The sequence below is a fragment of the Bradyrhizobium japonicum USDA 6 genome (assembly GCF_000284375.1).
In the GTDB taxonomy this organism is placed as follows: domain Bacteria; phylum Pseudomonadota; class Alphaproteobacteria; order Rhizobiales; family Xanthobacteraceae; genus Bradyrhizobium; species Bradyrhizobium japonicum.
Genome location: NC_017249.1, coordinates 2,484,531 through 2,595,018 on the forward strand (window position 1 = coordinate 2,484,531; position 110,488 = coordinate 2,595,018).

Consider the following 110,488-nt stretch of genomic DNA (forward strand, 5'->3'; position numbering starts at 1 on the left):
ATATTAAAGAGCTGCTCTCAGCCGCTTTCGACCGGGCAGTCGTGCCCCCGGGGGAACCAAAGTTCCCGGGGAGCGTCGATGTCCCGCCGGAAGGCGAAATGTCCAAGTCATCGCGGATCGCGAACGCCGCCGTCACAACGCTTTAAGGCCCATGCTGAACAGTCTGGATCTCGAAGGCCGTCCTGAGGATACCAGGGTCGTCGTTGCCATGTCGGGCGGCGTCGATTCGTCGACGACGGCTGCGCTGCTGAGGGACGAGGGCTATGACGTCGTCGGCATCACGCTGCAGCTCTACGACCATGGCGCCGCGACCCACCGCAAGGGCGCCTGCTGCGCCGGCCAGGACATCCACGACGCCCGCGACGTCGCCGCCAAGCTCGGCATTCCCCATTACGTGCTCGACTATGAGGACCGCTTTCGCGAGTCCGTCATCGACAATTTCGCCGACTCTTACGCGCTCGGCGAGACGCCGGTGCCGTGCATCGAGTGCAACCGCTCCGTCAAGTTCCGCGACCTCCTGAAGACCGCGCGCGAGCTCGGCGCGCAGGCGCTCGCCACCGGCCATTACGTCGCCTCGCGCCGCCGCGACGACGGTTCGCGCACGCTGGTCTGCGCCGCCGACAGCGACCGCGACCAGAGCTACTTCCTGTTCGCGACCACGCAGGAGCAGCTCGACTTTCTGCGCTTCCCGCTCGGCGACATGACCAAGCCCGAGACGCGCGAGCTCGCGCGCCGCTTTGGTCTCGCGGTCGCCGACAAGCACGACAGCCAGGACATCTGCTTCGTGCCGACCGGCCGCTACACCGACATCATCACCCGCCTGCGTCCGAACGCGATGGACCCCGGCGACATCGTCGATCTCGACGGCCGCGTGCTCGGCCGGCACAACGGCATCGCCAATTTCACCGTCGGCCAGCGCCGCGGCCTCGGCATCGCCGCTCACGCGCCGCTGTTCGTGGTGCGGCTGGATGCTCCGGGCCGCCGCGTCGTCGTCGGCCCGCGCGATGCGCTGAAGATGCACCGCATCGTGCTGCGCGACGTCAACTGGATCGGCGGCGGCGACATCGACCGCGCCATCGGCGCCGGCCTCGAGATGTTCGTGCGCGTCCGCTCGACCCGCAGCCCGCAGCCGGCCTGGCTGCGCGGCGGCAATGGCCATTACGAAGTCGAGCTCGTCGCCGGCGAGGAGGGCGTCTCGCCCGGCCAGGCCTGCGTGTTCTACGACGCGCCTTCGGGCCAGGCGCGCGTGCTCGGCGGCGGCTTCATCCAGAGCGCCGCCGCGAAGCCCGGCACTGCGGCATCGCGCCCGCTCGCCGAAGCCGTCCGCGGCTGACCTTGCCGAATTCGGCCCCATTTGCTAACGGCGAAACAAGTGCGCCCCCTCTCCCGCTTGCGGGGGAGGGTTGGGGAGGGGGTCTCTCCACACGCGATATATCGCGAGAGGAAAGAACCCTCACCCGCCACGCTCTTGCGAGCGTGTCGACCTCTCCCGCAAGCGGGAGAGGCGCAGACCGAGTTCGCGGCGAAGACCCACATCACCAATGACCGTCATTTATCAGTAGAGTATCCGGGGCAGGGGGCATGGCAGCAGACATCTCGCGGGCCGGGGTCGAGAAGGCCTATGGCCGCTGGGCGCCGGTCTACGATCTCGTGTTCGGCAAGGTCTTCGACGCCGGACGGCAGTCGACCATCGCGGAGGCCGACCGCATCGGCGGCCGCATCCTCGACGTCGGTGTCGGCACCGGGCTCTCACTCTCCGATTATTCGCGCACCACGAAAATCTGCGGCGTCGATATCTCCGAGCCGATGCTGCGCAAGGCGCAGGCGCGCGTGCGCGCGCTGCGGCTTAGCAATGTCGAAGTGCTCTCGGTGATGGATGCGAAGAACCTCGCCTTCCCCGAAAACTTCTTCGACGCGGTGGTGGCGCAATATGTCATCACCGCCGTGCCCGATCCCGAAGGCACGCTCGACGAGTTCGTGCGCGTGCTCAAGCCCGGCGGCGAGCTGATCCTGGTCAACCACATCGGCGCGGAGAGCGGCCCGCGCAAATTGTTCGAGCTCGCCTTCGCCCCCGTCGCCCGCCGCCTCGGCTGGCGCCCGGAATTCCCGTGGGACCGGCTCGTCAACTGGGCCGCCAAGCACGGCGGCGTCACGCTCGCCGAGCGCCGGCCGATGCCGCCGATGGGACACTTTTCGCTGATCCGCTACGTCAAAGCGTGACTGCGATCGGCCGGGCTCGCGCCGCGAGCCGGCGCCTCTCGCCGCGAATCGAGACCTCATCCTGAGGAGCCCGCGCCAGCGGGCGTCTCGAAGGATCGGCCGTGAGGAAACCGTCAGCCGATTTCCAGCGCTTCAATTCGCCGTGCGTCGGCCGGAACCTCCGCATGGCTGGAGACGTTTCCCTCCCATGCGCACGACATCAAACATCATCCTGGCCAGCCTCGTGATCGCAGCCTCAGGCGCCGCGATCGCGCAGGCCCCGCCCGCCCCGGCAACGCCGCCGCAAGCGACCGCGCCGTCATCGGCCCAGCACGCGGCGAACTGCATGCCGCAGGACCGCCCGAACCGCGCCACTGCGCCCGACGGCATCACCACCGGCCAGTCCCGGGAACCGCTCGGCGACAAACTGGCAAAGTCCGACGGCGTGCTCTGCCCGCCCTCCGGCGTCGACCCCGACATGCACGCCCCGGCTCCCTCGACGGGCGGCGCCATGCCGGTCATCCCACCCCCCGGCAGCCCCGGCGGCGACCCGACGGTGCGGCCGAAATAGGTGGTCTCTTCCTTCGCCTCTCCCCGCCTGCGGGGAGAGGCCGGAGCGCATCGAAGATGCGATCCGGGTGAGGGGGACTATCCACGAGTCTTGTGCCGAAAAATTGCAGATTCTGGTGCCAAATTCGGCACAAACGGCCTTGTCCCGCCAAAGCTTTCACAAACGCGGATTGACAGCCCGCCGCCCCCTTCCTTATATGCCGCGCGTTCGCGAGATCGGCCGTTCCGCCGTTCGCGACCCTGTGGCGGGGTAGCTCAGCTGGTTAGAGCACGGGAATCATAATCCTGGGGTCGGGGGTTCGAGTCCCTCTCCCGCTACCATCTTTCCCCACACCCCTTTGATCTGGTTTGGGAAAGCTTTTTCCCCCAGCAGGGCGTTTAGCCGGCCGATATCTCCACCGTTACGCCACCGAGGCGTGATGGATCTCGGAAGACGGTGAAAGAAGGATTTGCATCGTCGATTTGGATCGACGAAGTCGGAAACCGACGTCTCGATGGAGATTCTCAAGGGCGACGGTCGCGCGGGGCACCGCAACTCTAGAAACCAGCCGTTAGGGCCTCTACGCCCGCCGCTCGGGCAGGGCACGCCCGGCAGGACCGGTGCGCGTTGCAGGTGCATGGGCCGTTCAAGCGCAACAGTCTGGGCGAAAACGAATGTTGGCTCATAAATAGATGTTGCGGGGGCGCTTCGATGCGATGTTCACGCTTGCGATCGCGATCGTTTCACTCGCTCGCGGCTCACGACATCCGCTGCAAGGTCCATTAGTTGTGGAAGAAAGAGCCGCTCGTCCATTATCGCAACGTTTTCTGCGATGGCCGGCTGAAAGTCCATATGCGCTACGACATCGCGTTCAACATCAATGCCGGGCGCGATTTCGATCAGTTGAAGGCCATCGCCCGAGGCTTGGAACACGGCGCGCTCCGTCACGAACAGTGCGGTACGACCTTCCTTTACGGCGAACGCGGCATTGTAGCAGATCTGCTCGACCGATTTGATGAACTTGCGATGCCGGCCTTCGCGGACAATGCGGAGCTTGCCGTCCTCGAAACGAACCTCGAGCCCGCCGGCAGTGAAAGTACCGCTGAAAACGACCTTGCGGGCGTTCTGGCTAATATTGATGAAACCGCCGACGCCGACAATCTTGTCGCCAAAGCGAGAGATGTTGACGTTGCCCGCGGGATCGACCTCCGCGAATGATAGGAAGGCGATATCGAGCCCCCCGCCGTCGTAGAAGTCGAACTGGTAGGGCGCGTCGATCACGGCATCGTAGTTCTGCGCGGTGCCGGAATCAGGCCCGGTCAACGGCGCGCCGCCGATAAAACCTTGCTCGTTGGTCAGGACGATGTCGTCCAGAATGCCTTCTTCCGAGGCAACCGCCGAGATGCCCGTGGAAATGCCGGCGCCGAGATTGCAAACCGCACCCGGCAGGATCTCCATCGCAGCGCGGCGGGCGACGATCTTGCGCTCGGAGAAGGGCAGCTTTTTCAAATGTTCGAGCGGAATGCGCAGCTCGCCCGCATAGGCCGGATTGTAGTCGGTTGCGTAGGTCTGGCGCTGGTCGGGATCGACCACGATGTGGTCGACGAGAATGCCTGGGATCTTCACGCTCTTCGGCGGAAGCGTACCGCGCCTGGCGAGGCGCTTCACCTGCACGATCACGGTGCCGCCTTGCTGGCGGCAGGCCTGAGCTGTGGAGATCATCTCGCCGAACAGCGCTTCGTCTTCCATCGTGACGTTGCCGTCCTCGTCCGCCGTGGTGCCGCGGAGCAGCACGACGTTGAGCGGGAGCGGCTTGTAGCGCAGCCACTCCTCGCCATCGATGATCATGAGCTGGACGAGATCGTCCCTGGCGGTCTCGCTTTGTCGGCCGCCGCGCTGGCGCGGATCGACGAAGGTGTGCAGGCCAACCTTGGTGATCAGACCCGGGCGGCGTCCGGCCATCTCGCGGGTGAGCTGCGACAGCACGCCCTGGGGGAGGGTGTAGGATTCGATCTTGTTGTCACGCGCGAGAGGGATCAGGGAGGGAGAGTCGATCAACGCGCTGGTGACGCTGCGCTTGAGCATGCCCTCATGGCGGAAGCGATCGACGCCCTGTGCGACACGGTCGCCGAGGCCGACGACGTGAATGAGACAGAGGTCGCGCGGCTGCCCTTCTTCGAGGAAGCGCTTTTCGATCGCAACGATGATGGACTCAGGGATGCAGTGGCCGCCGCCGGACCCGCTGATCATCACGCTGTCTCCACGCCGGATCAGCTTTGCCGCGTCCGATGCCGAAATAATCTTCACGGTAGCACCCCAGAATAGCTGATTGACGTCATTTTTGTAACCGGTTACATAGGTCGGACGATTGGGCGTGTCAAGCTGCGCATCCGTGCCAGTTTCCGTGATCCGGCGCATGTCGCGGGCGTTACAAACGAGGTCGTCGCGATGGCTCTTCTCGGCAAAGGCGTTTTGGCCATCTGGAACGGCATCAAGCCGGAGGCCGAAGAAGATTTCGTCGCCTGGCATGTCCGCGAGCACATTCCAGAGCGCGTGGGACTTCCGGGTTTCCTGCGCGGCCGGCGTTATGTCGCGCTCGACGGTCACCCCAAATACTTCAACTTCTATGAGACCGCGAGCGCGGCCGATCTGTCGTCCGCCGCCTATCAGGCGCGGCTGAATGCACCGACGGACTGGACCCGCCAGGTGGTCGCGCACTTCCTCGATACCTCGCGCACTATCTGCGATGTGGCCTGGAGCACCGGTCTCGGCGAGGGAGGCTTCATCGAGGCCATCAGTTTTGAAACAGCGCTCGCGCCGGACGCCCTGGCGTCCAATCTGAGGGCACAGTTGAATGCTGCACGCGCGGCCGCCCCCGGCATTGTCGGCGTCCACCTCCTGCAAGGGCAGACTCAGGCCGGGCAGAGTCAGACCGCCGAGAGGGCGCTCCGCGGTGGCCCTGACAAGGTCGCGGCGTGGATCCTGCTGGTCGAGGGCAGCGAACCCGAATCCTTGCGGAAACTTCGCGCGGAAGCCGGCAGCAATTCCGAACTGGAGCGTCATGGGGCCGCGCGCGCGATCAGTCGCGGCCTGTACGCACTGCAATTCGCCCTCACCAAGACCGAGATCGCGAACTCGCAATAGGTCGGAGGAAGCCGGGCTACTGCGCAGGCAGCGGCGAACATGTTACGTTGAAAGTACCGGAGCGAAGTTCGATTTCGTATCCGGCCAGGAGAGAAAATGCCGTCACTCGAAGAGCCCCAGCAAATCCTTCAGCAGGAGGCGACGCCGCCAAGAAACAGCGTTGGCCTCCGAGATGTCGCGCGCGCAGCTGGCGTCTCGACAGCGACGGTCTCTCGCGTGATCAACAATCCCGCGGCGGTGTCGCCAAAGCTTCGCGCCCGCGTCGAATCCGTCGTCAAGCACCTCGGCTGGGTTCCGGACGGGGCGGCGCGGGCGTTGACGACCCGGAAATCGAACGCCATTGGCGCGGTGTTTCCGACGCTCTCCCACGGCGATTTCGCGCGGGCCACCAATGCGATCCAGGAAGAGCTGCTGGTCAGCGGCTATACCCTGCTGCTGGCTTGCTCGAATTACGATGCGGCCCAGGAATATGCGCAGGTGCGAAAATTCGTCGAGCAAGGCATCGACGGCATCATCTTGATCGGCAAGGCGCATCATCCCGAGCTCGAACACTTTCTCAATCAGCGCGGCGTGCCCTTTGTCTACGCTTTCGTCTACGACCCCGAAACGCATGGAACCTGCGTTGGTCCCGACAATCGCAAGGCACTCTTCCGGCTGACGAACTATCTGATCGATCATGGCCATAGCCGATTCGGGCTGATTGCGCAGTCGACGCAGAACAACGATCGTGCCGCCGCGCGCCTCGAAGGCGTCCGTGATGCGCTGGCCGAGCGCGGTCTTGCCGTTCGCCCGCAGCACTTTGCGATTGGCGAGTGGACGATTGCAGAGGGAAGGGCGCTGTTTCGCCAGATCATGGCCGCGGAACCACGACCGACCGCCGTGATTTGCGGCAACGCATTTTTGGCCGTCGGCGCCCTGCTCGAAAGCCAGGACATGGGCATCAAGGTGCCGGATCAACTGTCAATCGTCGGCTATGACGACATCGAGATCATGAACCATCTGCCGATCCCGATCACGACCATGAGGGTGCAGGGCGAACTGGTCGGCCGCGACGCCGCCCGCTTCATCATCGGTCGTGTCGAGAACCGTCCGATCGAGATCGCGTTTGAATGCAGCGCGGAGCTCTTGATCCGGAAATCGTCTGGGCCGGCACCGGCATGATGGGACAGGTGACAGCGGAACAAGCTCGGGTCGACGGCAACACGAAACTGCTCGCGATCATCGGAGACCCCATCGCGCAGGTACGGTCGCCGGAAATCTACAATCCGCGGATCGTCAAAGCAGGTGTCAATGCGATCCTGCTGCCGATGCAGATCCCGACGGAGGCGTTCGATGACGCAGTGAAGGGTATCATGGCGATCAGAAACTTGCTGGGCTTCGTCGTGACCTATCCGCACAAGGAACGCGTTCTTCCCTATGCCGACAAGATCGGCCGGGTCGGGCGGGCGGTCGGTGCGATCAATGCGATGCGCCGCGAAGCGGACGGCTCGTGGACGGGGGATATGTTCGACGGTGCCGGCCTGCTCGGTGCGCTGGCCTCCCTGGGCCAGACCGCGGCCGGTCGCCGCATCCTGCTGCTTGGAGCTGGCGGGGCAGGGAGCGCGATCGCCATGGCGCTTGCCGCCGCCGGCGCCGCCGAAATCGGCGTGTTCGATCTCGATGCGAGCCGCGCCAGCAACCTCGCGGAGCGGGTTCAAAAAATTTCCCCGGCTGCCGCGGCCACGCGTGCGAGCCTGACATCGCGGGCTTCGATTTGCTGATCAACGCAACGCCGGTTGGAATGGCGCCCGCCTTCGCGCTTGCGCCGTTTCGTGGCGAGCTTCACGCAGGTCTCACCGTGATCGATATCGTCCCGAAGCCGGAAACGACGGCGCTGCTGGCGCTCGCGCGCGAAAAAGGCTGCCCTGCCGCGAATGGCGCGGCGATGATCAGCGGGCAGGCGGATGCGGTGCTGGCGTTTTTTGGGATCGGGGCCGCCTGAGCAGGGCCGCGGTCCCAGGCGAAGCGCTTCGCCTGGGATCGTGTTTGCGTGCCCTATTGCGCAGGCGTCACGATTTGACGCTGCTCGCCGAGACCGGTCACGCCGAGCGTCATCACGTCGCCGGCTTTCATGAACTTGTTCGGCTTCATGCCGAGGCCAACGCCGGGCGGCGTGCCCGTCGTGACGATGTCGCCCGGCATCAGCCGCATGAATCGGCTGAGATAGGCGACGAGTGTCTTGATCGGGAAGATCATGCGCGTCGTGGTCCCGGTCTGGACGCGGGTACCGTTAAGGTCCAGCCACAGATCCAGCTTCTGCGGATCGGGCACCTCGTCACTGGTCACGAGCCAGGGCCCGCACGGCGCGAAGCCGGGATAGCTCTTGCCCTTCGCCCATTGTCCCTCCCACTCGATCTGATACTCACGCTCCGAGATGTCATTGAGCACCATGTAGCCCGCGACATAGTTGAGCGCGTTCTCCTCGCTGACATGCCAGCAGGTCTGGCCGATGACGAAGGCGAGTTCGACTTCCCAGTCGAGTTTCTTCGATCCCGGCGGCAGCAACACGGGATCGTTCGCGCCGCACAGCGCGCCGGTGTGCTTGTTGAAGATGATTGGCTGGGTCGGAATCGGCGCGTTCGTCTCTTCGGCATGGTCGGTGTAGTTGAGGCCGATGCAGACGAGATTGGGAACCTGCGCGACCGGAACGCCGTAGCGAACCGAGCCGCTTACCTCGGGCAGGCCGCTCAAATCCGCCGCCTTGAGACGTGACAGCCCGGCCGGAGACAGCGCGGCGACGTCAATATCTTGCACGATCGAGGACAGATCGCGCAGCTTGCCGCTGGCATCAATCGTGCCGGGCTTTTCTTGACCCGAAGGGCCGAAACGAACGAGTTTCATCGGGTATTCTCCTTGATGATGCGATGATGGGAATTGGCCTGCGCGCTAGCGTCCCGAAAAGACCGGCGCGCGCTTCTGGAAAAATGCCGCGGCACCTTCCTGGAGGTCATCCGAGTCAAAGATATTCTGCTGAGCAACGGTCGAGCGCAACAAGGCGGCATCCAGCGGTTCATCCTGCGATTGCTCGACCAGCTCCTTGGCGAGCCGGTTTGAGATGGGGCCGCGTGCACTGATGGTGTCAGCGACCTTGCGCGCCATTTCGAGCGCCGAGATGTCGGCGACAAAGTTCGCAAGCCCCCAGTCGAGCGCGCGCTCGGTATCGATCTGCTCGCCCGTGAAGAGCATCTGCTTGGCGCGGGCGGGGCCGACGAGGCGGCTTACCCGCACGGCCCCGTTGCCTGCCAGGCCACCGAGATGGCATTCGGGGAAGCCAACCGAGACCCCGCGCCTGAGGACGCGCAGATCACAGCACAGCGCAAGCTCGAAACCCCCGCCCAGCGCCGGTCCATCGATCGCCGCAATGGTCGGCATGGTGAGCCTCGCCAGATTGCGCAGGACCATGTCCTCGAACAGGATCTTCTGCTCGCTCGCATCATGACGGATCGGCCCGAATTCCCTGATGTCGCTGCCGGCACAGAATGCCCGCGCGTCCCCGCCGTGGAGAATGACGCAGCGAATGTCCGGCTCTCGGGCCAGCTCGCAGACGGCCTGATTGAGTTGACGCAACATCGCGCGCGTCACCAAATTCAGGGGACCGTTGGCGAGCGCGATCTCCGCGATGACGCCGCGGCGGATGGTTTGCACCAGGGCAGGGGCCGTCGCCATTACTGTACGGCGGTAGCTTGCGGCATGGTGATGCCGTGAAGCACGCCCAGGCGCTCGAAATGGCGATGGATGCGGTCGACATAGGCGCCGAACTCCGGCGCGTCGCCGAGCACGATTGGGCGAGGGCGCCGCAGATCGACCTTGATGTCATCGATCACCTCGCCCGGACTGGGGCTCATCACCAGGATGCGATCGGACAGGCCAACTGCCTCCTCCACGCTGTGGGTGATGAAGACCACGGTCGGCCGCCGGCGGAGCCAAAGCGTCTCGAGATCGGTGCGCACCTGAAGCCTGGTCAACGCGTCGAGCGCGCCAAATGGCTCGTCCATCAGGATCACGGAGGGATCGTGGACGAGCGTGCGGATTAGCGAGACGCGCTGGCGCATGCCGCCGGAGAGCTGGCGCGGATATTTGTTCATGGCATGCTCGAGGCGGAGCTGCGCGAACAACTCCTTGGCCCGCACCGCAAGCTTTGCGCGATCCATCTTCCGGATATCGGCATGGAGCATGACGTTCTCGAACGCCGTGCGGAAGTCGAGCAGCAGATGGTCCTGGAAGGCGATGCCGACGTCGGTGACGGGCTCCCTGACCGCACGGCCGGCGACCATGATCTCTCCGGTGGTGTGCTTGAGCAAGCCCGCGACCATCAACATCAGTGTGCTCTTGCCGCAGCCGGACGCCCCGACGACAGAGATGAATTCGCCGGCGGGGATCGTCACGTCGATCGGCTTCAAGGCCTGAAACGGTTTTCCGGTCCCTTCGCCGAACGCCTTCGAGACGTTGCTGATCGTGATCGGGACGCCGGATGGGGTGGCCATGTCGGATTGAGCCGTCATGAGGATGTTCTCTCTAGTTTGACGGAGCTTGAACGGCGCCCGACGCCTTGACAGCCTCGAGCGGGACCTTGGAGACCAGAAGCGCCTTGCGGCCCTTCTGGACGACAACACCGTCCTGTTTGACGACCTCGACATCGAAATTGGCGATGGCCTGCGTCGGACGCGAGCGGCTGTCACGCAGCTCGGCGAGGACGTAATTCACGAAGATGGTGTCGCCGACGAAGATCGGCCCGACAAAGCGCCAATCGCTGATGCCGAGGAACGCGATCGCCGTTTCACGAAGCTCGCCCGTCCGCGCCCACATCAAGCCATGGGCATAGGCAAGGCCGAGCATGCCATGGGCGACCTTTTGGCCGAATTCGCTGGCGCGCGCGTAGACATCACTGGTGTGAAGCTCCGAATGATCGCCGGTCAACCCGGCAAAGCTCATCAGGTCGGCTTCCGTGATGGTGCGGCCAGGGCTTCGAAACCTCATGCCCTCATGGAGGTCTTCGAAGCGATATCCCAGTCTAGGTCTGTCGTTCATGGCCATGCTCGGGGTTTACGGCAGATCACTATTTGCACGCCCGCATTTCACCGTCGGCCGGGAGATAAGCGTTGGTGTAGTAGCTCTTGGGATCCTGGCCTTCCGGCAGGAGCTTCACTTCGGAGAGCAGCGCCTGCGTCCGGGTCCAGTGCGCGTCCTCGGCCTTGCCGAGGAACTTGGCGCCGCCGCTGCAGAAGAGGGGCGTGATGGCGGCGAGCTCGGCGGTTGCGAGCTTCTCGTTGAGGTCCGGGAAGACAGCCTTGAGGTCCTTGACCGCCTTGTCGGGATTGTCGAGGGCGAAGCCCCAGCCCTTGAGGCTTGCGCCGATGAATTTCTTCAGGACATCAGGATTGTCCTTGATGAAGCTGTCGGAGGCGAAGATCGAGGTGCTGACGGTGGGCACGCCATAGTCGGCGAACCGATAATTATCCAGCGTCGCGCCCTGCTGCTCCAGCTGGATCTGATAGGAGTCCATCGATCCCAGGATGGCGTCGACCTGGCCCTGGAGCAGCGAGGGCACCATGGCCGCCACGGGCATGTTGATCATGGTCATGTCCGCTTCCTTCAGGCCATTCGCCTTCAGGAATAGCGGCATCATTGTCGTCTGCGATGAGCCCGCGGGAACGCCGACCTTCTTTCCCTTCAGATCATTGATCGATTTGACCCCGCTCTTGGTCAGCGCGGAGACTTCGTTGGGATTGGACTGGTAGATCGTCGCGACGACCTTCATCGGCGCCCCCTTGGCGATCAACTGGCTCACAGCGACGGCATCCGCATAAGCCAATTGCGAGCGGCCGCTGGCGACCAATTGAGCCGTGTTACCGGAGCCGTTGCCCTGGACGATGGTCACGTCGAGCCCAGCAGCCTTGTAAAATCCTTCGCCCAGTGCCGCCGCAAACCCGGCATTGGCGCCGCCCGCGGTCCAGTTGAGCTGAAACGTCACAGCGGTTTGTGCAGTCGCTGTCGAAGTCCACGAGCCAAGTGCCCAGCCGGCGACGATTAGGACGTTGGTCAAAGCGCGGTTCATTGAATGTCCCTCCCACATTATGATTTCTGATTTTAGGTTTTATGCATTTTCAGCTGCTCTGGTCCCGTTGCCAGGGCGCCATCAGCCACTCGCTGAACTCGACGACATAATTGATGATGATCCCGATGACTGTCAGGACCACGAGCACGGCAAAGGTCAGCTCGAGATCCATCGTGCTAGTGCCTTTCAACAGCACGTAACCAAGGCCCTGGTTGGCGCCGACGAATTCAGCGACGATCGCGGCCGTGGCTGCGATGGTGGCGGAGGCCTTGATGCCGGAAAAGATCACCGGCAATGCCGCGGGAACGCGCAGGAAGCGGAAGGTCTGCCAGGTCGATGCTCCCATCGATCGGGTCAGATAGAGCAGGCGATTGTCGAGGATCTGGAAGCCGCTGATGCTGGCGAGCAGCAACGGAAAGAAGGTCATCAGCACCGTCAGCAGGACCTTGGATTCGATCCCGAAGCCGAGCCAGACGAGGAAGAGGGGGCGACCGCGATCTTCGGCACCAGTTGCAACAGCATGATCGGCGGATAGAGAATTTGCCTGGCGACGGGCGATAGCGCGATCAGCAGGCCGAGCGGAATGGCCGTCACCAGCGTGAGGCCAAAGCCGAGAACGATCTCGGTCAGCGTCACCAGCGAGTTGCTCCACAGCAAGCCCGCATCGGTGACCAGCCGTTGAAAGACCGGGCCGGGCGCCGGCAGCAGATAGGCCGGGATCTTGAAGGCTTTGACCAGCAACGCCCATCCGCCGACGATGGCGACGAATGTCAGCGGCGGCAGCAAATTCCAGCCGATCTTCATCAGGCTGCGCACAAGCGGCATGCGATCGCGTGCGCTGTCCGACTCCAGGCTGCTCGGCGTTGATCCGATCAACCCGGATGGCGATGGCGAAACCATCCCGGGCTCCCATGTCCGTTTTTGGCGCAAACCTGAGGCGCGCTTTGTCGCGGCGACGTCCGAAAAGATCGGATGCAGCGCCTAGCCTGGACGCTATTCCAACTCGCACGGCCCAGCAACAGAAAAATGTATCCGGTTACATTTTGGCGGCTTACAAAGTCGACGGCGGTGGAACTCTTACGATTCCGGTTAATAGGCCGGTTCGGTTGTCAGGTCAGGCGCGAGGTTTTCGTCGCCGTACCGTTCGTGAGATCATTTGGCCTGCGGCATCCTGTAACCGCTTTCCCGTTGCCCAAGATGAGGAGAAGTCCAGATGCGGAGCGTAGCAATCGTCACAGGAGCGGGACGCGGCATCGGCCGCGCGATCGCTGACGAACTCAGCAAGGCGGACTACGCGGTTGCCCGGGTGAGCATCGAGCCGCAGGAGCAGGGCGCAATCCCAACCGCTGACCGCTACTATCAGCCCGATGTTGCTGACATTGCCCAGCATGGGGCACTTCTGGCAAGGATCGCCAGCGACCTCGGCGAGCCCTGCTGCATCGTCAACAATGCCGGTGTGACCTCGCTCCAGCGTGGCGACCTTCTGGATCTGAGCCCGGAGAGCTACGACCGGACCCTGGGCATCAATCTCCGGGCCGCGTTCTTCCTCAGCCAGGCTTTCGCCAGGCGGCGTCTCAGCACCGCCGACCGGAGCCAGGGATCTATCATCTTCATTGGTTCGGCGAACGCCGAGATCGTCGGCGAGAACCGGGCCGACTATTGCATCAGCAAGGCCGGTGTCGCGATGATGACGAAGCTGTTCGCGTCGCGGCTGGCAGCCCACGAGATCGCTGTTTACGAGATCAGGCCGGGCGTCATTCGAACCGACATGACCGCCGCGGCCAAGGATCGCTACGATGCCCTGATCGTGGCCGGCGGCATTCCAATGGCGCGCTGGGGTGAGCCCGAAGAGATCGGCCGCACCGTGGCGGTCTTGGCGACCGGACAAATCCCGTACGCGACCGGCATCCACATCGACGTCGGAGGTGGATTTCAGCTGTATCGGGTTTAGCGACCGACTTGAGTACAATCCGAGCCGAACATCTCTAGCTTAGGAACTTCGGTCGCTGGCAATCCGCGCGCAGGATGTCGGGAGCGCTCCAAGTACGAACTCACCGCCGATCGGGAACGTTGAAAACGCTAGCGTTCGGGACTCGGGCGAGCAAGAACGAGCTTGACGCAATGCCCGTCCATCGGGCCTATCCCAAACATGAGCAAGATCAAAGCAGTCTGCGTTTATTGCGGTTCCTCGCCCGGTCACGATGTTGCCTACGTTGAGGCAGGCGAACGATTGGGACGCGCTCTTGCTACATCGGGATTAACGTTGATCTACGGCGGCGGTACCCATGGTGTAATGGGCGCGGTAGCTCGCGGCACACTGAATAACGGCGGTAAGGTCGGCGCGATCATTCCGAGATTTCTCACAAACTGGGAAACGACGACTGATGCGATCAAGATGTTCGAAGACTTGACGATCACAGACACCATGCACGAGCGCAAGCTCAGAATGTTCGAGCGTTCTGATGCCTTCGTGGCACTTCCGGGTGGTATCGGCACCGTCGAAGAAATCGTGGAAATCATGACTTGGGCCCAGCTTGGGCAGCACCGTAAGCCGATAGTTTTGCTGAACATCAAAGGTTTTTGGGCACCTATGATGGCAATGCTGGACCACATACGCAGCGCAGGTTTCCTTCATAGAGACCACCTGCTTCAACCCATTATCGTTGATCGTGCCGACGACGTAATCCCTGCGATTGTCGCTGCCGCTGCTAATGATCGCGCGTCCGAACACGGTGTTTCGTCGATCATCGACAAGATGTAGGTCTCTGCGTCCTCAGGCATAATGAGGCCGGGTGCCGTTGGCTCTGATGTTGGCCCATCAGCGAAGTGGCGACACCTGGTCGGGCGCAGTGCCGAGCGAATGGCGGACCAACTGATTGGCATCGGCCCAACCCGGCTGCCGCGCAGGGCTTCGTCTCACGTATTGAGGGATGCGCCTGAACTCTCGGACAGCGACCCATCAAGCGTCAGGTCGTACGACCTCGAACGACAGCATCGCATGGCACAAGCCGATCGACTTCATCGAGCTCCTTGGCATGATGGGCGCCCCACGCGCGAAGGGAATCCAGCACCGGCCGCAGGCTTTCGCCGAGCGGGGTGAGCAGGTACTCGATCCCCTGACGATGCCCGGCGCTGGACTGTCGGCTCACCATTCCATGTTCTTCGAGCGCTCGCAGTTGCTCTAGCAACACCTTCTGCGAGATGCCGACAATGCGCATCTCGAGCGCGCAGGTGCGTTGCGGGCCATCCAGCAGCACATCGAGGATCACCGCCTTCCAGCGTCCCGAAAAGACGCCCAGCGCGCGCTCGACCGGCAAGCCCGGTAGTCTCTTGATGATCTTCATCCGACGCTGACCAAAGGGTGTGTGGATCGGAATGACTACCGAAGAATAGCCTTCGGCAGAAATCAGCTCGAAGGATCACCTATGGCCGACTTGTTCGAATCTCAACTGCTTGGCGGCACTGTTCCGCTGAGGAACCGCATCGTCATGCCACCCATGACTCGCACGCGCACGTCCGAGGGCGTCCTCCCGACCGATGGTGACCTCCCGAATGCGCTGATGGCGACCTATTACGGCCAGCGGGCCAGTGCCGGCCTGATCATTGCCGAGGCTACCGACGTGGATCAGTCCAGCCATGGTTACGCGAGGACACCCGGAATCCACTCGGAAGCCCAAATGCAGGGCTGGCGTCTGGTGACCGATGAGGTTCACCGTCGTGGCGGCGCGATCTTCCAGCAGTTATGGCACGTCGGCAGGATGGCCCATTCCTCGATGCTGCCGAACGGCCAGGCCCCGGTGGGCGCGACCGAACAACGGGCGGAGGGCTCGTCGGTGTTTGCCCACGGAGCGGACGGCCGGTTGGGTTATATGCCTACGGAGACGCCGAGGCCCCTCAGCACGGATGAGGTGTCGGCCATGGTGGACACGTTCGCCAAAGCCGCCGCCAATGCACGGAAGGTCGGATTCGATGGTGTCGAGCTGCATGCGGCCAACGGCTATCTGTTCGAGCAGTTCATGAACTCGGTGCTCAATACGCGCACCGACCGCTACGGCGGAGGCAGCATGGAAGATCGTACGCGCCTCCTGATGGAAGTCGTCGAAGCCGTGGTGGCTGAATTCGGTCCAGGGCGCGTTGGCGTTCGCCTGTCTCCGTTCGGCAAGTACGGCTCCATGCCGACGGACCCTCTTGTCGAGGAAACGTTTCTGTACCTTGCCGAGCAACTGGGGCGCCGCGGCGTGGCATACATCCATCTGCTCTACGAGCTGATGCCCGACGGAAACATGGAGACGGCGGAGTTCAAGCCTCGATACCTCGACCACGCTCTGCTTGCCAAGGCTCGGGCAGTGTTTCCCGGCGTCTTCATTTGGTGTGGCGGCTTCAATGACCGCGAGCGCGCCCAGGCTTCGCTCGACACCGGGTTAGTCGACCTGATCGCCTTCGGCCGACGATATATCGCAAACCCGGACCTTGTTGAGCGTCTCAAGCACGGTTGGCCGTTGGCCGTGGCGGACCGATCAACTTATTACACCCGACGCGGCGAGGTGGGTTACACGGACTTCCCTGCATATCGATCGGTAGCTCTGCACGCGGTGGCAGACTGACCGGGACGGAGGGACGAGCAGCAGGCCAGCGCATCCACAGGCGCTCGCGACGCTGCAAAAGTCCAAATGCGAAATCTAACCCAATCCCAAGCAAAGGAGCCCCAAGTGGGTGCATCAACGAAGCCTGCCGACCCCACCATCGTCAACGGCATCAATCTCGACGACCTCTTTGCGCTAATCGACGACGTCAAGCGCGAGCCGGCCAAAGGCAAGACGAACTGGCATGTCATTACGACCTGGCAGGGCCAGACGCGGAGCCGCGCAGAAGTTGAGGGTTACGGGCTCGGCGGAGAGCAGGTGTCACGCCGGTTCTCGATCGACATCGACGAGCCCCGCGAACTCGGCGGATCGAACAATTTCGCCAATCCGCAGGAGTATCTGATTGCGGCGCTCAACGCCTGCATGACCGTCGGATACGTGGCGCAGTGCGCGGTGCGTGGAATCACCCTCGAAAGCTTGTCGATCGAGACCGATGGCGACATCGATCTTCGTGGCTTCCTCGGGGTCGATCCTGCCGTGCCGCCCGGCTACGAGACCCTCAGCTATACCGTCCGGATCAAAGGCCGTGGCACAAAAGAGCAATTCGCTGAGGTCCATGAGGCGGTGATGGCGACCTCGCCCAATTTCTACAATTTATCCCGGGCTGTGGCTCTGGAACCTGTCTTGATCGTCGAGTGATTGCACGATGGCGCACATCCCCGACGAAGTCCGTCAATTGACGCCCCGACCTAGGCAACGTTGATGTAGGGCATTGAGCCTCACGAACGATTTGATCGCGGGAGTTTTCAACTCACTCGGAAGCGAGCTTGTAGGCAGCACAGATGTTCTATTCGGCGCGCCCACACTCCCTCGGTCCAGCGATTGTGCTGGCAGCTTGCATCTTCCTCATGGACACGCTGTCGTCTCTTCAATTTGCTGTGGCCTCTCTGTACGTGGCTGTCATTTTGATCAGCGCATACGATCTTCAATGCCGTGGCATCATTTTGACCGGGATTTGGTGCGCGGCGCTGACCGCGCTTAGCTATGTGCTTACACACGGATTCACGGTAACTGGCACAGCGCCGTTGAGATCTTTAATAAGCTACGTATCGATCACGATCACGGTAGTCTTGGTGATCAGGAATCGTTCGGCAAACGAGCGCCTTGCGGAAGTCAAACGAGAGCGCACAAACCTCGCGCGTTTCTTCTCCCCAAAAATTGTTGAACAGCTTGTTCAGATCGACGTGCCCCTTTCTGTCGCGCGCCGCCAGAAAGCAGCGGTGCTATTCGCCGACGTCGTGGGATTTACAGCACATGCATCGGGCAAGACGCCTGACGAAGTCATTAAGCTGCTGCGCGATTTGTTAGGCTTGCTCAGCGAGGCCGTCTTTATGTGCGAGGGCTCGATAGATAAGTTCCTCGGGGACGGTCTCATGGCCGTGTTCGGCCCGCCGATTGCCAGCAAGCAAGATGCAACAAACGCAGCGCTCTGTGCACTGCAGATCCATGAGCGCCTTGGCCGTTGGAATGAAAAACATGCTGACAACCCCGATATGGCCATTCGCGTTGCCGTCGGTATCCACTGCGGCGAGGTTGTACAGGGCGATGTTGGCACCGATAAACGGCTTGAATTCACGGTGGTCGGCGACGCGGTGAACATCGCCAGCCGTGTCGAAGCTTACTGCCGGGTTCTTGATGCGACGGTGCTCGTCACTGGCGATTTTATGCGGTGTCTTCTTGCGGAGGGTAGCTTCGACCTCGCCAAAGCTTTCACGAGTGAAGGCAAGCATCGGCTTCGAGGCTACAAAGAGCCCATTCAACTCTACAGTTTAAAAGCAGGTTGAGCCTTCGTACGTCCGAGCATGGATTGCACGGCTCCGAGATCAGTCAAATCCGGTGTGTGATAGTGGGGTGGATGGTTGCTTGAGGACAGGGGCGCCTGTTTGAATACGATCAAGCGCGGCGACCAGAAGACGCCGCTCCAGCCGATATCCAACGTCTCAACTTCGGGGTGGGGAGGCGCGGCCGCTAGCCAGCACCGACAGCAGTGTGGCCACGCCGAACGCCGCCGCCACCCAGCCGAGCCGATCCACTCCGCCATGGGCGATGACCAGCGCGCCAATGGCCGCGCCTGTAGCGCTGCCGAGATAAGTGGCCGACGAGTTCAGCGACAGACTGACCGCGGCCAGAGCTGGGCTTAGCGCGACCAGCCGCGCCTGCTGTGCCGTCATCAGGCCCCAGCTGGCCAAGCCCCAGAGCAGAATGGCTGGTAACATAACGAGCATGGCTCGCGCAGGCTCGAGCGCCGCGCCCAGCGAGAGGACAAGATAAGCCAACACGGTAAGGCCACCGCCCGCGATCACGGCATGGTCCGCACCCCAGTGGTCCGCCGCGGTGCCACCGAGCCGGGTACCGGCCGCGCTGGCGACTCCGAAGCCGAATAACACCAGAGCCAGGCCCTGAGGTCTGATCCCGGCGACATCTGCGAGGAAGACGCCCAGATACGTATAAAGCGTGAAGGTCGCAGAGACCGTCAGCACGCTGGTCGCCAGGATCGCCATCGTGTCGGGGCGCTTGGCTAGTGCCAAACGCTCTCCGAGACCCGCAGTGGAAACGGGCGGCTGACTCGGCATTCCCACGAGAATCCCGAGCAGCGAGAGTGTCGCCAGCCCTGCGACGCTGAGAAAGGTCGCGCGCCAGCCGAAGCTTTCTCCGACCAGCACTCCGAGCGGCACGCCGGCGATGATTGCCAAGGTCAGCCCGTTGGTGACCGTTGATAAGGCCCGACCCCGCCGCTCCGGTCCACCCAGTGCGGCTGCATATCCGCTGGCGGCCGGCATGAAGCTGGCGGCAGACAGGGCCAGCAGCAACCGAGCTATCAGCAACTCGGCGTAGCTCGGTGCCAATGCGGCGAGCAGATTCGCAATGCTGAACCCTGCCATGGCGATGGCGAGCAAGCGCCGCCGTTCCAGTCCGGCGGTCAGCATGGCTATCGTGGGAGCGCCTATGGCGTAAACGAGGGAGAAGGTGGTGACCAGGTGGCCGATGGCGGGCAGGGTGACATCCAGGTCTCGCGCCAAGTGTGGCAACAGTCCGGCAATCATGAAGCCTTCGGTTCCGATCGCGAATGCGCCGAGTGTCAACCAGAGCAGTGAGCTTAGCGATCCAGGCACACCGAGCCCTCGTACATTGGAACGTGTGTTCTACGATCGCCTCGATCCGCCTAGATATCGATGCTGCCGTGCTTTTCCTGACGCCGTCGTTTCACCGCGAATTTGTCCGTGGCGAATTCCACGCTCCTTACGTGATGCACCCGCACGCTTTCGGGCATGATGCGTAAACTATAGTCGCGCCAATCAGCATCGCGAGGGGCAACCGGCGCAACTTTCGCGGTCGCAACGGCGGGGCATGCCGGCTCTTGCTCGTTGTCATCAACGTCCCCCTGAGTTAACGGAACTTTCTCAAGCACCTCGTAGTCGTCCACCCAGCCATCTTCTGCCCAACGGCCCGTGCTCGCGCTGATCTCTGCCCCCTCTGGCACGTTCATGGGCTCAATACGGGCCGCCCCGTAAAAAAGGACGATATTAAAAGCGTCTCCGACCGCCTGTACTGATGGAAAGATGATGCCATCAATAGGCGCCGAGGCCTCCGTCGCAAGAAAATGGGCCATGGCTTCCGTTGCGAGATACTCAGACCCATCGTCATCGGGTATTGCCGGCCGCGTGAGACGTGACCTTAGCGACCTCAGAAAAACGGCGCCCTCCATCCTCCCAGCCAGCCCGCAATCAGCAAGGCCCTCAGTGATGCGGACGTCACCGAGGGCGGTCACGTCGAGCAGCCGAAGAGTTCTGATGATCTCGAGTTGAGCCACCGCGATCCGACTGCCAACAGGTGGCCGTACCTCGGCTACAGCCACTTTCTGATTGTTTGCACCGTAGAAAGCCAAGATACCGCGCGCATTCATTCGACCGGCCGCCGCTGAGGGCGCCAGCGGTGAGCCGAAGTGGATGTCTGGCCTGGCGAGGGCTGCTTTTAGCTTCTCGTCAGATTGAAAGACCCGGGCGCGATAAAGGCTAGGGAAATCCGTTCCAGGGCCAGCATCGAAGATGAGCGGGTGGCCTTCGCGCGTTTTCAGTTCGCCTATGCAATCGAAGAATGATGCGAGATTTTCCGCTGCTGTCGGGCTGAATAAGCGCGCCTCGGCTTTGAGTAAATTTGCCAAGCTGCGCCATCCCGTACCTAGAGTCATTCGTGTTCTCCTGAGAAGCACCGCGCCTTGGCTGAGCAAAGACGGCTGACGTGATCACGCCCACCGCTTTGGAACCTCGTGCCACGGGTCGAAGTTGGATCTGCCTTTGGTCATGACGGATAGATGCGCGATGCGCGCTCCTGAAACAGTACCAAGATTGTTGATTCCGGCTGTACCACCCGCGCGATGGCACGGCGCTCGCGAGTAGGGCGGATTGCTGGGCCGAAGCGGCAATATGCGTCTTTGAAAGCAGGTGCCGGATGAAGCTTACGCGGTCGCGCAGGTTCAACGAGCGGTAACTTGTGGTTCTCACGATCGTGATTGGAGTGATGAACGCCTATGAGCGTATGGCGATTGGCAATCGAAATGCACAGCAAACTCCGGGACCATTTGAATTCGGCAGAGAATGACCATCTTGTCGCGCCTGTTGGCGCTTGTCGCAGTCGCGTTATTGCCCGCTATCTCGCTTCAGGCGTACAACGAGGTTAACCTTCGACGCGCGCGCCAAGTGGACGTACAGAATCAGGCGCTCGGTCTCGCTAAGCTCGCCGCCGAACAGCAGCAACAGATCGTTCAGGGCATTCGGCAGGTCCTGATTGCGCTGTCCGAACTTCCTGCAATAAAGGCGAGGGATAGCAAAGCGTGCAACGCGGCACTGGCGGGGATGAAGTCCCGGTTTCCGGCTTTCCTTACTTTCGTCGCTACCGATCTGAATGGTCAGCCCTTTTGCGATACAAATAACGATCGCAAGCCGGTGAATGTCTCCGGGCGGGCCTACTTTGCGGATGCGTTGAGTACGGGCGCGTTTACGGTGGGGCAATTCTCGATCGGTCTGTCCGTCGATCGGAAACTCATTCAGTTTGCGCTGCCCTTCTACGGAGATGATGGCCAGCCAGGGGGCGTCATCATTGCGCCTCTCGGCCTCGACTGGTTAGCGGACTACATCGCGCGCGCGGGTGTTCCGGCGGGAGACGCGCTGGCCATCACCGATCGCAACGGCACCTACCTTGCCCGCTATCCGGACAATGACCGATTTGTCGGTAAGAAATTGGTCCGCGCCGGTGATGCGAGGCAGTATGGCGACGGTCTCGCTGCCGACCTGGTTGATGTCGACGGCGTCGAGAGGATCGTGGGTTTCTCGGCTCTCGGGCCCGATTCTGGGGGACTGCGCGTCAGCTTCGGCCTCGACAAGGCGAACGCCTTTGCCGAGATCCAGAGCCGGACCCGACACGACATCTTCCTCATCGCCCTCAGCGCCATGATGGTGCTGGGCCTGACCCTGCTCGGCGCCCGGCAATTCATCCATCGGCCGCTCGGACTATTAGTTGACGCCGCGAACCGATGGCGCCTCGGCGACTATGCTCGTCGTGTGAACATCCGCGGCAGTTCTGAAATCGCGGGCGTAGCCGGCGCCTTCAACACCATGGCCGATGCGCTGGATCGCCGCGAGCAGGAATTGTCCGATGCAAAAGAGAAGGCCGAGGACGCCGCGGCCCGGCTTACGATGCTCTTCGAAAGCACAACCGACAGCGTCGTGATCGTCGACCGCGATTGGCGGATCAGCTTCTTCAACCAGAGGGCCTGGTCTCAGATCGCTCAGGGGCGTGATCTGATTGGAATGCACCTGCAGGCGTCGCTTCTGGATGCCCCCGATACCGGAATCGTCGAGCAGCTTCGGGAAGTCATGTCGGACCGCCGTCCGGTTTCGTTCGAAGCGCACTGTCCTCGTCGTGCCGCTTGGTATGCGATCAACGCGTTTCCTTCTGGCGAAGGGATCGCGATCTTCTTTCGAGACGTCACCGAGCAAAAGCATGCCGTGGAGGCACGCCAGCGCATCGAGGAGCAGCTTCATCAGAGTCAGAAGATGGAGTCCGTCGGACAGCTCACGGGCGGTGTTGCCCATGACTTCAACAACCTGCTTGCCGTCGTTTCGGGAAACCTTGATCTGATCGAGCGGGCGGCAAATGACGGCAAGATCCGGCGCTTCGCCGCGACTGCGCGGCGTGCCGCCGACCGGGGGGCGAAGCTCACCGCACAGCTCCTCGCTTTCTCTCGACGGCAAAAGCTCAACCCTAAACTGATCAGTGCCAACGAGCTGATCTCCAACTTCCAGGGGCTCGTCCGTCAGGCGGTCGGCGCAGAATGCGAGGTCAGGCTGAAGATCGACGAGCGATTGTGGCTCTGTCGGGTGGATCCATCCCTGCTGGAGACTGCCCTTCTCAATCTAGCGCTGAACGGTCGCGATGCGATGCCGGGCGGCGGAGTGCTCGAGATCGAGGCGCGGAACGTCGTTCTGGATGGGGAAGCCGTCGCTGAATGTCCGGCCGGATCATATGTGAGGCTGTCCGTCTCGGATACGGGGCATGGGATGTCTCCCGAGGTGCGAGACCGGATTTTCGAGCCCTTCTTCACTACCAAGGAAGTTGGCAAGGGCACTGGCCTCGGTCTCAGCATGGTGTACGGCTTTGTCCGGCAATCCGGTGGCTATATTTCAGTCGAAAGCGCCCCTAACGCCGGCACCACGATCTCACTGTACCTGCCGAGAGCCAATCAGGAGGCTCGCGACGAGGTGGAAACCGAGCAGACCCGAACTATGCCGGGAGGCTCCGAGCGAATTCTTTTGGTCGAGGACAATGAAGATCTGTTGGAAGTCGTGTCTGCAATGCTGACGAGCTTTGGCTATCGGATTCGCCTTGCTCACAACGGTACCGAAGCCATCCGAATTCTCGACAGCGATCAGGGGTTCGATCTTCTGTTCAGCGATGTCGTCATGCCGAATGGTCCTAATGGCGTCGAGCTTGCTCGCGAAGCAAAGCGGCGGAACAGCAGGATCAAGATATTACTGACGTCGGGCTACGTGGGAGACGTGCTCGCGCGTCACGGGGCGACAGACGAGTTCCCGATCATTCACAAGCCCTTTGGCGTGTCCGAACTCGCTCAACGTCTGCATTCTCTTCTTCAGAAAGAAGATAGTTAGGCAGGCACGAAGCCAGACGGCATCGCCGTCCATAGCGACAATGCGTATTCGTCTCTAGAGCCGGCCATCTCACGGTTCTTTGCGGATCAGGTCGAGGCAGCCGTGCTCGAACGCAAAGTCCCTCACTTAACTTAAGGTGGCGCAGATCGCATAGTCTGTACCGGCCGAGCGCATGGTTGCTGCCTCAATTTCGCGAGGGGCATCATGACCGAGACTTAAGAGCGTGCTTGCAATGTTTAGTATATAGTGTTTCACTAAACAAATCGAGCTTGGCTGAATCCCTAAGAATCCAGGCAGGCGCGAGGAAACGTCCGTTTAGTCGTTCAGCCCGTGAAGGACTGTATCGCTCTGCTCGAAGCATTCGAGCGGGTTGGAGAGTCGTGCCATGTCGATGGCCGGCCCCACTGAGAGGGAAAGCGTTATGAAACAGACAGTGAAGGCGCTTCTTACTACGTCCGGGGTTCTCGCATCCGTGCTCGGTGTCGGAGTGGGGATCACGCCTGCGCATGCGCAGGCCAAGACCATCACCCTGTGCTGGGCCGCGTGGGATCCTGCCAACGCCCTGGTCGAACTGTCGAAGGATTTCACCGCCAAGACCGGCGTCGGCATGAAGTTCGAGTTCGTGCCGTGGACCAACTATGCGGACCGCTTCCTGAACGAGCTCAATTCGCATGGCTCGCTGTGCGATCTCATCATCGGGGACTCGCAATGGATCGGGGGCGCCGCCGAGAACGGTCAGTACGTCAAGCTCAACGATTTCTTCGCAAAGGAAGGAATCAGCATGGACGACTACATGCCGGCGACAGTGGTCGGCTATTCCGAGTGGCCAAAGAACAGCCCGAACTATTGGGCGCTGCCCGCCATGGGTGACGCGGTGGGCTGGACCTATCGCAAAGACTGGTTTGCGCGGCCTGAGATCCAGGCGGATTTCAAGGCCAAGTACGGCCGCGATCTCGCCGTGCCGAAGACGCTCGATGAACTGCGCGACATCGCAAAATTCTTCCAGGGCCGCGAGATCGACGGCAAGAAGGTCTATGGCGCTTCGATCTATACCGAGCGGGGCTCGGAAGGCATCACCATGGGCGTGTCGAACTACCTCTATGATTACGGCTTCCAGTATCAGGATCCGAAGAAGCCGTATTCAATGGACGGGTTCGTCAACTCACCCGGCGCCGTGAAGGGGCTCGAGGCCTACAAGGAGCTCTACAAGTGCTGTACGCCCCCCGGCGCATCCAACTCCTACATGTCCGAAGGGCTTGATGCGTTCAAGTCGGGGCAAGTCGCGCTGCAGATGAACTTCTTCGCCTTCTTCCCGGGCCTCTACAAGGATCCGAACGTCGGTGGGGACAAGATCGGCTTCTTCAGCAATCCCGCCGGCCCCGCGACCCGGGCGACGCAGCTCGGCGGGCAGGGCATCTCGGTCGTTTCTTATTCCAAGAACCAGCCCGAGGCGCTGCAATATATCAAATGGTTCTCCGGTGGAGATGTGCAGAAGAAGTGGTGGGCGCTGGGCGGCTATTCCTGCGCCAAGTCAGTGTTGAACGATCCGGGCTTCCCGAACAGCGCGCCGTTTGCCGGCGAGTTTTTGAAGTCGATGGGAATGGTCGTCGACTTCTGGGCCGAGCCTTCCTATGCCCAACTCCTGCAAGCCGAACAGAAGCGCGTGCATGACTACGTGGTGGCGGACAAGGGCACCGCGCAGGAAGCGCTCGATGGCCTGGTAAAGGACTGGAAGGCGATTTTCAAAGAAGAAGGCAAGAAGTTCTAGGGCAAACGCCTGGGGCGCACGTCGAGCGCGCTCCAGGCTCTCTTCGGTAGAACCCGCAGGCGTCGCATAGTCGACAATCGCGACGCCAGGATTGACCAGGGCCATGAACGATTTGAGTACCTCGTCGCAGATCACCTACCGGGCCGTCCCGATCCGACCAGGCGTGATACGTCGTATCCGCGGCCTTTCGGACCAGGCGCTCGCATGGCTCTTCATCACACCGACGATCGTGCTGCTGCTGGCGATCAATATCTTCCCGCTGGTATGGACGATCTACCTGTCATTTACCAATTACCGCGCCAATCGGCCGAACGCGCCGACGCTATGGCTAGGGACCGATTGGTACCAGTCGATCCTGACCGATCCGGATATCTGGGCGGCAATGCAGGTCACGGCGCATTTCGTGGTTTGGACCGTGCTGATCGAGACTGTGCTCGGATTCGGCCTTGCGTTCCTGATCGACAAGAAATTCCGTGGCCATGGCCTGTGGACCACGATCATTCTGTTGCCGATGATGCTCTCACCAGCGGTTGTCGGCAATTTCTGGACCTTCCTCTATCAGCCGCAGATCGGGCTGTTCAACTACGTGGTCGCCTTCTTCACGGGGCGCGGCGCTTCGTCGTTCCAGATGCTGGGAGACGTGACCCTCAGCCCGTGGGCCATCGTCATCGTCGACGCCTGGATGTGGACGCCTTACGTGATGCTGATTTGCCTGGCGGGGCTGCGGTCGATCCCGGATTACATTTATGAGGCAGCGGAGGTCGACCGCGCGTCGAATTGGCGGCAGTTCTGGTCGATCACCCTGCCGATGGCTCTGCCGTTCATCATGCTCGCGGTGCTCTTTCGCGGGATCGAGAATTTCAAGATGTTCGACATGGTCAACCTCCTGACCGGAGGAGGGCCGGGCTCGACCACCGAAGTCGCTTCGATCACACTGAAGCGCGCCGCCTTTGAGAGTTGGCGAACCGGCTATTCCTCGGCCTTTGCGATCATTCTGTTCGTGACAGTGTTTGGCCTTGCCAACATCTACGTCAAGGCGCTGAACCGGGTGAAAAGCCGATGAGCGTCTCAAATGCAGCCCACTCAGTCGTCGAACCGTCGACCGGCACTCGCCGCTTTGCCGGCCTGCTCGTCATACTCTATGCCATCATCACGATGGTGCCGCTGGTATGGATCGTACTCACCTCGTTCAAGTCGCCTGACGATGCGATCTCCTATCCGCCGAAGGTCTACTTCAAGCCCTCTCTTGAAGGCTATTGTAACGTCTTCACAACGCGCTCGCGCCAGACCCAGGAGTTTATCCAGACGCTGGGGCCGCCGCAGGGGCTTTGTGACAACATCGCGCGCAGCCGCAACATGGTTGTCGCCGGGCCGTCTAACTACGTGCCTCGCTTCATCAACTCGCTGATTATCGCCTTTGGCTCGACGGTGCTTGCCGTCGCGCTCGGTACGCTCTCGGCTTATGGTTTTTCGCGCTTCCGCGTGCCTCTCAAGGACGACCTCCTGTTCTTCATTCTGTCGACCAGAATGATGCCGCCAATCGCGGTCGCGATCCCGATCTACCTGATGTACCGGACCGTCGGGCTATCGGATACCCGTCTCGGGATGATCCTGCTCTACACTTCGGTGAACGTCTCGCTCGCTGTCTGGCTACTCAAGGGCTTCATCGACGAAATCCCGCGCGAATACGAAGAAGCAGCAATGATCGATGGCTATACGCGCTTGCAGGCATTCGTGAAGGTGGTTCTCCCGCAGGCAACGACGGGGATCGCGGCGACGGCGATTTTCTGCCTGATTTTTGCCTGGAACGAATACGCCTTTGCCGTGCTTCTGACCTCTGGCAACGCTCAGACCGCGCCCCCATTCATTCCGATCATTATCGGCGAAGGCGGCCAGGATTGGCCGGCCGTAGCCGCCGGTACGACGATCTTTCTTGTGCCGATCGTCGTGTTCACAGTGCTGCTCCGCAAGCATCTTCTGCGCGGCATTACCTTTGGGGCCGTCCGCAAATGAACCTTGATGTGAACACGTCAATGCCGCGCGCCAGCCTGACGAGCAGAATGTTGCGGCGCGGTCCGCTAGAGGCCATCGCGACGGCGATCATTGCCGCGGGCGTGGTCATGCTGATGCAGCCGTTTTTCTGACGCTGTATTCCTGGTCTTTCGCGGTCACTCTCTTTGGGACGGTGATGTTCACAATCGTCTCGAAGGTCCGGGAGTAGCGCTCGATGGCACAGATCAGGGTTGAAGCGCTCAACAAATCCTTTGGAGAGTTTCACGCAGTCAAGGGCGCGAGCCTTACGGTGGATGACGGCCAGTTCCTTTGTCTGCTTGGGCCGTCCGGCTGCGGCAAAACAACAACGCTGCGGATGATTGCAGGACTCGAATTGCCAACATCCGGAACGATCAGGCTCGACGGTGAGGACGTGACGATGAACCGCGCCTCCGCGCGAGATATCGCCTTCGTCTTCCAGCTATTTGCGCTCTATCCGCACATGAATGTCCGGCGCAATATCGGCTTTCCACTCAAATGCGAGGGGATCGGAGCCGCGGAGTGCGACCGGCGCGTGGTGGAGGCCGCTCGGATCCTGCGTATCTCCCACCTCCTTGATCGGTCGGTTTCGACCCTCACCGGCGGCGACCGTCAGCGCGTCGCGCTTGGGCGGGCGATCGTCCGCAAGCCGAAGTGCTTCCTGATGGACGAGCCGCTCGGAGCGCTCGATACCGAGATGCGCGAGGCGATGATCCAGGAATTGCGCGCGCTGCATGACCGGCTTGGTGCGACCACCGTTTACGTCACGCATGATCAACTGGAGGCCATGGCAATGGCGGACCTGATTGCGGTGATGAACAACGGCGTTGTCGAGCAGATTGCGAGTCCGCGCGACATTTATGATCGGCCTGTTTCGCTCTTCGTCGCGGACTTCATCGGTTCTCCAGCGATGAATTTCCTGCCGTTTCGCGGCAGCCTGCAAGCCGGGGCGCGGACGATCCGGCTCGGGGATCGCGACGTCGCGATACCCACCGCGCGCGAGGCTCTGGTGGAGAGCGACCTTGTCCTGGGTGTCAGACCCGAGCATGTGCGTTTTTCCGATAGCGGCATGGTGCGGGGCGAGATCTATGGGTCGGAATATCTCGGCACGACACAGATCGTGACGGTGACGACGCCTTACGGCGCTCTCAAGGCCCGCTCGCCCGCCAGCACGGCCTTTCGGATTGGGATGAACGTCGGGCTCGATTTTCGGCCCGATACGTTGTCGCTCTTCGACCAGGGGTCGGGACGGGCAATACGCACCGCATTGCACGAGGGAGGCAAGCATGGCTGAAGTCGAGATCGGAGCGGTCTCCAAGGCGTTTGGCAACACGCAAGCCGTCGTCGATCTGTCCCTCACCATTGGAGATGGCGAATTCGTTGCGTTGCTGGGGCCGACCGGCGCCGGCAAGACGACGACGCTACGTCTCGTTGCCGGATTAGAGGCGCCCGACAGCGGTTCGGTCCGCATCGACGGACGCGATGTGACCAGTGATGCGCCGGCGGATCGCGACGTCGCCTTCGTATTCCAGCAATATTCGTTGTACCCGCATCTGACCGTGTTCGAGAACATGGCCTTTGCGCTACGCGCGCCGACTCGGCGCCTGCCGGAGGCCGAAATTCGCGCAAAGGTCGAACAGGTTGCGCGTCTTCTCCATATCGAGGCCAAGCTCCACAGCAAGGCGACCCAGCTATCGGGCGGGCAGATGCAGCGCGTTGCGATTGGCCGCGCTCTGGTGCGCTCACCCTCGATCTACCTGATGGACGAGCCGCTTTCCTCGCTCGATGCCAAGCTGCGCGGTGAAATGCGCCTGGAGCTTAAGCGCATCCAGATCGATCTCGGTGCAACGATCCTCTACGTCACCCACGATCAAACCGAGGCTATGACCATGGCATCGCGCATCGGCGTGATGGAGGCCGGGCGACTGATGCAGATCGGCACGCCGCGCGAGATTTACGAGAACCCCGTCAACGCCCATGTCGCTGCCCGGCTCGGCCAGCCGATGATCAACCTGCTGCCGGCCGGTCTATTCGCGGGCGCCCCGTCGAGCGCTAAGACCATCGGGGCGCGTACCGAGCACCTGGCTATCACGCGCAATGGCGGAGACGTGTCGGCAACCGTCACGCGGGTCGAGCATCTCGGCGACCAGAGTCATTTGCACCTGGATCTCGGTGGTCAACCCGTCGTGACGTTGGCGGAGTCTGAGATCACGTTGGATGTCGGCGACGTGGTGTCACTACGCCTCAACAAGCCGCTGTTCTTCGACGCGGCCGGCAGGAGGGTCGCAGCATGAGTCTCGATCGGGCCTCTAGGGAAGAGCTGGTGCGAGCGCTTGCGGAAACGGTGATCCAGCACGCCGATGAGCTGACCGACCTCGATCAGGCGATCGGTGACGGCGATCATGGGTTGAACATGAAGCGCGGTTTCGAAGCCGTGCTCGCGACGTTGCCTGGCCTTGCGGACAAATCACTGCCGGAAATGCTGAAGTCGATCGGAATGACGCTGGTCATGAAGGTCGGCGGAGCCTCTGGGCCATTGGTCGGGACTTTCTTTATGGAGCTGGGTAAGGCGCTTCCGGAGCAGCCGACACGTGCAGAGTTCGTCGCGGCCGCGGATCTGGCGATCAACGCCGTGAAGGCACGTGGACGCTCAGAAGCAGGACAGAAGACCTTGCTCGACGTGCTGGTACCGGTGCAAGCGGTATTGGCCGCGGGCGGCGATGCGCGGGCGATTGCGATGGAGGCAGCCCAGGCGGCCGATCGCACAACGCCGATGCTCGCCATTCGCGGCAGGGCTTCTTTTCTCGGCGAACGTTCGATTGGTCACATGGACCCAGGTTCACGCTCGGTGTCCCTGTTGATCGGCGCTGCAGCCAAAGTACTGGAATTCGAGGGAAGGTTATGAGCAGTCAAGATCGCGGCAATGTTGGAATCGTCATCGTTTCGCATTCGCCCAAGATAGCGGAAGGCGCGGCAGATATGGTGCGTCAGATGGTAGGCAATGCGGTGCCGCTCGCCTGGACCGGCGGCGATGTCGATGGAGGGCTCGGCACGAATGTTGCTGGAATCCTGGAGGCGATCGAGGCGGCGTGGTCCGCAGCAGGTGTGGCTGTGCTCGTTGATCTCGGTGGAGCGGAGACAAATTCCGAGATGGCGGTGGAAATGTTGGCTGAAGATCGAAGGGCGCGCGTCGTCGTCTGCAATGCTCCGGTGGTCGAAGGAGCGGTGATTGCAGCGACGGAATCCTCGGGTGGCTCATCGCTCGCAGCCGTCAAGCGTAGCGCGGAGGAATTCTATGCATGATGCCCACCCCAGCCGGGCAGGTGAGACGTCGGCGCCGCTGACCGCCTCGGCGGTTCTCGTCAACAAGGTCGGACTTCATGCGCGGCCGTCGGTCAAGCTCACGCAGTGTGCGAAGAGGTTTGCCGCAAAGATCGAACTCGCCCTCTCTGGAGACGGGCCTTGGACGGATGCCAAGAGTCCGGTGAAGGTGATGCGTGTAAAAGCTCCGCAGGGGGCGACGCTGCATTTCCGGGTCACCGGACCGGACGGAGAGGTGGCGCTTGCTGCCATGCTTGCGCTTGTGCATGACGGTTTTGGCGAGGCTTAACGGCAGTGGCAGAGATCCAACTTATCGGCCGTGCCGCATCGCCGGGCCTCGCGTTCGGGCCGGTCGCCGTGCTGACTTCGGCCGTCGCCGGGCGAATGGCGAGCGAGGATCCGGAGCAGGAGGCTGCAGCGCTGCGGGCGGCGATTGGGGGGCGAGGGCGCAACTCGCCGAGCAGATCAAGATGATTCAGAGTGAGGCGGCAGACATTCTGGAGTTCCAGGCCGCCATGTTGGAAGACGATGCACTAACAGATGCGGCATATGAACTTATCGCGATCGGGATCGCTGCCGACCATGCCTGGCGCCGGGCACTCGACCTAGAGATCGCCGGCTATCGCGCGGCTGAAGATGAATATTTCCGTGCCCGGGCCGTTGATATCGTTGACATCCGCGATCGTGTGCTTGCGCATCTGGGCGGCGTGGGCGTTGTCGCCGGAATCGCGGGCGGTTCGATTGTTGCGGCTGAAGATATCACGCCTTCGACCTTTCTTGCGACTGACTGGTCGCAAGGCGGCGCGATCGCGCTGGCCAGTGGCTCACCTTCCTCGCATGTCGCCATGTTGGCGCGTGCGCGCGGGGCGCCGATGGTCGTTGGATTGGGTCCGTTGTCGTGGCATGGACAGCCACCAGTCTGGGCGCTGGTAGACGGCGACGCCGGAAGGGTCATCTTCGATCCGGAGCCGGAGACCATCCGTCTCTTTGAGCTGCGTATGGCGGCTGCGAAGGCCGAACTGGCTGTCGCCGAGGCGACCAGCCTTGCGCCTGCCTTCGTCGCCAATGGTCGGCGGATAACGATTCTGCTCAATGTGGCCGGGCCTGAAGACCTTGCAAGCCTTGATCCCGCAATTTGCGACGGCATCGGCCTTGTACGCACGGAATTCCTGTTCGAGGCGGCCCACGGCCTGCCGGACGAGGAAGCGCAATACAGGGTCTATCGAGACATTCTCGTCTGGGCCCAAGATAAGCCGGTGACGATCCGGACCTTGGATGCAGGCGGAGACAAGCAGGTTCCCGGTTTGACGGTCGAAGGTGAGAGCAATCCGTTTCTCGGCCTCCGCGGTATCCGCCTCTCGCTCGCGCGGCCGGAGGTGTTTCGTATGCAGCTCCGCGCGCTCTGCCGTGCGGCTGTCCATGGCACGCTGAAAGTGATGTTGCCCATGGTTGCGGTCCCGTCGGAATTGGACCGCGCGAACGAAATACTTGACGCGGAGTTCACAGCCCTCCGAGCGAAAGGAGTTGCCTGCGCTCGCCCGCCGCTCGGCATTATGGTCGAGGTTCCAGCGGCGGCGCTCTGTGCAGCGGATTTTGGCGCTGCATTCTATTCCATCGGTTCGAACGATCTAACCCAGTACACCATGGCGGCGGCGCGCGACATCGGCGCAGTCGCTGACCTCAATGATACCAGCAATCCGGCTGTGCTGGCACTGATAGCCGCGACCGTCGAGGCCGGGCTAAAGCGTGGCGTCGAGGTTTCGCTCTGTGGGGACGCCGCGGCCAACACTCACCTGACGGCGGCGCTGCTCGCGACCGGATTGACAACTCTCTCTGTGTCGCCGATTGCCGTCGCACGGCTCAAGGCCGCAATCGCAAAGGTGAGTTCATGAAGGACGATGTCGGCAAGGACACGCCCGGTGACAAGAATGTCGCAGAATACAAAATAATCCTGCGAAAGGTACTCGACAATCGACCCTCGGGGACGCGCCTGAAGCTTGCGGCGGCGCTGGGCAAGAATCGTTCCTTCGTGAGTCAAATCACGAATCCGGCTTATCTGGTACCGATCCCGGCGAAGCATGTCGCGGTCATCTTCGACGTCTGCCATCTGTCCAGTGCCGAGCGTACAGCATTTCTCGATGCGTATGGCCGCGCGCACCCCGGAAGACTGCGCGCACCCCACCGCGAAGCGCGCACGCGTGTCATTACGGTGACCGTTCCTGAACTTGGTGACGACAAGAAGAACCGTGCGCTCGAGCAGCTCATCGTGGATTTAGCAGCGCAGCTCGCGCGCTTTGCGGAAAGCGTCGGTTAGCCATTGAATCGAACTTTAGACCGGACTGGGAGAACGCTCATGAAAAAGCTGATCAACAGCGCCGATACTGTACTCGAAGAAAGTCTTGACGGCCTCGCCGCAGCGCACGCGGATATCCTGCTGCTCGGCGCCGAGCGCAAATTTGTGCGCCGTCGCACGTTGAAACCGGGCAAGGTCGCGCTGATTTCGGGAGGCGGCTCGGGACATGAGCCGCTGCATGCGGGCTTTGTCGGCCTGGGCATGCTCGACGCGGCTTGTCCTGGCCAGGTCTTCACCTCGCCGACGCCAGATCAGATGATCGAGGCTGCAGAGGCCGTCGACACAGGCGCAGGTGTGCTGTTCATCGTCAAAAACTACGAAGGCGATGTGATGAATTTCACCATGGCAGCCGAGATGGCCGGCCGAGAGGTGGCGAGTGTGGTGACAAACGATGACGTGGCAGTCGAGAAGTCGACTTACACGACTGGTCGTCGTGGCGTCGCGGGAACGTTGATCGTGGAAAAAATGGTCGGCGCCGCTGCCGAGACCGGAATGCCGCTTGCCGCGCTCAAGGCGCTCGGCGATGAAGTCAACCGGCGCACGCGCTCGATGGGCGTCGCGCTATCGCCATGCACTGTGCCGGCCGCCGGGCGGCCAAATTTCATGTTGGCCGACGATGAAATGGAAATGGGCGTCGGCATTCATGGCGAGCCTGGCCGGCGCAGGGTACCGTTGGCTTCCGCCGATGCGATCGCTGCCGAGATGCTCGACGCGATCCTGAAGGATCTTGCGCCGAGCAAGGGCAGTGAAGTGCTGCTTCTCATTAACGGATTTGGCGCGACGCCTCTGATCGAACTCTATCTGATGGTCAATGCCGCAAAGCGGATTCTGGATCGCGCGGGGATCACGGTGACGCGCTTCCTAACCGGTTCCTACGTCACATCCCTTGACATGGCCGGTGTCTCGATCACCGTATCTGTGCTTGACCGCAAAGCCACGACATTGTGGGATGCCCCGGTGCAGACCGCAGCTCTGCGTTGGGGCGTCTGATCTCCGCGCGCGGCTCATTTTTGCTGCAATCGAAGTCCTATCGACTCCGCCCCGCTGAGGCCCGTCCATGCAAGGGAGCCGTTTCTCGTCGGCTCGATCGATCGAATAGGGGCGTCCGCGCCGCCAAGGTAGTGTGGCTGCCGAGCAAACCTGGATCGAGGGCAATGAGAAGTAAGATTCAACAAAAAGGACCCGAGCGGAGGATCCACTCGCAGCCTTGCTTCCGAACTCGTTGTAGATGGTTCGCTTCGAGCCGCCGATGCGCTCGATGATCGCGTCGATACTGATCGCGGCGTAGCCCTGCTCAAAGAAGACACTTGCGCGGCGGCCTCGAGAATGGCTTCACCGCGCCGCCCTATCCGGAACACATCGCCGTGATCGACGCCCGCCGAACGATCGATCAGTTCCGCTGCGATCGAGCCCAAAAAGGGCGCTGCCGACAATGTCCGGTGATCTTGCGCTATGAGACGAGCTAGCGACATTGAACGACATGCTCGGGCTGTCGGAACAAGTTAATTGGGTGTACGATGGTGTCGCGAAGGAGAATTCGCCCACGTATGGGATGAATGAGCCACGCCATGCAAGAGAAGTCTCCTCAAATAAGATTGGCGCAGCCGAGGGGGACCGTCCTGACGAATATGGCCGTCGCAGCGTTGACAATTGCTGCGCTCTATTTCGGCCGTGAAATTTTTGTTCCCTTCGCGTTAGCAGTTCTCCTGAGCTTCGTTTTGGCGCCCTTCGTGATGCGCTTACGTTCCTGGCGAATTCCGCGCACGATTTCTGTGCTGGTGGTCGTCTTCATCGGATTCTCGATCATATTTAGTCTGGGCGGTCTTATGGTTTCGCAGGCGACCCGGCTTGCCGCCAAGCTGCCTGGCTATCAACAAACATTGAGCGACAAAATCGAAAGCCTGCGCGGCTTAATGGGCGACGGCTCTGGAACATTGGAGCAGGCGTCGACAGTTCTGAAGGAATTGAAGACAGAGTTGCAGAATCGAGATGGGGCCGGTCGACCTGCTGGCGGCGAACTCACCAGGCAGCCCTCAGACAAGCCGATACCCATACCCGTTGAGGTAAGGCAACCGGATCCCGGTGCTCTGTCGACGTTCGGCGCAATCATCCAGCCACTGATCTCGCCTTTAACGACGACAGGGATCGTCGTGATCTTTGTTGTCTTTGTCCTGCTGCAACGGGAAGATTTAAGGAATCGGCTTGTCCGATTGGCTGGATCAGCGGATATTCAACGCACAACTGCGGCCCTGGACGACGCTGGCAAGCGTCTGAGCAAGCTCTTTCTTACCCAGATCGCGTTCAATGGCGTGTTCGGTCTTGCAATAGGCATAGGTCTCGAATTCATCGGTGTCCCTTCGGCTCCGCTATGGGGGCTGGTCGCGATGATTATGCGATTTGTACCGTATATCGGTGCACTGATATCTTCGGTTTTCCCTCTCATTCTCGCGGCGGCGGTGGGCCCGGGCTGGCAGATGTTGATACTTACGGTGGCCCTGTTCGTCGTGCTTGAACTGCTTGCCGGACAAGTCCTCGAACCCTTGATTTTTGGGCATAGCTCGGGTCTTTCTCCGATTGCAATTATCCTGTCCGCGTCATTCTGGACGTGGCTTTGGGGGCCGGTCGGACTGGTGTTGGCCACGCCCCTGACAATTTGTCTCGTCGTCCTTGGGCGGCATGTCGATCGCCTCAAATTTCTTGACGTTATGCTTGGCGACCGACCACCGCTGACGCCGCCGCAACTGGCTTATCAACGAATGCTGGCGGGAGATCCCATTGAAGCGGTGGAACAGGCGCACGAATACCTGAATGACTCGTCGCTTGAGAATTATTATGACGACATCCTCTTGAAAGGCCTGAGACTCGCGGAGGCCGACCGTCAATTGGGTCACCTCGATCAGGACCGATTAAATCGGGTAGTCTCAACGGTGGAAGAATTGGTCGCTGAACTGGGGGCACGCCATGACGTGGAAGCAACAGGACCCGGTTCCCCGGATCTAAGCTCAAGCCCGGGAGCTGCCATTACATTCGAGCGAGCAGGCTCCGAGCACGCTTTGATTCCGGAGCCGCCGACCTCGTCTATTTCGGTCGTTTGCATCCCTGGTGCCGGGCGACTCGATGAGGCGACGGCGCTTGTGCTGGCGCAGCTTCTGCGGTACCGCGGGTTTCAGGCAATTGCGGAAAAGGCTGATGCTTCATCAATGTCGAAATTGCTTTCGCTCGAATTGGCGAACACCGCGCTTGTATGCGTCTGCTATCTGAGTCAGCCTTCCGCCGCCAAGATTCAGCACGTCGTTCGAGGGCTCAGTAAAAGGATTGGCGCAACCCGTATCCTGTTCGCTTTGCTGGGAGCGGGAGCCGCAGAAACGGTGGGAAACGCTTCCAACGCGTTGGTAGCAAGCGGGTCATTCGGTGCAACCTTGGAAGCAGTTGTTCACGTGACCTCCGCGCAACCTGATGCGTCGGATCAGGCGAAGGCAGCTGCTCCGGCGTAAAAGCGAATTTCTTGCTCCTTTGGATTGCCGGGCGTCGCAGAGCGACCGATCCGCATCGGTCACCTGGTCCTGTGGAGAGCAACAATCAGTTTACACGGCCGCCATGACCCTTTGACCTAGGTCAATACTCTCAACGTGGGTTTACCTTGGAAGTAGCAACTATCGGAGCGACTGCACTCTTCGCCGGTATCTTGTGCCTAACGCCGATATCGCTCGTATGTCACGCAAGGGAAACGTGCCGTTGTCTGTGGCAAGCAGCCTGAGCTAATCACGCAAGGAGGAGCTGTAGATGGGTATCCTTGACGAGTTAATGGGCGGTGGGCAACGCCAGAAAGAGTATCGGGATTTCGTTGGTCGATACGAACAAGGAAATCCGTCGGAGGGCTATTCCGATCAAGAGGTTCTCAAACGGTATGGTGATGTGTCACACGCCGTGCCGTCTGACCAGTACGCGCAGGCAGCGATAGAAGCGTTGGGCAAGCTTTCGCCGGAGGAACGGGCGGCGTTCGTGAAGATGCTGCAGGAGCGAGCCGCCGCGCGCGGCGTGGCTCTTCCGGGACAAGTGGCCCCCGAACCGAAGGAATTGGGCGAGGTGCTCACCGATCTGCATGGGAAGCCCGGTCAGCTCCGGGATATCCTCGTCAGTGGCGATGCCCAGCCTCAAGAGCAAGCCCAACCGTCGAACCCCATCATCGACATACTTGCGTCCCCGCAGGCTAAGGCCGTGCTCGCGGGCATCGCGGCCATGGTGGTCAAGCGTGTCATGCAGGGTTCATCCCGAACCGCGTAGCTTGGTCAGCGGCAAGTTCGGGCATGATCCGCTATGCTGCCGAAACGGAAGGGCGCTAGCCGCCATCGACCTGGTGCGCGTCTGACTGCTGTGCGTTGCCGCCCGTGCCGGGTGTGCCCGCCGCCTCCCGTTGTGCCCGGAGCGCCGTCATCCGCTATCCGTAGCGGCTTGCCTGTCCCGCGCGACCGGGCGCATCCTCTCTGGCATGGGGAGCAATCGTTCGAGTAGAGGAGCAGAATAGATGAGCGACCTTGTCGTAATTGCATTTCCAACCGAGGCGAAGGCGGAGGAAGTTCGCCAAAAATTGCTGGCCATGCAGAAGGAGTATTTGATCGAACTCGGCGATGCCGTGATCGCGGTGAAAGACAGCAACGGAAACATCAAACTAAATCAACTGATCAATACCACGGCTGCTGGTGCGGCTACTGGCGCCTTTTGGGGGACGCTGATTGGCCTGATCTTTTTGATGCCGCTTGCTGGTGCTGCCCTCGGCGTCGCGTCCGGCACACTCAGCGGATATTTAACGGATGTCGGCATCAACGACAAATGGATGAAAGAGACCGCTGCCGCCGTTCAACCCGGATCCGCAGCGCTCTTCGTACTGGTGCGCAAAGTCACGGCAGACAAGGTTCTTGAAAAGCTAAAAGGCGAAGGCGGCACGGTGCTAAAGACTTCTCTCGACCACACCAAGGAAGCCGCCTTGCAAGCAGCGCTGGCGGCGGTCAAAGAGGCGGTACCGGCGGCTTCGCCTCCTGATTTGCCGGGCGCTTGAAACGACGGCGACCGCCTGCCGACGACCGCTCCCGGCATTACCGCAGCCCTCTCTGGCGCAGTGACGCCGCGCCGGGTGCGGTCATCGGTGCGTTCCGGGTCCTTTGAGGGCCGGAGGCAAGTGCCGGGACGGCGCGGCCACGCCGTATGAAAATGTTTGCAATTCATCATACCGCGCTAAATTTAGTGCGATCCGTTCACGTGCCTGAGCCCGAGGCACAGCGTTGACCTAGATCAAACCATTGATGGCGGTGACGTTCTTCTGAACGGAGAAGGCCGCCGGGTGAGTGTCCGGCTGGGCTTGTTCTTTAATTCCCGGGATTTTGATCTATTTCGCCAAATGCGCGAGGGATGCAGATGTCGGATAATCCCATCGACGTGATCGAAGCCGCCATTCGCTCCGCCTTCACCAGTTACCCAAAGGAAGACGACCCGGATTGGAGAAGTCCGCACTGGATCAAGTCTGACGAGTGCTCGCACTTGGCACAGGGCATACTGCTGGAATTGCACGCAAAGGGATTTGAAATCGTGAAGAGGCAGACCTGATAGATCGGCGGCGGGCCCGCGCAATTGGTCATTTGAAGCGACCAGATCTCGCGACGTGGCACAGGCTCGACGCAGGCGGCCAAGACGCGCCGCTCAAATCCTCGTTGGCGTTGTTGCGATGCATCGAACAACGTACGCTCGGCGAGCGGCTCAGGCTGTATGTCGAAGGGAACTTCCATAATGCTTGAAGAAGTTATCAAGCTTCACTGGTTCGCCGGTATCTCGCCAGAACAGTCTTTTACCGAGGCTGGCCGCCACTGCGAGGCGGTGGTGGCCGCCGATTAAAGTATGGTCATCGGATGCTGTTGCGATGATCTCGCCGTCTTCGTCCACGATTTTCATGTGCTGCCTCCATTCCAGCGTGCGGTCAGGCCTCCGCGATGGTGCGCAATCTATCTAATCTTATGCGGGCTCTGGGCGTTCCAACCCATGAAGATCACGGCTTCCGTATTCGACATGCGCCACATCGCCGCCCTTTGTGTACCAACTGGCAAGGCCCGATTGCGGAGGGCGCGCGCCAGCACTCGACGGTCCCGGACCTGGAAGCCGCCCGGCGGTGACAAATGGGCAAATTGTTTGTTGTGGATCAATTCCAAGGTGCCCAGACATTCGTACGCTGCGCCGCAAACGAGGGAGGTTCCACATGGCATCAATCTTCTCGGCGCCCCATCCAGAAAAATGCCCTCAATGTGGTTCTGGGGTGGTCCATCTAGAGTGGCGTGAGCGCGTCAATACCGAAGAAATCCATGATCTTTGGCGCTGCTTTAGCTGCAAAAGCGAGTTTGTCACCGCCGCCACTCCTGATGAGAGAGAACCCTCGGTCGTCGAGATAACCAAGCCCTTCTTTACGAGCCTAATAGTCTAATCGACTGGCGTGGCTCGCGCTTTACTTGACGCCTTGACCGCCGACGCGCGCACGAGCCAAACCGTCCCGGAGCAGCCGTCACGGTCGGCACGATCTGCTCCGATTTCTTGCTCGCGGAGTGGTCGAGGCACTTTGCGATCCACGCATCGTCGAAGCCGCGGTCACCTGCCAAGATCGCCGCCGTTCGGCGGAGATCGTGCGGCGTGAAGCGCTTGAGGCCCAATAAATCACAGAGCCGGGGCGTCTTGCTCTTGTCCTCGTTCCGGCGCCAAACGCCACTCTTTGCGACGATTGGGCAAATAGGTCCTTGCCGTTACCTACCGTGAGCTTCGTCAGGCAGGATGCCAACGAGCACGCGCATCCGGTCCTCCACCGGCCCAGGAAACAGGCTAAGGTCGCAGGCCCCATCAAGGGTCAAAAGGACAAGCTCGATGACCACAATCAAGTTCTTGGCGACTGGATTGATCGCGATCACCGTCCTTACAACGACCGCCGTGGCTCGCGAGAAATTCGCAGCCGGGCCAACGCGCCTCACGGTGCACGGCAAGCCCTGTCATATATTCAATACCGGCCCCGGCGGCTGCTGGATTGTCTGGGAGGGCATTCCAATATGGTTCGGTCCGTCGGTCCGGGGCGTGCCCGGCCGCATTTGCGACAATGGCGACAATCCGAGGATATGTTGAGATGCGGACGATAGGAGGCGCGCAGCGTTATCCGAGGCAATCGCTGCGCGGTTCGGCCCTCGGGGGCGTCAACGCGTTGGCGGCGAGAAGTACGCGCGGGTGCTTGTGCTCGCGTTTCGGCACCGTCTCGCTGAAGCCGGATCGCATCGGGTAACGTGATGAGCTCGGTGCCGCTGGGCAGCACGATCGGAGTGTCAAAGCGGCGTAAGCAACCATCGGATTCAGCCATGCTGACGCCAGTCCGACTGGTATCCGTTCGCCGCAATCAAAGCGCGCGTATTTCTCGCGAGTCCACGCCTCATGAACTCGCGAGGCCTGGAAATTGGCCTCTTTGCTTTTTAGGAAGATATTCGCGCCATGCCACCTCGAACGCCGCGCGGGAGCCGCCTCGAACGACGGCGCCGAGCCTTTGCGGTGCTCGCCGGGCTTCGAGCCGGGATAGAAGCCGCACTGTCGGACGAGTCTTTCCGACGGCTTTGCTATGCTGCCGACGTGATGTCGTCAAAGCGCCGGCAAGGTGCGGCGACCCGGATTAGCCGCGCCCGCTACTGGTCGAGCGGCCCCTTCCAATCTGTAAAGTCGTATACGGCCCACCATCGATGCAGTGTCTGCCCGCACGCTTTGCAATCGAAGCGCCCGCTTGCCACGACCGGCCGCCTTATTTGGATAGCGCTGTGAAGCGCCCCGCAGAACAAGCAACTAAAAAAGACGCGCATTGGTCATCGGTTCCCGGTCGAAGTGCACCCCGTGCGTTGGGCCAACTGGGTCGCCATAGTCAAAAAGGGAAGTTTGTATCTTGGCAGTTCAGGCCAAATATTTGTGAGTTCGCGCCAACGTGGATCCTAGGTCGCGATGCGGCGCGGTGGGCCCAGGGTGCAGTGAGTGCACATAGTTCACAAAGGACAAAAGGCCCGGCTGGGCCGGGCCCCATTGCACGCCACTCGCGTCGGTGAGTTGTGAGTTCAGAGGCCAAAGGACCAACCGATTGCGAGACGCTGGCTCACTGGCGAATCAGTACTGTAATTTGTCGACACAATTGAGGCCAACTACGGTCGTCCCCGAGCATCTCAAGCTCGGCACTATGCGGCAGTCACGGCCATGGCTGGGATCCTCACGGCTTATCCCTTCGGCGGCTGCAATTCCCCAGCAAACCACCTCGCGACCTCGGGCGACGTGATCGGATCGGCTTCCTCGCAATGCAAGCATGTCGGCCGGAGTGGGCCCTTGCCATCCGGTCGCGCTATCAGGACCAGCGGCTTGCCGCAAAACGCACAATTTAAGGTTTTGGATATCCCGCCCATCGCCTCATTATGGCGCGTGGAACCGGAGAGTCCAGATATCGATGGCAATCTCCGCGACTGACGCGCACACAAAATCGCGATGCCTCATCAGGCTACCGCATCGTCCAGCCACAGTTCGAGCAGCGCGCGATCTGCGTCGCATCCCCTCGGCCGCCAAGAGCACCTGGGCGCGCGCAGGCGCGGCATGCACCTGCGGCAGGTCGGTGCCGGCGAGCGGCCGCACGGTTTTCGGCGACGAGTAATTTCCTGACCTCGCGGCGAGCAGGAAGTCGATCCGTGTCCGACTCAAGCGTACATGCCGAATGCCGCCGTTGCTGGCAGGCAACGACATCAGATGCTCATTTGATCCGGTCCGATCAGGCTGCGAACCGCAGGTCAGAACGTTTAGCGACCTTCACGGTCGGCTTGCCGATGATGCGCCGCAGAGCGGCTGCGACGCCGTCCAGCACCGCGCGCTTCTCTTTCATACGCTTAACCCTTTGATTTCCCAGACTTGGCCGATCGATGTTTCGCCATGGAGGGGTATCTCATTGATACATCCGAGGCGGTCACTGATCTCGTGCCTCACCAGTTGACCCGCAGCCCCGCTTTTCCCGCATAGGCAAAGCCGCCGCCGTCAAACCGGCTTTGGTAGGAGGCATTGGCATAGAGCGTCGTCGAGGAGGTCAGCTGGCCGCTGACGCCGGCGTTGATCTCGCCCCACAGGCCATTGAGACTGGCGTGGAACGGGATGAAGCCGGTCTCGGACGAGAACCACGTCGTCGGATTGCCGAGAAATTCGTTCCAGAGGTTGGGCCGGATCCAGACTGTGATCGTGCGTGGGCTGTCATCGATCGTCCAGGTCCGGCCGAACCTGGCGCCGACACGGGCAGCCAGCGAATTTACGTTCGTGAAGCGGAGTTGCGCAGCAATATCATGGGCGTCGTTGACGTGAACGTTCTGGTAGACCAGCTGTGCCTGCGGCTCGATGAAATACCCGCCGGCGAACTTGAAAGGATAGCCGCCCTCGACCGATGCGGCGCCGCCCTGTGCGCCGGTCTTGAGCGCGGGAATGCCTGAATTGCCAACGCTGCGGATGTCATAGAATGTGCCTTGCAGCACCGAGTCGACGTACCAGCCGCCTGGTCCGAAACGCGTCCAATATCCACCGAGCGTGTAGGCTGCAAAGTCGCTGTCGCCCATCGCACCGTCGAAATGGGCGACCCGTCCCTGGGCTCCACCGATGGCAAAGTAGGCGCCGGCCTGGTCGCGCGAGCCGTCGGCATTGTCATGCCGATAGGCATCCATGCCCCCTGGAGTGTCTGAAAATTATAAGAGAAATGCGGGCCGGCCGTGCCGCCGAGCACGCCGAGGCTGTCACCCTGTTGAGCGCCGTTGACTCCGACGATGCGAGCCCAGCCAACCCGGGTGCTCTCTGCATTGGCGCGACGGCGTTCGCCATCTTCCTCGCCGACGCGCTCGTGAAGGGAGTCAAGCAGGCTGCGTCCATACAACAGCGTCATCGCCGGGATGGCGGCGTAGTACGACGTTTCGTCCCGGTAGTCCGGGATGTCGCCACCGCCACCGCCACCGCCGCCGCCGCCACCGCCACCGCCTCCACCACCGCCTCCTCCTCCACCTCCACCTCCACCACCGCCGCAAATGCGCAGCTCAGGATGGTTGGCACAGACGAGGGTGGAGCGCAGATACCAGGACTGCGGATCGCTGGCGTCCACGCTCGATCGATATAGCGAGTAACGGTAGGGGCCCGCGAGGACTGGCCGGGACAGGCTGAAAGCGTCCGCCGTCGTGGTTGCTCCATTGATTGCATCGACGACAAGGATCCCGTTGCCCGTCGTCAAGGCGCCGGCACCGATCGTGTTGGATATCTTGAGGAAGGTGTTGCCGGACGCCGTGCCACCGTCGATGACGAGCCGGTCCGACGGTGAGCCGTCGCTGCCAAGAAACGTGTTCAGGGCGATCGTGCTGCTGCGACCCACATAGTTGACGGTCGTCAATGTCTTGTAGCTCGACAGCTGCGTGGGATCGTCTGTCGGCGCGGTGAAATCGATCTCGCTTACGGCATTGGTCAGATTGGTGACGTTCGAGCTTGCCGTCATGGTCCAGAGTGAACCATTTTGCAGCGTGACGTTCGACGTGCTCCCGGCGTCGGTGATCGCAGCGCCGCGCATGCGAGAGCCGTCCGACAAGAGATCGAGCACGGCACCGCCACTGACGGTCAACCATTGACCGTTGTTCGCGATCGCCTCGACGCCATTCAGGGTGACGTTGCTGATGCCGCCGGTGGCCGCGATCGAGGCACCGTTCGGGCTGGTCAAAATCGATACGGTCAACGTGGCGCTGCCGCCGCTGATGTTCAGGGCGTTCGAGCCGGCACCGGTGGCGGTCAAATCCGCGGTCGCGTCTAGCGCGCCGCCGGCTGTCACCACGGCTGCATGGGCGGTCGCGCCGGAGGTCGTCACGGTGCCGCCGGTCGCGTTGATCGATGAGTTGGCGCCGGTCGCCAGCAGGCCGGTCGACGAGGCGCCAACGGTGTTGACCGTTGCGTTCGTGAGCGAAACGTGGCCAGCGCTGTCAGCCTGGACGCCGACCGAGTTGTCGCCGCGTGTACTGATGGCGGTCCCGTCGGCCGTCACGGTGCTGCCAGTTCCAGTCGCCTGCACCGCGATCTCGGCGTTATTGCCAATCGCGGCAACGCTGCCGCCCCTCATCGTGATCGCTGCGCCATCCAGCGCCTTGGCGCCGACATCCCCGCCGCCGCCCGAAATCGTGACTGCAAGGCCATTTGCCGCGATGCTGCTTCCGGCCGATTGGGCCAAAAGGCCGGTCTCGCCGCCGCCATTGCCTTCAACGCTGACCGTCCCGCCCGTCAGCGTAGCGGTGCCGCCGGTGTCCGCACGCACGCCGACATCATTGCCACCGCCTCCGGGCATCGCGATCGTCGTTCCCACCGTCGCGATCTGACTGCCGGTGCCGCTCGCCCACAGACCCCGTGTTGCCGCCGCCACCGGCCGCGTAGCTGATGGCCGTGTCGAGCAAGTTGATCGTGGCACCATTGGTTGCCTTGCCGGCTACATTGTTCCCCGCACTATTGAGGCCGACCGTCAGCCCAGTCGCGCGGATCTGCGTGCCTGTCCCGTCAGCCAGCAATGCGGTTCCGCCGCCGCCGAAGGCGGGATTGATGGCCGAGCCCGACTCGAAAATGATCTGGCCGCCGCTTTGCGCGGAGGCTGCGACGCTCCAATTGCCGTTGATGCTGGAGCCGGTGCTGAAGATGATCGTGCCGTTCGTGTCGGCGAGGCCGCCGATGCTGCCGCCGTTGAAGGGATTGATGTTGACGTTGTTGGTGGTGATCTGCGCGCTGGTGCTGGCATGAACGGCAGGTGTTCCGGTCAGCGACGTATTCGGGTCGATCGCGCAGGTTCCGCTGGTGAGAGTGACCGTCGAGCCTCCGGCAACAGTGCAGGATTGAGCGAGCGCCGTATCGCTCGCGCCGACCCACGACATCATCGCCAGTATCGTGAGTCCAATTGAATTGAAGACACGGTTCACCGCGCACCTCCTTCAAGTGACGTTCAACGACGACAAATCGAAAGAATGGGACGCGCTATTCTGGCGCTGCGAACGCGTAAGGATTGCTACAATTTGAAGGAGCAAATCATGAGGTTCACTCTTTCGACACAGCTTGCCATCATTGTGGCAGTGCCGGGCGGCCTCGCAATTAGCGAGGAGAGTGATGCTTTTGGGTGACGCGAAAGTTCCCGCCGTGAATTTTCAGGTCGTGCGACCACGCAGCGCAGCGATGACCCGCTACGATCGCGCGCTCCTGGATCGGACGTCATTGATCGCTGCGATCAGCGACAGATCTTCGAGCGGCTTGAGGAGATAGGCATCGGCACCTGCGGTCATGCAGAGTTCGCGCATGTCGTCTTCCGAATGCGCCGTGATGACGATGGTCGGGATCTGAATTCCCGACCGGTTCAGGTGGCGTTGAAGTTCGAGGCCGTTCATCTCGGGCATCTGGAGGTCGAGGATCAAGCATTCGGGCCACGTGCCCGTCGGCTCTTTCGGCAGCGCATTGAGGAAGTCCCTGGCGGACTCATACGTCCTGGTGTCGATGGCTCGTGTCCGCAGCAATCGCGACAGTGCCTTGAGCACCGACGGATCGTCGTCGACGATAGCTATCCACCGGGGAGGTTGTGCCATGCGATGACTATCGGCGCTGCAACGGGGCGTTGTCGAGTTGGCCCTAGGGCCAACAGCCCGTCCTCACGCCTCGCCGCCGGTAATTCCGGCCCTCTCTGCGAAGCGCACGAGGTCTGCGACGGAGCGGACGCCAAGCTTGGCCATGACCCGGCCGCGATGAACCTTGATGGTTTTCTCGACGGTCCCCAGATCGCTCGCGATCTGCTTGTTGAGACGGCCGGCGACGACATGCTGCATCACTTCGCGCTCGCGCGGCGTGAGCATGGCAAGCCTGGTGTTGAGCGAGCTCCGGCCTGCCTCGGTAGCGCGAATTTCGCCATCTTTCCGCTCGGCCTGTGCGACGGCCGTCAACAGGTCAGCATCGTTCACTGGCTTGGTCAAGAAATCGATCGCGCCGGCCCGCATGGCCCGCACGGTGGTCGGGATGTCGGCTCTGCCGGTGAGGAAAATAACCGGGCGGCAGGAGTCGCTTGCACTGAGCGCTTGTTGCAGTGCGAGGCCGTCAAGGTCTGGCATCGCGACGTCCAGGATGGCGCAACCGGGGATCGAGGCGTCATGATTCGAGAGGAATGCGCTCGGCGAAGCGAACGATTGAACACGATACCCTCGCACCCGCAGCAGCCGGGCGATCGCCTTCAACACGCTCTCGTCGTCATCGACCAGAAAGATTGTAAATTCTCGGTCCGTCATTGAGCTGCCATGAGCATTGGCCGAGCGGGCAGGGTGATCTTTGCCGTTGCGCCGCCAGCTTCATTGTTCTGCAGATTGATCGTGCCGCCGTGCTTCCGGATGATACTGGAACAGATCGTCAGGCCGAGGCCAAGCCCATGGTCCTTGGTCGTGTAGAATGGCGTAAACAGTCGCTTGCCGTCGACATTGCTGATGCCGCATCCGCTGTCGCTCACCAACAGTTCGACGGCACCGTTTAGAGCGTCCCTGGTACGGACCCGGACGCGCCTTTGGCTGACGGGCGACGAGACCATCGCATCCATGGAATTGATGATGAGATTGAGAAGGACCTGCTGAAGTTGCACGGAGTCGCCGTGTACTATCGGCCTGCTCGTTGCCAGGTCCGTTTCTATTGTTACGCGCCGGCTGATCAATTCGGCGCGGAGCAGCGCCTTGGCTGAATCGACCATCTCATTGAGATCGATAAATTCGGAACGTGTCTGGTCTTTCTTGAGCAGTCCCCGCAAACGCCGGATGACGCTGCCCGCGCGGCTGTCTTCCTTGACGATGTCCTGGAGCGCGTCGCGCACCTCTGCCAGATTTGGCTCGTCCTGCTCCAGGAGGTAGAGCGCCGCCTGCGCGTTCGACAGTATTGCGGTCAGCGGCTGATTGACCTCGTGGGCAATCGCGCCCGAGAGCTCGCCGAGCGTGGAGACACGCATCAAATGCGTGATTTCCTGGCGCTGCAGGTCCGCTTCGGATTCGGCTGCCTTCTGGTCGGTGATATCGACGAAGATTCCGAAGATTCCACTGAGTTGGTCCGGCGATCCGTTGCTGTCGAGAGGCGCACGCGCGCGAATCCTGAACCAGCGGATCTGGCCGTCGGGACGAATGATGCGGATGTCGGTCACGGTCGCGTGTCCCCGCAATAAACCCCGCAATGTCCCGACTGCAACGCGCCGATCCTCGGGGTGCACCGCCGCAACAAACGTCTCGCGCGTGAGGGAAGTGTCGTCGGCGAAGCCGAACATTGTCCGGCAATGTTCGGTCGCCCACAACTCGTCCGTCGAACGGTCGAACTGCCACAAGCCGATATTGGCGGAAGCGGCGGTGAAGGTCATACGGTCCTCGCTCTCGCTGAGCGAGAGCTCGGCTCGCCTTCTATGCCGCCGTTGGATGAGGAGGGCGGCCACGCCGGCCATCTGCAGGGCGATGACAAGTGCCACCGCCGTAATCAGATAACGGTGCTCCTCCCAGAGGCTTGGCTCTTTGAACAGGACAATGGTGTCGGCCGGCAGGTTGCTCTGTTTCAGGCCCCACCGTGCCATCGCGCGCGCGTCCACGCGAAAGGCCTGCGCCGGATTAAGTCTTGGAGGGAGCGAGGCCGGATCGCTGCCCCCTTCGATGGCAAGCACCAGGTCGGCAGCGGCGGCCCCGTGCGATTCGAATGTCTCGACGAACCCGCCGACGACCCCGGTGCCGGTATAGGTGTCGTATGGTCCGTAGACCGGAGCGGCGGACACGCGGGCAATGTCCTTGGCGACTTCCTTGGGAGTAAAAGGCTTGCCGGCCCCGTCGATCAGGAACGTTAGAAAGATCACGATTGCATCGCTTGGAATGCGCGAGACCTCGGTCATGAGCGCATCATGGGAAAGTCCAAACAGATAAGTCGTTTCGAATTGTCGCGGATGCTGCGCGATCGTGCGACGGCCCACTTCCTGCCAGGCTCGATCTTCGAGCGCAGACGCGCCGGAGATGACGAACAGCCGCTTGGCCGAAGGCTGGAGCCTCTTCGCCAATTCGAGCGTTCGTTCGAAATTCAGCTCGAAAAAACTCCGGTAACATTCGAAGGCGGACGTAAATTAGCGTAGGTGGCGGGTGAAACCCCCGCGAACACCACCGGAATCTGCGGCGCGACGATGTCGGGGTGCTTCATGATGAACTGCAATGCCGCACTGCCGAGGACGATGACCGCTCTGGGTGGTCTCGCCGCGTATTTCTCGCGCACGAAGGCTGCCATGCGCATCTCGTGCGCGGGGTCCGTGACGCGAAAGAGATCGAGGAATTCGGCGTCGATTGCGAATTCCTGGCCGCCAGCTTCTCTCAGCCGTGCTTCAATGCCGTTTATGGCCTGGCTCGCCGCAGGAAGCGTGTAGTTGAACGCGCTCAATATGAGGATGCGCCGCTCCGCGTTGTCCGCGCGCGATTGTACGACCGACAAGGAGAGCGCAATAACTGTAACTATCAGCAAAAGAGCGCCGGGCGGACAACCGCCGCGGTTCAATCTGGCAGTTGGCCTTTCAAGTCGATCCACGCTTTTCACGAATTGCGACCCGGCTCCGGGTATTGAAGGTAAGCTAAAACCTGTGGTCGATCTATGTCGAGTCCAGTGGTCTGGAATGCTTGGAGAGTCGGTCCGCAGCTCTTACCCGGGAGGGCTTAGCTCTGTGGTGGGCGCCATTAGTTCGATTGGACTATGCACTTTGTGCCACCCATGGAGCGGGAGAGACAAATTTCCTAAATCGAAGGACGATTTGACGCTGGCATTCTAACTGGCTTGAGGCTTTGCGAGATGCCGCGCCGCCGGTCTCAAATCTGAGACTGCGGGAACCTCGTAGTCTTGTGTCCCGCACCGCGGCACTTGGTCGCGACCACAGCAAGATGCCGGGACTTTTGGCGAACCGCGAAGCGTATCAGTTCGTCGACGGCTATCAGCGCCTTCGCGATGCTCCTGCGCAGCGTGATGGACCAAGGTCCAACTAGGCCTAGCGCTATTGCCCTTTAGGCTTTCGGCTCTCTAGCCGGCCGTCGTCGGGCGAGCCGTGCATTACCGAAATGGGAGAGCCTAATGACGTATGGCGCTTTCGCCAGGTTGTCGATCATCGGCATCGTGACAGCCAGCCTAGCTCACGCCGCCGCGGCGCAGACCCAGGAGTTGCGTAAGGACGCGACCGATGCGACCAAGCAGGCCAATTCGGCTCTGCTGAGGCAGTTGCCCTTCAGTGACAACTCCGATTTCGATGCGGCGAACAAGGGATTTGTCGCCGCGCTGCCGACCGAGATGATCAAGGGAAGCGCGGGCAACGCGATATGGAATCCGCAGCAATACGGTTTCATCAAGGACGCTACGGCGCCCGACACCGTCAATCCGAGCCTGTGGCGGCAATCCCGTCTCATCAACATCTCGGGCCTCTTCGAGGTGACCAGTGGCATCTATCAGCTCCGTAACCTCGACCTGTCCAACATGACGATCATCGAGGGCAGCGAAGGCATCACCGTCGTCGATCCGCTGGTCTCGGCGGAAACTGCCAAGATCGGCCTCGATCTCTACTACTCGAAGCGCGGCAACAAGCCCGTCAAGGCGGTAATCTACACGCATAGCCATGTCGACCATTATGGCGGCGTTCGCGGCATCGTCAGCGAGGACGATGTCAATGCCGGCAAGACGAAGATTTACGCCCCGGAAGGGTTCCTCGAAGCCGCTGTCGCGGAAAACGTGATGGCGGGAACAGCGATGAGCCGTCGTGCGAGCTACATGTACGGCAACCTGCTCAAAGCCGATGCGAAGGGACAGGTCGGCGCGGGTCTCGGCACGACGACTTCTGCGGGCACCGTCACGCTGATCGCACCCACCAACATCATCAAGGAAACCGGCCAGAAGGAAAAGATCGACGGGCTCACCTACGAATTCCTGATGGCGCCCGGCTCCGAGGCGCCATCGGAGATGATGTGGTTCATCGAGGAAAAGAAGGCGATGGAGGCGGCCGAAGATGCGACCCACACGTTGCACAATACGTATTCGCTCCGTGGCGCCAAGATCCGCGAACCGCTTCCCTGGTCGAAATATCTGAACCAGGCACTCGTCATGTGGGGCGACAAGGTCGAGGTGATTTTCGCCCAGCATCACTGGCCGACCTGGGGCAACGACAAGGTCATCGGGCTTCTCAAGAGCCAGCGCGATCTCTATCGTTTCATCAACGACCAGACCTTGCGCATGGTCAATCAAGGCATGACGATGCGGGAGATCGCCGAAGCCTTCAAGATGCCGGACAGCCTGGCGAACGTCTGGGCGAACCGCGGCTATTACGGCTCGGTCTATCATGATGTCGCTGCGACTTACGTGCTCTATCTCGGCTGGTTCGACGGCAATCCGGCGACGCTGCACGAGCTGCCGCCGGTCGAGGCCAGCAAGAAGTACGTCGAGTTCATGGGCGGCGCTGACGAAGTTCTGAAGAAGGCCAAGGCAGCCTACGACAAGGGGGAATTCCGTTGGGTGGCTCAGGTCGTCCATCACGTGGTGTTCGCTGATACCAACAACCAGGCGGCCAAGAATCTCGAAGCTGACGCGCTTGAGCAACTGGGCTACCAGGCCGAGTCAGGACCTTGGCGCAACTTCTACCTGACGGGCGCCCAGGAGCTGCGCAACGGTGTTGCGAAGCTGCCGACGCCTAACACGGCGAGCCCCGACACGGTGCGTGCCATGTCGGCCGACCTGTTCTTCGACTATCTCGGCGTTCGTCTCAACGCCGAAAAGGCCGGCAACGCCAAAGCCAAGCTCAATTTCGACTTCGGCAAGGACGGCAATTATTTCGTCGAGCTCGAAAACGGCGTGCTGAATCACACGGCGAATATGAAGTCCAGCAGCGCCGATGCGACGCTTATCTTGTCGAGGGATACGTTGAACAGCATCATCTTGCAGCAGACCAAGCTGGATGACGCCATCTCGTCGGGGGCCGTGAAGGTCAGTGGCGATAAGGCAAAACTGAATGATGTCGTTGCCGCACTTGACAGCTTCGAGTTCTGGTTCAACATCGTGACGCCCTGACGTCCAGCACGAAACGGTCTCGCGCCCCGATAGGCGCGCGAGACCGTGCTATGTGCGCATTTGAGGGAAAGTTCCGGAGCGTGGATGATGCGCGACAAGACGCCCGCGGCGCCGGCAGGTACGAGTGATGCTCGCGCTTGTGTCGGGTCCCGCGTCAGAACGGCGATCTTGGATAGGCTTTGGATCGCGCCATTCGCTGCTATCGCACTTTTGTCGCCGGCCTCCGCCGCCGCCCAGTCATCCGAAACGTACGATCTTTCCGGGCTGGACTTTTTCCGGCCGCCTCCGAACCTGTTTCAATTCCGGTACGAGTACCGCTCGGCGCCGGGAAGCACGCGGGACGTCACGACGCAGACGCTGAACCTGCGCTATGATCACGCCTTCTATCTCACCCCGACATGGACGGTGGTGACACGGACAGACCTGCCGCTGCTCGGCAGGAATACGATCAATTCGAGCAATCCCAACGGCAAATACATCTACGGCCTCGGAGATGCCGATATCCAGGCGGCCGTCATTCATGATCTCGACAAGCGCTGGGCGGTCGGTTTCGGTGCCCGTCTGATCACCCCGACCGGCGAGGATCCGTTGGGGTCTGGCAAGTGGCGCATCATGCCGATCGTCGGCTTTCGTGTCGCGCTGCCGGAAATCAGCAAGTCGAGCTATTTCGAGCCGATCTTCCGATATGACGTGAGTGTTGCCGGAGATCCGACGAGACGGAATATCAGCAATCTGCAGTTCGGTCCGGCCCTGAACATCGGTTTGCCGGATCGCTGGTTCGTCACGTTCTACCCCAGCCAGGATATCAGGATAAATTTCGGCGATCCGGTCGCCGGACAGACCGGCCGCCTGTTTCTTCCCCTGGATGTGCGCGCGGGAAAGAAGTTGTCCGACAACGTCGCGGCATCGCTCGAGATCGGCGTTCCCATCATCAAGGACTATCCGGTCTATAATTTCAAAAGCCAGTTTCGTCTCAACATCACCTGGTAGCGTGTCCTGGAGGTCGCGAGCCGAGGCTGCGCCATGCGAGGGGCAGGGGCGATGAAGCAGTTCTTGAAGACCACGATCATCGGCGGTGCGCTCTTCCTGCTGCCGGTCGCGCTCGTATTGTTGATCCTCGGGCATGCAATGCGCATCGCTGTCAAGGCCGCGCTGCCCGTGTCCCATTTGCTGCACTTCGACGAGGTCGGAAAAATCGCCGGGGTCGGCATCGTGACGGTGCTTGCGGTGGTGCTGCTCGTGCTGGTGTCCTTCCTGGCCGGGGTCGTGGCGCGGACAAGGGTCGGCGCAAACGTCAGCGCGTGGTTCGAGAATTCATTTCTCGGCGGCATGCCGCAATACCAGATGGTCAAGAGCATGGCCCAGGGCCTGGCTCAGGCCGAAAGCGCCAGCGACGACTTCAAGCCGGTGCTCGTCCGCGCCGAGGGAGGCTGGCAGATCGGATACCTGTTGGAAACGCTGGACAACAACTGGATGGTCGTCTTCGTGCCGCAGGCGCCGACGCCCTTGGCCGGCAACGTCAGGTACTATCCGGCCGAGCTCGTGAGGCCGCTCGACATCACCATGCTGCAGGCGAGGGCGATCGTAAAGAACATCGGGATCGGTTCGGCGGCCGCGCTTCAGGGGCAGGATCTGCGTCGCCTGCCGGCCTGATCGAGTGGCGGCGAGTTCCCAGTTTTCGCGGAAGTTCGCACTGCGCGCACGAAACATGATGGACCAAGGTCCAACTAGGCCAATGCTTGCCGCGCTTTAGATTTCGTCCTCTCTGGCCGGCCGTCCTTAGACGAACTGCTGCTGGGCGCTTTTAAAGTACGGAGCATCCGACGTGAATCTTGCGCAGGCACCGGTCGCGAATGTCAGTGAAAGCAGCTCCCCAAAACTCGATCTTCATCCCCGGTGGAACCTTTCGGATGGGGTCGGATCGGCATTATCCGGAAGCTCCATCTCACATGGTCCGCGTCGACGGATTCTGGATCGACCGCACGCCGGTGACGAACCGGCAATTCAAGGAGTTCGTGCGCGCCACGGGCCATGTCACCTTCGCAGAAGTTGCGCCGGATCCGAAGGATTATCCGGATGCTTTGCCGGGTATGATCTATGCGGGGTCGCTCACTTTCACGCCGCCGGATCATCCTGTCGATCTTCGTGACTTCAGCCAATGGTGGACGCTGCTCAAGGGCGCGAACTGGCGGCATCCCTATGGCCGGAAGAGCAACATCAAGTCGCTCGATGATCATCCCGTGCTCACTGCGACGAACTCGATCAAGAGAAGGAGACAAACCATGAGACTCAAATCACTTGCGGGTTGGACCAAGCTCAGCCTCGGCGCTCTCGCTATCACGATTGCTTCGGCCCAGGCTCAGGTCCCACTCTCGACCTATATGGATTCGAAGGGATTCATTAACGTTCAGGCCCTGACTTGCGCCCAGCTCGCCAACACCTATCAGGAAGACGCCGATTATCTCGCTGCATGGTACAGCGGCTGGTACAATGGCCTGGCGCAGAAGCATTTTGCTCATGTCACGCGAGCGAAGTCGGGTGAGCATCAGGTGATCGTCTATTGCAAGGCGCACCCTGAGCTCAAGGTCATCCAGGCCATCGATGTGCTTTTCAAGAACGAGAAGTGATTGGTGAGGCACCGACAATGGTCGGTGTAGCGAGACATGAGAGTCTGGCTGCATCGTGCACTCATGGAGGCAAGACAAGCGACGTGTCATTCGAGTATCATCTGCCGCTCCGGCGGCGTTGACGGAGCGCGTGCAATGCTCTCGAGCGGTAAACGGTTGGGTGGCCGATGAGTTTTCGCCTTACCCTGACGGCCTGCGTCATGTTCATGATCGGCCTCTTGGCCGCGCTGCTGATTGTCGTGCAGGTTCTGACGCTCGATCTCGTCACCAAGGATGCCGCGACCTCGACCATGGATGCGACGAGCCGCAGCACGGTCTCTTCGCTTCAGCTCCAGGTCGAAATGCTCTCGCGCATGTCTCGCTCCCTGGCCTTCACTCCGGCCATCATGAATTCATCTGATCCCGGCGACGCGAGCCCGACGGCCGGCCTCATCAGGGGAAATCTGGCGCAATGGCCGGCGCTGGACAGCATCTATGTCGGCTATGACAATGGCTATTGGCTTCAGGTGCAGCGATTGGATGGGCTGAAAGGGGTCCAGCGCGAGCGTGTCGGCGGTCCGGCCGACGCGGTCTACGCCACGACAATCACACAATGGGCTGGCGGCGAGGAACTGCCGACGACCCGCATATTCCTGGACAAGGACGGCAACCGCATCGGACAGATTGAAATCCCGCCACGCGGCTACGATGCGCGCGAGCGCAACTGGTATATGAACGCGCGCAAGGCGGGCCATTTGATCACGTCTGCGCCTTATCTCTCGTTCAACCTCGGCGTACCCATGCTGACCTTCAGTGTGCCGTTCGACGGGAACGCGCACGGCGTGGTCGGACTGGACCTCAAGCTCGACAATTACAGCAGGTCAGCGCCGATCATGAAATTCGGCAAGAACGGCTACCTGTTGATTTTCGACGACCAGGGTACGTTGATCGTGCATCCCAACTACCCGGCGCTGTTCGCACAGACGTCCGTGGACGCGGCAGGTCCGCGACTTCCCAGCACCATTGACCTTCGCGACACGGTCGAAGGACGCGTCATTGCGGAATGGGACAAGAGCAGCCCATACAGGCATAAGCTAACCTGGAAGGACGGCAGGGAGTACTTCGCGCGTCTCGAAACCATCGCTCTCGGGCCAAACCTGGCCGCGAGCGTGCTTCTGATTGCGCCCGAAGACGAATTTGCCGCCGGCATCCGGGAGCTCGATCGAAAAGCCCGAATGATTGCGCTGCTGGCTTGCCTCTTGTTCATTCCGGCAGCCTGGATATTCGGAACGCGCATGTCGACGACGATTCGCGATATCACGGGCGAGGCTGCGCGGTTGCAGACGATGGCGCCGCCGCCCCTGCACGCGATCGGCTCGGCGATCAAGGAGCTTGATATTCTGGCGCGAACAATTCACAAATCGCAAAGGGCGATCTGGCTGTTCTCGCGGCTCGCGCCACGCGCGATCGTCAGCGGTGTGCTCGATAATTCGATTTCCACCGAGCTCGGCGGCGTACGCCAGGAGATCACGGCGCTCTTCACCGACGTGAGAGGCTTCACCACGATCGCCGAAGCTGCCGATCCCGGTGTTCTGATGCAGCAGACCTCCCGGTATTTCACCGCTCTGACGGACGTCATCCTGCTTCAGGGCGGTACCGTCGACAAGTTCATTGGCGATGCCGTGATGGCATTCTGGAACGCGCCGAATCCCCAAGGCGATCATTGCGAACGCGCTTGCCGCGCCGCACTACAGGCAAAGGCCGCCAATGAGGCGGTCAACCGGCAATTCGAAGCGGAAGGGCTGCCGTCTTTCTTCACGCGGTTCGGTATTCACGTTGGCGAAGCCGTCGTCGGAAATCTCGGCTCGTCTGAACGCATGAACTACACCGCGCTCGGGAACGTCGTAAATCTCGCGGCTCGCCTGGAGGGGCTCAACAAGCAATACGACACTCAAATTCTCGTCAGCGAGAGCGTCTACATGCGCGTCAGGCAGAGTTTCCGCTGCCGGTTCGTCGACACCGTCGTCGCTAAGGGCATGGCGGCCGAGACGAGGGTGTATGAGCTTCTCGAGGAGGGCTTGAACGAGGAGGTCGACGCGATCGACGCGGATGAGGGGCGCTGCTGAAACATGATGCTATTCGGCAGTTGGTGGAACATCGACAAGGCCGCCGGATCCGATCGGCGCCTGAGTCGGCTCCTGCTTGACGAGCCGGGCGGCCCGCTCGGTGAGGACCAGGCCGATCAACGAGGAGACGATGACAAGAACCAACATGGCCTGGTCGATCAGCCGCTGGCCGGACGCGTTCACCGTCGCGTACGCCACGAGCGCGACCGCCAGCGTGGCAGCCACCTGTGGGACGGTCAGTGCGAACATCAGGTCCCGCTCCGGGCGACCATAGCCGAGCCATCGGCCGGCAACCTCGGCGGCAAGCCACTTCCCGCCGAACAGGGCGCCGAGCACCCCCAGCACAAGCAAGGGCTGGTGGCTCAGCGTGCCAAAGAAGACCTTGAGGTCGACCAGGAAGCCGGCGGCAATGAAGAAGACCGGGATGAACAAAGCCTGGCTCATGACCTCGAGCGAGTCGTCGTGCTTCAATTCGCCGAATGCGCGCTTCAGGCCCGCAATGCGCCGATGACCGCGCATGCGTTGGCTGAGTAGCCGATCGTTGCCGCCATGCCGATCGCGAAAATGAAGGGACAGGCGAAAGTGAGAAGGCCGAAAGTAGCAGCCTTGTTTCGGGCTCGCTGAAACTGCGTGAAATTCACCCCGAAGCCGGCGAAGAACATCAGCAGGAGCTTGCCGAGTTCAGCGAAGAAGCTGACGCTTCCCTTGGATTTTCGACCTGTGGCTTGGCCGCCGCAGACTTCCAGTTCTGATTCTGATCTTCTTCTCGTGGCGCCCACATATACTTTCGCGACGCCGGTCCCAGGTGGCCAGCTCGCGGCCGGCGTAACCGGCATGCCGGTCGATGTTACGGCCTAGCGCGGGCCGCTGTGTCCATCGTCCGGATCGCTCTCCGGCTCCCGGATCAGCACCACCGGCTCGTCATAGCCTTTGCGGCTGCTGTAAAACACCAGCGCCATCAGGCCGACGCCGACGACCAGCGAGAACACGACGCCGAGCACCAGCGCGACATAGCCGGACGCCGGCACGCTGGTATCCGTGCTGGTCCAGCCGAGATAGCCGAGAACGCACGCGGCGAGAAGCATCGCGCACAGCACCGCAATGACCAGCCATCGCGCGAGCTTGCTGTCTTGCGCCTTTGGCGGCGCCGGTTGCCCGCCGGTCACGTTCATGAACCTCTCCTCGCGCGGCCGTCGCGCCGCGCTTACGGTGCGGTGGCCTTGGTCGCGATCGCATGCAGCGCGGCGGTCATCGCGCCGATGGCGGTCCCGGCCGGCTCGCCGACGCCGTGACGGCCGGCGAGATAGGCCGGATCGTTGTAGGACAGCCAGGTCGCGCCTTGCTCGTCCTGCCAGACCAGCGCCTTCAGCGGCAGGTCGATGCCGATGGTCTGGGCCTGCTGCATCAACGGCGTGCCGCCCTTGGCGTTGCCGAAGATGAGGAGATCGGTCGGCCGCAGGTTCATGCCGACGGCGGCAGCGCCCGCGGCGTGATCGACATGGGCAAACACGGTGAAGCCCTTGGCCTTCACCTCGGTCTCGAGCCGCGTCATCGTATCCTGCGGGCCAAAACTGCTCTTGATGGTGATGAGTCCGTCTGTAGCCATTGCCTGCGTCTCCCAGAAACATGTCGCGACCAGCGCGAATATCCCGATCAGCGTGAAGAGCCTCATGATCTCAGGCTCACTTCTTGCGGAATAATCGCGCCGGGTCGAATTCCGGCTCCGGAATGAAGCCGTCGCGATTGGGCATCCTGATTTTCGGCAAGGACTCCTTGTCGACCTTGCCGTCGGCGGGAACGATGCCGTTGAGGCTCAATATGTAGGCAGTGACGGCATAGGTCTCGTCGGTGCTGAGCGAGCCCGGCGTCGGATATGGCATCGCGCGGTGAATGTAGTCGAACAAGGTCGTCGCATAGGGCCAGAAGCTGCCGACGGTCTTGACCGGCATGTTGGAGGCGAGCGTGCCCTGTCCGCCGGCGAGACGATCCTTGATGCCGCCCTGACCGTTGTCGCCATGACAGGCCGCGCAATTGTCGGCGAAGATCTGCTTGCCTTGCGCCGCCGTGCCGCTGCCGTCGGGCAGGCCCTTGCCGTCGGGGCCGACGTCGATGTCCCACAGCTTGATGTCCTGCGGCGTTGCCGGACGGCCGAAATCGAACGCCAGGGCGGGCGCGGCGAGCAGGCCGGCGGTGAGGATGCCGGCGAGAAACAGCTTGTCATGCGAGGACATTGCGGACCCTCCCGGCTTCGTCGATGCTCCAGGTCTGCTGGGCGTTGTAGTGAAACAGCGCGTTGGTCCCCATCGCAGCGATGAAGGACTGCCGGTCCGGCTGAACGTTGCCCTGGTCGTCGGTCGAACGGCTCACGATTTTTGTCGGCTTGCCGTCCCACACCCAATCCATCTGGAAGCGCACCTGCGCCTTGGACAACACCGGCTGGCTCAATTGCGCGGGCTTCCACGTCTTGGCGCCGTCGGTGGAGATCTCGACCTTCGCGATCTTGCCATGCCCGCTCCAGGCAAGACCCGAGATGCGGTTATAGCCGGGCTGAATCTGCATCATGCCCGATGGTTGCGTGATGACGGAGTTGGTTTCCATCCGCAGCTGGAACTGCCGCGCCTTGCCGTTCGCAAGCAGCTGGGTGTAGCGCGCCGTCTCCCAGCGCGTCATCCAGGGCTCGGTGCCGAACTTGAGGCGGCGCAGCCATTTGATGTTGAGGTTGCCTTCGAAGCCCGGCATCACCAGCCGCATCGGAAAACCGTGTGCAGGCCGCAGCGGCTCGCCGTTCTGGCCGTAGGCGACGAGAGCCTCGTTCACGATCTCGTCGGTGAGGGGAATGCTGCGATCGACGCCCGCGCCGTCGCCGCCCTCCGCCAGCATCCAGTTCGAGCCCTTGTCCCTGCCGACGAGGTCGATCAGGAATTTGAGCGGAACGCCGGTCCATTCATTGGTGCTGACCAGACCATGCGTGTTCTGGACCGTCACGTCAGGATCGGCCTTCTTCCAGTTCTCCCAGCCGTTGCCGGTGCATTCGATGAACACGACGCGCGTGACCGACGGCATCCGCTTCAGATCGTCGACGCTGAACACCAGCGGCTTCTGGACCATGCCATGGATGAGCAGCCGGTGCTGCGCGGGATCGATATCGGGCACGCCTGAATGGCTGCGCTCGTAATGCAGATCGGTCGGCGTGATGTTGCCGACGAGCTTCTGATGCGGCGTCTTGGAATTGATGGCATCGCCGGGATCGACGTTGCGCTTGCCCGGCGTGGCCTCGGGAATGCGATCGAGCTTTGCAAACCGGGAGCGTTCGCTGTGCGCGCTGAGATCGGCGCCAGGCCCTCGATCGGGGACGTCGGCGAGCGTCTCGGCGCCCGCTGCCTCGGACGCCACAGCGCCAAGGATGCCCGCCGACAGGCCTCCCACGAAGCCGCGGCGCGACACATTCGCAGGCCGTGGCAACAACTCGATTGGCGTCTTGGACGTCATATGATCTCCCCTCGATGACCCGTTTTTTGAAATCCCTGCCGCCTTCGTGCCGTGACATTGACCGAACACCGTGAGGATTGCTCGTTAGGATGTGTTAAAAGCCATGAGCACTGGTCCGCTCATGTGCGGGACGGCCCGCTCGTACGGTAGATGCGCTTGGCCGCTCCGTGGAATGGCCGGGCGGCTCGGAGACATGTCCGGGCGGATCAAGGGGAGACGGATGTCGGAGGCGGACGCAGCGGAATTGTTGAAGGCGATGGTGCCGCTGTTCAGGATCCGTCCAATATTCGAGGATTCCTGCAAGTTCGGCGGCAGCTGGGAGTCGCTACACGCGCCGAACGGCAAGGGATGGGCGCAATTCCACATGGTCACGCGCGGCGCTTGCGTGGTCGAGCGGCCGGGCCTGGGCCCGCAGCGGCTGGAAGCCGGCGACATCCTTCTCCTGCCGCACGGCGACAGTCACGCGGTTCGCAGCCGGACGGGTGGTGCTGTCGGGCGTGTTACGACCGAGGTCCGCAATGGGGTCCGCCAGCGCGCAACGGTCGAGGCCGAGGTCGATACCGAACTGCTGTGCGGCCGTTTCCTGTTCGAGACGTCGGATGAAAATCCGCTGATCGCCGCGCTTCCCGACGAGATCGTCCTGCGCACGGCGGAGGAGCCGCTGCTGGAACGGTTTCGGCGCCTGCTGATCGACATCCGCGAAGAGCTCGACGCTGGACGGGTTGGATCGGAGGTGGTCGCGGCCGACCTCGCGAGAGCGCTGTTCGTGATGATGCTCCGCGATCATCTTTCCGACGATGCCTCCGGCAACGGGACGGTGTCGCTGTTGCGCGACCGCATGACGGCCCGGGTCGTGTCGGCGATCCTCAATGATCTCGCCCGGGACTGGACGCTCGACGACATGGCGGCGGTGGCGATTGCCTCGCGCGCGACGTTGGTGCGCGCCTTTCAAAAGCGCGCGGGGGTCGCGCCCATGACGTTCCTGTCCGATCTGAGATTGACGGTCGCCCGCAAGCGGCTGGCCGGCACCTCCGATCCGATCGCCAAGATCGCCGGCGAGGTCGGCTATGCGTCCGAAGGCGCGCTGAGCAAAGCCATCATGCGCAGATACGGCATGCGACCCGGCGCTTTGAGGGAGCCGGGTCCTCGCGCGCCCGTTGTCAGACCCGATACCAGCTCCCCAGATTCCAGGTCGTGACGTCCCAGCCCGAGATGTCGGCCATGAGGCTATTGACGCCTGCGCCGACGATGTTGCGGGAAAGCAGCGGCACCAGAATATTGGCTTCGCAGAAGATCTCGTTGACCTTGATCAGGAGCGCGGCGCGCTTGACCGGATCGAGCTCCTGCTGCGCGGTCTTGTAGGCCTTGTCGGCCTCGGGATCGGACCAGCGCGAGATGTTTCGGCCGAGCCACTTGTTCTCCTTGTTGGCGATCTCCCAGGAGACGCACTGGTTCAAGAACCGCTCCGGATCGGGCTGCGGCTGCGTCGTGTTGTACATCTCCATGTCGCAATAGAGCTTCGAGTAGGTGTCGGGGTTGCCGACATCAGACGAGAAGAACACCGATGCGGTCACCGACTTCAGCTCGATGTCGATGCCGGCCTTCTGGCAGGCCTGCTTGATGATGGCCTGCGTCTTCTGGCGCGGAGCGTTGATCGAGGTCTGGAAGACGTATTTGAGCTTCTTGCCGTCCTTCTCGCGGATGCCGTCCGCGCCCCGCTTCCAGCCGGCGTCGTCGAGAATTTTGTTCGCCTTGTCGACGTCGAATGCGTAGGTCAGCTTGCCCGACTTGAACTGCTGGGGCTGGTTGACGAAGCTTGCCGTGGCGATGCCGCCGCGACCGTAGATGAATTTCTGGATCGCCTCGCGATCGATCAGGAGGTTGAACGCCTGGCGGACGACCGGATCGGACAGCGTCGGGTGCTTGGTCTTGACGCTGGAGCGCTCGCCGTCGACTTCGGTCCAGGGGTCCGTCGTGTTGAGGATGATGAACTCGACGTTGCCGGACGGCGTGATGTCGACCCTGCCTTTGCCGCTGGCCTCCATGCGCTTGAGGACCTCCTCCTCCACCAGCAGGTTCCAGGCATAGTCGTACTCGCCGGTCTGGAGCACGGTGCGCGCCGCGGAGACCGCGTCGCCGCCGCCCTTGACCTCGATCGTGTCGAAATGCGGCTGGTTCTTGACGTGATAGTCGGGGTTGCGTTCGGCCCGGATCAGGTCGCCCGGCTTGAACTCGACGAATTTGTACGGGCCGGTGCCGACCGGCTTCAGATTGCCCGGCGCCTCGCGCGACTTCGCGCCGGCATAGTCGCCGAAATGGTGCTTCGGCAGGATCTGGCCGACCGAGCCGACGAAGGGGTCGGCCCAGAACGGGGTGGGGGCCTTGAACAGCACCTTGACGGTGTGGTCGTCGATCTTCTCGACGGTGATGTCCTTGTAGGATCCCGTGCTGTATGCGGCGGTCGCGAGGTCCGCCGCATAGGCCCAGGTGAAGACGACGTCGTCGGCGGTGAAGGGCTTGCCGTCATGCCACTTCACGCCCTGCTTCAGCTTCCAGATGACGCTCATGCCGTCGGCCGCGAGGCTGCCGTTCGCCTTGGTCGGAATCTCGGCGGCGAGGCAGGGGATGAGGTTGCCGTCCTTGTCCCAGCCGGCCAGCGGCTCGAAGAAGATGCGCGAAGCCACCTGATCCTTGGTGCCGATCGCGAAATGCGGATTGAGCAGGGTGGGGGCCTGCCACAGCAGGATCTTGAGCGGGCCGCCGCCGCCGGCCTTGGTCGGCTTGTATTGCAGTGTGGCATCCGCCATCGCGACGTCGTTCCAGAGCAGGATCTGGCTCGCGACCGGCGCGGCGATCCCGGCCGCAGCCATGGTCCGGATGAACGAGCGTCGCGACAGCGTGCCTTGCTTCACCTCCGCGATGGACTTGCGAATCTCGTCTGCGTTCATCGAATGACCTCCACCTCGAAGAAAAATCGTCGCCGCCACCCCATCATGTTGCATCGTGTGCGAGGCGGCAATGCCGGCGAGGCCGCAAGGCCCTGCGACGAAATGGCGAACGTGGAGATGGGCAGCTTCTGCCGGGACATAGTTGCCGGCGTGAAGGGTATGCCGACTGGATTTCGCGATAAGCCCTTGATGGCAATGAAGCTCTTATCTGGCACGCGCATTGCACGCAAAGCGTGCGTTGGCAATGACAGTGGAGTACGGGTATGAGCGTCGGCAGCATGAGCAGCATCGGTGGCGGAAGCGCGGCGGGGTCGCCTTCATCCACCAGCCAGTCGAAATCCGCCGATTCACAAGACGGCGCCTCGATGTTCTCGTCGCTGCTGGAGAGCGGCACGCCCTACGACGAGGTCAAGGTGAGCCTGCCGAACGGCATGTCGATCGGCATCGTCCATTTCGGTGGCGGCGGCTTCGACAGCAGCGCGCTCAAGTCCATCGAGGATTTCGTGCAGCAGCTCGCAAGCCAGCAGATATCTGGTGATCCGGCATCCAGCGCCGACCAGTCGCAGAACGGCGACACGCCCGACGCCGTCGGGATCGACAAGGTTCATGTCGATCTTCCGAATGGAATCTCGTTCGAGGTGCTGCATTCCTCCGGCGGCCAGGCCACGGACAGCGACGCCGTCCTGAAGGAGCTCACCGAGGCCGCCGAAGAGCTTGCCGAATCGCTGTCGCACTATTCGCCGGCCTCGGCCGCAGCTTCCGCTTATGCCTCGCAAGCAAGTTCGTCCGGCCGCAACAGCCAGCTCGACGCGAGGAGCTGAGCAACACGCAGGCCGCCCCGGGCTACGATGATCCGGCGCGAACGGAGGGGCGAATGCATCAGCGCCCCTTCGCAAGCGCCAGCGCAGCATCCACCGCGTTCTCGAGAATCTCCTCCGACAATTGCCTGTCGCTCACTGCGCGCGACAATTGCAGTGCGCCGACCATGGTGGCGTAGGCCGCGATGGCGCGGCGGCGCCGCTCCGCCGGCGTGCCCTCAGGCATTTGCGCTGCCATCAGCGCGAGGATGTCGGAGATCTTGCCGGTGAAGGCCTCGCGCGTCGCCTTCGGATGCCGCGCGATCTCGGAGACGAGGGCCGCGGTCGGGCAACCGGTCGCCGCGCGATCGCGATGCCTGGGCGAGAGATAATCGCGGATCACGGTCTCGAGCGCGACGCCGTTTTCGAGATTGTCCTTGTGCCGCTGCTCGCGCCGCTCCAGCGCGTCACACAGCACCGCGCGCACCAGATCCTCCTTGGAGGCGAAGTGCGTATAGAAGGCGCCGTTGGTCAGGCCCGCCTCCGCCATGATGCCGGCGAGGCCGACCGCGGCGATGCCGTTCTCGCGGAACTGCGTCGATGCGACATCGAGAATGTGTCGCCGCGTCGTGTCCCTGTGTCCCTTGTCGTAGCGCGCCAATTCCGCCTCCTGCGAACCCGCCGCCCCCTATGCCACAAAATCGTGAGGTCTGTCCTATTGCATTACGGTCATAATAATACATTATGAGTATAATGCAATGGGCGGCCGACCGGGCGGTCCGAGGGAACCACAGGATCGAACCCATGTCCGTCGATGATGCCGCCGCGCCGGCCTTGTCCGCCGCGCCATTCGTGGCCCACACCACGGCGCCGCTTCGCCAGGCGGTTACGCCCGCCCCAAGCGCCGCTGAGCAAAGGCGCGCCGCGCTCCTGACCGCGCCGATCTTGCCCACGCTGCTCAAGCTCGCGCTGCCGACCGTGACCGTCCTCGTCGCGCAGACCGCGGTCAACATCGCGGAGGCCTATTATGTCGGCTATCTCGGCACCGATGCGCTCGCCGGTGCCGCGCTGGTGTTCCCGATCTTCATGCTGATGACCATGATGTCGAACGGAGGCTTCGGCTCCGGCGTTGCGTCCTCGGTGGCGCGCGCGGTCGGTGCTGGCCGCCGCGCCGACGCCGAGGCGGCGCTGTTTCATGCCGTGGTGCTCGCGATCATTGCCGGCGGCGCGTTCACGCTCGGCGTCGTCCTCGGTGGCCCGCATCTGTATCGCGCCCTCGGCGGCACCGACGGTGCGCTTGCCGCCGCCACCACCTATTCCAACTATCTGTTCGCCGGCGCCATCCCGGTGTGGATCGTGAACCTTCAGGCGGCCGCGCTGCGTGGCGCCGGCAACGTCAAGGTGCCGGCCCTGGTGACGCTGGTCGGCGCCATCGTGACCATTCCGGTCTCGCCGGCGCTGATCTTCGGATTCGGGCCGATCCCTCGGCTCGGCATCGGCGGCGCCGGCATAGCCTTCGGCCTCTATTACGGCGCGGCGATGCTGTTCCTGCTGCGCTACATGTCGACGGGCGCGACCGGCTTGAAGCTGCACATCGTGCCGTTGCGCGCAAAGATCTTCGGCGACATGCTGAAGGTCGGTGTCCCCACCGCGCTCAACGCGGTGCTGACCAACCTCACCGTCATTCTCGTCACCGGCGCAGTCGGGCTGTTCGGCACCTCCGCGCTCGCCGGCTACGGCATCGCCTCGCGGCTGGACTACATCATGATTCCGCTGCTGTTCGGCATCAGCACGGCGACGCTGACCATGGTCGGCGTCAACATGGGCGCAGGCCAGACCGTACGGGCACGAAAGATCGGCTGGATCAGCGGCGTGGTCGGCATGATCATGACCGGCACGATCGGCTTGCTGGTTGCGATCTTCCCGACAGCCTGGCTGCACCTCTTCAGCCATGACGCGGACGTCGTCAGCGAGGGCATGACCTATTTGCGCATCGTCGCGCCGGCCTATGCCGCGCTCGGCTTCGGTTTTGTCAGTTCGTTCGCGGTGCAAGGCACCGGCCGAGCGATGGGGCCGCTCGCTTCGTCCTTCGCGCGCATCCTGATCGCGGCCGGCGGCGGCTGGATCGCGGTGGCGAGTTTTGGCGCGGGCATGGCGGGTCTCGCCACCATGGTCACGCTGTCGCTAGCCGCCTATGCCGCGATCTGTGTCCTGATCATGCTATCACCGTGGACGTGGCGCTCCGAGTAAACGGGCGCACCGGATGCCGGCAATTCTCGCTCTCCGGGCGCCGCTGCGCGGTGATGCGCGTCACGCTTGCGCGGGCGCATTCGTTCCCCACATGAGGGCGAACGGAGAAGCGTTGTCCGCGTCAGTCGACAAATATGGATTTCCATTTCATTGATTTCGCCCGGCGGAGAAGCGAATACGGTTCCAATCATTTTCGTTGAGTGATGGAGACCAAGATGTCGTTTCGCCTCCCCCTGATCCTTGCAACCGCGCTTGCCATATGGTCGGCCGCAGCAACCGCCGAGACCATCAAGATCGGTGTGACGCCGGGCCCGCATGCGCAGATCTTCGAGGCGGTGAAGCCGATCGCCGCCAAGCAGGGTCTCGACATCCAGCTGATCGAGTTCTCCGATTACGTCGTGCCGAATGCCGCGCTCGATGCCGGTGAGATCCAGGCCAATTCGTTCCAGAACCAGCCTTATCTCGACAACCAGAAGGCCGACCGCGGCTACAAGATCGAATCCGTCGGGCTGACCGTGAACTTCCCGATCGGTGTCTATTCGAAGAAGCACAAGGCCTTCGCCGACATCCCTGAAGGCGGCAAGGTCTCGATCCCGAACGATCCGACCAATGGCGGCCGCGTGCTGCTGCTGCTGCGCGACAAGGGCGTGATCAAGCTGAAGGACGGCACGGGCTTCAAGCCGACGGTGCTCGACGTCACCGAGAATCCCAAGAAGCTGAAATTCATCGAGGTCGATGCGGCGCAGGCGCCGCGCGCGCTCGACGATGTCGATGCGGCCGCGATCAACACCAATTATGCAACCCAGGCGGGCCTCGATCCCGTCAAGGATCCGATCCTGCGCGAGGACCCGAAGGGCCCCTACGTCAACCTGATCGCGGTACGTGCCGCCGACAAGGACAAGCCCTGGGTCAAGATCCTCGTGGACAGCTACCACACGCCCGAGGTGAAGGAGTTCGTCCTGACCAAGTTCAAGGGCGCGGTGCTGCCGAGCTGGTAGGCAATCTGCCTAGCCAAGGTCCAGCGCGAGGGGCGATCCGGCGGGCAGCCTTGCGCAATGCCCGCTTGTCTGGAGCTGCGGCAACCGACATCATCGGGGCCCATCCTCGCCCGACAGGGGTCGTATGAAACGCTTTGCAAACCTGAAACGACTGGGGTTCTTCACACGGCTCCTCGATGAAGCCCCGCCCGCGGAGCGCTACCGCTTCGCCGCCGAGCAGATCGTGCGCGCGGAGGAAGCGGGCCTCGATTCCGCGTGGATCGCGCAGCATCATTTCCACGAGCGCGAGGGCGGCCTGCCGTCGCCCTTCACCTTCCTCGGTTACGTCGCGGCCCAAACCTCGCGCATCCGTCTCGGCACCGGCATCGTCACGCTGCCGCTGGAGAACGCGGTGCGGGTGGCGGAAGATGCCGCCGTCCTCGATCTCCTCTGCAACGGCCGCTTCGAGCTCGGCGTCGGCACCGGCGGCAATCCGTCGGCCTTTGCCGCCTTCGGCCTCGACAGTGCCCAGCGCAACGAGATCTTTGCCCGCAATCTGGACGTGGTTCGCAACGCCCTGGTCGGCAAGCCGCTCACCGGCGGCGATACGCTCTATCCGCAGCGGCCCCAATTGGACAAGCGGATCTGGCAGGCGACGTTCTCGGTCGCGGGCGGAGCGCGTGCCGGTAAAGCGGGCGATGGCTTGCTGCTGTCGCGCACCCAGCCGCGGACCAAGGAGGCGCCGAAGGCTACGCTCGCCGAGATCCAGAACCCGGTCATCGATGCCTATCTCGAAGCGCTGCCGCCGGGATGCGAGCCGCGGATCATGGCCTCGCGCAGCGTCTTCGTCGCCGACGACCGGACCGAGGCGATGCGCCTTGCCGACATCGGGCTGCGGCGCGCGCTGCCGCAGTTCCTCAAGGGCGGTCACGCCAGGCCGGGCGAGACGCTGGAGGAGATGATCACCGCATTCGACACGCATGTCGGCGCGGCCGACGACGTCATCGCCTCGCTCCGCGCCGACGCCACGCTGGAGCGGGTGACCGACCTCGTCTTCCAGGCGCATTCAGTGGACGCGCCGCATCCCCATATCCTGCGCTCGATTGAGCTTGTCGCGGACAAGGTCGCGCCGGCGCTGGGCTGGACCCGGACGGCGGCTGACGTGGCTCTGGCGGGCTGATCGGAGTGAACATGATCGCGTTGCACGAGGCTCAATGATGGCTACGAAAGATATCATCGACACGCTCGCCGGGATCGAACCGGGCACGGCTCTGGATGGCATTCGCGCACGCCGCCTGCAGGCGCGCGAGAACGCGCAGAAGAGTTATCTCTCGCTGTTCGAGCCGATCGACGCCGGCGATTTTTCGCTCGTGGAGCGCGCCGCAGTCGCGCTCTTCGTGATCGGCCTTCACCGCGAGCCCAATGTGGCCGCCTTTTACCGGGGAAAGCTCGCGGCGACCGCCGATGGTGCGCGCCTGGCCAAGGCGATCGAGCTCGAAATCGGGCGCGGCGAGACGTCAGGCCCGTACGGTGCGTATCCGGCCGGACCGCTGTCAGTCGAGAACACGGCGGGCCTGATCTATCGCGTGAACGCCGAGGGCAAGTCCGTCCTTGGTGCCAGGCTCGCCGCGGCGCTGGAGCATGCGCATCTGCTGGTGTTCCGCCCGCGCGATGCCGCGTCCGGCGACATGAAGGCGCTGCTGGCCGCCGGCTGGTCCGACACCGGCATCGTCACCTTCTCTCAGCTCGTCGCGTTCCTGTCGTTCCAGGTGCGCGTCGTCACGGGCCTGCGCGTGCTCGGCGCCTCGCTGGGCACTGCAAGCGCTGCGGCCGGCGCGTAAGGAGACTGCATCATGAGCGCTGCAAACAACGTCAATCCGCCCGTCGTCTTCACCCAGGACGAGCTCGGCTGGGTGTCGTGGATCGACCCGCTGCCCGAGGCCGAATTGACCGAGCGGCATTTCGCGGGCCTGGTCGATCGCTCCCGTGCCAAGTCCGAATACTTCCGCCTTCTCGTGCGTGATCCCGAGGTGCTGGAAGCCCGCACCAAGACCGACAAGGACATCTTCTACAACGTCGCCGATGGCCTGCCGCGCGCCGAGCGTGAGCTCGCGGCTGCTGCGACCTCGCGCTACAATGGCTGCATCTACTGCGCGTCGGTGCATGCGCGTTTCGCCAGCACCTATTCCAAGCGCCGCGACGACGTGCAGCGGCTGCTTGACGAAGGCGTCAAGGCCGACCTCGGCGAGCGCTGGAATGCGGTGGTCAAGGCCTCGGTGGCGCTGGCCGCGACGCCGATCGCTTTCGGGCCTGAGAATATCGCGGAGCTGCGCCGCGCCGGCCTCGACGATGCCGAGATCGTCGACGTCATCAACGGCGCCTCGTTCTTCAACTGGGCGAACCGGCTGATGCTGTCGCTCGGTGAGCCCTCGAAATAGGCTATCTCACCGGCACAAGAATTGCTGCTTGTTTCAACGCTATCTGGATGGAGCCGTGCATGAGCAACATCGATCGTCGTACCCTGGTCAAGGGCTCGCTTGCCGCCATGATGGCGGGAGCGGCCGGTTCGCGCGGCGCCTTCGCGCAATCCGCCGAGCCGATCCTGCTCGGCGTCAGCGGCCCTCTGACCGGGCCGAACGCGCAATATGGCACGCAGTGGAAGCAGGGCTTCGATCTCGCGCTCGACGAGATCCAGGCGGCCGGCGGCATCAACGGCCGCAAGCTCGCCTACAATTTCGAGGACAGCCAGAGCGATCCGCGCCAGTCGGTGGCGATCGCGCAGAAATTCGTCTCGGATCCCCGCATCGTCCTGGAGCTCGGCGACTTCTCCAGTCCCGCCTTGATGGCGGCCTCGCCGATCTATCAGCGCGCGGGCCTGGTGCAGTTCGGCTTCACCAATTCGCACCCTGACTTCACCAAGGGTGGCGACTTCATGTGGAGCACCTCGGTCAGCCAGGCCGACGAGCAGCCGCTGCTGGCGTCCTATGCGGTGAGGCGCCTCGGCCTGAAGAAGCTCGCGGTGCTGCACCTCAACACCGATTGGGGCCGCACCAGCCGCGACTATTTCGTCAACGCTGCCAAGGAATACGGCGCCGAGATCGCGGTCACCGAGGGCTACATCGCGGAGGAGCGCGACTTCCGCTCCACGCTGGTACGCGTGCGCGATGCCAATCCGGACGGGCTGATCCTGATCTCCTACTACTCCGACGGCGCGCTGATCGCGCGTCAGGCGCGACAGGTCGGGCTGAAGCAGGTGATCTGCGCGGCAAGCTCGGTCTACTCGCCGAAGTTCCTGGAGCTCGGCGGCGAGGCGGTCGAGGAGGTTCACGTCGGCACGCGCTACTTCCCGGAAGACCCGCGGCCCGAGGTGCAGAAATTCATCGCCGGCTTCAAGAAGAAGTACAACGGGCTCGAGCCCGACGCGTTCAACGCTTACGCCTACGATGCGATGAACATGGCGGCTGCCGTGGTGAAGATCGGCGGCAACGACCGCAAGGCGATCCGCGACGCCTTCACCAAGGTCAAGGACGTCCCGAGCGTCATCTTCGGCGCCGCGACGTTCGACGTCGCGACCCGTCGCGTCAAGGGCGCCATGAACGCCGAGCTCGTCGTGCGCAAGGGCCAGTTCGCGCTCTGGGACGGCAAGCCGACCTGACCTGATGGCCGGAGCGGGGGCTCCGGCCGCTTTCCTCTCTACGCGGTGATATCAGCGTGTCTTCCTGGCTCGACTACACGATCAACGGGCTGATCGTCGGCAATGTCTACGCCCTCGTTGCGGTCGGGCTTGCGCTGATCTTTGGCGTCAGCCGGCTGATCAACTTTGCCCAGGGCTCGATCTATCTCGTCGGCGCCTATATCGGCTGGGTCGCGGTGGTGCAGCTGCATACGCCGCTGCCGCTGACCATCATCGTGGTGGCGGTGGCGGCCGCGATCGTCGGACTGATCATCGAACGGTTCGGCTTGCGTCCGCTCCAGAATTCGGTGCGCATCGCGCCGCTGCTCGCGACCATCGGCATCAGCTTCGTGCTCGATCAGCTGGTGATGCTGACGTTCTCGCCGAACCCGCGCGCGCTGCCGAGCCAGCTGCCTGACGTGCGCTTCCAGGTCGGCGGCGGCACGATCGGACCTCTTGATCTGCTCATCGCTGGCGTCGGCCTTACCAGCGCGCTGCTGCTGTTCGTGTTCCTGCGCTACAGCAAGCTCGGCTGGGCCGTGCGCGCCACTGCGCAGGACCGCGACGCGGCGATGCAGATGGGCGTGGACGTCAACCGGGTCAATCAGGCCGTGTTCGGCATTGCGGCGGCGCTCGGCGGTGTCTCCGGCCTGCTGGTCGGCATGTACTACAACCAGATCGACACCGCGATGAGCCTGCAGGCGACGCTGAAGAGCGTCGTTGCGGAAGTGGTCGGTGGTGCCGGCAACGTGCCGGGCGCCGTGATCGGCAGCTTGTTGCTCGGACTGGTCGAGAGCTATGGCGTCGCCGTGTTCGGCACCAGCTACCGCAATCTGTTCGCGTTCCTGCTGCTGGTCGTCGTGCTCGTGCTGCGTCCGAACGGCCTGTTCGCCAGCGCGCGGCAGGCGCCACCCGAGCCGCTCACCGGCACTTTCATTGCGCCGAGCCGCCCGGTGCGGATTCCGCGTTGGGTGCTGCTGGTCGCCGCCGGCGTGTTCGCGATCCTGCCGTTCTTCCCGGTGTCCTTCTACGTGCTCCAGACCCTGATCAACGCCTGGCTGCTCGGCATGCTCGCGCTCAGCCTGACGCTGGTTGCGGGCACGGTGGGACAGGTCTCGCTCGGACATGCCGCGCTGCTCGCGATCGGCGCCTACACCTCAGCGCTGCTGTCGCTGAATTTCTCCGTCCCGGTCGGCCTCGCCATCATCGCCGGCGGCCTGATGAGTGCTGCGCTCGGCACCGCATTGATCTCGCCGTCGTTCCGCCTGCGCGGGCATTACGTGTCGATCGCGACGCTCGCCATCGGCGAGATCGTGTCGCTGGTGATCCTGAACTGGGAGAGCGTCACGCGCGGCCCGATCGGCATCTCCGGCATCCCGCCGCTGTCCCTGTTCGGCTACGATTTGATCAGCCCGACCTCGATCTACTGGTTCAGCTTCATCGTGATGGTCGTGCTGGCGCTGCTGCAGGGCCGGTTGCTCGGCTCGCATCTCGGCCGCAGTTTTCGCGCCATCCGAGACGACGACATCGCCGCGCGCGCCTATGGCCTCAGCCTGAACCGCTACAAGTCGCTGGCCTTCATCTTCGGCGGCTTCGCGGCTGGCGTCAGCGGCGGCATCGCCGCCCATCTCTATTCCTACATCAACCACGAGACCTTCAACACGCAGCAATCCATCCTGGCGCTGACGGTCGTCATCCTCGGCGGCCTTGGCAACGTCGTCGGCGCCATCGTCGGGGCGGTCGCGCTGGTCGGCCTGCCGGAGGTGTTCCGGATCGCAGCGGAGTATCGCATCCTGATCTACGGCATCGTGCTGCTGCTGCTGGTGCGGTTCAGGCCGCAGGGCCTGTTGGGGACGATATGATGGCGGAGCAGCACACGCCCATGCTGTCCCTGCGCGGGCTGACACGCCATTTCGGCGGCCTGACCGCGGTGGATGCCATCGATCTCGATCTCGCCAAAGGCGAGCTCATCAGCATCATCGGCCCGAACGGGGCCGGCAAGACGACGCTGTTCAATCTCGTGACCGGGCTCGATCGGCCCGATGCCGGCAATGTCGGCTTCGAAGGTCAGGACATCACGGGTCTGTCGCCGGAGCGGCTCGCGGCCGGAGGCATCGCGCGCACCTTCCAGCTCGGCCGCGTCTTCGGCAATCTCAGCGTCATGGACAACGTCCTGATCGGCGCGCACACGCGGTTGCGCGCGGTGAGACCCGCGGTGCCGGTGATCGGCCCGCTGCTGGAGTTGGGGCTGGCGCTGTTGCGTCCGGCCAGCGTCAGGGACGAAGAGGAACGGCTGCGCGAGGAGGTGAAGGCCATTCTCGCACGCTTCGGCGAGCGGCTGCTGCCGCGGATCGACCAGCCCGCCTATAGCCTGTCCTACGCCAATCGCCGCCGCGTCGAGATCGCGCGCGCGCTCGCGCTGAAGCCGCGCCTGTTGCTGCTCGACGAGCCGACCGCCGGCATGAACCCGACCGAGACCGCGGAGATGCAGGGCCTGGTCGCCGAGCTGAAGGCCGAGGGGCTGACCATCCTCCTGATCGAGCACAAGTTGGAGATGGTGATGCGCCTCTCCGACCGCGTCATCGTCATGGACGAGGGCAAGAAGATAGCGGAAGGGCCAGGTGAAGTGGTGCGTGGCGATCCCAAGGTGATCGAGGCCTATCTCGGCCACGGCCTGTCGGAAACGCCGGAGCGGGAGAGCGTGGCATGACGAGGGGCGCATCCGAGCCGCTGCTGGCGCTCTCGAACGTCAACACCTTCTACGGCCAGGCCCAGGTGCATTTCGACCTGTCGATCACGGTCGGCCGCGGCCATATCGTCTGCCTGCTCGGCGGCAATGCCAGCGGCAAGTCGACCACGATGAAGATCATTTTGGGCCTGGTGAAACCACGCTCGGGTGACGTGACCTTCGACGGCGCCTCGCTGCTCGGGCTCACCACGCCGCAGATCGTCCGCCGTGGTATCGCCTCCGTGCCGGAGGCGCGGCGGCTGTTCGCGGACATGAGCGTGCGCGAAAACATCCTGATGGGGGCCTTCGTGCGCAACGACCGCGATGCGGTGGCGCAGGATCTCGACAAGATGCTGACGCTGTTCCCGAAGCTTGGGCAGCGGCTGTCGCAGCGTGCCGGTTCGCTCTCCGGCGGCGAGCAGCAGATGGTCGCAATGGCGCGCGCGCTGATGAGCCGTCCGAGGATGATCGTGATGGACGAGCCGACCATGGGCCTGTCGCCGCTCTATGTCGACCGCGTGCTGGACTTGATCCGCGCGATCAACCAGGAAGGCGTGTCGGTCTTCATGGTCGAGCAGAACGCCAGCCTCGCGCTCGAGATCGCGCACGAGGCCTATGTACTCCAGACCGGCAAGATCGTGCTCTCAGGCCCGGCGCGGGCGCTGAAGGACGATCCTCGTGTGCGGGATGCCTATCTCGGTGGTTCCGAGGCCGCGTAGCACCATCTCGGCCTGATGGTTCACCCTGGCGATGCAGAGCATCGTCCGGACGCCCGCTGCGCGGGCTCCTCACCATGAGGGTCTGCTCGCAACGTGGCCGCGAATCCAGGCCTCATCCTGAGGAGCCCGCGCAACGGGCGTCTCGAAGGATGGTTACAAGCATTCCTGCAAAGCGGCCCCCTGGAATTGCATTGGTTAGTATGATCATTGTATGAAAAGATCATACCGCTGGCGCGATGGGCGCGCGGACGGAATGATTGTCGTGACGAAATGGTCCTTGCGGGCGGTCGAGCCCGCCACCGTGCTGCTGTTCGGCGGGCTCATCGCCGCCAACGTCGCCGCATGGGTCTGGGCTTTCGCGGCGTTCGGCGACCGGCCGACGGTGATGGCGACCGCGCTGCTGGCCTGGGTGTTCGGCCTCCGCCATGCCGTCGACGCCGACCACATCGCCGCCATCGACAATGTCGTGCGCAAGCTGATCCATGCGGGCGGTACGCCGCGCAGCGTCGGCCTCTATTTCGCCCTCGGCCATTCCACCGTGGTCGTGGTCGCGACCATGCTGCTGGCACTCGGCGTGGTGAGCCTCGGCGGCGACAGCCTGCTCAGGGATATCGGCGGCGTCATCGGCACATCGGTGTCGGCGCTGTTCCTGCTTGTGATCGCGGCCATCAATCTCGCCATCTTCGTCGGCCTGTGGCGGACGTTCCGCATCGTGCGCGCGCAGGGCATCCACGACGCAGCGGAGCTCGACGCGCTGCCGGCGAGCCGTAGCTTCCTGGCGCGCCTGCTCGGCCCCATGTTCCGCCTGGTGACAAAGCCCTGGCACATGCTCCCGCTCGGGTTCCTGTTCGGGCTCGGCTTCGACACCGCGACCGAGATCGGCCTGCTCAGCATCTCCGCGACCGAAGCCACGCGCGGCGCTTCGCTCGTCGACGTCATGGTCTTTCCCGCGCTGTTCGCGTCGGGCATGGCGCTGGTCGACACCGCCGATTCGGCGCTGATGGTCAGCGCCTATCGCTGGGCCTTCGTCGATCCCCTGCGAAAGCTCTGGTACAACCTCACCATCACCGGCGCCTCCGTCGCGGTGGCGCTGTTGATCGGCGGCATCGAGGCACTCGGCCTGATCGCCGACCGGCTTGGTCTAACCGGCGGCGTGTGGACGCTGGTCGACGGCCTCAACGAGTCGCTCGCCAATGTCGGCTTCGCCGTGATCGCGCTGTTTGCGATCGCCTGGCTCGTTTCGGTCCTGCTCTACCGCCGCATGTTCGCGAGCAGCCCTTCACGCGCGGATGTGCTTCGAGGCGCCGATGCCACCAAGCCGGCCTGAGCCTGGCCGGCGCCGCGGCGCGCTGACGGCACTCTCGGCCTTCGTCCTTCTCGCGAATGGCGGCGGCGCCCTTGCGCAGAGCAGTGGCGCCTCGCGCGAACTGCCGCCGGTCGAGGTATCCGGTGACGAGGCGCCGCATCGCAAGAAGCCGCCTGCGGCGCGGCCAGCCAGTAAACCCGTTCAGCCCAACGACCGCATCGTCGTCTCTCCGGCAGCAACGCAAGCGTCGGACGCCCGCAGCGTCGCCTCGGGTGCAAAGGCCCAGCCCAGCATGGCCAGCGAGATCACCATCTCCGGCGAGGAGATCAACGCGCGCCCTTTCGCGCGGCCGGGCGAGGCGCTCGAAGCGGTGCCGGGGCTGATCGTGACCCAGCATTCCGGCGAGGGCAAAGCCAACCAGTATTTTCTGCGCGGCTATAATCTCGACCACGGCACCGACCTTGCGATCTATGTCGACGACGTCCCGGTCAACATGCGCACCCACGCGCACGGCCAAGGCTATGCCGATCTCAACTGGTTGATCCCGGAAACCATCAGCGCGATGGACGTGCGCAAGGGACCGTACTTCGCCGACGAGAGCGATTTTGCCTCCGTCGGCAGCGTGCGCATCGGCCTGATCGACCGCACCGAAAAGGGCCTTGCGCAGGTCACCGCGGGCAGCTTTGGTTATCGCCGCCTGCTCGGCATGGATTCGGCAAAGCTCGGCGACGGGGCGCTGCTGGTCGCCGGTGAGCTCGGTACCTATGACGGCCCGTGGGACAATCCGGATAACGTCCGCAAGCTCAACGGCTTCGTGCGCTACAGCCAGGGCACCGCGATCGATGGCGTGTCCGTCACCGGCATGGCTTACGCGAACAAATGGAATTCGACCGACCAGGCGCCGCTGCGCGCGATCACGGGCGGCTTCCTCGACCGGTTCGGCTCGGAAGACCCAAGCGACGGTGGCAACACCAATCGTTTCGCGCTGTCAGGCCGCGTCGCGCAGAGCGACGATCTCGGCGCGTGGAAGGCCAACGCCTACGTCGTGAAGAGCCAGCTCGACCTCTTCAACAACTTCACCTATTTCCTCAACGATCCCGTGCTCGGCGACCAGTTCCACCAGCACGACGACCGCCTGATGGCCGGCGCCAACATCTCGCGCACGCTGAACGGATCGTTCGCCGGCCTGCCGATGCAGACCACGATCGGCCTGCAATCGCGCTATGATTCGATCGATCTGGCGCTGAGCAACACGTTCCAGCGCGGCTTCCTGTCCAACATCCGCAGCGACAAGGTCGGCGAGGGCAGTGTCGGCGTCTATGCCGAGAACACCGTGCGCTGGACCGACTGGCTGAAGACTATTGTCGGCTGGCGCAGCGACTATTACGCGGCCAATGTCACCTCACTGTTCAATTCCAACAATTCCGGCCGCACTGACGCCGCGCTCGGCAGCCCGAAATTCAGGATGGTGCTCGGCCCGTTCAACCAGACCGAATTCTTCCTCGGTGCCGGCTACGGCATGCACTCCAACGACGCGCGTGGCGCTACCACGACCGAAGACCCCAGCGATCCCGCCACGAGACTTACGCCGTCACCGCTGCTCGTGCGCACCCGTGGCGCCGAAGTCGGCGTCCGCACCAGGATCATTCCAAGCCTCGATAGCTCGTTCAGCGTCTTCATTCTCGATCAGGATTCCGAGATCCTGTTCTCGGGCGATGCCGGTGATACCGAAGCGACGCGCGCCAGCCGCCGCTATGGTTTCGAATGGACCAACCACTACCGGCCGCGATCGTGGATCGACATCGATGCCGATCTCGCCATGACGCATGCGCGCTTCCGCGGCACTGACAGCGAGCAGGCGGAGGTCTACGCCTCGCTCGCGGGCTATCCCGAGGCGCAGATCGGCAACGCGCCCGGCAACTACATTCCGAACGCGCCGGCGATGGTGGCATCAGCCGGCATCACGCTCGGCGAGAAGACCGGCTGGTTCGGGGCTTTGCGCTGGCGCTATCTGGCGTCGAGCCCGCTGACGGAAGACAATGCGTTCCGCTCGTCCGCGACCAGCATCTTCAACGGCCGCCTCGGCTATCGCATCGACAATGGTTGGCGCATCCAGCTCGACGTGCTCAATCTCTTCAACACGCAGGCAAACCAGATCACTTATGCCTACGGTTCGCTGCTCAAGACCGACACGCTCTATAATCTCTGCACCGGCGGCGTCGCGCCGACGGCGGTCTGCCAGAACGGCGTGATGGATTACGTGCTGCACCCGGTCGAGCCGCTGACCTTTCGCCTGACTGTCGCCGGGACGTTCTAGACGATCTCAAGCCGAGGCCGCGCTCGGAACCGGCTCCGCCGGCAGATCGTCGCCGTTGGGATCGCCCGGCGCGGTGGCCCAGGCCAGCTCCACCAGCGTCACGATCCGGCGCCCGCCGCCGTCGAGCTGGCAGACGATCAGGCCCTGCTCCTCCATGTAGCCGAGCAGGCGCTGGGCGCGGCGCAGCGAATGCGAGCCGTAGGCGCGCGCGATCGCGGCATCGCCGGGGCAGGGCCAGCCTTCCTTCGCCGCGCGTGCGATCATCATGAACACGCCCTGCATGTCGTCGGGCAGGATCGAGGCGCGCAGCGACACGTCCTGCCAGGCGTCGTCCTCGGCATGCTCGGCGCCGAGCCCGGCGCGCGCGCGTGTCAGCATGCGGCGGAATTCATTCAGATCAGGCACCGCTGAGCCGAGGCCCTCGATGCGGCAGCGAACCACGAACTCCTGATAGAGAACGCCGACGGCGCGGAAGCCGGCATCGGGCTCGGCGAGCACGGCACGAAGCGTACGATCGACGCGCTCGCGCCGCTCGGCGAGCTCCTCGGCACTGATCGGCACCTCGGCCACCTCAGGCCGGATCTCCGGCGCGGCCGCCTTCGCGGCGCGGAGCTGCTCGAGCAGATCGGGCGCGGGCCGGCGCTGCGGGCGGCTGGCATCGGGCGGCGGCGCGGCCAGGATCACGGCGCGCATATCCTCGAGTGCGGCTTCCGGCATCGGCATCAGCCGCGGCGTGGAATTGCGCGCGTGGGTGTCGGTCGGGCCGATATGCAAACGCAGGGGGCGTCGCGACAGCGCCGGGCCGAGTGCCATGAACTGCCCGCGCTCGAGATCGCGAAAGGATTCGGCCTGCCGCCGCTCCATGCCGAGCAGGTCGGCGGCGCGCGCCATGTCGATGTCGAGGAAGGTCCGGCCCATCAGGAAATTGGAGGCTTCCGCCGCGACGTTCTTGGCGAGCTTTGCCAGGCGCTGGGTCGCGATGATGCCGGCGAGGCCACGCTTGCGGCCGCGGCACATCAGATTGGTCATCGCGCCGAGAGAGAGCTTGCGCGCCTCGTCCGAGACCTCGCCGGCGACAGCCGGCGCGAACAGCTGCGCCTCGTCGACCACCACCAGCATCGGGTACCAATGGTCGCGATCGACGTCGAACAGGCCGCCGAGGAACGCCGCGGCACGCCGCATCTGGTTCTCGGCGTCCAGCCCTTCGAGATTGAGCACGGTGGAGACGCGATGCAGCCGCGCGCGCTCGCCGGCGACCTGAAGGCCGCGCTCGGTGTGATCCTCGGCCTCGATCACCAGATGGCCGAATTGCTCGGCCAGCGTGACGAAGTCGCCTTCGGGGTCGATGATGGCCTGCTGCACCCAGGGCGCGCTCTGTTCGAGCAGCCGCCGCAGGAGATGCGACTTGCCGGAGCCCGAATTGCCCTGCACCAGGAGCCGGGTCGCCAGCAGTTCCTCGAGGTCCATGGCGGCCGCGGCGCCTGCCGTGGTCTGCCCCATCTCGATCGCAACTGTCATGTCCCCGACTCAAGTCCCCATCATTCGCGGAGAGGGGCTTATCAACCCGGCCGGGGCGCGTCGAGCGGCACCGTGCGAATCATGCGGTGTTGCCCACGGCGGAGTTCAGGCGTGATTCGATTGCCGTAAAAGTGCGGGCCGATAGGGCGCCTGCGGATCGTCGTCCTCGTTCTCGGGGATCGCACAGGAGCCGAATTCCTGCCGGATACGCTCGATCTCGGCGACGCGCTCGTGCAGCCGCTGCAGATGCTCGGTCGAGGTGGCGCGCCAGAACCGGAAGGTGTCGGTGGTGAGCGGCAGGAACGCCGTTCCGAACAGCGTCGGCTCGGGAACGATGGTACGTCCGAGCAGCAGGAACCGGTTCTCGCCGGAGACCACGAGGGTCGCGTAGCCGCGGTTACCGATCCGCCTGATCCCGTTCAGCGACCATTCGGCGAGCTTGCTGAAATAGGGCTCCTCGCGCCAGCGATCGGGGCAGTGGTCGTCGACCGTCACGTTCACCGCGTCCTGGCTGAAATGCACGATGATGCCGGACGTCGCCGGAAACCACGCGTCATCGAGATGGCCTTGCAGCCAGGCGCAGACGAAGGACCGGCACATTTGCGGACGGCGGTCGTAGATGGTGCACCCGGTTCCCGTCTGCCAATGCTTGCAGAGTTGATTCACCGGCTTGTCGACGGCGGCGACCTCGAGGATATCGCAGCAGGCGTTGCACGAGCCGCACTGCCGGGTGAGCGGCGGCGGCGTTTGCCGGTTAGCCGGCCGAAATCCTTGGCCGTCGCGAATGAGGAGCTTTTGCTTCTCCAGCGTGCTCAGCGCGCGCTCGACCTTGAGGCGGGACAAGCCGGTCGCGTCCACGATGCCCTTCATCGTCGTCGCGCCGGCCTCCACCGCGCGAGCGACCTGCAACGCCGTCTGATCCATCGTCTTCTACTTGTTCTTCAGCCCTTCGATCCGGCCATCGCGCTGCCCCGGAACTTGCGGAAGTCGGCGCCCGTGTGACGGCTAGCAGTCGCATGTATGCGGGATTTACGCAAACGGACTGCTGAGCAGGATGGCCCGTATTGGGCCAAATCGTAAGCCCATGCCCAAGAGTGATCCGGTCTGCATCGGCAAGTCCGGTCGATCAGTGCAGGCCGGTGCGAGCTAAGACGGCAGCGCCGGCACGCTGCTACTGCGCGCCAGATCCGCCCTGCACGATCTTCTCGTTCAGCTTCAGGTCCACGGTCTCGACCGTGCGGTCGATCTCGGCATTGGGGGTGCCGAGCTGATGCGAGATCAGCTTCACCAGCAGGTCGACGCGCTCGATGAAAGGCGCGCCACTCGCGACCGCGCGCGCGGCCGATGACGGCTTGAGCAGGCTTTCGGCGGCCTTGGCGTACTTCGCAAACGGCACCTGGTCCTCCGGATCGGCGCCGAGGCGGCGGGCGATCGCATCGACATGGTCGTAGATCGTCTGCGAGCGCGCGAGATCGCCGTGCACGGCGTCGCGGATCGACTGCGGCTCGTGCGGCGTGATGCAGCGATAGTTGCCGGTCAGGAGCATCGACCATTTCGCCAGCGGCACGAACAGCGAAGAGAACACTTTCAGCTTCACCGGCACGTCGTGACCGTCGAGCGTCACCGCGTCGATGTCGGCTTCGAGCTCGCGCAGCACCTTGTTGTGCTTCTCGTCGGCGAAGGCCGATGCCTTGAAATTCGTGGGCAGGCCGACATGAAGCACGTTGGCGGCTTCTTCCGGCGGACGGAAGGCCTGCGGGTCGGGCGAGCACAGCGTCACCAGGCCGGGCTCGAACCGTTCCCACACCTGCGCATTGGTGTAGGCCTCCTCGAGATCCATGTCGGCAAGCGACGGGATCCGCTTCAGGTAGGGCAGCGGTGGCATGTTCATGATCGACAGGCACGGCAGCTTCGCCGCGGCGATCTTGACCATGAGAACGCGGACCGTGTGGTTGGTATATTGCGGCTCCTGCATCGCCAGGCCGACCATGTCGTAGCGCGAGAGGTCGACATTGCCCGGCGTCACCGCGTCGAGCTTGCCGGGCAGGTCGCGCGAGAAGATCGCCCGGTGCACCGCCTCGTCGCGCAGCTTGATGCGCACCTCGGTACCGTCACGATTGATCAGCTCGGCGGTCTTGGCGCGGCAGACCAGGGACACGTTATGGCCCGCCATCAGCAGCTTCGTGCCCAGCAGGGAACCGTAGGAAGCCCCGAGAATCAGGATGTTACGCGCCATATTCCGTCCCTTTGAAAATGTGTGTGATTTTTGAGCCCCGGCCGTCATCCGCGGGCGAGTTGCCGGCATGTAAAGCGAAGTCCGCGGGGATGGCAACTGGGATAATGCATACAAGGCGGAGGTGGGCTGTCGGGCGGGTGACGGGGCTCTCGTTGCCCGACGGGCAAAACACCCGAGAGGGCGTCAAGCCGCGCGTGCGAAAATATTCCGCTTTACCGAAATTCGGAAACGGCGTATGTGTCGCCCATCCCGGCTCACCAAGAGGGGCGATCTTGTGTCGTCACTGTCGCGAGCCGGGCTTGCGGTGGACGCGGCAGCGTTGGGCGCGAGAAGTGCGGGCAGGGCGGATTGCTCTCCGTGAGCCCAAGACTTCGTGCCGGATGAGCGGCGCTGCTAGGCTTAGTCTCGTCTGCAAGTTTCCGGCTCCGTCGACAGGGCTGGAAAAACTGCAGCGAAATGGCGGGCCGTGCGTACGGCAAAACCGTGTGGTCCTGGCCGTCGTCGCTACGGTCAAGTGTTTGCGGATGCGGCAGTCGCGTCAACCGGCGCGGTGCCGGTGACTTTCGCAAGGACGAGGGAGGCCAGAAGGAACTCGGCTCCCGGGAGAGCACGGCATAAGCCGTCCAACCACTGCGCAGGAAAAATAAATAGTCGGGTGAAGCTGTGTAGAGCCGTGTGGAATCCGCAACCCGTTGATGGACCAAACGATCTCTTCATAAGCTGCCACCGGCCTCTTTATGGCTCCATGCACACGTTCGCGACACATCGCGAGACACCGGACAAAACCACATGGCCCGAAAGGTTAGTTTCAGCGCGTTCGAGAGCCGCAGCGCGCGGCTCAACAAGTTCACCGTCCGCCGTAGGCCGTACAGCGGACCGTCGCTGGCGCGCGGAATCCTGCTGATGTATCGCCGCAACAAGACCAATGGCACCTGGGTCTTGAAGGTCAGCGACGGACATGGCGCTTACTGGACCAAGGCGTTCGCACTTGCGGACGACTTCGAGGAGGCCGACGGCAAGACCTTGCTGACGTTTTACCAGGCCCAGGAGCAGGCGAAGAAGCTGGCACGCGCGGGCGACGACAGCGCCGGAACCGCGCCGGTCACGCTCGACAGCGCGCTGACGGCCTACCGAGCCGACTTGATCGCGCGCAGCGCAAACCCTTACAACGCCGAGCACCCGCGCCTACACCTCTCCAGCGCGCTGTTGGCGAAGCCTGTGGCCCTGCTCGCCGCCACCGAGCTGAAGCGATGGCGCGACCAACTGATCGGCACGATGAAGCCGAGCACGATCAACCGGCTTTGTCGTTGCGTCTGCGCCGCGCTGGCGCTGGCTGCGCAGCACGATCAACGTGTCAAGAACGCCGACGCGTGGGAAAACGGCCTTGCCGGTCTGCCCGATGCCCAGGAAGCCCGTAACGTGGTGCTCTCAGACGACAAGGTGCATGAATTCGTCGCCGCCGCGTACGGAATCGATCATCAGTTCGGATTGCTCAGTGACGTGCTGGCAGTCACTGGTGCGCGACCATCCCAGGCCGTGCGTCTCCGCGTCGAGGATTTATACGATCATCCGGTGAGGCCGAAGCTGATGATGCCGAAGTCCGGAAAGGGGGGCGGAAAAAATCGCGCGCAAAAAAAGGCCGAGCGCTTTTCGGTTCCGATCACTCCCCAGCTCGCGACACGACTGAAGCAGGCTGCCAATGGCCGCGCCGAAATTGCGCCGCTGCTGTTGCAGAGTGACGCCCGGCCTTGGGACAAGAACCCTGGCCAGAACTATCATCGCCAGGTGGACAATGTCGTGACGAGCATCGGTCTCGATCCTGCGGACGTCACGATGTACGCGTTGCGTCACAGCTCCATTGTCCGCATGCTGGTGCGGGGTGTGCCGATCCGGTTGGTGGCGAGCCTGCACAACACCTCGGTCGCGATGATCGAAAAGCACTATTCCCGGCACATCACGGAGCACTCAATCGACGACATCGCGCGTATCGGATTGCTACAGCCGGAGCCGCCAAGCGGCGATAACGTTGTGGCGATAACCGCGAACGGAGTCGCGTAGTTTTGCAACTGGAATCTCAGTCGCGGCTGAAAATTTAATTCTGATGCCCCCCTCTGGTTGTCGGCAGTCAACTGCTTCAACTGATGAAAAAAATCTCCAATGTGGCCCAGGACTTAGCTGCGATAAATCGTCAAATTTCAAAAAAATTTTGAGGAACTTCAATGACTTACCGGAAGGGCACGCCTCCGCTTGTATTGACGGCTTTCACTTTTTGAGCGCGAATCCCAGGTGTTCATATGTTTCGCCAAGGAGACGAAAATGGGCAGCCGGAAATCGCGTCAGGTGCTGCACGACGAAAACAACATCAAACCGCCGCAGCCGCGTTTGGCGCTGACCATTCGCGAATTCTGCGAAGCTCACCGCATCAGCCAGGGGATGTTTTACAAGCTGAAGAAGCAAGGGCTGACGCCAACCGAAATGAGGCTGGGCACGCGTTCGGTGATCTCACTGGAAGCCGCCGCAGTGTGGCGCGCCCAGCGCGAGGCCATGCCGAACAGTCAAAAATGAAGGTGGCCGCTCGGCAGGGCAAACCACCGAGACGGCCGGGAACTGCGAAATGCTCTGAACGGTCTTCGTTATAGTCCCGGCGTCCTCGGCCAGCAAGATGCCCCGCAGCGGTCTCGCTCAGACGAGGCTCGCTATGCTGTCCGACGAAAGTATTTTCTACCTGCTGAACCTCGCTCATCAGCGCGCCAGCAACCCCCAGGAGCCAGTCACGGCGTTCTGCTCATGCTCGCTGAGGGCCGACACCGCAGCATGCACCCGCCGCCCGTATGCTCGGCGGCGTCGCTCGCGGTCTGGCCGCAGCCGCGTCGCACGTGGCAAGTGCAGTGATCCTGACAGACCGAGTCCAAACGCCGCGAATTCGTGGAGGCTGTCATGTCGATGATGGCCAACAATGACGCGCGCCTTGCGACAGTGCGCCTAACGATTCACGCCATTGGCGATCTGCGCGACGCCCGGCGTTTGCACCGGGTCAACCTGGGGCAACGACTGCTCTGCGTCTCGAAAAATCCTGTCCTCGGTGCGTCCAGCGCACTGCTCGACGAAGGCCTCGATCCCGAGACGGTGGTCGCGTTCGAGGACCCGTATTTTGAAATCGAGAGAGTCCTAACGCTGCGAGAGGCCACAGCGTGGCGGTTGCCGGGCCTTGGCGTAGTGGTGCCGTTCGAGAAAGGTGGTGTGGGGTGTTAGATTTCAATGATGCTCTGTCGCAAGAGGAGGCCGCCGAGGTTTACGGCCGTGTTGGCGGAAATGGTGCTCGTCGTGGTCATAGCCGGTTCGATGCCAAGGAAATCCGCGAACTGTTGAATGACGACGCCCGCAGCTTTATCGTCTGGCTCTATTCAGGTCGCGCTTTCCTTCATCGTACCGAAGCCAGGATCGGCAATATTTACGGCGAGCCTGGGACATCGCTCTGCATCGAGTTAACGGGCAAGAACGCCGGGTTATGGTACGATCATTGTACCGATGAAGGCGGCGATCTGATCAAGCTCTATCGTCTCTTCATGGGTTACGTCGGTGACACCGACAATTTCGAACGCTCGCTAAACGAAATCGCCAAGGAATTCCTGCATTGGGCGGTCAAGCTCGAACAGCCGACCCGGGGCGCGGCTCATATCACAACACCAAACGAGAAGATCGCCGCCAACAAGGAGAGATGGGGCACCAAGCCGAAGGACGAAGCCGAAATCCTCGGCGCGCCGATTGCCGAATACTTCTATCGCGACATTCACGGCAACATCTTGTGCAGCGTTAGGCGCTACGAGCCGAAGACGTTCCGGCCGTGGTGCTGGCGGGAGATCGACGGCGAAAAGAAATGGATGATCGGCTCGCCTGGAGTCCGGCCGCTCTATCATCTGCCGGAGCTGTCGAAGTCGAGTGAAGTCGTCCTGGTCGAGGGCGAAGGCAAGGCCGACGCGCTGGCCAAGTTTGGCGTTGTGACGACGTCGGTGATGGGCGGCTGCAACGCCACGACGAAGACCGACTGGACGCCGCTCAAGGGCAAGACCGTCATCATCTGGCCGGACGCCGACGTTCCTGGGCAGAAGTTTGCCGCCGACGCCACCGCCGTTTTGTCCGCGCTCGGATGCAGGGTGAAGCGGGTGACGGTTCCGGAGGGCAAGCCTCAGGGGTGGGATGCCGTCAATTGCCTCGCGGATGATGGCGGTGCCGCCGCTGCCGCCGCGTTGATTTCGGAGGCGGTGGAGGTCGAGCTGAAGCCGCAAGACGACAAGCCGCATCCGCATGTCGGATCGCCCGGCGCATATGGGCCAGCCCCTGGCGCGATTAGAATTGAGGAAACGCTTGAGGTATTCGACCGCTGGCTCGCACTGCCGGATTCAACCCCGATCCTCGCCGCACTCGGAACCATTGCCGCCAATCTTCTCCCCGGGGATCCGGTCTGGCTCGGACTAATCGCCCCACCATCATCCGCAAAAACTGAAATCCTCAACGCGACATCAACGCTGCCGGATGTGGTGCAGGCTGCCACCATGACGGTGGCAGGGTTGCTGTCGGGTTCGCCTAAGAAGTCCCAGGCCAAGGGCGCGCAAGGCGGCTTGCTGCGGCAGATCAACGAATTCGGCATCATCGTCTTGAAGGATTTCGGTTCAATCCTGGCGATGCATCCCGAAACCAAATCGGAGGTGCTGGCCGCGCTGCGCGAAATTTACGACGGCTCTTGGACGCGCCATCTCGGCAGCGACGGTGGCCGCACGCTGTCTTGGAGGGGAAGGTTGGATTGCTGTTCGCCGCTACCGGCGTGATCGATGCGCATTACAGCGTCATCGGTGCGATGGGGGACCGCTTCCTTCTGTGCCGGCTGGCACCGGTGGGCCATGGCCAGTTTGTCCGCGCGCTGAAGCACGTCGGGGCCGGCACCAAGCAGATGCGCCAGGAACTGGCAGAGGCGGTGACGCGGTTGTTTGCCGGCCGTACGCCGGAACCGCGACCCATCACGGATGCGGAGATCGAGCGCATCAACAATACCATCATGTTGGTGGTGCGGCTGCGCGGCGCCATCGCCAGGGATCGTCAGAGCAAGGAAATCGAGGCCGTCTATGGTGCCGAAGGCCCCGCCCGCATTGGACTAACCCTGGAACGCCTGCTTGCCGGCCTCGACACGCTCGGCGTCGAGCGCGAGACCGCGCTGAGAGTTGTCGAGACGGTCGCGCTGGACTCGGTGCCACCGGCCCGCCGCAGGGCTTACGACTATCTGCGCGCGATGTACGCAACCAGCGGCGCGGTCGAAACCACCGCCATCGCCAAGGCTATGGAGCTGCCAACCAACACGGTGCGCAGAGTGCTTGAGGAGCTGGTTGCCTACGGTCTGGCAAGCCGGCAGTCGCAGGGGCAGGGAAAGCCGGATTTGTGGAAATGGGTCGATTGGAAGTAGTCCGGAAATCGCCCCGAAAATGGCAAAAAATCTAATGACGACAATTGTTTCAGCTGATTCTAACCTACCTTCTCCCCAATATCTTCTTCTGGCGACAAGGGACAATACTAATAGAAGCTGGCGCTGACGCTCGTGCGCTCTCACTGCATCAACTGATATTGGGGAGAAGCTTCCGTCTCGTAACGCGCGGAATGACTGGCGCAGCGATGGGCTGGACGGGAAGCGTGGGAAGCGTAGCTTAGGTAGAGCAACGTCCGCTTCTTTAGAAAGATTCCTTGCATGCCACTGCCGCGAGACCTCACGCTTCCAAACCTGCGCCAGCCGAAGCCGGAAGCGCACGGAACGCGCAACCTGACGAGAGCCGGCCACGGCCGGCCGAAGGGCGCGGCTTCAAAAATCACACGCGATTTGAAGGCCGGCATCATCGAAGCTGCCGTAAACCATGGTCGCGACGGAAACGGCGAAGGCGGCCTCGTTGGCTATCTTGAGCATCTGGCCGCCGACCATAAGAAGTGCTTCGCCGGCCTGCTGCAAAAACTGCTGCCTTACCAGGTCAACGGCGATGGTCTGGGCAATGTCGCCGTCACCGCGATCAAGGTCGTAAGCATTCCATACGGTCAGCATTTGGGTCGTGAAGAAATCGAGCGGATCGAAACCGTCGAGCACGAGCCGATGCGAGAATCCGGCCAGAGCGTCCCCGCAATCGACAGCTCGCCGTTCGCACCACTGCGACGTCGATAAGGGCCTCAGCGGCGACCGTGGAGCCGCTTCACCCGAGCGCCGCTTCAAGACACCGGCCGCCTGGCCTACGCGCCCCAGCGCGGCGCATCGCCCTGGCGAATGGCCTTTCGGGCGAGAGGTGGGCGCGTTTGCTAAGCGCCGGCTGTTGCGCGCGGTGGAGGCTAGTCATTTCCTTAGCAATGACGTTACTCGGGCAGAAAACTAAACGATATCAACGGCCCCGTCGTTCTGTGTTCTCGGGAGTGTCGCGAAACGCTGTCACGACAGCCTGTTCCCGACGTCGAGCCATCGTCGCGATTGCACGCCTTCGCGACTCGAACGTCTGCGAGGAGTGGACGTCCATCCTGTGCCCGAAGCACCCGCCGCCGCGCCGCCCGAGAGTGAGGGGGGAGTGGTCCAACCTCCGGCCGGCCACCGAATGAGGGCGGCGCGCTCCCTTTACTCCGCACTAATCCGCTTGGTACGCCCTGCGTAACAGATCAGCCGTTGCTCAGGCGCGCCACGCAAGCCATCCCTTGCTCAAATCCTGGAATGCCGCCGGAGTTTTTCTGGAATTCGTTTAGGGTGTGTACTCATTGAGCGGCTTGGCCGACTGATGGCCATTGCCCCCCGACAGCGGAGGAAGAGCGGGCCTTGCCCGAGGTCGCAGGGGCCACAAGCGGGCTGGTCCTATTGGATCGGAACTGGCCGCAACAATTGCGGCTTGAAGAACTGGCTGCCAAGGGCTGCCAAGATTATCGGCGTGAAACCGATCACAGCGGCATAGACCAGCAAGCCATTACCTCCGATCACCTCGGACTTGAACAGCCCGTAGCCGATAAAAAGCAAGACATGCGTGAGCGCTCCGGCGGCGAACGCCACGCCCACGACCTTGCCTTTGTACGGCCCACGGAACACGCAGGCGTAAACGACCCAGAGTGACAACGGAACGAACAAGATTGCCGCAGTCCATAGGCCAGTGTTGTAAGCCCCCTGCGCGATGCCGCCTGCCGTGTGCAAAAGTCCGTTAGCTAATAGTAATCCCCAGTAGCTGAGGCCGATGAGTATATTTCGCCTGCTGAGGTACGCTGCGAGTGGCGCACCGAACCACATGAGAGCAATGTTCACCAGCGGGTAGAACGGCAGCGGGATCGGGCAAGCCGGATACGGCTCAAAGCCGAAGTTCTTACAAACCATATCCGGGAGTGAGTAGTTCAGGCCGATCACCGGCAGGCTATATTCCTCAAGTTGATGCAGCCAATAGAGTGGCACGGCTAACCACGCCAGCCAGACAAGGTCTCGCCAGCGCGATACGGTGTTGTTGCCACGGAATGCGTCTGTCATGAGCAGGATGGCGACCATCACGACCGCCCCACCGAACCCTATGAACGGCCAAACGGTGTAGAACCAATGTGTTTGCACCGTTGCTCCTGATACCGAATTGCTAAACGCACCTAATAGACCGTCGTACACTTCCCGCCCGGTAGTCAGCGGTGTTGACGCAGATCAACATTGCTTGGAAACAGGTCGGTCGTTGGACCGATTTCCGCTTCGGGTCAAAAACGGCAGTGTTCTGAGGTGCGGAACGTTTCCGCTTAGTCATCAGGACCGGACTTCTGCGCGTTGATGGAGTGCACGCCCTAGTACGCGGTACGTACCAGGGACAGCACAGGCACCTGCGCTCCCTAGCTAGTCTCGCGCGAAGATATCGTGACCTGGAACTGTCACAGCTGGCGCCTCGGAATTTTTAGTATAAGTTGCATAGCGCGTATCCCACTACCGTGCTAAATTGTCCCAATGGGCGATGACCTTCAGTACAAGGTTCTGGTGATTGCAGCGGGCAGCTTGCCGGTGATCTTGGCGGCAGCCGCCCTGTTCATGCGGTAAGGGCGCCCCGCAGCGCCCATTCTGATGCGGGGCCGATCAGGATTAACGCCTATGCCGCGCTGGAAGGAAGCATGGACCGAAGACGAAGTGGCTAAGCTCAAGGCGCTGGCAGGCACCATGCCGCTCACTCTGATCGCCAAGGAGCTTGATCGGACCGCTGGCGCCGTGCTCGCCAAGGCGGCCGAAGAAAAGCTTTCCATCGTCCATACCCGGAGCGGCCGAGCCTGACAGTCAGGTGTGGGTTGCCGGGACAACCACGAAAATGCCGCCTGCGCGTTTCCTTGCGGCCCAGATTGCGGACCGTGATGGTGGCGTACCACAAGCGGGTTTAGCAAGCCCGTCAACCAGCGCGCGGCCGTCGGGGGTTTGGTGATGCATCCCCTGACGGCCGTTCTCTAGCGACGTCTTCGACCACCGAAAAACTTTTCCCGCACCAGCGCTGCCGTTTCCCGCGAAACTGGCCGCGTTGTTTGCCATCGGCTCGCGCAATCGCGCGATTCGTTTGTGCCGCTCTCCGCTGGATCGTGGTAGTCTGATGCCGGGCTGTTCGCCATCAATGAGAGGCGAGCCAAATGGCGACCGACAAAAGCATCCGCAAAGGGGATTATCTGCGGGGCGGCTTCCATCCCGCGAGCATGCGCGCCGCTGACACGCTGCGCGCCGAGTTCCCCTTGCTCGAAGGCGTCCTGCAATCAGCCGGCCCGCCGCCGACGCCCGAACGGCTCGCAGAACTTGCGACCGAACGTCTCGCACTTGAGGCGCGCATGGCGGAGCTGAAGCGCCGCATTGCCGAACTGTGCGCTGCGGAGAAGCGGAAATGAGCGGCGAAGCTTTCCAAATGCGCGTGCAGCTCGCGAAGCTCGCCAGCCGCTACAAGATCGCGCCCCGACCGACACTTATCCCGCTCACGGCGCCGGTCGATCATGCACTCACGGTGGATGGCCTTGCGAGCACCACCGACATTGATTTGGAGCGCACCAAATTCCGCGCCTATGCATTTTGCAATCCGTGCTTGCTGTTTAAGGGCCGTGAGTTGCCGCCGCTGCTTTACAAGCATGATGAATCGCAACCAGCAGGCAAGATTGAAAGCCTTACCTATGACGCGCGCGGCAATCTCAAGATCAGTGCCCACGTCACCCACGAATTGGCAAAGCGTTGCGGGGCGTTCTCGATCCGCGCCTATATCGGCGGTTATGAATTGCGCGACACTGACAGCGCACACTTCCATGCGCTGGTGACGAATGCGGAGATCATAGAAATCAGCTTGACGGATGCGCCGGCAAATCCGCACGCCCTGGTGCAGCGCCGCTATCCCGCCCCGCCGCTCACGGCGTGGCTTAAGACAATTGGTGAGACCAATGCGCTCCTCATTCGGCGCGTTGCAATTGTTCGTGAGATGATGACGGTCCTGGCTAAGACGCCGCAACAGCGCACGCCGAAGCTGGCGCCTGCAAAACACCCGCCGCGCAACGCGCCGGTGCCCATACCTCGCCGGCCGACGACAGAGTTTTCCAAACTGGTTTTAGCGATAAACAGGAGCCGGGTATGACTCAAACCATTACTGGCACAGACGTGCTGCGCAAAACGCTAAAGGCGCGCAACAAAAGCCCGAACGCCATGGCGGTCATCGCCAGCGAGATCGACGGCGTCGGCGTCTCGACACTGGAAGATTTTAGCAATGGAAAGGCTAAGCTCGGCGTCGAGACGTTGCAGGCGCTCGCCAAAATCTTGTTCGATGCCGAGTTTGACCCGACGCTGAACGTATTGCGCAGCGCGAACAAGGCTCAACCGATCACCATGGGCAACGCACCGCCGCCGTTCGATCCTGAGCGGCACCCAAGCTATCATCCCGCGCCGGCCGGTCCATGGACGAAGGGCGGCCTCACGGGCTTGCCGCACTCGCCGCCTAAGCGGCGGCCTGGATGGCTCGACCGTCCAAGTGCGGAGCCGCCGATACGTCAGGCATCCGTGCTTTTCCCGCCTAAGTAGTTGTGCTTTGATGCCCATGCACCAGTTGTGGGGGATTGCGATGGCCAGCCGTCAGCATATTTTCACCGCTGCCTACATCGCGCTGGCGATCCTGAATACGGCACTTGCGACGATGGCCATCTTTTCGTTTTAGCCCCCCTGATGCGGCGGCTAAACGCGGACCGCCGGCTGATCGACGGCCGGTTTTAGGCGGCGCTGCTGCGCCGACAGCTATAAGGCGTCCTAGTGTGGAGTAGGACTCGTCGATGCAGATCGGTCGCACGCCCGATACATGTCCATAAGAGGTCTACCCTCCAGGAATACCGCACGAGGCCTTAAGCCGCCTTGCTTGTCGAGCCAGCGCTGAATCGCATCAGGATACATCGAATACAGCATCCGGGTCGCGCTTCGGTGGGTGAAGGTACGTCCGGTTCGGTCAAAATCCCACGCCGCATGAAAAGCGAGTTTTGCCCTAGGAGTAACGCAGATTTTTTCCGGGGTAATTGTTGCGAGCACTATCGTGCAGGCCGAGGCGCAAAGGCCGTCGATCATCACCGACTGATTCGAGGCCCGCAGTTTTTCGTATCGGTCAATGTAATCGCCAATTGAGCCGCCTTGATCATGCGTAATGCGAACAGAAGCCTCGCTGCTTCTGACGCACGTGAACAGCAGCAAAACCGCAAGTAACTCCGCCCGATGGTCCATCGAGATCTGTCCTGCGATTGCAGTGGAATAAGCGCTGCGGCAGGGCGCAATGCTCTACCGCAAAGCGCGGCTTACGGATCAGTAGCGGTAACCGTATGGGTATTGACCCGGGCAGACCCAATTCCCGTATGTGTCATAGAAGCAATTATTGTTATTGCCGTAGTAGCCATAGGCACCGGCCGCAGCAGCTCCCACTGCTGCTGCACCTAGCCCGTACGCTGCGCCCCTGTAAGCCCCACGATAAGCTGCATTACGGTATACTCCGCGACGAACTGCCGTGCGCGCAATGGGGCGGCCGGGTATGGGTCGATAGCCATAGCCGCGACCAGCGACGCCATATCGGCCTCCTCGAACATGAGCGACGCGTGCGCCGCCACCGTGAAATCCTCCAGCGCGCATGCCGCCTCCATGAAACCCACCGCCGCCGCGGAACCCACCGCCTCCACCTCGGCGAGCAAATGCATCATCGGGAATGAGACTGACAGTGACCAGAACAAGAGCTGCCAAAGCGGCAAGAAGGCATCGAAGCATGGCTGTCCTCCAAGGTAGGGTGCCGCGCAGGAGCGACGTGGTGCCCGCTCAAAATAGTCGACACCCGGCACGAGCCTTTGCCTGTGCCCAAGTCGGCGCTTGATTTAGATCAATGGCCCGGCGAGCCATTGCATTCGATTCGTGAGCGCTCTTTGTCCAAACGTATACACAAGCGCTGTCTCTCATTGTAGTAGACAGGGTGGGCGATTGCCTGTCAGCTGCGAGGCGCCATGAACAATCTCCCGCTGAGTCCACGCGAGAAGCAATTACTCCGCCGAATAGCTGCCGGAAAGACGGACGCGCAGATCGCTGAGCGGCTCGGAGGCGGTGTCAAGCGAGTCGCTGAGCAGCGCGTCCGCCTGCTCTATAAGATCGGCATCAGTGCGCCTGCTGAGATCGCCGATGCGGCCGAGCGGCTGGCGAAGTGGCGAACTTACAGAGGCGTCACTTAAAAAGAGCGGCCAGATAACAAAACCGCCCGTTCTCACGCATCGTCGTCGTCACCGTCATCATCCTGTACCTGGCCGGGGCCGAGCTGCCGCGAATCGTGACCGGTGGTTGGCCGGAACCGGCCAGATGGCGCTGTTTAGTTTCACCAAGACCTGCGCGGATCGCTTCGTCGGTTCACTGGTCTCCTGCCGTCTTCAGAAGCTCGCGGTTCAGCATGACGACGTCATGCCCCTCCAAGCCCGGCGCGCTTGCTGTCCGCCCCTTTGAGCAGCGCTGTTTGATGGACCGTTCAGCCAAGTCTACTGGCTGCCTCCCAGGGTGCGGCCCAGTCGTTCAAGTTCGAGCGTGACGCAGAAGAGTGCGAACAACGACGCCACCAGTTGCAGCCCACGGCGCGACATGAGCCAAAGATCGGCGCCTTGATGGATCTCAGGCAAATGCCTGAAGAACACGACGCCGAACAGCGAGCCTCCGAAGATAAAGGCGAGCCGCCCCAGAAAAAGGAATAGGTGATTCAGGATCGGGTTCGAGCGCTGGGGTGGAAGCGGAACGCATCGCAGGCGATACCAATAGGCGGCTTGCATTGCGACGATCATAAAGGGCGTTGCAAGATTGTCGGATCGTTCGATGGGGAGCTGCTCACCTGGATTGGCCATCAAGTGCCGAAATTCAGGCAGGCCGTCTAAGATTATAAAGAGCCCGCCTGTCAGTTGCCCCAAGAGGAGCATCAGATAGAGGGCTCTTGATTTTTGGTCTGTCATGCCGAGCACTCGTCAAGCTGCTTTCGAATGGTCCGGCTCGTTCGAGAGTGAACGATGATCCAGATCAAAGCTTAACGCCGCCAATGTAAGCGGCCTTTTTCGTGCCCACTTGACTCATTGTTCTTGTTTCGTTCTATTGGGCAAAATCCCAGGTTTGGTCATGCCCACACTCGAATATCTCCGCTCGGAAATCGAGCGCATGCGCGCGCAGGTTGGTCGACAGCGCAAGGAAATCCTCCAGCTCCAACGTGCCGGAATAGGGACGGCGTCGGCGGAAGCTTTGCTCTCGCGGATGCTGGGGAAGATTGACGACCTGTGCGCTGAACGCGACCGGCAGGTGCGGGCAGCGAAGGAAGGCCCGACCTATGCCACCGGCAAGCCTATCCGGGGCACTCCGGCAAACCGCAGGATGTGATGGACAACCTTCGGCGTTTTCCTGCGCCGTGGGTGATGGAAGAGGACAAGGAATGCTTTCGCGTGAAAGACGCGAACGGCTTCTCCCTCTGCTGCATCGTCCACCGGCAAGACCTTCACGACCGGCCGTACCAGTACGCCAACGAATTCCTCACCCGTGACGAGGCGCGGCGGATTGCCAAGGCGATATCCAAACTGCCGGAGCTACTGAAGCGGCCGCCGTATTGATGTTCTGATTTATCACATCCTGTTCGTGCGTTGTTCGAGAAGCGTTCTCAAAACACAACCTGAAACAGCGTTCTTGGTTGTGGGCGACGCCTGGGTGTATTCACGAATGGAACACGTCTGCGCGTCCGAAGTTGGAGACTCGTTGAGTAAGGTAGTAGGCTGCCCGCCGCTGGCCCCAACACCGGCGGCGGGTATTTTTGTGAGTTGCGTAGAGTGGCGAGGCGTACCGAGATGCCGGGGTTCATTAAACCCCAGCTGGCGACCCTGAAGAGCAAGGCTCCCTCAGGTGCCCAATGGATTCACGAAATCAAATACGACGGCTACCGAGCGCAGATGCATATGAACAGCGGCGCTGCGAAAATCTTCACTCGCAACGGTCATGACTGGACCAAGCGGTTCGCGCGCATCGCAGGCGCGTTCAAGCTGAAGAGCCAGACCATCTTCGACGGCGAGATCGTCGTCGTCCACGACGATTCGAACAAACTTCTCCGAGCTGCAAGCAGACCTGGCCAATGGTCGGCAGGACAGGATGCTGTTCTATGCTTTCGATATCCTCTTCCACAACGGCGAGGATCTTCGGAGCAAGCCCCAGCTGAAGCGCAAGGAGTTGCTGAAAGAGTTGATCGACATGCTCGATCCGCCAATCCTCTACAGCGAGCACCACGAAGGCGACGGGCAAGCTCTGTTCGAAGCGGCGGCGCGGTTGAACTATGAGGGCATCGTGTCGAAGCTGGTCGATGCGCCGTACCGATCGGAACGCGTCGAGGCCTGGCAGAAAATCAAAACCGTCCAGCGCGAGAAATTCCCCGTGGTCGGATTCATCAAGGACCCGACCGGCGTCGCCGCCCTTTACCTGGGGAAGAAGGAAGGCAAAGATCTGGTGTACATGGGCAAGGTTGGCACCGGCTGGTCCCGCGCGGTTTCCAGTGAGATCCGAAGAAGCTCGACACGGTGGTGAGCCCAAAAGCGAAACTGACAAGGCCCATCAAGAAACCAAAGGCTACTTGGGTCGAGCCGACATTCTATGCTGACGTGGAGTATCGCGACATCACTTCGGAGGGCTTACTGCGCGCCAGCTCGTTCAAGGGATTGTCTCGCAAGTAGATAAGAGGCGGATCGAGGAAAAACTATCGCGCTGGCTCTTTGCGGTTAGCCAGTGCCTTTCGGATTAGTCAGTCATGACGTAACCTTATGCGCGGCGCGAGTGCTGCGCCGATGCGCTTTCGAACTATTCCAAGATCCTTTTGATGCGAGCAATAAACGCTTCAAGCCGCGACCTCCAGACTCGCAGCTATTGCTTCATCTGCCGCTTGGCCTTGGCATCGGCGATCCGAATTCGGATCACGTCATCAAGCGACATAGGCCGCTTCACCGCAGCATCTCCGCGATTTTGAACTTTGCGCTTGCCAGCTCCTCTCTAACGGAGATCGTCTCCATGAGACTTTCCTGCGAGCCAAAAAGCGAAAAGGCGGTGAGGTTGTAATCCAACAATTCTCTCAGGACGGCGGCACGTTCGTCAGCGGCCAATCGAAACTTGAGGAGCCTATCTTGTCCGGGCACCTTTCGGTCAAAGACGTTCGCGTGTGGTTTGAAGTGCCATCCTTTTCCTTGATGATGCTGCACGCAGATCGTGTACTGGGCCTGCTGGGCAAAATGACGCCTGTGTGTTGAGACGTAGGGGCCACACGTCGCTATTTGCGGCTCGTCATTTCCTGAGGTCTTAAATCCTCGCGGATTATCGCAGTAAGCAAAAATGACAACATGATCTGTTAGCGGGCGAGCGAAGGCAAAATAAGCGGCAACAAATGGCGACCGGCTCCAATCTAAAATGGGTGTCGGAAACCCATGATGCCGTAGATATGTCATGTATTCATAATGCGGCGGAACGTGGAGCCCCAACGCAAATGGCTCGTATTCCCTGACCGAACGGTCGATGGCTGGCCAACTCGGTTCGTCAGGCCACTTTAGCTCAGCCAGACTTTCGATCTCAGATTTGATCCGCAGGATTAATCTGTAATACTCCGTAACCGATTGAGGGTGAAAACTGCGCTCTAACGTGGTCTCAAGTTTCCACTTTTCCGAGCTATGCCCACGAAACACGTAAGAACTATTTGCCGGCGCGGATTGTCGCAATTCCGCAACGGCGGCTTTAAATTCGAGCCACGTGTGAACTTCATCGGTTGGCGTTGTCACGATTTTTCCCTTCTATGTGCGCGCCCGCATCGAAGTCTTTTTTGCCAACAGGACGCAACCGGCGTGGCAGGCTCAATAAATTGTGGTGCCGCGCAATTCTTTTTCTGACAGGTCGATGAACACAGACATCGGGTTGGACTTGCGGAAGCTGGCTTTCCGCATGTGACGCAACCCCAATTGACTTATCGTGTTGAGGACTGCTCCAGATAAGGCTGCCGTATCGACTGCCATATGCCCCGTCATCAACCCTGTTGTTGCGGCAGTTAGGCCGGTACCAGCCCATTTGACGAACGACTCTTGGATTTTGTCCCATTCAGCAGTCGCTTTTTTGTGTTCGCCGATGAGCGCATCCTTCGAGTCCCGAACGAATGAGTCGAGCGCGGTCAGGCTGCTGATCTCGGATGCTTGTTTGCCTATGGTCCGAAGCAAGGAACGGAAACTCTCTAAGCGTCCATCCTCGCGAATGCTGGTCGCAAATCCAACGTCGACATTGCTCAGGAACTTAAATTCCAGAGATTGGAAGGTATTGGCGAGTGGGCTCCAGACGCGGGCCGTTTCGCTCAATTCGTCACGGGCCGCAACGAGTTCGCGCCACCGTGACCGCATGTTGGTGTACGGAAACGCACCCGTAATGTCACAAATTAGCAGCGCGGTTTCGAGATTCACGCCGCTCCGCATCATCGACAACTGGCCCGAGACTGCATTATCGCCGACCGGTCGCTCCCATGCGATAGGGTCTTGGCGCAGTTCTCGCCGGGCGTATTCGATTAGCAGCTTCTTCTGATCTTCGTCGAGGATCTGTCCGGATCGTTCCACTTGGCTCAGGATCGTTTTATCGTCCAGCGCAAACAGAAAGCGCTTGAGCGTGTCACGGCCGACCTCGTAAGTGGCTGCTAGATCGACGGGGTCAGGCTCGATATCCGCCAATCTGGCGCGAGCCAAGTCCGCCGTTTTAAATCGCAACTCGCGTTCGATGTCGCCCGGATCTGGAATAAGCTGAACGACACCAGTTTCGACCCACGGAGCGATTTGAAAAAGGAAGTAAATCAGTTTGACCATCTCGGCCTTGTACTTGCCGGGATTCTCAATCGGATTGTATTTAGGTTTTATATTCCGTGCATTTGGAAATGGGTCGATGACCAGGATCTGGTCGTTATACAAACTGAAGCGGATGAGATTACGCAAGATCAGGTCAGGACGAACATCGCCCAGATACAAGCCGCGGAGTTTTCCGTCACCCGGCTTTGGCAAGATGCCAACCCAGTTAGTTTCCGGACCCCACATTGAGCCGTGCACGTTGAAGAATTCGCGGATCTCTTCATCTGCAATATCGCGCTTGAAGTCGGCCCACGTTCGCCTGTGCGGGAAACCGAAAATGCTCTGCGCCGCTCTTATGAGCAGTCGATTTCTGTCGAGGATTGAAACGTCTGCCCAACCCGAAAGCGCGGCGCGATCCTCCTTGCCGTAGTGACAGTCTTTGTACTTCTTGCCACTCCCGCACGCGCAGGGGCGATTGAATTTTGCCGTCATCCTCTCATCGACCTCCGGTCGGCAACCCGACTGTTCAGCGAATCGGGAGCTTCCACGGTGGCACAATGCAGGGTAGCAATAGGAGGATTGGGCCGCTTGTCCCAGCTATTCACAGGGCTGTTCTTTCGCGGTTGCGAGGTACGCCCCTGGGCGGGAGGGCCATATGGCGTTCTGGCGAAGGTTATTTGGTCTTGGGCCAAACACTAACCTTGCGCCGGGACGTGGCTGGATCGTGCCGGTGGTGGGAGAATCGAACTATCAAGACGTGCTGGAGTCGCTCTATCGGATGAATGGCAAAGTAAGTCACGACATCAAGGTGACTGCTAGTTTGGTGCCGGAAGACGGCAATGCGTTCGATTCGAACGCGGTGCGGGTCGAGATCGATTCATGCTGTGTTGGTTATCTCCGGCGAGACATGGCTTTGGAATACCGGACCGCCCTGGGCGAGTTCGCCGGGAAGTGCAGCGCCAAGATCGTCGGCGGCTTGAAGTTAGAGGACGGCACATCGGCGTTCTTTGGCGTCAAGCTCAACCTCGCGTGGCCGCCACGCATCAAGTGACGCCGCACTGGTCCACGGCGTGCTGGTCTCGACTTGCTCAGTCGCGCGCGCTGGGCCGCCCGAAATTCCAACTGCCTCCTGCTGGATAAGTGTACGCTTGAAACGGCTCCGGTTCAGTCTTCAAGGTTTGCCAATCAAAGTCATATCGCTCTTCCATGGGCCAATCATTTGGAAACTTGATCAAGAAGTAATGACCACTCGCGAAATCGAAGCCGTCAGATCGAGATGATTCTGCAACCAAATGATCAGGTAGGCCGTCTTCATTGATGAACTGAGCGGAAAATATAGCGGCCAATGCACATGCGGCTTCCACAAGATTACCCAGGTTGGCATCGGTGAAGTGCGCATGTCTCGAATGCTTGACGCGATTGTACGCTTGGTACCACGGCAGTTGCTCGTGCCCAGACCAATTCTGAAATGGCTTGAAGGTATCCTGGTTGCCTGACCAAGCCGGCAGTTTGACCTCATACGACGACATGCGATGCGACGCATTTATCTTTCGATAATCGCGCATCGTCCAATCACCAGATCGGGCGTAGCCATTCTCTCGCAGTATCGCGGCACAGTTTGCTTCTATCTCGAAGCAGCAGCGTGCGTGTAGCTCCAGAATGCGGTGTGAGTAGCAAAGAAGATTGGCGTCCGCTGGTTCGATATAGTCGAATAGTTCGATGAGATCCTTCTGAACGATTTGAAATGCGCGCAAATAGTGTTGCGGTGACTGAGCGTGTTCGGCATGCCGAATATACTGCCCGTTTCCACTGTTTTGGTAACTACCATCCGCGAGCTGCCGTACGGTTCGTTTGTAGGGTTTTGTTATTGCCATTGACTTGCACTCTCTTTCATCGAGTGTCGCTGCTGTCGGCCCACGAGCCACCGGCGGCATGTTGCGCAGTCAGCAGAAGCGCGCGCATCAGCAATGCGATGGCCGTCTTGGTCATCGTGGCGAACATGCCTTTAGCGACTCGCATCGAGTACACACGCCCGCAGTTTGGGATGGCGCAAGAACCTTGCCCGAAGGATCGATGGACTGACGTGAATTGATCACGCGCATATCCTTCTGCACCGTCAACAGCCCAACAGGTGTACCATCGCCATTCAATTCGACGAATACGTGAGCCCCCATGCGGTCAGCGAAAGCAAAGGCCTTGTTGCCGATGCCGGGGGAGATGCCGATGCGCGCGTATTGACCGTCGTTCTGATTGGTATCGGGTGGAGACGTGATAAATATGCTGTCGCTGAAGCCTTCGATTTTGCACCTCAGCACGTCAGCCGAAGCGTCGGTCGCGAGAACGGTAAGCGTCAGCGCAGCAACTATTGTCGTCTTGGTCATTTGTCGTCGCGCCCATCCAGAGTCCGAATTGCCGCAATCATCAAGACCTGCCGGAATGTGTTTACGTAAGGCGAAAGCGGGAATTTTAGGTCAGCACGTTTGGCGAACGCGGCTAGATCGGCATCCTGATTGAAGGTGTACGCCAAACTGACGAACTGCGCTGCTTCCGCCGAACGCGAACTGTTCGCTTGAGCTTGTTGAAGTGACGCGACCCTTTCGAGACACTCTGAAAACGTGTCTTTGAGTTGATGCCGCGCCCATTCCACAGATGAGATCAGCCGAGTTAGCCGATTGACATCAGATGTTGTTGATTCCGTAGTCACCCACGCATCCTCCGCAGGCGTATTGGTCGGCACGGCATCGAGGACTTCGCGACAATAGGCCTCAAACCGTCGCGCCAGCTCGACCCGGTTTGCCGGGCTATAAGTCAGTTTGAAGGAATAGCGGAATAAATCGTTTTGCTTCGAACGCTGGGCAGGGGTAGCCGTCTGCGAATTGGCAAGTGTCACGGCTGGGCCGGTTAGCAGGGCCAACGTCAGCAGGACCTTGGTGGATGGATTCGTCATCCGCTGATTGTAGCGCGACCGTTACACCCGCCGCCAGAGTTCACCGCCATCCACAGGGCTCCACCGGCATTCATACCATTTATCGCAGCCGGACCGTCACCGGATCGCGACACCAATGTGCACACAGGCTGCGCACGACATTGATTTAACTCGTATTTTCAGCCGCCTTGACTTCCCTGCGCAGGGAAGGCCGAGTGATTGGCACCACCTGTATGCTGCTGTGCGGTCTCCTTTGCGCTACCTTTCGCGCAGCGGACCGCGGGTGCGAGGTCAGCACCCGGCCTTCCCTGCGCCCTCTTGGCTTCGAGGGCAGAGAGATCAAGCAAAGCTCGGGCGAAATGCGCTGCGAGGGTGCATAGGTGTGTCTGCAGCGCTGTCATCGCCCGGCCTTGACCGGGCGATCCAGTATTCCCGCAATGACGATGCAGAGCCGGGCCGGATCTCTCCGCATTGTAGCGTGTTGCTTTTTGGCTCCCGGCTCTGCGCAGCAGCGCCAAGAGGCTTTGCAGCGCAGCCGGGAGACCGGAGGAAACCAGCTTGTTTCAAAAAACGATACCACTGAGAAACTTTACGCAAGCGCCGGCGATCGCATCCGCGCGAAACTTGCGCGTTCCATCACGTCGCGAACTCCCGCCTCATCCCTGGCTCGCCATGCGCGCGCGGTCGAGATGCCCCTCGATCTTCGGGCGGTCGCGGGTGCGCTCGAAGCTGGTGCAGAGGAGCTCGGTCTCCTCCAGGGAAACCGGGGCGCGGTACAGCCGGCACATGAATTCGGCGCTCGCGCGTCCCTTGCCCGTGCCGGGACTGCGTTCGGCGAGAAACATGCAGTCGCGGCAGATGCTGGCGTCGAGCCGCTGATGGGCCGCGTCGAGATGATTGAGGATCTCGCGCAGCGAGTCGCGCAGCCTGACGCATTCGTCGGTGCCGAGAGACGTGACCGCGTTCACCACGTGATTGATCGGGTCGTGCTGGCTCAGGCATTTCTCGCCTTGCGCGGTGACGTGCAGCACCACGGACCGCTTGTCCTCGTGCGACGGCTTTCGCACCAGGAAGGACTTGGCTTCCAGCGTCTTCACGATCTGCGATGCCGTGGCCCGGGTCGCGCCGATGAAGCCGGCCAGCGCGGACGGCGTGCGCGAGAACCTGTTGGCACGGTGGAGAAAGCGCAGCGCCATCCATTCCCGGTCGCGCAACCCCTGCTGATTGCCTTCGAAATACCAGGCTCTGGCCGCCTGAACCAGCAGCTCGACGGCCTCGCGTGCCAACGGCATGAATTCCTACCTTGCCCCGGGTATCACGTCTGCGGCGCCCCGGAGCCGCCTTCCGTCGTTGCGCACGAGTCCTTCGCGAGAAGCCGTACCAATCACAATATCCGACACATACGCAGGGCCCGGCTCTCGCGCGAAAGCACGGACTGCTCTGCCGCCGACCTCGACAGATGGACTCTGCGAGATACGGCGCGAGAAGCTGTGTCGATGATGGTGTGCCAATCGTAGCGTCGTCGAACGAAAGCCCGAGTTGCCGTCACAGCCGGACGATGGATCGGAGTTGTTCAACCGTAGCCCCTGAAGTTCAAGTCACACGCAGACGTTTCTTGTATTCCATCGAAACGATGAATGAGCTTCTCAACAAAATCAAGTAGAGACGCTCCCGAAGACTGGCTGTCGCTCGAAGCGATTGTAACGTTCAAGACAATCTCGTTTGTCAGGACACATGATGGTGATCGTAATACGCAGTGTAACAAGCTACTTGCACGCAAATGTGCGACGGTTTGATTGCGCGCCTGTTGCTGTCCGCCGTTGATGCAAATTGATGGAAGCTTGTGCATGACGGTGACGCGCAGCGGCGCGTCATCCACAACTTGTGCGATCCGTTACAGAATCGCCAAGGGAATTCGTAGGGATTGCACGCAGCGGTTGTTGTGATAATGACAGGGAGGCGGGTCCGCTGGATCGCCTTCGCCTCGGCGGCACGATCTCCACCGAACGGCTGATGCACGCGCGCGACGGACGGCGGCAGTCGGCAACGGGTGCGCATGCGCCGGAGGCGTAAGGATATGCGTGATCGACTGTCGAGATAATGAGCAGGTCGGCGACGCCGGGCGCGCCGGCCGCGACCGGCTAGTCGCCCTTGAGCATGTCTCGCAGCTCGCGGAATGGATCGGCGCTCGGCCCTGCCGAGGCGTCCTGCCGCATGGCGCTGTAGATTTTCGGGACCATGTCGACGGCCTGGTCGAGACCCGAATCACGCCCCGACTGATATCCGCCCATCAGGCGAAGGTCGCGCGTGTCCTCGTATTTGGCGATCATGGTGCGCAGCTTGCTCACCAATTCGCGCTCCTCGGGGTCCCAGACGTTGTGGGCGAGGCGGGAGACCGAGGCCAGAACGTCGACGGCGGGATAGCGCGCCTGGTCGGCGATGTGCCTGGAGAGCACGATGTGGCCGTCGAGGGTGCTGCGGATGGTGTCGGCGATCGGCTCGTTGTGATCGTCGCCGTCGACCAGCACGGAGAAAATGCCGGTAATCGTCCCGGATCCCTCCTCGCCGGGGCCGGCGCGCTCCAGCAGGCGGGGCAGGTCGGTGAAGACCGTCGGTGCATAACCGCGGGCGACCGCAGGCTCGCCGGCGGCGAGGGCGACCTCGCGGGCGGCATGGGCGAAACGGGTGATCGAATCGACCACCAGCAGGACCGATTCGCCCCGGTCACGGAAATATTCGGCGACCGCCATGGCGGTCTTCGGCGCCAGCCGCCGCATCATCGGGCTTTCATCTCCCGTCGATACGATGGTGATGGCGCGGCTGCGGTTGGCGCCGAGCACGTCCTCGATGAATTCGCGCACCTCGCGTCCGCGTTCGCCGACGAGTGCCAGCACGACGGTGTCAAAGCCCTGGCTGCGGGCCAGCATCGCCAGCAGCGTCGACTTGCCGACGCCGGAGCCGGCAAAGATGCCGACGCGCTGGCCGGCGCAGATCGGGGCGAACAGGTCGATGACGCGCACGCCGGTGCGCAGCGGCTTGTGGACGCGGGCCCGCCTCATCGCCGCCGGCGCCTCGGCTTCCGCCGAGACGGCGCGCGATCCCGGGGTGAGCGGACCTTGTCCGTCGAGCGGCGCGCCGAGCGCGTTGATGACGCGGCCCTTCCAACTCGGATCGGGCGCGAAGGACAGTGGCGGCATTCGGTAGGCGACCGAGCCGAGGCCGCCGGCGAACTGCCGGTCGAACGGCTTGGCGATGATGCCCTCGCTGTCGATCCGCACCACCTCGCCGATCTGGGGCTTGCCGCCGGAGTTGACGCCGATCAGTTCACCGAGCCTGACGAAGCGCGACAGGCCGGAGACGCGGAAATGCGTCGGAGCGATCTCGGAGATCGCGCCGCTGACGCTGGCCAGGGGAGTGCTCTGCTGAAGCTCCAGCAGCGCCCACTCGAGTTGCCGAAGAGCGTTCAAGGAAACCGTCCACCCTCAATGCGCATGCAGCGCAGTCTACTTACCGGGCTCGCCCAGCGTCCGGATTGCGTTCTGGAGCGAGCTCTCGGTGCCCTCGATCATCGAATTGGTGCCGTCGAAAGCGCGCGAAGCCGCGATCAGCTTGGTCAATTCCATCATCGGATTGGCGCCGGAGCCCTCGACATAGCCCTGCTTGAAGCCGTCGCGGGAGAAATCGGCGATGGCGGTCGCGGGCCGGTCCGGCGTGACGCCGGAATTGCCGTAGCGCTCGAGATTGGCATCGGCGGGAATGTTGAACAGGCCGATGGAGCCGATCTCGTTGTTGTCCTGGGTGATCGCGCCGCTGCGGGCGATCGCGATCGGTCCGCCGTTCGGGTCGAGCGTGATCTGCGCGCCGCCGGCATCGATCACGGGGAAGCCGGACACGGTCTGAAGATCCCCGTTGGCGGCGATCTGGAGGCGGCCGTCGCGCGTATAGACCGTGCCGTTCGGGCCGGCGAAGGCGATCCAGCCCTGTCCGACCACGGCGACGTCGAGCGGGTTGCCGCTCTCGGTGATGCTGCCCATCTCGCGCGAGATGATGTTGTCGCCGGGCGAGGAGAAGGCGACCGGGTTCGCGCCGGCCTTCGACAGCACGGTCTCGAACTTCACGACGTCGGTGCGGAATGCCGCCGTGTTGACGTTGGCGACGTTGTTGGCGATCGTCTGGAGGCGCTTATCGAGGGCGACCTGCGCCGACAATCCCACATAGAGGGCCGATTGCATGAGTTACCTTCCCAACCGGATGGACTGAAGCTTCGTGAGCATGTCGGTATCCATGCCGGCCATCGACGACGCGCCGCCGATCAGGACCAGCGCGGAGTTGGTCGAGTTGCCGTTGTTGATGTCGTTCTGGGCCTGGGTCGCATCCCACATCGCGGCGAAGCGCTGCACGAACTTGGTGACCTTGGCCGGGTCCTGGAAATCGGTGAGGTCGATCTTGCTCGTGATCAACTTGGCCTGGGCGTCGATGTCCGCCGCGCTGATGGTCGACGGCAGGCCGAGCGCGGTCTGGACCACCTGCGTCATCGCCTTGTCGGCGAGGATCTGGTAGGAGGTGCTGATGGTGGACGCCTTGCGGGTGAAATAGAGCGCCAGCCGCAGACCCTCGTTCTGGTCGCCGGCCTTCTCCTCCATCGTCTGCGTGACGTATTGGGTCGCCGTACCGGTCGTGGCCGCGGCGGTCTGGGTCGCTTTGTCGCCGAGGGCGGCGAAATTGAAGGCGGCGGCGAATTGCCGGTAGCGGGTGTCGGTCAGCTTGTTGGCGAAGCTCTTGGGGTCGGAGACACCCTCGGTCAGCACCTTGCGCATGAACGCCTTGGCGTAGGTCATGTCGCTGAGACCAAAGGCCTTCATCGCGTAGGAGTAGAGGCGATAGTCCTTCAGGAAGTCGTCGATCGTCTTCACATTGCCGATATGGCTGAGAAAATAATCGGTGTCGCGGCTGACGTCCGGCTGGGCCGCGACCTGCGTCAGCGATTTGCCCATGTCCTTGGTCAGTCTGGTGTAGTCCGCGATCGTCGATAGCATGGCACGCGCCCCTCTGGCCGCCGTTGCGACATCGTCTCAAGCTGCCGCCAATTGCTTGCGCGGGGCTGGCGACCGCGAAGCCAGCCTCGCGCAAGCGTCGCCGACTAGATACTCCCGATGGGATCGGCGATGGAGTGGCGCGTTGCTCAGTTTCGTGGGGATTTTCATCACGGTAGCGGCACTGCTCGGCGGATTTGCCGCCATGGGCGGGCATCTGGCCGTGCTCATGCAGCCGTGGGAATTCGTGATCATCATGGGCACCGCGGTCGGCACCTTCATCGTCGCCAACCCCTGGAAAACCGTCGTTGATACCGGCGTGGCCTGCATGCAGGCCATCACCGGTGCGGTGCCAAGCGAGCGCTATTACCTCGATCTGCTCGGAGCGCTCCATGCCCTGATGCGGGAGCTGCGGGGCAAGGGCCGCAACGAGGTCGAGGCCCATATCGACGACCCGGCCTCCTCCGAGATCTTCAAGGCGTTCCCGAGCGTGCTCGGCGACCCGCCGTTGCTGCAGTTCATCTGCGACTATGTCCGCCTCATCATCATGGGCAATGCGCGCACGCACGAGATCGAAGCGCTGATGGACGAGGAGATCCACACCATCGTGAAGGCCAAGCTGGCGCCCTACAATTCGATGGTGGTCGTGTCCGAGGCGCTGCCGGCGCTCGGCATCGTCGCCGCCGTGCTCGGCGTCATCAAGGCCATGGGCGCGCTCGACCAGTCGCCGAAGCTCCTCGGCGGCTTCATCGGCGCGGCGCTCGTCGGCACCTTTGCCGGCATCTTCCTGTCCTACGGCGTCCTCTCGCCCTTCGCGCTGAAGATCAAGATGACGCGAGAGAAGCGCTGCCGGCCCTACATCATCGTCAAGCAGACGCTGCTGGCGTTCATGAACGGCGCCATGCCGCAGATCGCCGTCGAGCACGGGCGCAAGATGATCGCGAGCGGCGAACGGCCGTCGATCGACGTGGTCGAAAACGAGACGATTGCAGGTCCCAAGGCCGTCGTGACCGAGGCTGAACCGAAGGCTGCTCGCGCATGACGATGGAAGACCTCGACGTCGATCAGCGGAAGCAGCTGCCGAACTACCTGCTGGACGCCGCCGGCATATCGATCGAACGCATGCCGATGCTCAATGTGATCTTCGATCGCATGGCGGCATCGTGCACCGACAGCCTGCAGCCGATGGCGGGAACGCCGTGCTATTTCTCCGTCAACGGCATCACCAACGACCCGCTCGGCGATATCATCAAGGACTACGAGGGCAACGCGGTCGCCGCCGTGCTCTATGCCGAGCAGTGGGACTCGCGCGTCATCATCATGCTGGATCGCGACTTCGTGTTCACCATGGTCGAGGCGATGTTCGGCTCCGACGGCGCCGAACCGCCGCTCGACGTCGAACGCACCTTCTCGAACATCGAGATCCGGCTGGTCCAGGCACTGTTTGAGCGGTTCGCCAAGGCGCTGCAGGGCGCCTTCGCCGGCACCTCCAATGTCACCTTCCGTGTCGAGCGAGTCGAGACGGCGATGGCGTCGCTCGCGATTGGGCGCGCCAGCAACATGTCGATCTGCGCGAACATGATGGTGCAGGCGCTCTATCGCGGCGGCCAGATGTTCCTGATCATTCCGCACTCCGCGCTCAATCCGCTCAGGCAGAAGCTCGCAACCGTCGTCGTCAGCGACGGCCGCGCGGCTGATCCGCGCTGGCGCGAGCAGATGGAGAGCGAGGTTCACCGCACCGAAGTGACGCTGAGCGCGGTGCTCGACGAGAAGATGATTTCCCTCGAGGATGTCGTGCAATTCAAGGTAGGCCAGGTGCTCGAGCTCGAAGCCACGCCGCGCACGCTGGCCCGGCTCGAGAGCAACAACCAGGTGCTGTTCTGGTGTCAGATCGGCCAGCTCGATGGCTATTACGCCATGCAGGTGGCCGATCCCGTCGATCAGAAGCGGGAGTTCGTCGATGATATCCTATCTCGTTGATGCCGTGCTGCTGATCGCGCTGGCCTTCACCAGCATGAGGGTGACCCGGATGCACCGCGAATTGGCGCGGCTGCGCAGCTATCAGGGCGAGTTCTCGACCATCGTCCACGAGACGGCGGGTGCCTTCGACACCGTCATCACCGCCGCGCATGATTCCACCGCAAATCTCGGCCGGCTCGCCAACGTGCTGAGCACGAAGATAGATCAGGCCCACGAGGCGATCGCGGCGCTCGATGCGCGGAGCGGGCTTCAACCGACCGCAACCGTGAGCGGCGCCGAAGCGAACAAGCATTGAATTCGGGACTTGCAGGACACGTACGATCGGAACGTCGCGGCGCTCCGGGAGCAGAAATACCAAGAGGCGATACCAAATGGCGCAATCTTTCGAATATGAGTCTGCATCGGCATCGGGAGAGACCGATGCGTCTCCGCTGGAGCGGCTGGCGGAGATCGCCGCGCGCACGGCGGAGGAAACCGGCAAATTCGCCAATGTCGATGCCATCCTGCGCATTCCCGTCACGATGCAGGTGGTGCTGGGATCAGCGACCATTCCGGTCGCGAACCTGATGAAGCTCGGCCGCGGCGCGGTGGTTCCACTCGATCACCGCGTCGGCGAGCCCGTCGACGTCGTGGTCAATGGCCGCGTCGTTGCCCGCGGCGAAGTGGTCGTCGTCGAAGAGGACAATTCCCGCTTCGGCGTTTCGCTCACGGAGATCGTCGGACCGCTGGGGCAGGGTGATACCTGATCATGGCGGCACAGGTCGGCGTCGCTCCTATCAAGCAGCGAGGCGTTGCCACGCTGGGCGGAACGGAAAAGGTCGCGGCACTCCTGCTTGCCATGGGCCGGCAGGCGGCTGCCAGCGTGCTCTCGCAGTTCGAGCCGCAGGATATCCGCATCGTCACCAAGGCCGCGGCCGAGTTGCGGCCGATCACTGCGCAGGAGCTCGAGTCGATTGTCGAGGAGTTCGCCCAGCAATTCTCGATGGGCGCCAACATTCTCGGCACCATCGGCGGTCTCGAAGCCGTGCTCGGCGACGTGCTGCCGGCCGACCAGGTCTCGGCAATCATGTCGGACCTGCTCGGCAATTCGAGCCGCTCGGTGTGGGACCGCGTCTCGTCGGTGTCGGAAAACTCGCTGGCGACATACCTCTCCAAGGAACATCCGCAAACCGCGGCGCTGATCCTGTCCAAGGTCAAGCCGTCCTGCGCCGCCAAGGTGATGAGCCAGCTGCCGTCGAGCCTGCGCAACGAGCTGATGCGGCGCGTCCTCAGCCTCAAGCCGATCGTTGACGACGCCATGAAAGTCCTCGAGAAGACCTTGCACGAGGACCTGACGCTCAATTTCGCCCGCAACCTCGGCGCCGACACCTACGCGCGCGTTGCGGACATCATCAACAAGATGGAGCGCGGCCATATCGAGGACATGCTGAAGAGCTTGTCGGAGAAGCGTCCGAAGTCGGCCGAAGTTCTGAAGGAACTGCTGTTCACCTTCGATGACGTGGTCAATCTGACCCCGAAGGCGCGCACCATGATCTTCGATCAGGTGCCGACCGATCGCATCGTTATCGCGCTGAAGGGCACCGACAAGCATTTCCGCGAACTCATCCTGTCCTCGGTTGCCTCGCGCGTCCGCCGCGTCGTCGAGCACGAACTCGCCATCGGCGAGCCGTCGAACCAGCGCGACGTGCTGGAGGCGCGCCGCGTCATCACCGACCTTGCACTCGACCTGGCGGAAAAGGGCGAAATCGAGCTCAACCCCGAGCAGGAGGATGAGCTGGTCTTCCGCTGACCGCTGAACGGGCATGGCAGAAACATCCGATCAGGAGAGCAAGACAGAAGAGCCGACCGAGAAGAAAGTCCGCGATTCGCTCGAACAGGGCAAAATCCCGGTCTCTCGGGAGGCTTCTATCTTCGCCTCGATGGCCGCGCTGATGGTGATCCAGGCGTTCCTGATCGGCCAGGGCGTACAGCAATTGACGCCGACACTGAAGAGCCTGCTCGACGATCCCGAGGGCTTCCCTCTCAGCAACGGTGCGGACGCGCGCAACCTGCTCACGGTGGTGGGGCTCGAGGCGTTGCGATTCCTGGTGCCGCTGGTCGTCATCCTGGCGGTGTTCGGCCTCGCCGCATCGTTGCTGCAGAATGCGCCGCGCCTGGTGCTGGAGCGCATCAAGCCGCAGCTGTCGCGAATCTCCCCGATCAGCGGCTGGAGCCGGCTGTTCGGAACCCAGGGCCTCGTCGAATTCGCCAAGTCGCTGTTCAAGCTCGTCTCGGTGACGGTCGTCGTCGTGTTCGTGCTGCGCTCGTCCGAAGCCAGGGCGTTCGAGGCGATGTACACGGATCCGGTCGCGCTGCCGGAGATGATTCTCAACATCGCGATGCGGATCGTCTCTGCGATCTGCATCGCCACCATCGTCCTGGTCGCGATCGATCTCGCCTGGGCGCGCTTCCACTGGCGGCGCGAGCTGCGCATGACCAAGCAGGAGATCAAGGACGAGCATAAGCAGGCGGAGGGCGATCCCCTGATCAAGGCGCGCCTGCGCTCGCTGGCGCGCGACCGCTCGCGCCAGCGCATGATCGCGTCCGCCTCGCGTGCGACGCTGGTGATCGCCAACCCGACGCACTTCGCGATCGCCCTGCGCTACAAGCGCGAGGAAAATGCAGCGCCCATGGTCGTCGCCAAGGGCATGGACGTGATCGCGCTGAAGATCCGCGAAGTCGCGGAGCAGAACCGGATCCCGGTGATCGAGAACAAGGCGCTGGCGCGCGCGCTCTATGAGGCGGTTCAGGTCGACCAGGTGATTCCGGCGGAATTCTTCCGGCCGGTCGCCGAGATCATCTACTTCCTGCAATCCAAGCAGGCGCCGCGGACCGAGAAGGTTCAGTAGATTTCCGAGCATAGCGTCGGCTGCATCAGCCTGACGAAAGCTTGCGGCCCTAAACTTGATCTTAAGAAATCAGCATGGGGCCGTCGTGGGACCGCTTTATCTCTTCGAACTCGCATCGTCGCAGGCGCGGTACCTCGAGCTCCGCCAGTCGACCATCGCGACCAACGTCGCCAACGCCAATACGCCCGGCTTCAAGGCGCGC

At 62.0% G+C, this 110,488-nt stretch carries 111 protein-coding genes, 1 tRNA gene and 5 pseudogenes (1 of these 117 running past the window's edge); 74 read left to right on the forward strand and 43 right to left on the reverse strand.

All coding sequences use genetic code 11. The features are described 5' to 3' along the window. Positions 1 to 151: 151 nt before the first annotated feature. The 4 genes from mnmA (at position 152) to BJ6T_RS11635 (ending at position 3,090) form a co-directional block, all read left to right on the forward strand. Positions 152 to 1,333 (forward strand): tRNA 2-thiouridine(34) synthase MnmA, encoded by a 1,182-nt coding sequence (gene mnmA / locus BJ6T_RS11620; protein WP_014492547.1) that lies wholly within the window; start codon positions 152 to 154, stop codon positions 1,331 to 1,333. A gap of 248 nt (positions 1,334 to 1,581) precedes the next feature. After that, positions 1,582 to 2,220 (forward strand): class I SAM-dependent methyltransferase, encoded by a 639-nt coding sequence (locus tag BJ6T_RS11625; protein ID WP_014492548.1) that lies wholly within the window; start codon positions 1,582 to 1,584, stop codon positions 2,218 to 2,220. A gap of 187 nt (positions 2,221 to 2,407) precedes the next feature. Next, positions 2,408 to 2,770 carry a hypothetical protein gene (locus BJ6T_RS11630; protein WP_014492549.1) on the forward strand — a complete coding sequence of 121 codons (363 nt, stop codon included), beginning with the start codon at positions 2,408 to 2,410 and terminating at the stop codon, positions 2,768 to 2,770. A gap of 243 nt (positions 2,771 to 3,013) precedes the next feature. Next, positions 3,014 to 3,090 (forward strand) — tRNA-Met (locus BJ6T_RS11635). 379 nt (positions 3,091 to 3,469) lie between these two features. Here the strand turns inward: BJ6T_RS11635 and BJ6T_RS11640 are convergent. Next, a complete protein-coding gene (locus BJ6T_RS11640; protein WP_197538874.1) occupies positions 3,470 to 5,812 on the reverse strand; it encodes an acyl CoA:acetate/3-ketoacid CoA transferase in 2,343 nt (780 codons plus the stop codon). A 177-nt stretch (positions 5,813 to 5,989) separates the two neighbouring features. On the opposite strand from BJ6T_RS11640, the gene BJ6T_RS11650 reads away from it, so the two are divergent. Genes BJ6T_RS11650 through BJ6T_RS43230 form a run of 3 tightly spaced genes read left to right on the forward strand, consistent with a single transcriptional unit; the run spans position 5,990 to position 7,874 of the window. After that, the gene (locus BJ6T_RS11650; RefSeq protein ID WP_063623589.1) at positions 5,990 to 7,054 is read left to right on the forward strand and encodes a LacI family DNA-binding transcriptional regulator; all 1,065 of its coding nucleotides are present in this window, start codon (positions 5,990 to 5,992) and stop codon (positions 7,052 to 7,054) included. Continuing rightward, positions 7,003 to 7,653 carry a shikimate dehydrogenase family protein gene (locus tag BJ6T_RS11655; RefSeq protein WP_014492553.1) on the forward strand — a complete coding sequence of 217 codons (651 nt, stop codon included), beginning with the start codon at positions 7,003 to 7,005 and terminating at the stop codon, positions 7,651 to 7,653. The genes BJ6T_RS11650 and BJ6T_RS11655 overlap by 52 nt, the downstream gene beginning before the upstream one ends. 20 nt (positions 7,654 to 7,673) lie before the next feature. Next, positions 7,674 to 7,874, forward strand: coding sequence for a hypothetical protein (locus BJ6T_RS43230; RefSeq protein WP_052334717.1), 201 nt, complete (start codon positions 7,674 to 7,676; stop codon positions 7,872 to 7,874). Positions 7,875 to 7,927: 53 nt separating this feature from the next. Here BJ6T_RS43230 and BJ6T_RS11660 read toward each other — a convergent pair whose 3' ends face one another. Genes BJ6T_RS11660 through BJ6T_RS48225 form a run of 7 tightly spaced genes read right to left on the reverse strand, consistent with a single transcriptional unit; the run spans position 7,928 to position 12,887 of the window. After that, positions 7,928 to 8,773 (reverse strand): fumarylacetoacetate hydrolase family protein, encoded by an 846-nt coding sequence (locus BJ6T_RS11660; protein WP_014492555.1) that lies wholly within the window; start codon positions 8,771 to 8,773, stop codon positions 7,928 to 7,930. A 45-nt stretch (positions 8,774 to 8,818) separates the two neighbouring features. Then, the gene (locus BJ6T_RS11665; RefSeq protein WP_014492556.1) at positions 8,819 to 9,598 is read right to left on the reverse strand and encodes an enoyl-CoA hydratase/isomerase family protein; all 780 of its coding nucleotides are present in this window, start codon (positions 9,596 to 9,598) and stop codon (positions 8,819 to 8,821) included. Further along, positions 9,598 to 10,434, reverse strand: a complete 837-nt coding sequence (locus BJ6T_RS11670) for an ABC transporter ATP-binding protein (RefSeq protein ID WP_014492557.1) — start codon at positions 10,432 to 10,434, stop codon at positions 9,598 to 9,600. Before BJ6T_RS11670 ends, BJ6T_RS11665 begins: the two co-directional genes overlap by 1 nt. 13 nt (positions 10,435 to 10,447) lie before the next feature. Continuing rightward, positions 10,448 to 10,960, reverse strand: a complete 513-nt coding sequence (locus BJ6T_RS11675; protein WP_039229043.1) for a MaoC/PaaZ C-terminal domain-containing protein — start codon at positions 10,958 to 10,960, stop codon at positions 10,448 to 10,450. 28 nt (positions 10,961 to 10,988) lie between these two features. Then, positions 10,989 to 11,987, reverse strand: a complete 999-nt coding sequence (locus tag BJ6T_RS11680) for an ABC transporter substrate-binding protein (RefSeq protein ID WP_014492559.1) — start codon at positions 11,985 to 11,987, stop codon at positions 10,989 to 10,991. A gap of 49 nt (positions 11,988 to 12,036) precedes the next feature. After that, positions 12,037 to 12,414 (reverse strand): ABC transporter permease, encoded by a 378-nt coding sequence (locus tag BJ6T_RS48220; protein ID WP_240537963.1) that lies wholly within the window; start codon positions 12,412 to 12,414, stop codon positions 12,037 to 12,039. An 8-nt stretch (positions 12,415 to 12,422) separates the two neighbouring features. Further along, on the reverse strand, positions 12,423 to 12,887 hold the full coding sequence (locus BJ6T_RS48225) for an ABC transporter permease (protein ID WP_240537964.1): 465 nt from the start codon (positions 12,885 to 12,887) through the stop codon (positions 12,423 to 12,425). A gap of 313 nt (positions 12,888 to 13,200) precedes the next feature. On the opposite strand from BJ6T_RS48225, the gene BJ6T_RS11690 reads away from it, so the two are divergent. Together BJ6T_RS11690 and BJ6T_RS11695 are read left to right on the forward strand one after the other, a co-directional pair. Beyond that, complete coding sequence (locus BJ6T_RS11690) at positions 13,201 to 13,938, forward strand: 3-ketoacyl-ACP reductase (protein WP_014492563.1); 738 nt, start codon at positions 13,201 to 13,203, stop codon at positions 13,936 to 13,938. Positions 13,939 to 14,136: 198 nt separating this feature from the next. After that, positions 14,137 to 14,748, forward strand: coding sequence for an LOG family protein (locus tag BJ6T_RS11695; RefSeq protein ID WP_028170248.1), 612 nt, complete (start codon positions 14,137 to 14,139; stop codon positions 14,746 to 14,748). A gap of 205 nt (positions 14,749 to 14,953) precedes the next feature. Here the strand turns inward: BJ6T_RS11695 and BJ6T_RS11700 are convergent, their stop codons facing one another. After that, complete coding sequence (locus BJ6T_RS11700; RefSeq protein WP_014492565.1) at positions 14,954 to 15,331, reverse strand: winged helix-turn-helix transcriptional regulator; 378 nt, start codon at positions 15,329 to 15,331, stop codon at positions 14,954 to 14,956. A gap of 81 nt (positions 15,332 to 15,412) precedes the next feature. Here BJ6T_RS11700 and BJ6T_RS11705 point away from each other — a divergent pair, with 81 nt between their 5' ends. The 3 genes from BJ6T_RS11705 (at position 15,413) to BJ6T_RS11715 (ending at position 18,414) form a co-directional block, all read left to right on the forward strand. Further along, the gene (locus BJ6T_RS11705; RefSeq protein WP_014492566.1) at positions 15,413 to 16,591 is read left to right on the forward strand and encodes an alkene reductase; all 1,179 of its coding nucleotides are present in this window, start codon (positions 15,413 to 15,415) and stop codon (positions 16,589 to 16,591) included. A gap of 105 nt (positions 16,592 to 16,696) precedes the next feature. Next, entirely contained in the window at positions 16,697 to 17,269 is a 573-nt protein-coding gene (locus BJ6T_RS11710; RefSeq protein ID WP_014492567.1) for an OsmC family protein, read from the forward strand. Between the two features lie 209 nt (positions 17,270 to 17,478). Continuing rightward, entirely contained in the window at positions 17,479 to 18,414 is a 936-nt protein-coding gene (locus tag BJ6T_RS11715; RefSeq protein ID WP_052264127.1) for an adenylate/guanylate cyclase domain-containing protein, read from the forward strand. 156 nt (positions 18,415 to 18,570) lie between these two features. Here the strand turns inward: BJ6T_RS11715 and BJ6T_RS11720 are convergent, their stop codons facing one another. Then, positions 18,571 to 19,743: an MFS transporter gene (locus tag BJ6T_RS11720; protein ID WP_014492569.1), complete on the reverse strand. Its 1,173-nt coding sequence runs from the start codon at positions 19,741 to 19,743 to the stop codon at positions 18,571 to 18,573. Between the two features lie 50 nt (positions 19,744 to 19,793). Further along, the gene (locus tag BJ6T_RS43235; RefSeq protein ID WP_014492570.1) at positions 19,794 to 20,819 is read right to left on the reverse strand and encodes an RES family NAD+ phosphorylase; all 1,026 of its coding nucleotides are present in this window, start codon (positions 20,817 to 20,819) and stop codon (positions 19,794 to 19,796) included. A 406-nt stretch (positions 20,820 to 21,225) separates the two neighbouring features. Between BJ6T_RS43235 and BJ6T_RS11730 the strand changes: the two genes are divergently transcribed. The 17 genes and pseudogenes from BJ6T_RS11730 to BJ6T_RS11810 all read left to right on the forward strand — a co-directional run bounded on the left by BJ6T_RS11730 (position 21,226) and on the right by BJ6T_RS11810 (position 38,870). Continuing rightward, positions 21,226 to 23,796, forward strand: a complete 2,571-nt coding sequence (locus BJ6T_RS11730; RefSeq protein WP_014492571.1) for an ATP-binding protein — start codon at positions 21,226 to 21,228, stop codon at positions 23,794 to 23,796. 421 nt (positions 23,797 to 24,217) lie between these two features. Continuing rightward, the gene (locus BJ6T_RS11735) at positions 24,218 to 25,564 is read left to right on the forward strand and encodes an ABC transporter substrate-binding protein (RefSeq protein WP_028170249.1); all 1,347 of its coding nucleotides are present in this window, start codon (positions 24,218 to 24,220) and stop codon (positions 25,562 to 25,564) included. Between the two features lie 103 nt (positions 25,565 to 25,667). Continuing rightward, positions 25,668 to 26,627: a carbohydrate ABC transporter permease gene (locus tag BJ6T_RS11740; RefSeq protein ID WP_014492573.1), complete on the forward strand. Its 960-nt coding sequence runs from the start codon at positions 25,668 to 25,670 to the stop codon at positions 26,625 to 26,627. Next, entirely contained in the window at positions 26,624 to 27,577 is a 954-nt protein-coding gene (locus BJ6T_RS11745) for a carbohydrate ABC transporter permease (protein WP_014492574.1), read from the forward strand. The genes BJ6T_RS11740 and BJ6T_RS11745 overlap by 4 nt, the downstream gene beginning before the upstream one ends. A gap of 20 nt (positions 27,578 to 27,597) precedes the next feature. Next, positions 27,598 to 27,785, forward strand: a pseudogene (locus tag BJ6T_RS11750) (hypothetical protein). Between the two features lie 6 nt (positions 27,786 to 27,791). Then, entirely contained in the window at positions 27,792 to 28,889 is a 1,098-nt protein-coding gene (locus tag BJ6T_RS11755) for an ABC transporter ATP-binding protein (RefSeq protein ID WP_014492575.1), read from the forward strand. Continuing rightward, positions 28,882 to 29,889: an ABC transporter ATP-binding protein gene (locus tag BJ6T_RS11760; protein ID WP_014492576.1), complete on the forward strand. Its 1,008-nt coding sequence runs from the start codon at positions 28,882 to 28,884 to the stop codon at positions 29,887 to 29,889. The genes BJ6T_RS11755 and BJ6T_RS11760 overlap by 8 nt, the downstream gene beginning before the upstream one ends. Further along, positions 29,886 to 30,500, forward strand: coding sequence for a dihydroxyacetone kinase subunit DhaL (gene dhaL, locus BJ6T_RS11765; RefSeq protein ID WP_014492577.1), 615 nt, complete (start codon positions 29,886 to 29,888; stop codon positions 30,498 to 30,500). Before BJ6T_RS11760 ends, dhaL begins: the two co-directional genes overlap by 4 nt. Continuing rightward, the gene (gene dhaM, locus BJ6T_RS11770) at positions 30,497 to 30,898 is read left to right on the forward strand and encodes a dihydroxyacetone kinase phosphoryl donor subunit DhaM (RefSeq protein ID WP_014492578.1); all 402 of its coding nucleotides are present in this window, start codon (positions 30,497 to 30,499) and stop codon (positions 30,896 to 30,898) included. The genes dhaL and dhaM overlap by 4 nt, the downstream gene beginning before the upstream one ends. Then, entirely contained in the window at positions 30,891 to 31,205 is a 315-nt protein-coding gene (locus BJ6T_RS11775; RefSeq protein ID WP_014492579.1) for an HPr family phosphocarrier protein, read from the forward strand. Before dhaM ends, BJ6T_RS11775 begins: the two co-directional genes overlap by 8 nt. Before the next feature lie 181 nt (positions 31,206 to 31,386). Continuing rightward, positions 31,387 to 32,808: a phosphoenolpyruvate--protein phosphotransferase gene (gene ptsP, locus BJ6T_RS11780; RefSeq protein WP_014492580.1), complete on the forward strand. Its 1,422-nt coding sequence runs from the start codon at positions 31,387 to 31,389 to the stop codon at positions 32,806 to 32,808. Next, on the forward strand, positions 32,805 to 33,230 hold the full coding sequence (locus tag BJ6T_RS11785) for a hypothetical protein (protein ID WP_014492581.1): 426 nt from the start codon (positions 32,805 to 32,807) through the stop codon (positions 33,228 to 33,230). The genes ptsP and BJ6T_RS11785 overlap by 4 nt, the downstream gene beginning before the upstream one ends. Before the next feature lie 39 nt (positions 33,231 to 33,269). Next, a complete protein-coding gene (dhaK, locus tag BJ6T_RS11790; RefSeq protein ID WP_014492582.1) occupies positions 33,270 to 34,259 on the forward strand; it encodes a dihydroxyacetone kinase subunit DhaK in 990 nt (329 codons plus the stop codon). Between the two features lie 578 nt (positions 34,260 to 34,837). After that, a complete protein-coding gene (locus BJ6T_RS11795; protein ID WP_014492583.1) occupies positions 34,838 to 36,763 on the forward strand; it encodes an AI-2E family transporter in 1,926 nt (641 codons plus the stop codon). Between the two features lie 289 nt (positions 36,764 to 37,052). Beyond that, entirely contained in the window at positions 37,053 to 37,553 is a 501-nt protein-coding gene (locus BJ6T_RS11800) for a hypothetical protein (protein ID WP_014492584.1), read from the forward strand. Between the two features lie 241 nt (positions 37,554 to 37,794). Beyond that, complete coding sequence (locus BJ6T_RS11805; protein ID WP_014492585.1) at positions 37,795 to 38,325, forward strand: DUF1269 domain-containing protein; 531 nt, start codon at positions 37,795 to 37,797, stop codon at positions 38,323 to 38,325. 356 nt (positions 38,326 to 38,681) lie between these two features. Further along, positions 38,682 to 38,870: a hypothetical protein gene (locus BJ6T_RS11810; protein WP_225894943.1), complete on the forward strand. Its 189-nt coding sequence runs from the start codon at positions 38,682 to 38,684 to the stop codon at positions 38,868 to 38,870. 150 nt (positions 38,871 to 39,020) lie between these two features. Here the strand turns inward: BJ6T_RS11810 and BJ6T_RS43245 are convergent, their stop codons facing one another. Then, on the reverse strand, positions 39,021 to 39,212 hold the full coding sequence (locus BJ6T_RS43245; protein WP_028150075.1) for a ParB N-terminal domain-containing protein: 192 nt from the start codon (positions 39,210 to 39,212) through the stop codon (positions 39,021 to 39,023). A gap of 3,071 nt (positions 39,213 to 42,283) precedes the next feature. Then, positions 42,284 to 43,006 (reverse strand): autotransporter domain-containing protein, encoded by a 723-nt coding sequence (locus BJ6T_RS11815; RefSeq protein WP_014492588.1) that lies wholly within the window; start codon positions 43,004 to 43,006, stop codon positions 42,284 to 42,286. Between the two features lie 32 nt (positions 43,007 to 43,038). Here BJ6T_RS11815 and BJ6T_RS47935 point away from each other — a divergent pair, with 32 nt between their 5' ends. Further along, the gene (locus BJ6T_RS47935; protein WP_014492589.1) at positions 43,039 to 43,449 is read left to right on the forward strand and encodes a hypothetical protein; all 411 of its coding nucleotides are present in this window, start codon (positions 43,039 to 43,041) and stop codon (positions 43,447 to 43,449) included. 9 nt (positions 43,450 to 43,458) lie between these two features. Here the strand turns inward: BJ6T_RS47935 and BJ6T_RS49595 are convergent. Continuing rightward, positions 43,459 to 43,890 (reverse strand): annotated as a pseudogene (locus BJ6T_RS49595) (autotransporter outer membrane beta-barrel domain-containing protein); the annotation flags it as partial. 112 nt (positions 43,891 to 44,002) lie between these two features. Between BJ6T_RS49595 and BJ6T_RS11825 the strand changes: the two are divergent. Next, positions 44,003 to 44,683 (forward strand): hypothetical protein, encoded by a 681-nt coding sequence (locus BJ6T_RS11825; RefSeq protein WP_144037990.1) that lies wholly within the window; start codon positions 44,003 to 44,005, stop codon positions 44,681 to 44,683. On the opposite strand, the gene BJ6T_RS11830 is transcribed toward BJ6T_RS11825, so the two are convergent. The 5 genes from BJ6T_RS11830 to BJ6T_RS11850 form a co-directional block, all read right to left on the reverse strand. After that, a complete protein-coding gene (locus tag BJ6T_RS11830) occupies positions 44,630 to 45,271 on the reverse strand; it encodes a hypothetical protein (RefSeq protein WP_014492591.1) in 642 nt (213 codons plus the stop codon). The two genes, BJ6T_RS11825 and BJ6T_RS11830, sit on opposite strands and share 54 nt — an antisense overlap. A gap of 258 nt (positions 45,272 to 45,529) precedes the next feature. After that, positions 45,530 to 45,925 (reverse strand): response regulator, encoded by a 396-nt coding sequence (locus BJ6T_RS11835; RefSeq protein ID WP_014492592.1) that lies wholly within the window; start codon positions 45,923 to 45,925, stop codon positions 45,530 to 45,532. A gap of 63 nt (positions 45,926 to 45,988) precedes the next feature. Next, entirely contained in the window at positions 45,989 to 46,615 is a 627-nt protein-coding gene (locus tag BJ6T_RS11840; RefSeq protein ID WP_014492593.1) for a response regulator transcription factor, read from the reverse strand. Next, positions 46,612 to 48,393, reverse strand: coding sequence for an ATP-binding protein (locus tag BJ6T_RS42530; protein WP_014492594.1), 1,782 nt, complete (start codon positions 48,391 to 48,393; stop codon positions 46,612 to 46,614). The genes BJ6T_RS11840 and BJ6T_RS42530 overlap by 4 nt, the downstream gene beginning before the upstream one ends. 20 nt (positions 48,394 to 48,413) lie before the next feature. Next, a complete protein-coding gene (locus BJ6T_RS11850; protein ID WP_144037991.1) occupies positions 48,414 to 48,917 on the reverse strand; it encodes a hypothetical protein in 504 nt (167 codons plus the stop codon). 525 nt (positions 48,918 to 49,442) lie between these two features. Here BJ6T_RS11850 and BJ6T_RS11855 point away from each other — a divergent pair. The 6 genes and pseudogenes from BJ6T_RS11855 to BJ6T_RS11880 all read left to right on the forward strand — a co-directional run bounded on the left by BJ6T_RS11855 (position 49,443) and on the right by BJ6T_RS11880 (position 56,151). Further along, the gene (locus tag BJ6T_RS11855) at positions 49,443 to 51,419 is read left to right on the forward strand and encodes an alkyl/aryl-sulfatase (protein ID WP_014492596.1); all 1,977 of its coding nucleotides are present in this window, start codon (positions 49,443 to 49,445) and stop codon (positions 51,417 to 51,419) included. A gap of 84 nt (positions 51,420 to 51,503) precedes the next feature. Continuing rightward, positions 51,504 to 52,409 (forward strand): transporter, encoded by a 906-nt coding sequence (locus BJ6T_RS11860; RefSeq protein ID WP_141379452.1) that lies wholly within the window; start codon positions 51,504 to 51,506, stop codon positions 52,407 to 52,409. 51 nt (positions 52,410 to 52,460) lie between these two features. Continuing rightward, positions 52,461 to 53,072: a DUF502 domain-containing protein gene (locus BJ6T_RS11865; RefSeq protein ID WP_014492598.1), complete on the forward strand. Its 612-nt coding sequence runs from the start codon at positions 52,461 to 52,463 to the stop codon at positions 53,070 to 53,072. A 200-nt stretch (positions 53,073 to 53,272) separates the two neighbouring features. Next, positions 53,273 to 53,665: pseudogene (locus BJ6T_RS47120) on the forward strand (SUMF1/EgtB/PvdO family nonheme iron enzyme); the annotation flags it as partial. A gap of 75 nt (positions 53,666 to 53,740) precedes the next feature. Further along, a pseudogene (locus BJ6T_RS47125) lies at positions 53,741 to 54,046 on the forward strand (HdeA/HdeB family chaperone); the annotation flags it as partial. A gap of 167 nt (positions 54,047 to 54,213) precedes the next feature. After that, on the forward strand, positions 54,214 to 56,151 hold the full coding sequence (locus tag BJ6T_RS11880; protein WP_014492600.1) for an adenylate/guanylate cyclase domain-containing protein: 1,938 nt from the start codon (positions 54,214 to 54,216) through the stop codon (positions 56,149 to 56,151). Between the two features lie 9 nt (positions 56,152 to 56,160). Here BJ6T_RS11880 and BJ6T_RS11885 read toward each other — a convergent pair whose 3' ends face one another. The 6 genes from BJ6T_RS11885 to soxC all read right to left on the reverse strand — a co-directional run bounded on the left by BJ6T_RS11885 (position 56,161) and on the right by soxC (position 59,640). Beyond that, the gene (locus BJ6T_RS11885) at positions 56,161 to 56,670 is read right to left on the reverse strand and encodes a cation:proton antiporter domain-containing protein (protein WP_014492601.1); all 510 of its coding nucleotides are present in this window, start codon (positions 56,668 to 56,670) and stop codon (positions 56,161 to 56,163) included. Beyond that, positions 56,640 to 56,930: a cation:proton antiporter domain-containing protein gene (locus BJ6T_RS45490; RefSeq protein ID WP_157788297.1), complete on the reverse strand. Its 291-nt coding sequence runs from the start codon at positions 56,928 to 56,930 to the stop codon at positions 56,640 to 56,642. The genes BJ6T_RS11885 and BJ6T_RS45490 overlap by 31 nt, the downstream gene beginning before the upstream one ends. A gap of 75 nt (positions 56,931 to 57,005) precedes the next feature. Beyond that, complete coding sequence (locus tag BJ6T_RS11890) at positions 57,006 to 57,323, reverse strand: hypothetical protein (RefSeq protein WP_014492603.1); 318 nt, start codon at positions 57,321 to 57,323, stop codon at positions 57,006 to 57,008. 32 nt (positions 57,324 to 57,355) lie between these two features. Continuing rightward, positions 57,356 to 57,757, reverse strand: a complete 402-nt coding sequence (locus BJ6T_RS11895) for a DUF302 domain-containing protein (protein ID WP_374762633.1) — start codon at positions 57,755 to 57,757, stop codon at positions 57,356 to 57,358. A gap of 76 nt (positions 57,758 to 57,833) precedes the next feature. After that, positions 57,834 to 58,382: a c-type cytochrome gene (locus BJ6T_RS11900; RefSeq protein ID WP_014492605.1), complete on the reverse strand. Its 549-nt coding sequence runs from the start codon at positions 58,380 to 58,382 to the stop codon at positions 57,834 to 57,836. After that, the gene (soxC, locus tag BJ6T_RS11905) at positions 58,369 to 59,640 is read right to left on the reverse strand and encodes a sulfite dehydrogenase (RefSeq protein WP_014492606.1); all 1,272 of its coding nucleotides are present in this window, start codon (positions 59,638 to 59,640) and stop codon (positions 58,369 to 58,371) included. Before soxC ends, BJ6T_RS11900 begins: the two co-directional genes overlap by 14 nt. 220 nt (positions 59,641 to 59,860) lie before the next feature. On the opposite strand from soxC, the gene BJ6T_RS11910 reads away from it, so the two are divergent. After that, complete coding sequence (locus tag BJ6T_RS11910) at positions 59,861 to 60,838, forward strand: AraC family transcriptional regulator (RefSeq protein WP_014492607.1); 978 nt, start codon at positions 59,861 to 59,863, stop codon at positions 60,836 to 60,838. On the opposite strand, the gene BJ6T_RS11915 is transcribed toward BJ6T_RS11910, so the two are convergent. After that, on the reverse strand, positions 60,801 to 62,588 hold the full coding sequence (locus BJ6T_RS11915) for a peptide ABC transporter substrate-binding protein (RefSeq protein ID WP_014492608.1): 1,788 nt from the start codon (positions 62,586 to 62,588) through the stop codon (positions 60,801 to 60,803). The genes BJ6T_RS11910 and BJ6T_RS11915 overlap by 38 nt on opposite strands. Positions 62,589 to 62,851: 263 nt before the next feature. Here BJ6T_RS11915 and BJ6T_RS11920 point away from each other — a divergent pair, with 263 nt between their 5' ends. Beyond that, positions 62,852 to 63,409, forward strand: coding sequence for a hypothetical protein (locus tag BJ6T_RS11920; RefSeq protein WP_028170608.1), 558 nt, complete (start codon positions 62,852 to 62,854; stop codon positions 63,407 to 63,409). Positions 63,410 to 63,467: 58 nt separating this feature from the next. Here the strand turns inward: BJ6T_RS11920 and BJ6T_RS11925 are convergent, their stop codons facing one another. Continuing rightward, positions 63,468 to 64,046: a TetR family transcriptional regulator gene (locus BJ6T_RS11925; protein WP_014492610.1), complete on the reverse strand. Its 579-nt coding sequence runs from the start codon at positions 64,044 to 64,046 to the stop codon at positions 63,468 to 63,470. A gap of 143 nt (positions 64,047 to 64,189) precedes the next feature. Between BJ6T_RS11925 and BJ6T_RS11930 the strand changes: the two genes are divergently transcribed. The 11 genes from BJ6T_RS11930 (at position 64,190) to BJ6T_RS11980 (ending at position 77,355) form a co-directional block, all read left to right on the forward strand. After that, positions 64,190 to 65,635 (forward strand): MATE family efflux transporter, encoded by a 1,446-nt coding sequence (locus BJ6T_RS11930; protein ID WP_014492611.1) that lies wholly within the window; start codon positions 64,190 to 64,192, stop codon positions 65,633 to 65,635. A 203-nt stretch (positions 65,636 to 65,838) separates the two neighbouring features. Continuing rightward, positions 65,839 to 66,633, forward strand: coding sequence for a MetQ/NlpA family ABC transporter substrate-binding protein (locus BJ6T_RS11935; protein ID WP_028170609.1), 795 nt, complete (start codon positions 65,839 to 65,841; stop codon positions 66,631 to 66,633). Between the two features lie 124 nt (positions 66,634 to 66,757). Continuing rightward, positions 66,758 to 67,792 carry a putative FMN-dependent luciferase-like monooxygenase gene (locus BJ6T_RS11940; protein ID WP_014492613.1) on the forward strand — a complete coding sequence of 345 codons (1,035 nt, stop codon included), beginning with the start codon at positions 66,758 to 66,760 and terminating at the stop codon, positions 67,790 to 67,792. Positions 67,793 to 67,829: 37 nt separating this feature from the next. Further along, positions 67,830 to 68,453 carry a CMD domain protein gene (locus BJ6T_RS11945; protein ID WP_014492614.1) on the forward strand — a complete coding sequence of 208 codons (624 nt, stop codon included), beginning with the start codon at positions 67,830 to 67,832 and terminating at the stop codon, positions 68,451 to 68,453. A 12-nt stretch (positions 68,454 to 68,465) separates the two neighbouring features. Further along, positions 68,466 to 69,050 carry an alkylhydroperoxidase domain protein gene (locus BJ6T_RS11950; protein WP_014492615.1) on the forward strand — a complete coding sequence of 195 codons (585 nt, stop codon included), beginning with the start codon at positions 68,466 to 68,468 and terminating at the stop codon, positions 69,048 to 69,050. 59 nt (positions 69,051 to 69,109) lie between these two features. Then, positions 69,110 to 70,267, forward strand: coding sequence for an ABC transporter substrate-binding protein (locus tag BJ6T_RS11955; protein WP_014492616.1), 1,158 nt, complete (start codon positions 69,110 to 69,112; stop codon positions 70,265 to 70,267). 56 nt (positions 70,268 to 70,323) lie between these two features. Further along, on the forward strand, positions 70,324 to 72,147 hold the full coding sequence (locus BJ6T_RS11960) for an ABC transporter permease (protein ID WP_014492617.1): 1,824 nt from the start codon (positions 70,324 to 70,326) through the stop codon (positions 72,145 to 72,147). Beyond that, positions 72,147 to 72,995 carry an ABC transporter ATP-binding protein gene (locus tag BJ6T_RS11965; protein WP_014492618.1) on the forward strand — a complete coding sequence of 283 codons (849 nt, stop codon included), beginning with the start codon at positions 72,147 to 72,149 and terminating at the stop codon, positions 72,993 to 72,995. The genes BJ6T_RS11960 and BJ6T_RS11965 overlap by 1 nt, the downstream gene beginning before the upstream one ends. Beyond that, entirely contained in the window at positions 72,992 to 73,732 is a 741-nt protein-coding gene (locus tag BJ6T_RS11970) for an ABC transporter ATP-binding protein (RefSeq protein ID WP_014492619.1), read from the forward strand. The genes BJ6T_RS11965 and BJ6T_RS11970 overlap by 4 nt, the downstream gene beginning before the upstream one ends. A gap of 253 nt (positions 73,733 to 73,985) precedes the next feature. Next, a complete protein-coding gene (locus BJ6T_RS11975; protein ID WP_014492620.1) occupies positions 73,986 to 75,059 on the forward strand; it encodes a HoxN/HupN/NixA family nickel/cobalt transporter in 1,074 nt (357 codons plus the stop codon). Then, positions 75,040 to 77,355 carry a TonB-dependent receptor gene (locus BJ6T_RS11980; protein WP_014492621.1) on the forward strand — a complete coding sequence of 772 codons (2,316 nt, stop codon included), beginning with the start codon at positions 75,040 to 75,042 and terminating at the stop codon, positions 77,353 to 77,355. The genes BJ6T_RS11975 and BJ6T_RS11980 overlap by 20 nt, the downstream gene beginning before the upstream one ends. Positions 77,356 to 77,361: 6 nt before the next feature. Here the strand turns inward: BJ6T_RS11980 and BJ6T_RS11985 are convergent, their stop codons facing one another. The 3 genes from BJ6T_RS11985 to BJ6T_RS11995 form a co-directional block, all read right to left on the reverse strand. Beyond that, positions 77,362 to 78,873 (reverse strand): helicase HerA domain-containing protein, encoded by a 1,512-nt coding sequence (locus tag BJ6T_RS11985; RefSeq protein ID WP_014492622.1) that lies wholly within the window; start codon positions 78,871 to 78,873, stop codon positions 77,362 to 77,364. Positions 78,874 to 78,978: 105 nt separating this feature from the next. Beyond that, positions 78,979 to 79,797 carry a YkgJ family cysteine cluster protein gene (locus BJ6T_RS11990; RefSeq protein WP_014492623.1) on the reverse strand — a complete coding sequence of 273 codons (819 nt, stop codon included), beginning with the start codon at positions 79,795 to 79,797 and terminating at the stop codon, positions 78,979 to 78,981. 247 nt (positions 79,798 to 80,044) lie between these two features. After that, positions 80,045 to 81,109 (reverse strand): ketopantoate reductase family protein, encoded by a 1,065-nt coding sequence (locus BJ6T_RS11995; RefSeq protein ID WP_014492624.1) that lies wholly within the window; start codon positions 81,107 to 81,109, stop codon positions 80,045 to 80,047. 789 nt (positions 81,110 to 81,898) lie between these two features. Between BJ6T_RS11995 and BJ6T_RS12000 the strand changes: the two genes are divergently transcribed. The 6 genes from BJ6T_RS12000 (at position 81,899) to BJ6T_RS47940 (ending at position 87,305) form a co-directional block, all read left to right on the forward strand. Continuing rightward, complete coding sequence (locus tag BJ6T_RS12000) at positions 81,899 to 83,167, forward strand: site-specific integrase (RefSeq protein WP_014492625.1); 1,269 nt, start codon at positions 81,899 to 81,901, stop codon at positions 83,165 to 83,167. Between the two features lie 258 nt (positions 83,168 to 83,425). Continuing rightward, a complete protein-coding gene (locus BJ6T_RS12005) occupies positions 83,426 to 83,674 on the forward strand; it encodes a hypothetical protein (protein ID WP_014492626.1) in 249 nt (82 codons plus the stop codon). Between the two features lie 372 nt (positions 83,675 to 84,046). Beyond that, the gene (locus tag BJ6T_RS12010; RefSeq protein ID WP_014492627.1) at positions 84,047 to 84,361 is read left to right on the forward strand and encodes a hypothetical protein; all 315 of its coding nucleotides are present in this window, start codon (positions 84,047 to 84,049) and stop codon (positions 84,359 to 84,361) included. Beyond that, the gene (locus BJ6T_RS12015; protein WP_144037992.1) at positions 84,301 to 85,935 is read left to right on the forward strand and encodes a toprim domain-containing protein; all 1,635 of its coding nucleotides are present in this window, start codon (positions 84,301 to 84,303) and stop codon (positions 85,933 to 85,935) included. The genes BJ6T_RS12010 and BJ6T_RS12015 overlap by 61 nt, the downstream gene beginning before the upstream one ends. After that, on the forward strand, positions 85,911 to 86,564 hold the full coding sequence (locus tag BJ6T_RS12020; protein ID WP_014492629.1) for a helix-turn-helix domain-containing protein: 654 nt from the start codon (positions 85,911 to 85,913) through the stop codon (positions 86,562 to 86,564). Before BJ6T_RS12015 ends, BJ6T_RS12020 begins: the two co-directional genes overlap by 25 nt. Positions 86,565 to 86,843: 279 nt before the next feature. Beyond that, positions 86,844 to 87,305 (forward strand): hypothetical protein, encoded by a 462-nt coding sequence (locus BJ6T_RS47940; protein ID WP_014492630.1) that lies wholly within the window; start codon positions 86,844 to 86,846, stop codon positions 87,303 to 87,305. 669 nt (positions 87,306 to 87,974) lie between these two features. Here BJ6T_RS47940 and BJ6T_RS12030 read toward each other — a convergent pair. Beyond that, positions 87,975 to 88,646 (reverse strand): HXXEE domain-containing protein, encoded by a 672-nt coding sequence (locus tag BJ6T_RS12030; RefSeq protein WP_202556947.1) that lies wholly within the window; start codon positions 88,644 to 88,646, stop codon positions 87,975 to 87,977. 576 nt (positions 88,647 to 89,222) lie between these two features. On the opposite strand from BJ6T_RS12030, the gene BJ6T_RS47130 reads away from it, so the two are divergent. From BJ6T_RS47130 to BJ6T_RS12045, 4 genes are all read left to right on the forward strand, one after another. Next, complete coding sequence (locus BJ6T_RS47130; protein ID WP_014492632.1) at positions 89,223 to 89,399, forward strand: hypothetical protein; 177 nt, start codon at positions 89,223 to 89,225, stop codon at positions 89,397 to 89,399. 344 nt (positions 89,400 to 89,743) lie between these two features. After that, positions 89,744 to 89,992 (forward strand): hypothetical protein, encoded by a 249-nt coding sequence (locus BJ6T_RS12035; protein WP_014492633.1) that lies wholly within the window; start codon positions 89,744 to 89,746, stop codon positions 89,990 to 89,992. Then, a complete protein-coding gene (locus BJ6T_RS12040) occupies positions 89,989 to 90,720 on the forward strand; it encodes an HK97 family phage prohead protease (RefSeq protein ID WP_014492634.1) in 732 nt (243 codons plus the stop codon). The genes BJ6T_RS12035 and BJ6T_RS12040 overlap by 4 nt, the downstream gene beginning before the upstream one ends. Then, entirely contained in the window at positions 90,717 to 91,160 is a 444-nt protein-coding gene (locus tag BJ6T_RS12045; protein WP_014492635.1) for a helix-turn-helix domain-containing protein, read from the forward strand. Before BJ6T_RS12040 ends, BJ6T_RS12045 begins: the two co-directional genes overlap by 4 nt. 222 nt (positions 91,161 to 91,382) lie before the next feature. Here the strand turns inward: BJ6T_RS12045 and BJ6T_RS43275 are convergent, their stop codons facing one another. Next, a complete protein-coding gene (locus tag BJ6T_RS43275; protein WP_080593852.1) occupies positions 91,383 to 91,844 on the reverse strand; it encodes a hypothetical protein in 462 nt (153 codons plus the stop codon). 206 nt (positions 91,845 to 92,050) lie between these two features. Further along, positions 92,051 to 92,311 (reverse strand): hypothetical protein, encoded by a 261-nt coding sequence (locus BJ6T_RS47135; RefSeq protein WP_014492636.1) that lies wholly within the window; start codon positions 92,309 to 92,311, stop codon positions 92,051 to 92,053. Between the two features lie 294 nt (positions 92,312 to 92,605). Here BJ6T_RS47135 and BJ6T_RS12055 point away from each other — a divergent pair, with 294 nt between their 5' ends. Further along, positions 92,606 to 92,827, forward strand: a complete 222-nt coding sequence (locus BJ6T_RS12055; RefSeq protein ID WP_014492637.1) for a LuxR C-terminal-related transcriptional regulator — start codon at positions 92,606 to 92,608, stop codon at positions 92,825 to 92,827. A 297-nt stretch (positions 92,828 to 93,124) separates the two neighbouring features. Here the strand turns inward: BJ6T_RS12055 and BJ6T_RS12060 are convergent, their stop codons facing one another. After that, positions 93,125 to 93,586 (reverse strand): hypothetical protein, encoded by a 462-nt coding sequence (locus tag BJ6T_RS12060; RefSeq protein WP_202556946.1) that lies wholly within the window; start codon positions 93,584 to 93,586, stop codon positions 93,125 to 93,127. A 160-nt stretch (positions 93,587 to 93,746) separates the two neighbouring features. Between BJ6T_RS12060 and BJ6T_RS12065 the strand changes: the two genes are divergently transcribed. From BJ6T_RS12065 to BJ6T_RS49370, 5 genes and pseudogenes are all read left to right on the forward strand, one after another. Then, a complete protein-coding gene (locus BJ6T_RS12065; RefSeq protein ID WP_014492639.1) occupies positions 93,747 to 94,001 on the forward strand; it encodes a hypothetical protein in 255 nt (84 codons plus the stop codon). Beyond that, positions 94,001 to 94,228 (forward strand): hypothetical protein, encoded by a 228-nt coding sequence (locus BJ6T_RS12070; protein ID WP_014492640.1) that lies wholly within the window; start codon positions 94,001 to 94,003, stop codon positions 94,226 to 94,228. Before BJ6T_RS12065 ends, BJ6T_RS12070 begins: the two co-directional genes overlap by 1 nt. Positions 94,229 to 94,567: 339 nt before the next feature. Next, positions 94,568 to 94,660, forward strand: a pseudogene (locus BJ6T_RS49360) (non-homologous end-joining DNA ligase); the annotation flags it as partial. Between the two features lie 97 nt (positions 94,661 to 94,757). Then, positions 94,758 to 95,186: an ATP-dependent DNA ligase gene (locus BJ6T_RS49365; protein ID WP_014492641.1), complete on the forward strand. Its 429-nt coding sequence runs from the start codon at positions 94,758 to 94,760 to the stop codon at positions 95,184 to 95,186. Then, positions 95,183 to 95,332 carry an ATP dependent DNA ligase gene (locus BJ6T_RS49370; RefSeq protein ID WP_342394613.1) on the forward strand — a complete coding sequence of 50 codons (150 nt, stop codon included), beginning with the start codon at positions 95,183 to 95,185 and terminating at the stop codon, positions 95,330 to 95,332. Before BJ6T_RS49365 ends, BJ6T_RS49370 begins: the two co-directional genes overlap by 4 nt. 264 nt (positions 95,333 to 95,596) lie before the next feature. Here BJ6T_RS49370 and BJ6T_RS43285 read toward each other — a convergent pair whose 3' ends face one another. Both BJ6T_RS43285 and BJ6T_RS12085 read right to left on the reverse strand, forming a co-directional pair. After that, the gene (locus BJ6T_RS43285) at positions 95,597 to 96,421 is read right to left on the reverse strand and encodes an FRG domain-containing protein (protein WP_160321076.1); all 825 of its coding nucleotides are present in this window, start codon (positions 96,419 to 96,421) and stop codon (positions 95,597 to 95,599) included. A 72-nt stretch (positions 96,422 to 96,493) separates the two neighbouring features. Then, positions 96,494 to 97,951, reverse strand: a complete 1,458-nt coding sequence (locus BJ6T_RS12085; RefSeq protein ID WP_014492643.1) for a YecA family protein — start codon at positions 97,949 to 97,951, stop codon at positions 96,494 to 96,496. Between the two features lie 163 nt (positions 97,952 to 98,114). Between BJ6T_RS12085 and BJ6T_RS12090 the strand changes: the two genes are divergently transcribed. Beyond that, the gene (locus BJ6T_RS12090) at positions 98,115 to 98,510 is read left to right on the forward strand and encodes a hypothetical protein (protein WP_014492644.1); all 396 of its coding nucleotides are present in this window, start codon (positions 98,115 to 98,117) and stop codon (positions 98,508 to 98,510) included. 37 nt (positions 98,511 to 98,547) lie between these two features. Here the strand turns inward: BJ6T_RS12090 and BJ6T_RS43290 are convergent, their stop codons facing one another. From BJ6T_RS43290 to BJ6T_RS12120, 7 genes are all read right to left on the reverse strand, one after another. Further along, positions 98,548 to 99,333 carry a hypothetical protein gene (locus BJ6T_RS43290; RefSeq protein WP_014492645.1) on the reverse strand — a complete coding sequence of 262 codons (786 nt, stop codon included), beginning with the start codon at positions 99,331 to 99,333 and terminating at the stop codon, positions 98,548 to 98,550. Positions 99,334 to 99,444: 111 nt separating this feature from the next. Then, entirely contained in the window at positions 99,445 to 99,840 is a 396-nt protein-coding gene (locus BJ6T_RS12095) for a hypothetical protein (RefSeq protein ID WP_014492646.1), read from the reverse strand. Beyond that, entirely contained in the window at positions 99,837 to 100,406 is a 570-nt protein-coding gene (locus BJ6T_RS12100) for a DUF1926 domain-containing protein (protein ID WP_014492647.1), read from the reverse strand. The genes BJ6T_RS12095 and BJ6T_RS12100 overlap by 4 nt, the downstream gene beginning before the upstream one ends. Positions 100,407 to 101,041: 635 nt before the next feature. Further along, positions 101,042 to 101,677, reverse strand: coding sequence for a MarR family winged helix-turn-helix transcriptional regulator (locus BJ6T_RS12105; RefSeq protein WP_014492648.1), 636 nt, complete (start codon positions 101,675 to 101,677; stop codon positions 101,042 to 101,044). 849 nt (positions 101,678 to 102,526) lie between these two features. Continuing rightward, positions 102,527 to 103,852, reverse strand: coding sequence for a flagellar protein export ATPase FliI (fliI, locus tag BJ6T_RS12110; protein ID WP_014492649.1), 1,326 nt, complete (start codon positions 103,850 to 103,852; stop codon positions 102,527 to 102,529). 36 nt (positions 103,853 to 103,888) lie between these two features. Continuing rightward, the gene (flgF, locus tag BJ6T_RS12115; RefSeq protein ID WP_014492650.1) at positions 103,889 to 104,617 is read right to left on the reverse strand and encodes a flagellar basal-body rod protein FlgF; all 729 of its coding nucleotides are present in this window, start codon (positions 104,615 to 104,617) and stop codon (positions 103,889 to 103,891) included. Positions 104,618 to 104,620: 3 nt separating this feature from the next. Beyond that, complete coding sequence (locus tag BJ6T_RS12120) at positions 104,621 to 105,421, reverse strand: DUF1217 domain-containing protein (RefSeq protein WP_014492651.1); 801 nt, start codon at positions 105,419 to 105,421, stop codon at positions 104,621 to 104,623. A 142-nt stretch (positions 105,422 to 105,563) separates the two neighbouring features. On the opposite strand from BJ6T_RS12120, the gene motA reads away from it, so the two are divergent. From motA to flgB, 7 genes are all read left to right on the forward strand, one after another. Continuing rightward, the gene (gene motA, locus BJ6T_RS12125; protein WP_014492652.1) at positions 105,564 to 106,460 is read left to right on the forward strand and encodes a flagellar motor stator protein MotA; all 897 of its coding nucleotides are present in this window, start codon (positions 105,564 to 105,566) and stop codon (positions 106,458 to 106,460) included. Continuing rightward, positions 106,457 to 107,398: a flagellar motor switch protein FliM gene (locus tag BJ6T_RS12130; protein WP_014492653.1), complete on the forward strand. Its 942-nt coding sequence runs from the start codon at positions 106,457 to 106,459 to the stop codon at positions 107,396 to 107,398. The genes motA and BJ6T_RS12130 overlap by 4 nt, the downstream gene beginning before the upstream one ends. Beyond that, complete coding sequence (locus BJ6T_RS12135; RefSeq protein WP_014492654.1) at positions 107,379 to 107,693, forward strand: hypothetical protein; 315 nt, start codon at positions 107,379 to 107,381, stop codon at positions 107,691 to 107,693. The genes BJ6T_RS12130 and BJ6T_RS12135 overlap by 20 nt, the downstream gene beginning before the upstream one ends. 76 nt (positions 107,694 to 107,769) lie before the next feature. Beyond that, complete coding sequence (gene fliN / locus BJ6T_RS12140; RefSeq protein WP_014492655.1) at positions 107,770 to 108,144, forward strand: flagellar motor switch protein FliN; 375 nt, start codon at positions 107,770 to 107,772, stop codon at positions 108,142 to 108,144. A gap of 2 nt (positions 108,145 to 108,146) precedes the next feature. Continuing rightward, complete coding sequence (locus BJ6T_RS12145; RefSeq protein ID WP_014492656.1) at positions 108,147 to 109,187, forward strand: flagellar motor switch protein FliG; 1,041 nt, start codon at positions 108,147 to 108,149, stop codon at positions 109,185 to 109,187. A gap of 13 nt (positions 109,188 to 109,200) precedes the next feature. Then, positions 109,201 to 110,286, forward strand: a complete 1,086-nt coding sequence (gene flhB, locus BJ6T_RS12150) for a flagellar biosynthesis protein FlhB (RefSeq protein WP_014492657.1) — start codon at positions 109,201 to 109,203, stop codon at positions 110,284 to 110,286. Positions 110,287 to 110,371: 85 nt separating this feature from the next. Next, positions 110,372 to 110,488: the beginning of a flagellar basal body rod protein FlgB gene (flgB, locus tag BJ6T_RS12155; RefSeq protein WP_014492658.1), read on the forward strand. It continues 264 nt past the right edge of the window; only the first 117 of its 381 coding nucleotides appear in the window; its start codon is at positions 110,372 to 110,374; its stop codon lies off the right edge, out of view.

What these genes read in the sequence shown, in the direction of transcription:
- mnmA (WP_014492547.1), top strand. Translation starts at nt 152, where the DNA reads ATGCTGAACAGTCTGGATCTCGAAGGCCGTCCTGAGGATACCAGGGTC.
- BJ6T_RS11625 (WP_014492548.1), top strand. Translation starts at nt 1,582, where the DNA reads ATGGCAGCAGACATCTCGCGGGCCGGGGTCGAGAAGGCCTATGGCCGC.
- BJ6T_RS11630 (WP_014492549.1), top strand. Translation starts at nt 2,408, where the DNA reads ATGCGCACGACATCAAACATCATCCTGGCCAGCCTCGTGATCGCAGCC.
- BJ6T_RS11640 (WP_197538874.1), bottom strand. Translation starts at nt 5,812, where the DNA reads ATGACGCTCCAGTTCGGAATTGCTGCCGGCTTCCGCGCGAAGTTTCCG.
- BJ6T_RS11650 (WP_063623589.1), top strand. Translation starts at nt 5,990, where the DNA reads ATGCCGTCACTCGAAGAGCCCCAGCAAATCCTTCAGCAGGAGGCGACG.
- BJ6T_RS11655 (WP_014492553.1), top strand. Translation starts at nt 7,003, where the DNA reads ATGCAGCGCGGAGCTCTTGATCCGGAAATCGTCTGGGCCGGCACCGGC.
- BJ6T_RS43230 (WP_052334717.1), top strand. Translation starts at nt 7,674, where the DNA reads ATGGCGCCCGCCTTCGCGCTTGCGCCGTTTCGTGGCGAGCTTCACGCA.
- BJ6T_RS11660 (WP_014492555.1), bottom strand. Translation starts at nt 8,773, where the DNA reads ATGAAACTCGTTCGTTTCGGCCCTTCGGGTCAAGAAAAGCCCGGCACG.
- BJ6T_RS11665 (WP_014492556.1), bottom strand. Translation starts at nt 9,598, where the DNA reads ATGGCGACGGCCCCTGCCCTGGTGCAAACCATCCGCCGCGGCGTCATC.
- BJ6T_RS11670 (WP_014492557.1), bottom strand. Translation starts at nt 10,434, where the DNA reads ATGACGGCTCAATCCGACATGGCCACCCCATCCGGCGTCCCGATCACG.
- BJ6T_RS11675 (WP_039229043.1), bottom strand. Translation starts at nt 10,960, where the DNA reads ATGAACGACAGACCTAGACTGGGATATCGCTTCGAAGACCTCCATGAG.
- BJ6T_RS11680 (WP_014492559.1), bottom strand. Translation starts at nt 11,987, where the DNA reads ATGAACCGCGCTTTGACCAACGTCCTAATCGTCGCCGGCTGGGCACTT.
- BJ6T_RS48220 (WP_240537963.1), bottom strand. Translation starts at nt 12,414, where the DNA reads ATGACCTTCTTTCCGTTGCTGCTCGCCAGCATCAGCGGCTTCCAGATC.
- BJ6T_RS48225 (WP_240537964.1), bottom strand. Translation starts at nt 12,887, where the DNA reads ATGGTTTCGCCATCGCCATCCGGGTTGATCGGATCAACGCCGAGCAGC.
- BJ6T_RS11690 (WP_014492563.1), top strand. Translation starts at nt 13,201, where the DNA reads ATGCGGAGCGTAGCAATCGTCACAGGAGCGGGACGCGGCATCGGCCGC.
- BJ6T_RS11695 (WP_028170248.1), top strand. Translation starts at nt 14,137, where the DNA reads ATGAGCAAGATCAAAGCAGTCTGCGTTTATTGCGGTTCCTCGCCCGGT.
- BJ6T_RS11700 (WP_014492565.1), bottom strand. Translation starts at nt 15,331, where the DNA reads ATGAAGATCATCAAGAGACTACCGGGCTTGCCGGTCGAGCGCGCGCTG.
- BJ6T_RS11705 (WP_014492566.1), top strand. Translation starts at nt 15,413, where the DNA reads ATGGCCGACTTGTTCGAATCTCAACTGCTTGGCGGCACTGTTCCGCTG.
- BJ6T_RS11715 (WP_052264127.1), top strand. Translation starts at nt 17,479, where the DNA reads ATGGACACGCTGTCGTCTCTTCAATTTGCTGTGGCCTCTCTGTACGTG.
- BJ6T_RS43235 (WP_014492570.1), bottom strand. Translation starts at nt 20,819, where the DNA reads ATGACTCTAGGTACGGGATGGCGCAGCTTGGCAAATTTACTCAAAGCC.
- BJ6T_RS11730 (WP_014492571.1), top strand. Translation starts at nt 21,226, where the DNA reads ATGACCATCTTGTCGCGCCTGTTGGCGCTTGTCGCAGTCGCGTTATTG.
- BJ6T_RS11735 (WP_028170249.1), top strand. Translation starts at nt 24,218, where the DNA reads ATGAAACAGACAGTGAAGGCGCTTCTTACTACGTCCGGGGTTCTCGCA.
- BJ6T_RS11740 (WP_014492573.1), top strand. Translation starts at nt 25,668, where the DNA reads ATGAACGATTTGAGTACCTCGTCGCAGATCACCTACCGGGCCGTCCCG.
- BJ6T_RS11745 (WP_014492574.1), top strand. Translation starts at nt 26,624, where the DNA reads ATGAGCGTCTCAAATGCAGCCCACTCAGTCGTCGAACCGTCGACCGGC.
- BJ6T_RS11755 (WP_014492575.1), top strand. Translation starts at nt 27,792, where the DNA reads ATGGCACAGATCAGGGTTGAAGCGCTCAACAAATCCTTTGGAGAGTTT.
- BJ6T_RS11760 (WP_014492576.1), top strand. Translation starts at nt 28,882, where the DNA reads ATGGCTGAAGTCGAGATCGGAGCGGTCTCCAAGGCGTTTGGCAACACG.
- dhaL (WP_014492577.1), top strand. Translation starts at nt 29,886, where the DNA reads ATGAGTCTCGATCGGGCCTCTAGGGAAGAGCTGGTGCGAGCGCTTGCG.
- dhaM (WP_014492578.1), top strand. Translation starts at nt 30,497, where the DNA reads ATGAGCAGTCAAGATCGCGGCAATGTTGGAATCGTCATCGTTTCGCAT.
- BJ6T_RS11775 (WP_014492579.1), top strand. Translation starts at nt 30,891, where the DNA reads ATGCATGATGCCCACCCCAGCCGGGCAGGTGAGACGTCGGCGCCGCTG.
- ptsP (WP_014492580.1), top strand. Translation starts at nt 31,387, where the DNA reads ATGATTCAGAGTGAGGCGGCAGACATTCTGGAGTTCCAGGCCGCCATG.
- BJ6T_RS11785 (WP_014492581.1), top strand. Translation starts at nt 32,805, where the DNA reads ATGAAGGACGATGTCGGCAAGGACACGCCCGGTGACAAGAATGTCGCA.
- dhaK (WP_014492582.1), top strand. Translation starts at nt 33,270, where the DNA reads ATGAAAAAGCTGATCAACAGCGCCGATACTGTACTCGAAGAAAGTCTT.
- BJ6T_RS11795 (WP_014492583.1), top strand. Translation starts at nt 34,838, where the DNA reads ATGCAAGAGAAGTCTCCTCAAATAAGATTGGCGCAGCCGAGGGGGACC.
- BJ6T_RS11800 (WP_014492584.1), top strand. Translation starts at nt 37,053, where the DNA reads ATGGGTATCCTTGACGAGTTAATGGGCGGTGGGCAACGCCAGAAAGAG.
- BJ6T_RS11805 (WP_014492585.1), top strand. Translation starts at nt 37,795, where the DNA reads ATGAGCGACCTTGTCGTAATTGCATTTCCAACCGAGGCGAAGGCGGAG.
- BJ6T_RS11810 (WP_225894943.1), top strand. Translation starts at nt 38,682, where the DNA reads ATGTCGGATAATCCCATCGACGTGATCGAAGCCGCCATTCGCTCCGCC.
- BJ6T_RS43245 (WP_028150075.1), bottom strand. Translation starts at nt 39,212, where the DNA reads ATGAAAATCGTGGACGAAGACGGCGAGATCATCGCAACAGCATCCGAT.
- BJ6T_RS11815 (WP_014492588.1), bottom strand. Translation starts at nt 43,006, where the DNA reads ATGGATGCCTATCGGCATGACAATGCCGACGGCTCGCGCGACCAGGCC.
- BJ6T_RS47935 (WP_014492589.1), top strand. Translation starts at nt 43,039, where the DNA reads ATGCGGGCCGGCCGTGCCGCCGAGCACGCCGAGGCTGTCACCCTGTTG.
- BJ6T_RS11835 (WP_014492592.1), bottom strand. Translation starts at nt 45,925, where the DNA reads ATGGCACAACCTCCCCGGTGGATAGCTATCGTCGACGACGATCCGTCG.
- BJ6T_RS11840 (WP_014492593.1), bottom strand. Translation starts at nt 46,615, where the DNA reads ATGACGGACCGAGAATTTACAATCTTTCTGGTCGATGACGACGAGAGC.
- BJ6T_RS11855 (WP_014492596.1), top strand. Translation starts at nt 49,443, where the DNA reads ATGACGTATGGCGCTTTCGCCAGGTTGTCGATCATCGGCATCGTGACA.
- BJ6T_RS11860 (WP_141379452.1), top strand. Translation starts at nt 51,504, where the DNA reads ATGATGCGCGACAAGACGCCCGCGGCGCCGGCAGGTACGAGTGATGCT.
- BJ6T_RS11865 (WP_014492598.1), top strand. Translation starts at nt 52,461, where the DNA reads ATGAAGCAGTTCTTGAAGACCACGATCATCGGCGGTGCGCTCTTCCTG.
- BJ6T_RS11880 (WP_014492600.1), top strand. Translation starts at nt 54,214, where the DNA reads ATGAGTTTTCGCCTTACCCTGACGGCCTGCGTCATGTTCATGATCGGC.
- BJ6T_RS11885 (WP_014492601.1), bottom strand. Translation starts at nt 56,670, where the DNA reads ATGCGCGGTCATCGGCGCATTGCGGGCCTGAAGCGCGCATTCGGCGAA.
- BJ6T_RS11890 (WP_014492603.1), bottom strand. Translation starts at nt 57,323, where the DNA reads ATGAACGTGACCGGCGGGCAACCGGCGCCGCCAAAGGCGCAAGACAGC.
- BJ6T_RS11895 (WP_374762633.1), bottom strand. Translation starts at nt 57,757, where the DNA reads ATGGCTACAGACGGACTCATCACCATCAAGAGCAGTTTTGGCCCGCAG.
- BJ6T_RS11900 (WP_014492605.1), bottom strand. Translation starts at nt 58,382, where the DNA reads ATGTCCTCGCATGACAAGCTGTTTCTCGCCGGCATCCTCACCGCCGGC.
- soxC (WP_014492606.1), bottom strand. Translation starts at nt 59,640, where the DNA reads ATGACGTCCAAGACGCCAATCGAGTTGTTGCCACGGCCTGCGAATGTG.
- BJ6T_RS11910 (WP_014492607.1), top strand. Translation starts at nt 59,861, where the DNA reads ATGTCGGAGGCGGACGCAGCGGAATTGTTGAAGGCGATGGTGCCGCTG.
- BJ6T_RS11915 (WP_014492608.1), bottom strand. Translation starts at nt 62,588, where the DNA reads ATGAACGCAGACGAGATTCGCAAGTCCATCGCGGAGGTGAAGCAAGGC.
- BJ6T_RS11920 (WP_028170608.1), top strand. Translation starts at nt 62,852, where the DNA reads ATGAGCGTCGGCAGCATGAGCAGCATCGGTGGCGGAAGCGCGGCGGGG.
- BJ6T_RS11930 (WP_014492611.1), top strand. Translation starts at nt 64,190, where the DNA reads ATGTCCGTCGATGATGCCGCCGCGCCGGCCTTGTCCGCCGCGCCATTC.
- BJ6T_RS11935 (WP_028170609.1), top strand. Translation starts at nt 65,839, where the DNA reads ATGGAGACCAAGATGTCGTTTCGCCTCCCCCTGATCCTTGCAACCGCG.
- BJ6T_RS11940 (WP_014492613.1), top strand. Translation starts at nt 66,758, where the DNA reads ATGAAACGCTTTGCAAACCTGAAACGACTGGGGTTCTTCACACGGCTC.
- BJ6T_RS11945 (WP_014492614.1), top strand. Translation starts at nt 67,830, where the DNA reads ATGGCTACGAAAGATATCATCGACACGCTCGCCGGGATCGAACCGGGC.
- BJ6T_RS11950 (WP_014492615.1), top strand. Translation starts at nt 68,466, where the DNA reads ATGAGCGCTGCAAACAACGTCAATCCGCCCGTCGTCTTCACCCAGGAC.
- BJ6T_RS11955 (WP_014492616.1), top strand. Translation starts at nt 69,110, where the DNA reads ATGAGCAACATCGATCGTCGTACCCTGGTCAAGGGCTCGCTTGCCGCC.
- BJ6T_RS11965 (WP_014492618.1), top strand. Translation starts at nt 72,147, where the DNA reads ATGGCGGAGCAGCACACGCCCATGCTGTCCCTGCGCGGGCTGACACGC.
- BJ6T_RS11970 (WP_014492619.1), top strand. Translation starts at nt 72,992, where the DNA reads ATGACGAGGGGCGCATCCGAGCCGCTGCTGGCGCTCTCGAACGTCAAC.
- BJ6T_RS11975 (WP_014492620.1), top strand. Translation starts at nt 73,986, where the DNA reads ATGATTGTCGTGACGAAATGGTCCTTGCGGGCGGTCGAGCCCGCCACC.
- BJ6T_RS11980 (WP_014492621.1), top strand. Translation starts at nt 75,040, where the DNA reads ATGCCACCAAGCCGGCCTGAGCCTGGCCGGCGCCGCGGCGCGCTGACG.
- BJ6T_RS11985 (WP_014492622.1), bottom strand. Translation starts at nt 78,873, where the DNA reads ATGACAGTTGCGATCGAGATGGGGCAGACCACGGCAGGCGCCGCGGCC.
- BJ6T_RS11990 (WP_014492623.1), bottom strand. Translation starts at nt 79,797, where the DNA reads ATGGATCAGACGGCGTTGCAGGTCGCTCGCGCGGTGGAGGCCGGCGCG.
- BJ6T_RS11995 (WP_014492624.1), bottom strand. Translation starts at nt 81,109, where the DNA reads ATGGCGCGTAACATCCTGATTCTCGGGGCTTCCTACGGTTCCCTGCTG.
- BJ6T_RS12000 (WP_014492625.1), top strand. Translation starts at nt 81,899, where the DNA reads ATGGCCCGAAAGGTTAGTTTCAGCGCGTTCGAGAGCCGCAGCGCGCGG.
- BJ6T_RS12005 (WP_014492626.1), top strand. Translation starts at nt 83,426, where the DNA reads ATGGGCAGCCGGAAATCGCGTCAGGTGCTGCACGACGAAAACAACATC.
- BJ6T_RS12010 (WP_014492627.1), top strand. Translation starts at nt 84,047, where the DNA reads ATGTCGATGATGGCCAACAATGACGCGCGCCTTGCGACAGTGCGCCTA.
- BJ6T_RS47940 (WP_014492630.1), top strand. Translation starts at nt 86,844, where the DNA reads ATGCCACTGCCGCGAGACCTCACGCTTCCAAACCTGCGCCAGCCGAAG.
- BJ6T_RS12030 (WP_202556947.1), bottom strand. Translation starts at nt 88,646, where the DNA reads ATGGTCGCCATCCTGCTCATGACAGACGCATTCCGTGGCAACAACACC.
- BJ6T_RS47130 (WP_014492632.1), top strand. Translation starts at nt 89,223, where the DNA reads ATGCCGCGCTGGAAGGAAGCATGGACCGAAGACGAAGTGGCTAAGCTC.
- BJ6T_RS12035 (WP_014492633.1), top strand. Translation starts at nt 89,744, where the DNA reads ATGGCGACCGACAAAAGCATCCGCAAAGGGGATTATCTGCGGGGCGGC.
- BJ6T_RS12040 (WP_014492634.1), top strand. Translation starts at nt 89,989, where the DNA reads ATGAGCGGCGAAGCTTTCCAAATGCGCGTGCAGCTCGCGAAGCTCGCC.
- BJ6T_RS12045 (WP_014492635.1), top strand. Translation starts at nt 90,717, where the DNA reads ATGACTCAAACCATTACTGGCACAGACGTGCTGCGCAAAACGCTAAAG.
- BJ6T_RS43275 (WP_080593852.1), bottom strand. Translation starts at nt 91,844, where the DNA reads ATGGACCATCGGGCGGAGTTACTTGCGGTTTTGCTGCTGTTCACGTGC.
- BJ6T_RS47135 (WP_014492636.1), bottom strand. Translation starts at nt 92,311, where the DNA reads ATGATGCATTTGCTCGCCGAGGTGGAGGCGGTGGGTTCCGCGGCGGCG.
- BJ6T_RS12055 (WP_014492637.1), top strand. Translation starts at nt 92,606, where the DNA reads ATGAACAATCTCCCGCTGAGTCCACGCGAGAAGCAATTACTCCGCCGA.
- BJ6T_RS12060 (WP_202556946.1), bottom strand. Translation starts at nt 93,586, where the DNA reads ATGACAGACCAAAAATCAAGAGCCCTCTATCTGATGCTCCTCTTGGGG.
- BJ6T_RS12065 (WP_014492639.1), top strand. Translation starts at nt 93,747, where the DNA reads ATGCCCACACTCGAATATCTCCGCTCGGAAATCGAGCGCATGCGCGCG.
- BJ6T_RS12070 (WP_014492640.1), top strand. Translation starts at nt 94,001, where the DNA reads ATGGACAACCTTCGGCGTTTTCCTGCGCCGTGGGTGATGGAAGAGGAC.
- BJ6T_RS49365 (WP_014492641.1), top strand. Translation starts at nt 94,758, where the DNA reads ATGCTGTTCTATGCTTTCGATATCCTCTTCCACAACGGCGAGGATCTT.
- BJ6T_RS12085 (WP_014492643.1), bottom strand. Translation starts at nt 97,951, where the DNA reads ATGACGGCAAAATTCAATCGCCCCTGCGCGTGCGGGAGTGGCAAGAAG.
- BJ6T_RS12090 (WP_014492644.1), top strand. Translation starts at nt 98,115, where the DNA reads ATGGCGTTCTGGCGAAGGTTATTTGGTCTTGGGCCAAACACTAACCTT.
- BJ6T_RS43290 (WP_014492645.1), bottom strand. Translation starts at nt 99,333, where the DNA reads ATGGCAATAACAAAACCCTACAAACGAACCGTACGGCAGCTCGCGGAT.
- BJ6T_RS12095 (WP_014492646.1), bottom strand. Translation starts at nt 99,840, where the DNA reads ATGACCAAGACGACAATAGTTGCTGCGCTGACGCTTACCGTTCTCGCG.
- BJ6T_RS12100 (WP_014492647.1), bottom strand. Translation starts at nt 100,406, where the DNA reads ATGACGAATCCATCCACCAAGGTCCTGCTGACGTTGGCCCTGCTAACC.
- BJ6T_RS12105 (WP_014492648.1), bottom strand. Translation starts at nt 101,677, where the DNA reads ATGCCGTTGGCACGCGAGGCCGTCGAGCTGCTGGTTCAGGCGGCCAGA.
- flgF (WP_014492650.1), bottom strand. Translation starts at nt 104,617, where the DNA reads ATGCAATCGGCCCTCTATGTGGGATTGTCGGCGCAGGTCGCCCTCGAT.
- BJ6T_RS12120 (WP_014492651.1), bottom strand. Translation starts at nt 105,421, where the DNA reads ATGCTATCGACGATCGCGGACTACACCAGACTGACCAAGGACATGGGC.
- BJ6T_RS12130 (WP_014492653.1), top strand. Translation starts at nt 106,457, where the DNA reads ATGACGATGGAAGACCTCGACGTCGATCAGCGGAAGCAGCTGCCGAAC.
- BJ6T_RS12135 (WP_014492654.1), top strand. Translation starts at nt 107,379, where the DNA reads ATGATATCCTATCTCGTTGATGCCGTGCTGCTGATCGCGCTGGCCTTC.
- fliN (WP_014492655.1), top strand. Translation starts at nt 107,770, where the DNA reads ATGGCGCAATCTTTCGAATATGAGTCTGCATCGGCATCGGGAGAGACC.
- BJ6T_RS12145 (WP_014492656.1), top strand. Translation starts at nt 108,147, where the DNA reads ATGGCGGCACAGGTCGGCGTCGCTCCTATCAAGCAGCGAGGCGTTGCC.
- flhB (WP_014492657.1), top strand. Translation starts at nt 109,201, where the DNA reads ATGGCAGAAACATCCGATCAGGAGAGCAAGACAGAAGAGCCGACCGAG.